Consider the following 115,343-nt stretch of genomic DNA (forward strand, 5'->3'; position numbering starts at 1 on the left):
GAATTTGTCATCAATTTGTCATATTCCATTCATAAAATGGCATTCAGTTTTATAACGTACTGAATATCAACAAGGAGCATGGAATGCGGTCTACCCTATTAAAAGCATTAACAATTGCAGGCGTATTAAGCACTACATTGTCAGTAGCCAATACAGCATTTGCAGCAGAGAAAATCATCAAAATTGACGGTTCAAGTACTGTCTACCCAATTACTGAAGCTGTAGCCGAAGAGTTCCAGAAAGCGCAAAAAGTTAAAGTGACCGTTGGCGAATCAGGTACCGGCGGCGGCTTCAAAAAATTCTGCCGCGGCGAAACTGATATCTCAAATGCATCACGCCCAATCGCCCAGAAAGAAATAGACGCATGTAAAGAAGCCGGCATCCAGTTTATTGAACTGCCTATCGCTTTTGACGCGCTGACCGTAGTTGTAAACGCAAAAAATGACTGGGTTAAAAGCCTGACTGTAGATGAATTGAAAAAAATCTGGCAACCGGGTTCAAACGTAAAGAGCTGGAAACAGGTCAACAGCGCATATCCTGACAAGCCAATGGGTTTATATGGCCCAGGTACGGCATCAGGTACTTTTGACTACTTTACTGAAGCCATCAATGGCAAATCAAAAGCCAGCCGTACAGACTACACGCCATCAGAAGATGACAACGTATTGGTACAAGGCGTTAGCGGCAACACCGGCGGCATGGCGTACTTCGGTTTAGCTTATTACGAAGAAAACAAAGATAAATTAAAAGCCGTTCCAGTTGCAGCCAAAGCAGGCGGCCCAGGTGTATTGCCTTCTGCAGCTACGGTAATGGATGGCACATACCAGCCGTTATCACGTCCGATCTTTATTTATGTGAACGCGACAGCCGCCGCTTTCAAACCGGAAGTAAAAGCATTCGTAAACTATTATCTTGAGCATGCTCCAGCGCTGGTCAAAGAAGTGAAATACGTACCGCTGACATCTGAAGATTACGTTGCGGTAAAAGATCACTTCAAGGCCATGAAACCAGGCACTGGTTTTGGCGGCAAGAACGAAGTGGGCATTAAAGTGAAAGACCTGATCAACAGAATCAAATAAGTCAAAACAGAGCCAAGGAGCAGCCGTTGCTGCTCCTGTTTCTTATTCAACGGCAATAAAATCCAGAAGCCGTTACAATAAAAAGTCTAAATTATGATAAGTGCAGCAAACAAAGTACCTAAAAATTACAGCGCGGCAGTGACCGAGTCGACTACGGTAAGCCCACGCCTGGCGAAGAATGTGCAGCGGCATTTCAAGGAACGCATTATTGAGTTTGTCCTGATGCTGGCCGCGCTATCTGCCGTTTTCACTACATTTGCGATTGTGGCGATTCTCTTATACGAATCATTAGGTTTTTTTAAGACAGTTTCGATTGTTGAGTTCTTTACTGCCAAAGAGTGGACCCCGCTGTTTGAAGATGCTCACTATGGCATCATGCCATTGGTAGCCGGCACACTGACCACATCTGCTGTAGCACTTGCTGTTGCAATACCAATCGGTACGGTTGCAGCGATTTACCTTTCAGAATTTGCTTCCCACCGTGCGCGTGAAATCGTGAAACCGATTCTGGAATTACTGGTTGGCGTGCCCACCATTGTATTCGGCTATTTCGCACTCTTGTTTGTGACACCGATTTTACAAAAACTCTACCCTGAACTACCGGGCTTCAACATGCTAAGCGCCGGTATTGTGATGGGGATCATGATCATCCCTTACATTGCATCAGTCGCAGAAGATGCGATGCGTGCAGTACCCATGAGCATGCGCGAAGGCTCTTATGCTATGGGTGCAACACGTTTCCAGACCGCCATTCGCGTAGTGACGCCGGCAGCGGTTTCAGGCATTGTTGCCGCATATATCCTGGGTATTTCACGTGCCGTGGGTGAAACCATGGTAGTGGCGGTAGCCGCCGGACAGCAGCCTAACCTGACTTTCGACCCGACAGAGGGTGCCGCAACCATTACCGCCTATATCGTACAGGTTGCAATGGGTGACTTGCCGCATGCAAGCATCGGCTACCAGAGTATTTTTGCAGCTGGACTGGTCTTATTTGCGATGACACTGGGCTTCAACATCCTCGGCCATATAGTGCGTAAAAAATACCGTGAGCAGTATTAATCCAGCAACACTAAACGGACATCAGATATGAATTCAAATACACCAAAAATAAAAGCCTCCGTGATTGAGAACCTGGGTGCTGTACGCGCGATGATCAAGCGCCATAAACGTAATGACATCCTGTTTGCCACCATCGGTCTAGTGGCCATCATGTTCGGATTGCTGGCTCTGCTCACGCTGTTTGTAGACCTGGTGATGGATGGCTACCCGCGTTTCAACCTGCAGTTCTTCAGTGATTTTCCATCGCGCCGCGCCGGTAGTGCAGGCTTGCTTTCTGCATGGGTAGGTTCACTGCTGGTCATGCTGGTTACTTTCCTGACGGCTGTTCCTGTCGGCGTTGCAGCAGGCCTCTATCTCGAAGAATACGCCCCCAAGAACTGGTTCTCAGACCTGATTGAAATCAATGTTTCCAACCTGGCCGGCGTACCATCGATTATTTACGGTTTACTCGCATTAGGCTTGTTTGTTTATGGCCTTAACCTGGGTCAAAGCATCCTGACTGCAGGTTTAACGCTGGGCTTGCTGATTCTGCCGATCGTCATCGTCTCGACACGCGAGGCAATCCGCTCGATTCCGGTAGCGATACGCGAGGCTGCCTATGCGGTAGGTGCAACGAAATGGCAGGTAGTAAAAGACCACGTCGTTAAATACTCACAGGGCGGCATACTGACCGGTGTCATCATCGGCATGTCGCGCGCACTGGGTGAAACAGCCCCTATCATTACCATCGGCGCACTCACATTTATTGCATTCCTGCCGCCTTCACCGGTAACGACTGAAGTGCCTTTCATTAACTTTGAATGGCTTAGTTCCAGCTTTACGGTGCTGCCGATCCAGATGTTCAACTGGCTGTCACGCCCTGACCATGCCTTCCACATCAATGCCGCAGCAACCGGTGCGATTATTATCATCGTCACATTGCTCATGAACGGCACAGCGATCTGGCTGCGTTACAAAATACGTAAAAACATTAAATGGTAATCAAGCACTTCGATTCCCGACATTAAAACAGCACATATAAAAATCGTAAATTTAGGAAACTACATGATCAACGCGATAACCCCGATTAAAGCTGAATCAAAAGATCTGAACTTTTATTACAGCAATGGTACGCAAGCTTTAAAAGGCATCAACATGCCGCTATACGAAAACAAGATTACGGCATTGATTGGTCCATCCGGCTGCGGAAAATCTACATTCCTGCGCTGCTTTAACCGTATGCATGATTTATATCCCGGCAACAAATACGACGGCCAGATCATCATGCACCCGGACAATACCAACATCCTGGAAAAAGGGGTGGACCCGATTGAGGTGCGCATGCGCATCAGTATGGTATTCCAGAAACCAAACCCGTTTCCGAAATCAATCTATGAGAACGTGGCCTATGGCTTGCGCGTGCGCGGTGAAAGCAACAAACGCCTGCTTGATGACAAAGTAGAAGAAGCCCTCAAAGGCGCCGCACTCTGGAATGAAGTAAAGGACCGCCTGCAGGATCTGGCATTCAACCTATCCGGCGGTCAGCAGCAGCGTTTATGTATCGCCCGCGCACTGGCAACCGACCCTGAAATCATGCTCTTTGATGAGCCAACCTCGGCATTGGATCCGATTGCCACTGCCAACATCGAAGAACTGATGAGTGAACTGCGCACCAAACTCACGATCCTGGTCGTCACTCACAACATGCAGCAGGCAGCCCGGATTTCAGATTACACAGCTTATATGTATCTTGGCGACCTGATTGAGTACGGCGATACCGATATGATTTTCACACGTCCAACCCGCAAAGAAACCGAAGATTACATTACCGGTAAATTTGGCTAACTCCCCTGACAGCCTGTTTACAAAGCCAGCAAAAAGCCAACCCAGCGTTGGCTTTTTTATTGGTAAACACCCCTCTATGCCATGATACGCTCAAGCCAAAACCCGGCTTGATTACGAAAAGTTTCAATCTATCCGCATGCATAAAAAACCGTTAAAAATACGGAAAAAACCTACTTTTTTGACTTCACCTATCATTACTGATAGTAAGGTTCCCGATACTTGCTAGAGGAGCCGTTTATAGGATAGAAGCGCTTGTTATGTACAATATCACCAGTCCCAGCAATCCAGATTCAGAAAGGAAATGGCCAAAATGTATATTGACACTAGATCCTCTTCAGCGATGACTGAAATCGAGCATTACCTCAAACCCATGGCACGGCAATGCATTAATTCCAGATTGGATTACCGCCAGATCTCCGAAATATTCAAAACGGTACTGGTTTCAATCGCAGAAAGTGAGTTCACCATTGCGGGGAAATCTCAAACCGATAGCCGCATCTCGCTGCTTACCGGGGTACACCGTAAAGATGTGCGGCGCCTGCTTAGCCAGGTTCAAAACAAAACACTTGCCCGCCAGCATGGCTTGATTACCCAAATCATTACAGTCTGGCTCGAAACGCCGGAACTCATCGGCAAGGACGGCACCCCAAAACCGATACCACGCCACCCGCAAAAAGGTTATGCAACGTCATTTACCGAGCTTGCCGAAACATTAACCCGTGACATTCATGTACGTGCCTTATGGGATGAATGCATCAATAGCGGCGTAGTAAGCTTGACGGATGATGGCATGGTGCATTTACTGGCAACGAATGACTATATGGCAAACCAGAATCTGCTGGTCAAGCGGAAAGAAGCGGCATAATGCTGAAACCTGCCAGCATCAAACCTGTTGAGGCTGTATTTTCAGTATACGCATGCCTTAAAATACATGCGTATACTGCAGGCTTAATACATCCACATCACTGTCATAACCACCGGCGAGACTTTGAGTGATGGCAGGCTGCGCCGGGACTACCGGGTGATTGAGGTTAAGTGACGCATCCTTAAGAAAAACATGTAAATAGCCAATATCCAGGCTATCCGAGGCACTGGCTTTAAAGTTTGCGCCTAATCCCAACACCCACCGGTTTTGATCAGGAACACGCGGCGTGCGAAACATTTCCGGCACCGGCGATTCATCATAAGCCACACCGAAACGCAATTTCCAGGCATCACTGTATAGATAAGTGGCACCTAAAGCATAGCGCCTGACATTGCGCCAGTGCTCGGCAGTCAGCCCCAGGAGCGCGCCGTCATTGCGTTCAACCCGTAACTCGTTAAATTGGCTCCAGCGTGTCCATAGCACATCGCCCATGATGCTCCAGCGATCGTTAAGCTGGTGCAGGACACTGATTAAAGCCGTTTCGGGCAAAGTGATATCAGCTTTAATCGCCCCATTAGCCAAGTCAGGCAAACCTGCCAATTCAGTCGGTACATTAGAAAACTCAGCATCGCCCTTCAAATGGTGGGCGACTTTGGACCGATAGGCAAGCCCAAGACGCGTCCCCGGCACAGGCTCAAGCAGCATACCAAGGTTATAGCCCCAGCTCCAGTCTTTACCCTTTAGCGCAAGATACCCATCACGCGCCTGAGGCGCAGCACAGCTGCCAACGCCTGCCATGGCACAGATAGAGCCAAAATCTACAGCATTGCTCAATTCTGCACCAATATACTGCGCATTCAATCCGAAGCCTAAAGAAAGCCTGTCGCTCACTTGCAAAGACACGGCGGGATTGATATTGATGGTTTTCAAACCGGACTTGATTGCCTCATAGCGCCCGACCCAGCGGCTATCGTATTCCGTTTTAAGGCCAAACGGAGAATGGACACCGAGCCCTGCTTTTACATGATCATTGACGTCGGCAGCCAGGTATAGATTCGGCACAAAAGCCAGGTCACCAGCATCTCCGCCCGAGCCACCGGACAAAAGAGGATCACCAACGCCTGCGCCGATGAGTGTTCTCGAGTCATGATCATGAAAATCAATAGAAGACCTGATTGCATATCCTGCCACCACAAGCTGGGTGCCACGTATCCGTGATAATCCGGCCGGATTAGAAAGAATCGTGCTGGCATCTTCCGCAGCCGTACCTGCACCCGCAAATGCATTGCCTATACTGCTGCCACTTTTTTCCGTCAGCGCAAAGCCGGCAGCATGTATGTCAGTGGAGATTGCAAACAAGACTCCCAGCAGTATCCGGGGAATATAGCCATACGGCTTCGCGGAATAACTTTGGTTATTCATGATGCTAATGGCTAAGCTGCCCGATCCATCTCACCAGGCTGGCAGGCGCATCTGTTGTCATGATAGGTTCAAGAGAAAACTGCACGCCTGTTTCCAGATTTTTAAGGCGCAATGTATACCTTGCGTCATGCAGCCAGATCAGAAACGCCAGCCATGATGCATGCTGTGTAGAAATTTCCGCATCGGTGCGTACTTCCAGAAACTCTGAAAAATTCTGCATATCACTAAAAGCGGCAATACCATTATCCGAGAGATGAACCTTATCCTTTAACACCTCTGCCAGCACCATGAGTGCGTCTGTTGCCTGGCTGCTGTGATGATTTTTTTTAATTTCCTCCAGGCGCGTTTTCACTGCATGGCCAAACTTCCCGCTGCGAATCGATTCCACACTCACAATGTCCGAATAATCCATTGCATGCCAATCAGGTTCGGTAGGCAAAGTAATCCCTTTCGCCTGAGCGGTCGACAGGTAAGCCTCTACAGGCAACGCATCCGTTGATGCCGCAAGGCTGGCACAAATTGAATATAAGGTGCCTATGCGGTTCGAAACAATGAGTTTCTTCCAAACCATCATTTTTTCACGCAGTAACTGTGCATGTTCCTTGCGCAAATTTGCCAGATCCAGCGCCTGTTTCAACTCCATGCGAATCGCGGATATCTCCCATGGTTTCTGAATATAACGATGAATCTGTCCCTGGTTAACGGCCTCGACGGTTTGCTCCAGCTCTGAATAAGCTGTAGTCAGAATGCGGACGATATGCGGATATTTTGTGCGTGCATAAAGCAACAGCTCATTACCATAACCACCTGGCATGCGCTGATCTGAAACCAATACCAGAAGTGTTGATGCATGTTCATCAAGCAAGCGCTTACCTTCTTCTACAGAACTGCCGGTCACCACCGGTGCAAGCGAATTGATCGCTCTCTGGAAATATTTAACGGCAGTTGCTTCGTCATCAACGAATAATATCTGCGGTGCAGTGATAGCTTGATTACTGATTGCTTGCTCCATTTTATTGCTCCATTTTTATTGATTTGAGTGCCATTAACATTTGCAGGGCATCAGATATTCAGTTTCAGGTCAGCCCGGATGGCTTTAATCTGCCTTTGGCAGCAGGAAATTCCAGCGTAATCACCGTTCCGGATTCGGGTGCAGATGAAATGGCGATCTTGCCGCCAAAAGAATGCATGACGCGCCGGCAGAAGACCATACCCCACCCCTTGCCACCAGAGTCTGCGTGCGTGGTAATCGGGGTTTCCATTAAATTCACCAATATCTCCGGCGATATACACGGGCCATTATTGCCAATACGAATCTGCGGACTGTCATCCACCAGGATACTGAAGATGACTTGCGGTGATGCATGCCCTTTCAGCGCTCGCAGGGCATTGCTCAAGATGCTGGACAAAACCAGTGCAACACAGTTGGGTAAGGCCGTCACCTTGAAATCCTGCTGGATATCAACATGGATTGCCGCGTGCTGCTCCGGCGTTAACGGATAAGAGTCAAGCAGGGACAGCACCATCTGGTGTGCCGTCATTTCACTATGAGAATTGAGGTGCGGATTGATACTGTGAATGGAATTCACAAACGACAGGAGCAAAGACAGGCAGTATTGCGCATTATCATTAATCGCCAAAGCCGCCTTGCAGATATCCGGCACCGACTGCTGAGACCGGCTTGCATCCGTCATGCGGCTTTGCATGCCTTGCGAGAAATTGACAATCGAGGCTAGCGGCGTATTGAGTTCATGCGCAAGGAAATTAAGGGTTTCATTCATGGCACTCAGCCTTTGCTGCCTTGTCGTACGCTCCCGTGATAATGCATAAGCCTGCCGCAATGTATTTTTGACATCATCCACATTCAGTGGCTTTTCCAGTATGCGGAACACCTCGCCCGAGTTGACGGTGTGCAGCAGCATTTCCCGGTCTGCATAGGCGGTCACCAGAATACGGATCACATGCGGAAACTCACGCTCTATCTGGCACAACAGATCACCGCCATCACGTCCCGGCATCCGGTAATCGGTGACCAATATGCCGATGCTCAAAGATTTATCGCGCAGTATTTCAACGGCCTCATCCGCACCGGAAGCGGTCAACACATCAAACTCAGTGCCTACTGAACGCAGAAAGTATTTTTGTGCCATGTGCTCATCATCTACGTACAAGATAGAGATGGCACTAAAATCGTAAGAAGTCGGCAACGCTTTCATTATGTTGCTCGCGGCAAATCAAAAATCATTCTTGTCCACTCACCCAAAGCACTCTCTGCGCGCAAGGTGCCTCCATGCCGGGCGATGACGCCATAGCTGATACTCAGCCCCAGCCCCAGCCCTTGCCCCACGGCTCTTGTCGTAAAGAATGGTTCGAATACGCGGGACAGGTTTTCAGGTGCAATACCGGGTCCATTATCCTGCACGGTCACACGCAGCCGGTCGGCATGCCATACGGCAGATACATGAATACCCGGCTGTGCGCGGTTGACCTTGCGCAGCGCAAGCGCGGCATTGCTGAACAAATTAATCAATACACCAACCACAGCCGCCTCATCGCCGTGCACAAGGCTATCCTGGGGAATGTCTCGCGTAATCGCAATACCCTTGGTCTCATGCCCTACCAGCCGCAGGGAGGAATTAACAGCCCGCTCCAGCATGAAATCAGCTTCACTGCGCTCAGCCTCACTTGGGCGATAAGCGAAAATCTTAAGATCGGAAACAATATGCTGAATACGCTGCATGCCGTGCTGCGCATCGACCAGGCACTCTTTAAGCGGCTCGTTGGTTTTAACCATGGGGTCTTCCATCGCCACCCCGACCGCCATCAGGCAGTAATTGACCGGGTTATTGACCTCATGCAGCAGGCCTGCGGCTAGTGTGCCGATAGACGCCATTTTTTCCTGCTGCAGCATCTGGCCTTTGATTTCAGCCAGGCTTTTGTTGGTTTCTTCTAGCTGGATGTTTTTTTCAGCAACTTCTGACTTAAGACGGAACAGTGTGAAACGAGAGCGCTCATTAAAATAGGAGCAGTAAGCTGCGATTGCAACTGACATGATTAAAAATATGGAATTAGTTCCAAATACACTTCCAATGCCACCCGAATGCAACACACAAGCTAAAAAGTAAAGTGAATATGTTGCCACACCTAAAATTACACTTTTCAAAATACCAAAGGTCATGACTATGCCGGAACCATATATCGCAAGGGTTAATGCAATGTAGTAGATTGAATTCTCTCCGTCAGCCATATAAATCATCCAGCAAATATGCATCTGGGGAAATAATAACCAAGTGAAAGCCAATTGCTGCCCCCTATTCTTGCCCCATCTGGTTCTAAGTAAACCAACCACACTGAAAATCAAAACAACACAGATAAACCGACCAACGACAAACAGAGTTAATAACTGTGGGTACAAGATATAATCAAGAACAACTCCGAACAAGATAAGGACAATTGCTGTATACGCCCCACCTTCACTACTTTGATATTGGTCATCTGCAAGAGCGGTTTTATACCCAACGTATAATTTCTTTTCTTTTGCGGAATCCCAATCCATCACGCAACAGTAGCCTCCGCAAAGACATTGACGCCAGTGGCATCCACATAAATTTTGTGTTCAGTGGAAGCTTCGGGAAGGAGCCGTTCCATCTGCGCCTCATCGCGGTAAATCAGATACCACTCCAGTAAATGCTCCATGCCATATTTGTCAGGATTGCTGGAATGCACATTTGTGATGAGCAACTGACCTTTGCTGCGCGTCCGGGCCGAGAAATGCAAAGTGAGCCTTGAACATACTTTGTCAGAGAAATAATCAAACAAACCGGCACAATAGGTGGCGTCATATTCCCTCACATCCTGCGCGCTCTTATCAACACTGCGCTTTAATAATTGATGTACAGATTCATGAATGTAATTAATGATGATTGACTTGCCTACTTTTGTTGCAATATCAGTAAGTATGCTGCGCGTCCGGGCTAAAGTTTCCTCGCTGAAGTCAACAAGATCAAAAGATAAGAACTCAGGATTAGGATGGCGCTGTAAAAAACGCTGGATTTCTATTGCAGGGCCGCAGCCAACATTCAATATACGGAATGGCCGGCCGGCTTTTTTAGCAGAGTCTGCTATACGTATTAGAAAATCCACCAATATATCAATGCGATTACAATGTGCAGCCGCTACCGCTGTTTTTAAAAATCCCGTATTCACAATCTGAAAATAAGTACTGGGACCTTCGCGTGAATCCCTCAACATTTGGTTAACCATCTCATAATCACCTGCATAGCCTAATGGTTTGGTAAATGAACGAAAAACAAATGGGGCCCTTAACAATAAAGGGTGTAAGGCGGCTTGCGCATATGCTCGGTGGGCGGGAGCCAACTCTGAATCAACTAGCGATGCCTCATTCATAAAATTGCCAAAATAAAACTTAAACTTATCCAGCAAGGGAATGGCTAGCTCATAAAAAACATCACTTCTGAGCTGACCATCATCCCTCGGCAAAGCTTCTGTCAAATCAACTTGCTCTACCCAGCGCGACACATCAGATAGATAAGCCCGAAATTCATTCACTGCTATCTGGTAATCACGCCGAATCTGAAAGCGTTCGCTCCAGTCCTGCACGAAGGCTTTGGCCTCCTCACCCACTGCACCCGGTGTGATCACCACGTCATACAAGTCCTGCCATTCATCGATCAGCGTCACAGACACAACGGCAGTCAGGCCGGTATTCACTAAGCTGATGACGACGGCTTTACCAAGATAGGCAACCTTGTTACCGATTCTGATCGTAAGCTCACCCAACACCTCACTGATTTGTACGATGGAATAAGGGTTATAAACCTCCATCACCAGCGATTTCCTCTGCAGCTTGACGATTGTGCCGCGCACGGATTCACCCACGGTATTCTTGAAGATGATCAATGGATCAATTTGTGATTGTGAGTACAAGTTAAGATGCCTTTTGTCGTTTATTTACCATAGAAACGCCAATTAATATGGTAATATTTTCCATGCAAACGGGATTTTTTTCCATTGTAGCAAACTATTTAATTTATCAATAAATTTTTTCACCGAATGCCAACACTTGCCGGATAAGACAATGAACATACTCTTACCTATTTATCAGCACCCAGTATTGGTAGTTTTGATAGATGACAGCCGGAGTTATCTGGACAGCATTACATTCCAGCTGGATTCAAGATTTCCCTGCAAGACCTTCACAGATACCAAAGCGGCGATTGATTGGATCAAAAGCACGTACCAGCATTACATGGCCGATATAGCGCATCCTATCCAGGTAGGCTACGACGATGAAACCTCATGCCTGGAACGACGCAATGCCGCAATCAACCTGCATGAAATTTACTGCGAGGTACTTAACAAACAGCGTTTTGACATTCCAGCGGTGCTGGTTGTTGATTACGCAATGCCGCAGATGAATGGCGTGCAGCTTTGCGAAGCGCTGCAAAATATCCCCTGCAAGAAAATCCTGCTTACGGGGCAGGCAGATGAAAGAGTGGCCGTCGATGCATTTAACAACAAGCTCATTGACCAGTTCATCAAGAAAAATGACCCTGCCGCGATCCATCGCCTGGAACTTGCAATCAACTCACTGAAAAAGGTGTTTTTTACCGAGCAGACGAGCACGCTCAAAGACTTGCTGACAAGACACACCTACACATTCCTGGCAGACCCGGCTATCGCTTCACTCGTTGAACAGCTATATCAGGACTATGGGTTCGTAGAGCATTACTTATTCCCCAATCCGTCCGGCATCCTGTTCATTGATTTCAATGGCAATGCCAAATTAATGGTAATAGAAACTGAAGCCAGCCTGATGTCACATTATGAAATGGCACAGGTCCAGAATGCACCACTAGAACTTCTAGCGGCTTTAAAAGCGCAGCAGGTGATTCCCTTTTTCTCTGATAGTGACGGCATATACGACAGCAGCATGCGCAAAAAATGGATGAGCTACTGTCGGCCATCGCAATTATGCAAAGGGGCGCAAAATTATTACTGGTCTGTATTTGAGTTCCCTGTGCATTATCTGCAAGGTGACGTTTACTCATACGCAGCGTTCCTGGCTGACGCCGGTGAAAAAGATAAGACAGAATGATAAATTTTGATAGATTATTCAAGCTGATGGGATGTGACCGGGATGGAATCTGGTCAGACACCCTGTTCCGGCTGGCGAATAGCTATGGTTTTTCGCAGGTTTTCTATAGCATCAATGCAAACAAACAGGCTCCGCTTGCATCGGCATTGATCTATAGCAACTACAAACCGATATGGCTAAAAATGTACAAGGATACATTCTGGAACATAGACCCGATTACCAGGCACTGCATCAATAGCAACATGCCATTGATATGGGATCAGAAAACCTTTAAATCCCGCCAGGAAATACAATTGCATAAAACAGCGCAGGCTTATGGCTTGAGCAGGGGAATCGCCTTTCCCGTTCATGGAGCGCACGCTGAGTTTGCCATGCTGAACCTGGCCATGAAGGAAACTGCCAGACCCCTATCACAGCAGAAGCTGGACGAGATACTATCCGACTGGGCACTCATCCGCGATTATGTATTTGAATCATCAAAGAAATTTACGCAGCTACAGAACCATGACCTTTCGGAAAAGTCATTACTCACCCCGCGCGAAGTGCAATGCCTGCAATTGGCGGCTGAAGGCAAATCATCGTGGGATATGGCTGTAGTTTGCAAATGCACGGAGGCGACGGTCAATTTCCATTTTTCCAACATTCGCAAAAAATTTAAAGTCAGCACGCGCCAGCAGGCGATTGTTAAAGCCATGCAACTGGGGCTCATCTTCCCAGAGAACGACTAAAATCTGGCTTTTAAGAATCAACAGTAGCGGTCGAGGCAGCAAGACAGCGCCATCAATAAAAAACGCCCGATAAAATCATCGGGCGTTTTCAAGTCAATTCAGAACGGTTGAATAACGATCAACGCATCCCGGGATTGTAATTATAAAACCAGAAACTACTCAGCAGCAGCCGGTGCAGCTTCAGCAGCTGGGGCAGCAGCTGCAGATTCGGCTGCCAATACTGCTGGATCGATCGTAATGCCCGGTACGCGCTCTTCAGCTGTTGGCTCATAACCGCCTGGCTCGGCAGCAGCCGGTGCTGGAGCCGGTTCAACCGCAGCCGCTGGTGCAGGTGCCGCTTCAACCGGAGCCGCTTCTTCTTTCTTGCCGCAACCAACGACCAGCACGCCGGCAACACCCAAAACTAATAAAGAACGCAATAATGATGACATAATAATTTCCTCTTCTTATTAAGAACTACAATCAATGATTTAATTCAATAGCTTACTTATACAACTCCACCCATACGCGCTATTCTAGCGCATTCAAAGTTATCTGCAACAACATTAAATATTATTTTAAACAGCAGTCTGTCAGGCCTTATTCACCGATCAAGTGCAAAAGAACCCGGCGCTTGCCGGCGATATGCCTGTGCTCATACAGAAACACGCCTTGCCACTGCCCCAAGGCTGCCTGTCCATCCAGCAGCGGGATTGACAAGTGGGTCTGGGTAAGCGCCGTACGCACATGCGCAGGCATGTCGTCAGGCCCCTCGACCGTATGGATAAACAGCGGATCACCGTCAGGCACCAGGCGATTAAAAAACGCTTCCATGTCTACCAGCACATCATGGTCATAATTTTCATTGATCAATAAACTGGCAGAAGTATGCTGGATATACAGCGTCATCATGCCGGTCTTGATACCGCTGGATTTTGCCCAGCCCGTCACCTCAGCTGTGATGTCATAGAGTTTCCGGCCATGCGTGGGAACCGTGATCTGATGTGTTTTCTGCTGCATTATAATTACCCGATGATGATTTAATCTTTACCAGCAGCCTAAAGGCCGGCCAATGCCCAAGCCCAGGCCAAAGGACGAACCGTAGTGCCGGCCATACCCGCCGTAGCCGTATGGCATTACCCCATAATAGCCGCGGCAGAACGGGTCATAATAACGCTGCTGCTGCCACAGGCGGTTTTTAAGCCTGGCGACTTCAGCCTGCTTCTGTGTTTCGCGTCGGTTGATTTCGTCCGCCAGCTGGTTTCTCACGGCAGCCTCCCTGCTGTCATGGATGTAGTCCACCACCTTCGCATCCACACCCTGGCGGCTTAAATCGACGCTTTGACTTGGCGTCAGGTCATACATGGAGTCTGTTGCCTTGATTTGTGCGATGATCTGCTCGGGACTGCTGCCCTCTTTCGTTAACCTGACCAGGTCTTCCAGCGCCAGCTTGGCAACCGGCTGTGGAATCAGGCGCGCCAGCTCTTCCGGTGAAATCCTGTCAATTTTCGGGCCTTCAGCACTTGCATCACGGCCAGTCGAGGCACAGCCTGACATTAACAGCAAAGCGCTGCATATCAACAACAGCAAATGGTTCCGCACTTTTGTTCCCTCAAATCTAGCCGCGCCGTTTCAAAAAAGGCGAAGGCTCCGTTATGTTCACATCATATGGATGATGCGGCAGCGGATAACGCAGACGCACCTTTTGTACATACTGCCTGGTTTCCGCAAAGGGCGGAACACCTTTATATTTGTTGACCGCTCCCTCACCCGCATTATAAGCCGCAACGGCGAGGCTGACATCACCCTCGAAATACGCGAGCAGCCAGCGCAGGTAAGCAACGCCGCCTTTGATGTTCTGGCTGGCATTATAGGCATTTTTGACATTAAAGCGCTCGGCAGTATCCGGGATCAATTGCATCAGCCCCTGTGCCTGCCTGCTGGATTGTGCCGATGCCGAAAAATCGGACTCTACCGAAATAATAGACAGCACCAGCTTCGGGTCAACCTTGTGCCAGGAAGCGATGGTATCTACCAGGCGCACGATCCAGCGCTTGTTCGCCGGTAAGTTTGCAATATAACTATCGATCTCGCCTTTTGCCGGAGCCTTCTCCGGAGCTACGTCGGCGAGCACGCAAGGCGGCAGGTCGCCAGCAGCCAGCTCCAGCGTTTCCAGCATTTTCTGCGATTCAAAATGCCCGTGCATGGATGCCGCAACGAACAATGAAGCCGCCAGATCCCGGTCAGCCGGCACACCTTTCCCGGCAGCATAGAGCATGCCCAGCCGGAACTGCGCCTCGGCACTGCCCTGGCGCGATGCTTCACAGTACAGTTTCGCAGCCTGCCATTCACCTTCGGGATTTTTCAGGTCACGTTCGGCAGATACTGCGCGCTTGAGCAAATCAGCGACGACTGGCGGTTCATTGTCAAAAGCTTCCAGTTCCTGCCGGCTGAATTCCGCGCGCGCAGCGTTCGCCGTAATCAGCAGCACGGCGAACAGCACGCGTTTCAACCCATCAGTAACCAGCTTCTTCAGCAAATCAACCTTTCTTAAGCCATTTAATGATCAACTGCCCGCTTTTGAAAATACGAACTTACCGCTTTTAACATCGACCTTGACCGTATCTTTAGCCATAAAATTCCCGCCCAGGATCTCGCGCGCCAGAGGGTTTTCAATCTCGCTCTGGATAGCGCGTTTCAACGGACGCGCGCCATAAACCGGGTCAAAACCGGCATTCGCGATCTCGGTAATGGCCGCATCGGTCAATTCCAGCTGCATATCCATTGCCGCCAGGCGTTTAGCCAGGTACTGCAACTGAATGGACGCAATAGATTTGATATGTGGTTCACCCAGCGCATGGAACACCACGACCTCATCAATCCGGTTCACGAACTCCGGCCTGAAATGCGTTTTCACTTCCCCCATCACCGCCAGTTTCACCAGCTGGTAATCCTGGTCCGCCATACTCTGTATCATCTGCGAACCCAGGTTGCTGGTCATGATGATCACCGTATTCTTGAAGTCCACAGTGCGACCCTGGCCATCGGTCAAGCGTCCATCATCCAACACCTGCAACAGCACGTTAAACACATCCGGGTGCGCCTTTTCCACTTCATCCAGCAGAATCACGCTATACGGCTTGCGACGCACGGCTTCCGTCAGTGTACCGCCTTCTTCATAACCTACATAGCCCGGAGGCGCACCTATCATGCGTGCCACTGAGTGTTTCTCCATGAACTCACTCATGTCGATGCGGATCAGGTGATCTTCAGAATCAAACAGGAAACCTGCCAGCGCCTTGCACAATTCGGTTTTACCGACACCGGTCGGGCCCAGGAACAGGAAACTGCCATAAGGGCGGTTAGGGTCCCCCAGGCCGGAACGTGAGCGGCGAATCGCGTCAGAAACCAATCTGACAGCCTCATCCTGCCCCACTACGCGCTCATGCAGCTTAGCTTCCATCGTGAGCAGCTTTTCACGCTCACCTGTCATCATCTTGCTCACCGGGATACCCGTTGCACGGCTGACCACCTCGGCAATCTCATCCGCACCGACTTCAGTGCGCAGCATTCTGTTCTTGCTGTGCGCAGTGCTGGCTTCAGCATTCGAGGCCTGCTTCAGCTGTGCTTCCAGCTGCGGCAATTTTCCGTACTGCAACTCAGAGACTTTCTGCCAGTCGCCTTTGCGCGTGGCCTCTTCCATCTCGAACCTGATTTTATCAATCGCCTCTTTAATATGCGCCGAACCTTGCACCTGGGCTTTTTCCGCTTTCCAGATTTCCTCAAGGTCCGCGTATTCTTTCTCGAGCTTGGTGATTTCTTCCTCAATCAGCACAAAACGCTTCTTACTGCCTTCATCTTTTTCACGACGCACCGCTTCACGCTCGATTTTCAATTGAATCAAGCGGCGGTCGAGCTTATCCATCACTTCCGGCTTGGAATCGATTTCCATCTTGATGCGGCTGGCCGCTTCGTCTATCAGGTCAATCGCTTTATCCGGCAGGAAACGGTCCGTAATATAACGATGGCTTAATTCGGCAGCGGCCACAATCGCCGGGTCGGTAATTTCCACGCCATGATGCAGCTCATATTTTTCCTGCAAGCCACGCAGGATTGCAATCGTGGCTTCAACGCTGGGCTCATCTACCAGCACCTTCTGGAAACGGCGCTCCAGCGCCGCATCTTTCTCGATGTATTTACGGTACTCATCCAGTGTCGTTGCGCCTACGCAATGCAGCTCACCGCGCGCCAATGCAGGTTTCAGCATATTGCCGGCATCCATGGCGCCTTCTGCTTTGCCGGCACCCACCATGGTATGAATCTCATCGATAAAGAGAATAGTCTGGCCTTCATCCTGTGCCAGTTCTTTAAGTACCGATTTCAGGCGCTCTTCGAACTCACCGCGATATTTGGCACCGGCCAGCAAAGCCGCCATATCCAGCGACAGCACTTTTTTATTGCGCAGGGAGTCAGGCACCTCGCCATTGACGATACGCTGCGCCAGGCCTTCAACAATCGCGGTCTTGCCCACACCAGGCTCACCAATCAATACCGGGTTGTTTTTAGTGCGGCGCTGCAATACCTGGATCGCGCGGCGAATTTCATCGTCACGGCCAATCACCGGATCCAGCTTGCCCAGGCGTGCCCGTTCAGTGAGATCAAGCGTGTATTTCTTGAGTGATTCGCGCTGGCCTTCCGCTTCCTGGCTATCCACGCTTTCGTTACCGCGCACTGCCTGAATCGCAGTCTCCAACGCAGGTTTCGTCAGGCCGTTCTGCTTGAGCAATCTCGCTGCCTCGCCTTTATCATCCGCCAGCGCCAGCAGGTACATTTCACTCGCGATATAGGCATCGCCACGTTTTTGCGAAAGTTTATCCGTCACATTCAGCAGGTTATTCAAATCACGTGAGATCGCAATCTCACCGCTGGCATCCGTCGATTTTGGCAGGTTGGCAATCGCGGCATTCAGGCCGGTCTTAAGCTGGTTCAGCTGCACGCCGGCACGCGCCAGCAATGATGCTGTACCGCCGTCTTCCTGGTTCAGCAAAGCCAGCAACAGGTGCTGCGGTTCAATCGCAGTATTATCCGCACCCAGCGCAAGGCTTTGCGCGTCACTGATCGCCTGCTGGAATTTAGTCGTTAATTTATCAAAGCGCATAGTCACTCCAATTTACAAAGTTAATCTATGTTTACATATGGGGCTGATTAACCGCTTTTCAATATATAATCTCTCTTGTACAAAGTCATGTAAATCCCTGACCATTTTACCCCTCACCATTATCTGATTACCGTACGGAGTGAGTTCTTGCTTACAACCAATTTGACCGCCGAAGAAACCGTATCCAATCCCGCATGGAAGATTCTGGATACGGAAGAACAGTGGCAGGAATTCAGCGAGCCGTTTGGCAGCAACCCTGACCAAACACTGGTGCAATCAAATCTGCTGCTGGACGGCTTACGCTGCGCGGCCTGCTCAGGCATCATCGAGCAGGGCTTGCAGTCATCCCCCGGCATCGTCAGTGCGCGCGTAAGTATGTCGAAAAGACGCGCTGTTGTCGTGTGGTCGCCGTCACAGACATCTCCATCCAAGATACTGACCACGGTACAGGCCCTAGGCTACAGCGCGAGCCCCGCAACCCAGGGCGAAAGCGACCTGGCTGCCATTAAAAAGCAGCGAGCCGCTTTCTGGCGCTGGATGGTTGCCGGATTCTGCATGATGCAGGTCATGATGTACGCAAGCCCCACTTATTTCACCGCCCCCGGTGAAATCTCGGCGGACATCCTGCACCTGCTTAACTGGGCATCATGGCTGCTCAGTCTGCCGGTGCTGCTGTTTTCCAGCAGCTCGTTCTTCAGCAACGCCCTGCGCGACCTGAGAATGAAGCAGATCAGCATGGACCTGCCGGTCGCTATCGGCATCGTGATTACGTTTGTGGTCAGCTCGGCCGCCACCTTCGAACCCAATAGCTGGTGGGGGCATACGGTCTATTTTGACTCACTGACGATGTTCGTGTTTTTCCTGCTTTCGGCACGCCTGGTCGAGGTAAAACTGCATCGCAGGACATTAGGCGCGCTGGAATCACTGGTAAGCCGTATTCCGGAAAACACCGAACGCCAGAACGCTGACGGCAGCTTCACGCGTGTATTGAACACCAGGCTTAAGATCGGTGACACGGTACGCGTCAACCTGGGCGAGGCATTTCCGGGTGACGGCAGGCTGATTTCAGGCAGCACCAGTGTTGATGAATCACTGCTCACCGGGGAATCGACACCGATACACAAGAATCTGGGCGATGATGTGATTGCCGGCAGTTACAACCTGCGCCAGCCTGTCAACATCGTGCTGGAAGCCATCGGCGCTTCCACCAAGTACGGCCAGATTGTGAACCTGATCAACCAGGCGGCCATTGAGAAGCCGAGATTATCAAAACTGGCTGACCGCGTAGCACGCCCATTCCTGATTTTTGTAATTCTGAGTGCGGCCGTTGCCGCTGCGCTGCTGTGGGATATCGACCGCGGACGGGCGCTCATGACTGCCGCCGCAGTGCTTATTGTCACCTGCCCTTGCGCTTTGTCGCTGGCGACCCCTGCCGCCATGCTCTCGAGCGCCAGCGCGTTCGTCAAGCGCGGCATCCTGATCAAACGCCTGCAGGCGATTGAAAATATTGCCGATATCGACACGGTCATTTTTGACAAAACCGGTACGCTCACTGAAGATCATATCGAAATCAAGGCGATCCGACACAAAGCAGGATTGACAGAATCTACGGCGCTGGCTTTGGCTGCGGCAGTTGCACGGCATTCATTCCATCCGGTTTCACGGGCACTGTTCAGTGCATATCAGGCACAGCAGCAGCCACCGCTGGCTCTGGATCTGGACGCTATTCAAGAAACCATTGGCGCCGGGGTCAGTGCCGGCATCAGGCACTTTGCCGCCAATGAGGCTTGCGCACAGCCAGATCTGGTCAATGGCCAGCTAAAACTCGGTTCGGCAAAATTCTGTGCCGTTCACGAAGAAGACCTGCACACACAGCAGGTGCATTTGGTCGACAGCAATGGCTGGCTGGCAAGCTTTACGCTGCAGGAGGCGATCAAGCCGCTCGCGGCACAAACCATACAGCAACTGAAAGATGCCGGCATCGGTATAGAACTGCTGTCAGGCGACCGCTCCGATGCCGTAGAAAATACAGCAAAAGAAATCGGCATCTCACATTACCAGTCCGCATGCAATCCTGAAGACAAACTGCTGCGCCTGCAAACCCTCAAACAGCAGGGCAAGAAAGTCCTGATGGTAGGCGACGGCCTGAACGATGGCCCGATACTGGCAAGTGCGCATGTGTCCATTGCCATGGGCAAAGGCGTCCCGCTCACCCTTGCCCATGCCGATTACATATTCCTGAATGGTGACATCAGCCAGATACCCTACCTGATCCGCCATGCAAAACAAACGATGAAAATCATTAAAGAAAATATTGCATGGGCAATTGTGTATAATTTGATCAGCATACCGCTTGCCTTCTTTGGCATACTGTCTGCATGGCTGGCCGGGCTGGGCATGGCTGTCAGCTCACTGATCGTGGTTGTTAACGCTTTGCGCCTGACCAAGTTCTCCACCTCTGCATTAACATTAGGAAAAACTCACCTGAAGGTCTGATATGGACATCCTATTCGTACTTATACCACTCTCGGTCATCATGGCGCTCGTCGTGCTTGCGGGGCTCTGGTGGGCGGTTTACCGCGGCCAGTTTGAAGATATCGAAGACGAAGGCAAACGCATCCTCGAAGATGACGATTAACCGCAGCCGCCGCATTTCCGAGTTTTGTAATCGAAGCGCTTGGTTGTAATGGCAAAAAACCGCGCCGCAACGTCTGACAGATAAAAACGATAAAAGAAACTGACCATGGATTTTACAAGCATCATCGACATATTCCTGCACCTTGATAAGCACCTGGAGGCCGTAGCCGCTGCCTACGGCATCTGGATTTACGCGATTCTGTTCGCGATCATTTTTGTAGAAACCGGCGTTGTTGCCATGCCATTCCTGCCCGGGGACTCACTGCTGTTTGTAGCTGGCGCGATTGCGGCGATTGGCGGCATGAGCCTGCCGGTACTGATGATCCTGCTGACGATTGCAGCCATTGCCGGCGATGCGGCGAATTACTCGATAGGCCGGTGGTTTGGCCCAAAAGTGTTTGCCTGGGAGGACTCGCGCTGGTTCAACAAAGACGCTTTTAACAAGACCCATGACTTTTATGAAAAACACGGCCCGATCACGATCGTTGCCGGTCGTTTTCTGCCTTTCATCCGCACTTTCACGCCATTTGTGGCGGGTGTAGCGGACATGACTTACCCCAAGTTTGCTTTTTACAATATTATTGGCGGCATCCTCTGGGTATGCGGCCTGACCGGACTAGGGTTCCTGGTGGGCAATCATCCGTGGGTCAAAGCCAATTTCTCACTGGTTGCGCTAGCCCTGGTGATCATTCCTACGCTGCCTGCAGCCTGGGTTGCGGCAAAACACTTCATCAAGTCCCGCTTCTGACTTTCATCGATTCCGGTGCAGAAACAGCGGAAGAAGCAGGACAGATGCCTGCCTCTTCAATCTTCGCCTAACCACGCCCTGTTGTTGCACGCCAATGCGCCCGGTCTTGCCCCGGCAGTCGAATCCGCTTGATCTTTAAAAAAACTCACTCAGATGCCAGGCAGCTGAGAGGCAGACAGACAGCGGCCCTCAACACATTCATTTGTAATTCAATTGTTTAAATTCCCGGCTAAAGGTTACGGCTTTGTTTCAAATCTGTAACAAAAACGCTTGAGACACACCTGTTTTTATGTTAGTTTTTGACATGCGTCAAATTGACGCACGTTAAAAATGTGTACGCAGGTCATCTTCAGATTGCTCACAGGTGATGTATGACGGTTTTTAGTGCTGACGGCAACATAATAGTGGCTAAGCCAAACAATTCCCTTACCCCCAGGGGGCTGGTGTGGCTTTTTATCAGCATCATGATCATTACCATGACCGTCGCACTTGGTGTGTCATTATCAGGAGCGTGGCTTGTATTACCGTTTGCCGGGTTTGAAGTTTTAGCTTTTGCATATGCGCTGCACCATGTCTATCTCCATTACGGGGATTTTGAAAAGGTCACGCTAGTTGATAATGAGGTGGTTGTAGAAAAACATAGTTATAAGAATTCGGAGAAATTCACTTTTCAGCGTTATTGGGCAAAAGTTTCGCTGCGCAATAGTACTGACGGGACATGTAGTATCTTCATCGGCTCTCATGGTAAGGAAGTAGAGTTTGGCACTCGCTTTATGGACAATGATCAGCGCATAACGGTCGCCAGACAACTTAAACAACAATTAAACATCGTCTAATAGTTTTTGTTTTGGGAGAAGGTATGTTAAGGCAAGCAATGAAGAAGTTAAGTTTCTGTCTGCTGTTTTTACTAACGTCGCCAAAAGTGTTTGCTGACTTTAGTTGGAACTTCCCCGAGCCAGTCACCCCCATGGCGCTCGACACCTTGCACGTACACAACAAATTCATGGTGATTGTTGCCGTGATATTTGTCGTAGTGCTTGCAATCATGATCTACTCACTGATAAAGCACCGCAAGAGTGCCGGTCACAAAGCCGTTGCAGATAAAGCGCCGTCCACGGCAACCGAGATCTTCTGGACACTGATTCCATTCGCAATCCTGTTACTGATTGACTTTGTCATCATGGGCATCCCGGCTTACCACAGCGTAGTCATGATGGAAGATACCCGCAACGAGTCCGACATGGTCATTAAAGTCACCGGCTCACAATGGCGCTGGCAGTATGAATACATGGGCAATACCGACAAGGGTAGCCAGTCCGGGCTGGAGGATGCCAAGGGCATCAAATTCGTCAGCAATCTTTCCACACCGCAAGATCAGGTCGAGGGTAAAGTCCCTCCCGTCAATGATCCTGCCAAACCATACCTGCTCGATGTCGACAATCGCCTGGTATTACCTGTAGGGGCAAAAGTTCGCATCCTGATGACATCATCTGATGTATTGCATAACTGGTGGGTGCCGCAATTCGGTTCTTCACGTGTTGCCGTGCCCGGCTTCATCCGCGAAACCTGGGTACAGGTAGAAAAAGCAGGCACTTACCGCGGCCAGTGCAAGGAGCTGTGCGGCAAAGGCCATGGCTACATGCCTGTAGTGGTTGATGCCCTGCCCAAAGAAGAATACAAAACCTGGGTAGCGGCTAAACAGGCTGAAATTGCCAAGGCCGCTGCCGGCTCTGAAAAAGAGTGGACTAAAGAAGACCTGATCGCCGAAGGCAAAGCCGTATATGAGAAAAACTGTGCAGTATGCCACCAGGTGACGGGCGCAGGCCTGCCTCCCGCTTTTCCTGCACTCACCGGCAGCAAGATCGCCACTTCACCGATTTTCGGCGCAGACGGCAAATACCTGCCTGACAGCCATTTAGACCGCGTACTGAATGGTGTTCGCATGATGCCGGCATGGAAAGGCAATCTGAACGATACCGAAATCGCAGCAGTCATCACCTACGAACGCAACGCGCTTGGCAATAGTGTTGGCGATTTTCTTCAGCCGTCACAAGTAAAAGCAGCGCGTCAATAATTAAAGATTAGGTACAGGAGAAAGCTATGAGTACAACAACAGTTGCACATCACGATGAGCACGCCGACCATCCGACCGGAATTATGCGATGGCTGACGACTACGAACCATAAAGATATCGGTACCATGTACCTGACATTCTCACTGATCATGTTCCTGGTCGGTGGCTCTATGATTCTGGGAATTCGTGCCGAGTTATTCCAGCCGGGCCTGCAATTAATGAAACCGGATTTTTTCAACCAGCTGATCGGCGTGCATGCACTTATCATGATTTTTGCAGCCCTGATGCCAGCCGCCACCGGTTTTGCGAACTGGATGATCCCTCTGCAGATCGGCGCGCCGGATATGGCGCTGCCCCGCCTGAATAACTGGGGCTTCTGGCTGCTGCCGCCATCTGCGATTCTGCTCACGCTGCCATTCACGCTAGCGCTGTTCGGCATCGGTGACGGTGCCCTGGCAACCGGCTGGACATTCTACCCACCACTTTCAATACAAGGTGGCATCGGTGTGGACTTTGCCATTTTTGCAGTGCACTTGCTGGGTATTTCATCTGTTTTAGGTTCCATCAACATTATCGTCACCCTGTTCAACATGCGCGCGCCAGGCATGACGCTGATGAAAATGCCGATGTTCGCATGGGGCTGGCTCATCACGGCTTTCCTGCTGATTGCTACGATTCCTGTATTAGCCGGTGCAGTCACCATGCTGCTGACAGACCGCCATTTTGGCACGCATTTCTTCAGTGCGGCCGGCGGCGGCGACCCAATCCTGTTCCAGCACCTGTTCTGGTTCTTCGGCCATCCCGAAGTGTATATCCTGTTATTGCCGGTCTGGGGTTTCATTCCACAGATCCTGCAAACATTCTCACGTAAACCCATGTATGGCTACAAAGCACAGGTGTATTCATTCTGGGGTATCGGCGCCTTATCTGTAGTTGTATGGGCACACCACTTCTTCACTGCCGGGTTGCCGGTTCCTGCGCTGCTCTACTTCATGTACAGCACCATGGCGATTTCACTGCCATTGGCCGTGCTGTTCTTCTGCTGGATCAAAACCATGTGGCGCGGCTCCATGAGCTTCGAAACGCCCATGCTGTTCACGGTAGGCTGGATCATCCTGTTCGGCATCGGTGGCCTGACCGGCCTGGTGCTGGCCGACGTTGCGGCTGATGCGCAGTATCACAACAGCTATTTCGTGGTCGCACACTTCCACTACACGCTGTTTGCCGGCGGCATCATGGGCATTATGGCCGGCGTGTATTACTGGCTGCCGAAAATGACCGGCCATATGTACAACGAAAAGCTGGGTAAACTGCACTTCTGGTTAACGGCGATTTCCTTCAACCTGACATTTATCCCGCAGTTCTTCCTGGGTCTGGCCGGCATGCCACGCCGCATTCCTGACTATGCACTGCAATTTGCCGAATTCAATATGATTTCTTCAATCGCAGCGTTTGTACTTGGTTTATCACAACTCATCTTTGTGTATAACATCATCAGCACCGTCAAAGGTGGCAAGAAAGCAACCGACCAGGTTTGGGAAGGTGCGCAGGGCCTGGAGTGGACATTGCCATCACCACCTCCATACCACAGCTTTACCGAGCAACCGGTAGTTAAATAAGACGGATATGAAGGCCCGGCCACCAGGCCGGGCCTTCCGGGATCAATATGAAAAATCAGGAAATCAACAAAAGCAGCAATAAAAAAATAGCCATATTGCTGGGAGTGATCGCTTTCATCTGGTATCTGGCTTCCATGTTTACGCTTTGGAAATAGAACATGGAAATTAAGCATAGCAACAAAACTCAGGAATAAGACACGGAAACAGATGTGACGATAGATACTGACAATGACGGCTTAAGCCTGGCAGATCGCAGAAGGCTGGCGAATAAGAAGCTGGGTTTGAAAATGGTTTGGATTGTAGTTGGCTCATTGATATTTGCATTTGCGTTAGTGCCGCTTTATGACGTTTTATGCACGATGACTGGTTTGAATGGAAAAACCGACACCAGTGCCTCTGTATTAAAAAGCAATAAAGTCGATACAACGCGCTGGGTCACCGTGCAGTTCACGTCCAGTGTAATGCCTGGGCTGGGCTGGAATTTTTACCCGAAACAGTCAAGCATTAAAGTACGCCCGGGACAAGTGGAAACAGTATTGTTTGAAGCTAAAAACATTACCAGCCAGACCGTTGCCGGGCAGGCAATACCAAGCGTTACGCCAGGCCAGGCTGCCGCTTACTTAAAGAAAATAGAATGTTTTTGTTTTCAAAGGCAGGAGTTAAAACCAGGTGAAACAAAAGTCATGCCTTTACGGTTTTTTGTAAGCAGCGAATTGCCGGCTGATGTAAAGGAAATGACCTTATCCTACTCATTTTTTAGCGCTAAGGAATAGCAGGTGGAGTTAGCAAAAAGATTTTAAGTGTGTGGATTCAACGCCACAGTAAAGTAAAACTGATATTCATGAGTTGGTAGTTATGACCGGTAGTGATGATTAGCAGTTAAGGCCGGTAGTTACGAATAGTTGCGTTAATTTAATATAAAACACATTCAGTCAGGCACTGGCTGAATAATGCAATAGGGAGCTTACGCATGACAACACATTCAAGTAATCATTATTTTGTACCGCATGGCGCTATCTACCCTGCCGTCATATCGGCAGGACTGATGTCACTGGCTGCGGGTTTTATTTTCAGTGTAGCGACAGATACCAACAAGGAACTCGCATACCTGCAAGCACCAGGCAAATGGATGATGTACATTGGTGCCGCGATTATCATACTCATGACCTTTAAGTGGCTGGGGGCTGTGGTACTCGAAAGCGTGACGGGGCAATACCATAAATGGGAAGACAAATCATTCCGCATCGGCATGATCGTTTTTATCTGTTCCGAGATCGCCTTTTTTGCCGCATTCTTTGGCGCACTGTTCTATATGCGCATCATTTCCGTGCCGGATCTGGCTGCTTTTGACCCGGCATTCACGCCGTATAAGGACTTCCTGGGCACCTGGCCTTCCGCAGGCCCTGGCGGGATTGTACTTGGCACCGAATACAAGCCAAGCCAGCTCAACCCAATGGGCGCCTGGGGTCTGCCGGCAATCAACACCGCCTTGCTGTTATCTTCCGGTGCCACCATTACCTGGGCACACTGGGGCTTGTTAAAAGACAACCGCAAGCAACTGGTTACTGGCCTGTTTTTAACCGTAGCACTAGGCACTGCATTCCTGATCTGCCAGGCATTTGAATACCACCACGCCTATACAGAAATGGGCTTAACGCTGCATAGCGGTGCTTATGGCGCCACCTTCTTCATGCTTACCGGCTTCCATGGCTTCCACGTCACACTGGGTACCATCATGCTGATCGTGATTTTATTGCGTTCAATGAAAGGCCACTTCTCATCCAAACACCATTTTGGCTTTGAAGGTGTTGCCTGGTACTGGCACTTTGTTGATGTAGTTTGGCTGGGTTTGTTCATTTTCGTTTACTGGCTGTAATTGCAGGTATAAAAAAAGGGGTGCATATAGAGCGCCCCTTTTTACTGCCGGAATCCAGTTTACTGCAAACCAGGTCAGAAACTAACGTTGACCGGGCCCGATCAGGCCAAAGTAATAGCCCAGCAACAGCAATAAAAACAAAGCAATAGAAAAACCGATACGCAGCGTTAACGCTTTTACAGTACGTGCCCCGCCATTTTTATCTTTAGCTAAAAAATACAAGGCAGAAAAAAGGCTGGCAATAATGACAAGTAACGCTAATACAACAACAATTTTGAATAACATATCAATGCCCCATCCATGTAGATGAGACATTATGCGATGCGTATGGCACAAATGCAATTTAGATTCTCAAACTACACATTTACCCTTTCCTGGACTGGTTTATTAGTGCTGCTGATCTGTGTACCGCTATTTATTAAGCTTGGCCTATGGCAATACCGCAAGGCTGAGTTAAAGCAGGAAATCCAGGCCAGCTATGACAGCGCGCAGGATAATGAGGCATTAAACCTGCCATCCAAGCTTGATCGCCCGGATGAATGGAAATATAAAAAAATAAAAATAAAAGGCCATTACGAAAGCAAGTACCAGATACTGCTGGATAACCAGGTCGAAGACAGCCGCGCAGGTTTCCATGTACTGACGCCACTCAAGATCGACGGCAGGAATGATTACGTGCTGGTCAACAGGGGCTGGATTGCAGGAGGCTCAACCCACACCGACATACCGGCCATTGTGACACCTGAGGACACGGTGGAAATCGTGGGACTGGGCTGGGTGCCCAGCAAAAAGGTTTTTACATTGGAAGATAAGTCAGAACACAAGCAGTGGCATCAAGTATGGCAGCACATGGATATGGAGCGCTATCAGAAAAGCGTACCGATCAGTGTATTGCCTGTTGTGATTAAACTGGATGCAAAAAGCAATGCCGGCGGTTTTGTTCGCAACTGGCAGCTGCCTGCCGAAAAAATCGCTACCAACATGGGCTATGCCTATCAGTGGTTTGGTTTTGCCATCGCAAGTATCCTGATCTTCCTGTACACCGGCGTGAGCAAAAATAAGAAATCAACCTGAAACTTGGATATTATGCAAATTGGACTAGAAAATAACGAATACCTGCAGCGGCAACGCAAAGGCCGCCTGATGCTGCTATGCATGCTGATATTCTTCATCACCCCCATCATCGCCGTCATCGCCATGTATAAACTGGACTGGCGGCCAAAAGGCGAAAGTATCGGCGAACTGGTCGTTCCGGCAAAACTGCTGTCCATGGACTACGCGCTGATATCGAGTGATGGCAGCGCTGTAAAACCGGACCTGTGGAAAGACAAATGGAGCATGGTGTATGTAGCCGGCAGCTGCACTCAGGAATGCCATGACAAATTGCACATCATGCGCCAGCTGCACACCTCCTTATACAAAGAAATACCGCGCATGCAGCGGGTATTCATCACAACCTTGCAGGAAGTCAGCCCGATCAAGCAAGATTACCCGGATATGCTGATCATCAACCAGCCTGGCACTGAAATATCGGCACTGAGCGACCAATTCAACATCAATAACGAGTCATCCATGAACGCCGGCAGGATCTACCTGGTAGACCCGCTAGGTCATTTCATGATGAGTTACACGCCGCACACCGACCCGGCCTTGATCCGGAAAGACGTGATACGGCTGATGAAATATTCCTGGGCCGGATAATGGCAGATTACAAGCACTTTAAACGTTTATCATTGCTTGGCGCCATCCTCGCGCTGTGCGTGGTTGTGCTCGGCGCCTATGTCCGTCTTTCCGATGCCGGGCTGGGCTGCCCTGACTGGCCTGGCTGTTATGGCACACTGACGGTACCGCAAAGCGAAACCGCAATCCGGAATGCGCAGGAGATCTTTCCGCATAGCACTATTGAAACCGGCAAAGCCTGGAAAGAAATGGCGCATCGTTACCTTGCCGGCACCCTGGGCCTGGTGGTGCTGGCGTTATTTGCATTTGGCTGGCGGAGCAGGAAAAACATTAAAGTAAGCCCCTTGCTGCCTACCGCCCTGCTGTTCATCATCATGTTCCAGGCGGCGCTAGGCATGTGGACAGTGACCATGCTGCTGAAACCGGCCATTGTCAGTGCACACCTGATCGGCGGCATGACCACGCTGGCCCTGCTGGCCTGGATCGCACACCGCCACTGGGGCAACGCTGGGAAATCCGCGGCCATTTCACCGGCATTAAGGCTGCTGATACGCGGCGCACTGCTTATATTGCTCGCACAGGTATTCCTGGGCGGCTGGACCAGCACCAACTACGCAGCCCTCGCCTGTACTGACTTTCCTACCTGCCACGGCGCATGGATGCCGGCAATGGATTTTAAAGATGCTTTTCACCTGGTGCGTGAGCTAGGCCAGAGTGCCAATGGCGGCAACCTGACACTGCCGGCACTCACCGCAATCCAGTGGTCGCATCGCATCGGCGCGCTGGTGACATTCATTTACCTGGGCAGCCTCGCCCTGCACCTGCTCGGCATTCCGCCACTTAAAAATGTGACACGGCTGCTGCTGGCGGTGCTGATAGCGCAAGTCTGTATCGGCATTGCCAATCTCATCCTGCATTTACCTTTAGTACTGGCAGTAGCGCATAACCTGGGAGCTGCGCTGCTGGTTATCATCACCGTTGTCATCAATTCCAAAATCACGGAATTAAATCAAAGCACTGGAAACGAGGCCAAACCATGACAGTTCAAAAATATAAAAGCGAGATGCAAATGAATACGAACCTGATGAGCCAGCTCAAAGCGCTCGCGCCGCGTTTAAAGAATTTTTTCCCGCTGTGCAAGCCGCGTGTCACGTCACTGATTGTGTTCACGGCACTGATCGGCATGTTCCTCGCCACGCCGAACATGGTGCCATGGCCGCTATTGCTGGCAACCACCATCGGCATCGCTTTTGCTTCTGGCGCCGCCGCTGCATTCAATTGCCTCATTGAGCACCAGATTGATGCCATCATGGCGCGAACACGTGCACGGCCGCTGCCTACAGGCCAGGTTTCAGCCGTTGAAACCATCGTGTTTGCTACGCTGCTCGGCGGCACCGGGCTGGCGGTTCTATACTTTTATGTGAACCCGCTCACCATGTGGCTGACACTCGCCACATTTGTCGGCTATGCGGTGATCTATACCATATTCCTCAAACCCGCCACGCCGATGAACATCGTAATCGGCGGTGCTTCCGGCGCCATGCCGCCGATTCTGGGCTGGGCGGCCGTCACCAATACCATTTCACCTGAATCGCTGATCATGTTCCTGATCATATTCGCATGGACACCGCCGCACTTCTGGGCGCTGGCACTCTACAGGCGTGAAGAATATGCAAAAGTAGGCATGCCGATGCTGCCGGTAACCCATGGCGAAGCCTTCACGCTGCTGCATATCCTGCTGTACACGGTGATCCTGGTAGCGGTTTCACTGATGCCTTATGGCCTTGGAATGAGCGGCATGATTTACCTGGTATCGACCATCGTGCTGGATGCGATCTTCATGGCCTACGTGATCGGGCTTTACAGGAAATACTCGGATAACCTTGCCAGAAGGACTTTCAGGTACTCCATCACCTACCTGACCCTGTTGTTTGCCGCTTTATTGGTAGATCACTACTGGACATATTGATGTTTGATTAAATACATCTGCTAAATTAAAAAATAAGGAGCGGCTAACGCTCCTTATTTTTTAATGCATACATATCGTAGCAAAACCCCGCCCTGATAGCGATTCCTCAATATTAATCACACATTCAGCCAATCCGGATAGCGGAATCGGAGCAAATGTTGGAGAAAATCCAGTATTAATTCTCAATTTACATTATATAATCGCGGATTAAGACTTACATGTTATGCGGGAAATTCACGCGCTGTGCGTATTTTTGCGATATTTTTGCTAAAAATATCCCTGCTGATTGATTTATTTTGTTTTATTTAAGGACGGAAGTAATGAGTAACAGTAATGTAGAAACGTTTTACGACGACTACGTCATCCGTAGATTTACCGTGATGGCCGTAGTCTGGGGGGTGGTTGGCATGCTCATGGGCGTTATCATCGCCGCACAGCTTGCCTTTCCTGAACTAAACCTCGGTCTGCCATGGACAAGCTTCGGCCGTTTGCGTCCACTGCACACTAACGCGGTAATTTTTGCGTTTGGCGGCTGTGCCCTGTTTGCCACGTCTTACTACGTTGTGCAGCGCACCAGCCAAACCAAACTGGCCTTCCCGCTGCTGGCTCGCTACACGTTCTGGGGCTACCAGGCCGTGATCGTAGCTGCAGCCATCTCACTGCCTTTAGGCTACACGCAAGCTAAAGAGTACGCTGAACTGGAATGGCCAATCGACTTGCTGCTGCTGGTGGTTTGGGTCATGTATGCGATCGTGTTCTTTGGCACCATCGCTCAACGAAAAATCAAACATATCTACGTTGCTAACTGGTTTTACGGCGCATTCATTATCGTGGTGGCCTTGCTGCACATTGTTAACAGTGCCGCGATCCCTGCTGAATGGATGAAATCCTACTCAGCGTATGCCGGTGTTCAGGATGCCATGATTCAATGGTGGTATGGCCACAATGCTGTGGGCTTTTTCCTGACAGCAGGCTTCCTGGGCATGATGTACTACTTCGTACCTAAACAGGCTGAGCGCCCAGTGTACTCATACCGTTTATCTATCGTGCACTTCTGGGGTTTGATCTTCACTTACATGTGGGCGGGTTCACACCACCTGCACTACACCGCCTTGCCTGACTGGACACAATCAGTCGGCATGGTACTTTCACTGATCCTGCTGGCACCTAGCTGGGGCGGCATGATCAACGGTATGATGACAATGTCAGGCGCATGGCACAAACTGCGCGATGACCCGATCCTGCGCTTCCTGATCGTTTCCCTGTCTTTCTACGGCATGAGTACCTTTGAAGGCCCGATGATGGCGATTAAAACCGTGAATGCATTGTCACACTACACCGACTGGACTGTTGGTCACGTGCACTCAGGCGCTTTAGGCTGGGTTGGTTTCGTATCCATGGGTTCACTGTACTTCCTGACACCGCGCCTGTGGGGTCTGAAACAGATGTACAGCAAGAAAGCCATTGAACTGCACTTCTGGCTGGCGACGATCGGCGTGGTGCTGTACATCACCGCGATGTGGATCTCCGGCGTGACGGCTGGTCTGATGTGGCGTGCGATGAACGATGACGGCACCTTGACCTATACCTTTGTTGAATCTGTAAAAGCGATGCATCCGTTCTACGTGATCCGTATGACCGGTGGCCTGATGTACGTAAGCGGCATGATCATCATGTTATGGAACGTCATCAAAACAGTACAGATGGGGCAAGCGACACGCGCCAGAATACCTTCAACAGTTGTTCATGCTTAAGAGAACTAAAATGTCAGATAAAGAACAAAAAGGATTTACCCACGAGAAGATCGAAACCAACAGTTTCCTGATGGTTGTGCTGATTTTAATTGTGGTTTCATTCGGCGGTTTGGTTGAAATCGTTCCGCTGTTTTTCCAGAAATCAACCACGCAGCCGGTTGAAGGCCTCAAGCCTTACACACCGCTGCAACTGGCTGGACGCGACATTTACATCCGTGAAGGCTGCTACAACTGCCACTCACAGATGATCCGTCCATTCAAAGCAGAAACATTGCGCTATGGCCATTACTCGGTTGCAGGCGAGTTTGTTTATGACCACCCATTCCAATGGGGCAGTAAACGTACAGGTCCAGACCTGCACCGCGTTGGCGCCCGTTACAGCGATGAGTGGCATCGCATCCACCTGATCAACCCGCGTGACCTGGTGCCGGAATCAGTGATGCCTGCCTACCCCTGGCTGGAAAAAAATCTGGTTGATGCGAAAAACCTGCCGTCACACCTGCGCGCGCTGAAAATCGCCGGTGTGCCTTATACCGATGAAGAGATTAAAAACTCAGCAAACGAGGTATATGGCAAAACCGAAATGGAAGCCGTAATTGCTTACTTACAAGTGCTAGGTACAGCGCTCAAACAATAAGCGAGTCAATATGGACATTACTGATTTACGCAGTATAGCGACTGTCGCAGCCCTGGTTACTTTTGTGGGTATCTGGGTCTGGGCATGGTCTGGACGGCATAAAAAAGATTTTGACGAAGCGGCAAGACTGCCGCTTGAGGGAGATGAATAATGAGTGATTTTACAAGTAGTTTCTGGCCGATGTTTATTTCGGCCATCGTGATTGGCGGTATTATTTTCTGCCTGACTGTGCTGTTTCTTACCAGCAAATCACATGACGCAGCCCACACTGGCGAGTCTACAGGTCACGTATACGATGAAGACATCATCGAGATGAACAACCCGATGCCAAGATGGTGGATGTGGATGTTTATCATTACCTGTGTGTTCGGTGTCAGCTATCTGTTTCTGTACCCAGGTCTGGGAACTTACGGTGGTAAACTGGGCTGGACGCAACTGAAGCAATATGAACAGGAAGTGAAAGAAACCAACGACCGCATTGCACCTATCTACGCTAAATTTACATCTATGGCACCTGAAGACGTGGCTAAAGATCCAAAAGCAATGGCAATCGGCGAACGCCTGTTCATGAACAACTGCTCACAGTGTCACGGTTCTGATGCTCACGGCAGCCGCGGCTTCCCTAACCTGACAGATAAAGACTGGTTATATGGCGGCGCGCCTGAAACGATCAAGGAAACCATCACCAATGGCCGTCATGGCATGATGCCGCCAATGGCTGCAGCGATTGGCAATGCGGATGACGTGAAAAACGTTGCCAACTACGTATTAAGCCTTTCAGGCAGCCAGCATGACGCAAACCGTGCAGCACTGGGCAAAGAGAAATTCACAGCCTGCGCAGCTTGCCACGGCGCAGAAGGTAAAGGCAACCAGACAATCGGCGCGCCTAACCTGACAGATGACATCTGGCTGCATGGTGCCGGTGAAGCCGCTATTATCGAGCGTATCAACAACGGCAAGAATAACCAGATGCCGGCGCAAGGTTCACGTTTAACACCTGAACAGATTCATGTTCTCGCTTCTTACGTTTGGCGCTTTTCAAACAATGAAAACAACGCTCAGTAACAACTTAGATTTAATTTAGATAGCAATGCAACTTCAGCTTACTTAAATTATCCTAATACCACTAAATGCCCACTATTTTGCATATGCTAAAATAGTGGGCGTTGTCCTTTTTGTGTCGCATTTTAAGCAGGGTTTAAAATCAAGTGTCCAATCAGAAAGTAAAGTCCAGGAAAGTCATCCCTATTGCCGAAGACACCTCTAAACCAAGGTCTCTTTACGAATCCCAGCCAAAGATTTACCCGCGAAGCATTTCCGGATACTTCAAAAACATGCGCTGGCTCACCATCTGGATCACTCAGCTTGTTTTTTACGGCACACCCTGGCTCATGTGGAATGACAGGCAGGCCATGCTGCTTGATATCAGCACACACCGTTTTTACATCTTTGGCCTCGTGCTTTATCCGCAGGACCTGATTTACCTTGTCGTCATCCTGATCATTGCCGCACTGGCCCTGTTCCTGTTTACCGCCGTTGCCGGGCGGCTGTGGTGCGGGTTCTCGTGTCCGCAGTCAGTCTATACCGAAATATTCCTGTGGATGGAACGCAAGATCGAAGGCGACCGTGCGGCGCGCATGCGCCTAGATGGCATGAAGTTCGGTATCAAGAAATTCCATAAAAAATTCCTGAAACATGCCGCCTGGATCAGTTTCTCGCTGTTTACCGGGTTTACTTTCCTGGGGTATTTCTCACCAATACGTGAATTGCTGGATAATATCCTGCAATATCGCCTGAGCCCATGGGAAACCTTCTGGATCCTGTTTTACGGGTTTGCCACCTATGGCAATGCCGGTTTCCTGCGTGAACAGATCTGTAAGTACATGTGCCCTTATGCCCGCTTCCAGAGCGCAATGTTTGATAACGATACGCTGATCGTGACCTATGACCAGGAACGCGGCGAGCCGCGCAGCGGCCGTTCACGCAAAGTGGACGCAAAACAGTCAGGCCTGGGCGACTGCATTGACTGCAGCTTCTGCGTACAGGTATGCCCAGTCGGCATTGATATCCGCAACGGCTTGCAGTATGAATGCATCAGCTGCGGTTTGTGTGTGGATGCCTGCAACAGCATCATGGACAAGATGGAATACCCGCGCGGCCTGATCCGTTTTTCTACGCACAATGCCGTAGAAAAGCACTGGTCACAGAAACAGATCATCCAGAAAGTCATGCGTCCGCGTGTGCTGATTTACAGCGGTTTACTGTTATTGCTATGCATAGGCTTTGTAGCCTCCCTGGCGATGCGCGTACCTTTCAAAGTGGATGTCATCCGCGACCGGGGCGTGATGTCACGCCTGGTAGCCGGCGGCAAAGTCGAGAATGTCTACCGCCTGCAGATCACCAATGCCTCCGAGAAACCTGAAACCTACCGTATCGGCGTGAATGGCCTCAGCGGCCTGACCATCGCATCCGAAGGTGTTTTCACGGTTAACCCGGCTGAGTCACGTATGGTCGCCATAAGCCTGCAGATTGAAGACGGCTCGATCAAGAGTGGCTCGCACCCTGTTGTGTTCGAGATTGAAGCCGCAGGCTCAAAAGAAAAGATTCTCGAAAAATCCATTTTTTACATGTCGCATTAAAGGTTAAGTCATGGCACAGAAACAAGATCAGAATCAAAATCAGAAATGGTGGAAATCAGGCTTTGCCTGGCTTGTATTCGGCGGTCCTGCAATCGTTGTGGTTGCCAGCCTGACTACCGTATATATCGCCGTGAACGGACAGGATGAAGTACTGGCGCATGAAGAAAACCAGGGGCAGTCACCGTTCAAAAAACCGATGACAACCGAAGAGAAGAACTCACTGGAACCTGCTGTCAAGGCACGTAATCATGCCGCTACCGGCGTGAATGACCATTAATCCCGGTTCAAGATAATAGGCATGCAGACAGCGCTTTTATATAGTGCCCTGCTCATGGGCATTGCAGGCGGGCCGCATTGCGTGGCGATGTGCGGTGCGGCATGCACGGCACTCACGCAATCCCAGCAGCATCCTTACGGCATATACCAATACCACCTGGGTCGGCTATGCGGATATGCACTGCTGGGGGCAATCGCGACATTTGCGATTCAGAGTATCGCCTGGCTTTCAAGCTACAGCTCTGCCCTGCACCCGCTGTGGACTTTTTTCCATGTGCTGATCTTCTTCTGGGGACTGTTACTGGTCATCTACGCGCGCCAGCCAATATGGGTAGACCGGGCAGGCCGCAATATCTGGGGCCATGTCAAAAAGCTGGCGGTAAAGCGTGGTGGGAATTTTTATGTGGGCATGCTCTGGGCATTGATGCCTTGTGGCCTGCTCTATTCGGCGCTAGTTATTGCATCATTCAATGCCCACCCGCTGGGCGGGGCATTGAGCATGGCGGCCTTCGCACTTGGCTCCAGTATATCGCTCTTTTTAGCGCCCTGGCTCTGGCTGAAGCTGAAAACCAACGCCATTGAACCCTATGGCATGCGGCTGGCCGGATTATTGTTAAGTGCTGCCAGCGCGTGGGCGATCTGGATGGAGCTGACACACAACACCAAGGTATGGTGCGCTACTTAAACCCTCAGGCAATATTCCCGGCAACAGCCTCACACAGCGCTTCCGCTAACGGATTGGTGTTATAACGGTATGACTTTCAGCCCCTCGCCGGCCGTATTCCAGACCAGCAATGACACCTTGCCATTCTGCAGCAATAGCGGATAGTCAGCGGTACCGCCGACATCTGCCATCATCTTCGGCGATTCCCAACTTTTGCCTTCATCGCTCGATTTCATGAGCCAGAGCTGGCTTTTGCCTGCATCTTTCTCACGCCATGCCAGCCAGACGTTTTCACCGGCAGCAAGCAAAGCCGCATGACCAGCCTGCTTTTTCATATTGCCGAATTTTCTAGGAGGCGACGATACCCAGGCCTCGCCATCCATGCGCGCATAGAACAGTGCTGCATCCTTGCCGGCATCATCATTGCCGCCATCGTACCAGGCCATATGGTAACCCCACCAGCGCGCGCCATCGCCGCCAGCCGCAAGTGCAGCACCATGATGCGGGCAGCCGTCAATTTTCCAACGCCCGAAAGTCGCCCGTTTTGGATCAGGCATTTTATCCGCAGCAGGAATTTCCGCAATCATATGATCGCGCTCACTGCCTTCAAACACATGGCGCCACATGGCGGCCACGCGACCATCCGGCTTGCCGGCAAGCGCGATGCGGCAGCACTCGCAGCTGCTGTCTGCCAGTTTCTGCTCCGGCAGGAAGCTGGCACCGCTATCTTTAGACACTGCATAGTAGATGGCGGCACCCTCATATGGCTTACCGGCGGCTTTAGCGGCAAGCAGATCCCGCTTATCCACCCAGGCGACGGTAATGCTGCCGCCAGCGCTTACGTGCAGCGCATCAAAGCGGTGTGTGATCTCGCTGCGGTCCTGATGCACGATATAGGGTTTTTCAAACGTTTTACCGGCATCCACCGAGCGTGCAAACCATATATAACCAGAAAACGGCTTTTTCAGCGCTTCAGTCCAGCTGACATAGATATAGCCGCCTGCTGACACAGCGATCTTCGGGCGCGCCTCACCATCGGCACCTATCTTCTGCGCCACCTGATTCACCCTGACCGGCCTGGAAAAACTTTTACCGGCGTCCAGGCTGCTGCTGACTTCCACGAAACCATCTTTTACGGCAGCACGCCAGAGCTTATCCTGTGCATCCAAAGCCAGGCTGACAGCAAGCGACGCTTGTTGGTGACCGGTATGTCCTTCATGTGCATGGGCGGCAAAGCCAACCCAGAAAAAAACAAGTGCGAACAGGTATTTAATCATCAGTAATCGAATTTTAGTTGTAGATAAGCGGTACGTTGCGGATAGGGATGGAACACATACGCTTTATAATTGTTCAAGTTATCAATCCCTAGGCTGGCGGTAATGCGGTTAGCAAATTTATAGGTCGCTTTAACGTCCATGACAAAAAACTTGCTGGCGCCTCCAAAGGTATCGGGATTAATGTCGCTATTATCCAGGGCATTATACTGCCTGCCGCTGTAACGTGCTGCCAGGCTATAAGTAAGATTATTCCCATGATGGTAAGTAGCCACTGCCTTGAACATATTTTTGGGGATGCGCGGCGGCTTATTGCCGACCGTCGCCGGCGCTGCATCGTTGCGCAGCACTTCAGCATCTGTGAACGTGGCGCTGCCTTGCAGGTCCAGGCCATGCAAATAGACGTCCTGCCACTGCGTCGCCAGCTCAAGGCCGCGTGTTCGTATGTGATCTACGCTCTGAATAAAGCTGCAGCCTGCTGCCCTAGTACAGGTGCCGGTGTCATAAGGAATGGCGCTGCCGTTAGCCAGGGTTTGCGAGATGAGTGCATCATGCTTGTTTTCACTGAACAGGCTGGCCCTGACCAGGCCGTTATCAAAGCGACGCTCGGCCGAAAACTCTGCAGCAACCACTTCCTCCGGCTTCAGGATCGGGTTCGCTTCTACAAAATAAGCGGCAGCTCCGTTCTGCAAAGGCTGAAACATTTCACTCACAGTCGGGAAACGGAATGCCTGCCCGAAAGCGGCACGAAAACCCCAGGCCGGAACCGGCTCAAAACTCAGGGAAAGTTTCGGCGAGAACCTGGTTGCCGATACCGCTTGATAATCGGCTGTTTTCAGAATACTGGAAATGGTTGTTTTATTCTGCCCATCACTTGCCTGCCAATGCTCAGCACGGCCGCCCAATGTAAGTGCCCACTGTGGCGTAATCTGCCATTTATCCTGGGCATACAGCGCATGGGTTCTGGTCTCGCCGCGGGCAGAAGCGTTGAGCGTGCCCTTATCTCCCTGCGACCAGTCTGCCGTATTATGGGTTTCGCTTTCCAGCTTGTATTGGTCCAGGTGATAGCCGATGTCTATCGTATGGTCATGCGGACGCAGCGTTGCGCGCGTGTCCAGTATTGTCCAGCCGGTACCGGACATATCCGTGACTCGGCCGGTTCTTGTGATGTATGGATTACCCGCAGCGATTGAGCCGTTAGCGGATGCATTGGCGGCACTATTCCTGTCCCGCTGGTAATCATAGTCAGATAGCGTTACCTGCCAGTCAAAAAAGCCATGGGTGCTGGACTTGACATCCAGTGCTTGCATGACATGCAGCGACTCGGCCTCTGCCGGGTTCATGCCGGAAATATCGTAACGTTGGCCGTTGAAACTTACCCGGCCGTTATATACCGCATTGCCCGCGCTATCCCTGATATAGCTTTCAACGTCGGTCTTGCCGTCCATATTCCATAAACCCAGGGTATAGGACGCCTTGATTTGAGATGTGATGTCGTAGGCCGCCTTGAATTTAATATTGGTCTGCTCTGTGCTATCGATACTGTTTGCACCGAACACCACACGTTCGGCATTCGTCTCGCTTTTATCCTGGTAAGCCCCGGTCACTGCCGGACTGGCGCCACCTGCAACGGTCGAAAGCGCAGCCGTGGAGAAATTCATCGGCTGGCCTTCATTCTTGAGGTAATCCACCCCTAGCCAGAATGCAAAGTCGTTTACCTTGTTACCGACAGATGCAGTCAGGTGACTGCCGTTGTAACTTTCATCTGTACCGTATAACTTAAAATTCTGGGTAAAAGCCTGCATACTGGCGTGCGATTCAAACCGGTCTGGCATGCGCGTTGCAATGCTCATCACACCACCGAAAGAGTTGCCGGCATAAAGTGCAGAGAAAGGCCCGTACATCATGCTGATGCTTTCTATTTCTTCCGGGCTTACCATTCCCCAGCGCGGCGGATACGCGAACGAGTTGCCCAATAAATTGGACAGCAGTACGCCATCTGCATACAGCATGCTCTGCGCACTCGATAGCGTGCCGATAGTACGGGTTGCGATGATGCCGTTGCGGTCGCCGATGAAGCGTTCGCGTACCTGTATGCTGGGAAGGTATTTCAGGGTTTGCGCAGGTGTCGCAGCGTTGACGCTATCTTGTATCTGCTTTTTATCATAAGTCTCCACGGTAGCCGGATGCTTGAGGATACGGCTATCGATCAGGGGCGCACGCACTTCGATTTCATCCAGGTTAATGGCCTCGTTATGCTCTGCGTAACAGACATTAGCGACCATCGAAGCGGCCAGAACAGCCATAAGTTTTTTCTGCATTTTTGATACCATCAGTGATTTTTATTTATAGCCGGAGTGTATAACCATTATGCAATTAATGTAATGTGACCAATTGTCGCAGGGGGGATGCCGGCGAGATGAAGCACAGGGACAGACCCCGTGCAATTTATCGTTCGCCACGTATAATATCCGGGTCATGGATATCGACCTCCCTATTTTAGAAGACCCGTCACGCCGTAATTTGCAGCGTCTGTTCCTGTTGCGCAGCGTGATGATTGCATTCATGCTGGCTGCCACGCTGGCATTGTTTTACCTGCATATACCGCTGCCCAGGTATCCGGTCGCTTTCGCAGTAAGCGGCATGCTGCTGCTGAACCTGGTCACGCTGCTGCGCCTGAACAAACAGAACCGGCACGTCAATGACCGAGAGGTTCTGCTGCAACTGCTGGCTGACCTTGCGGCATTGACCGTATTGTTTTACTACACCGGCGGCTACAGCAACCCCTTGGTATGGATGTACCTACTGCCTCTCACCGTGGCGGCTGTTGCGTTAAAGCGCCAGTATGCCTGGCTGCTGGCGGCGGTCGCCATTGCCTGCTATTCATTGCTGGTGTTTTATTATGTTCCGCTCTCACATCTCCACATGCACGACATCGCCGGGAAAACACTGGATATTCACCTGGTAGGCATGTGGATAGGCTTTGTGGTGAGTGCCGGCATCATCGCCTTTTTTGTGACCAAAATCGGACAAAGCCTGCGCGAGTACGATCAGCTGATGGCGAGCATGCGGGAAAAATCGCTAGAAAGTGAGCGTGTACTCTCACTGGGAACGCTGGCAGCCAGTGCGGCACATGAACTCGGTACCCCACTTTCCACCATGGCCGTGGTGAGCAAGGAGCTGGCAAACGACCTCACCCATCAACCGGAGCAATTGCAGCAGCTGGAAATCCTGCGCACACAGATCAACCGCTGCAAGGAAATATTATCCTCGATCACCCGCAATGCCGGACAAAGCAGGGCCGATGACGGACATGGCTCGGGCTTACGCGAATTTCTGCACGAAGTCACTCAGCGCTGGCGTGACACACGCCCGGCCACAGAGCTGGTTATTTCCGTTTGCAGCCACAGCAGCAACCCGCAGATATTCACCGACCGGGCACTCATACAGGCCTTGCAGAATCTACTGGATAACGCTGCCGACGCTTCTCCTGAGCGCATATTGCTCCATGCGGACTGGGATGCAGATATGCTGGAAATCAGCATCAGGGACTTTGGTCCCGGCATTACCGAAGAAATCAAAAGACAGCTCGGCCAGCCTTTTTTCTCCTCCAAAAATGAAAACGGCATGGGCCTGGGTGTGTATTTAACCCAAATGACGCTCAGCAGATTAGGCGGGGAGCTAAGCATCAGCAACCACGCTGAAGGCGGCGCACTTACCTCCGTAAAATTGCATCTGGATAAGCTGCGCATTCATCAACCCCCTTCAGGTCAACATTGAAAGCCACCCTATGAACGCACTGGATCAGGATGAAAAAGCGACCTTATTGCTGGTAGATGACGATGAGGACTTTCTTAACGTGCTCGCAGTTGCCATGCGCAAACGCGGGTTCAGCGTCACATTGGCAGACAGTGCCGAAAGTGCTTTTGAACGGGTGAAAGACGACCCGCCGGAATTTGCCGTAGTCGACCTCAAAATGTCTGGCAACTCAGGGCTGGTACTGGTGCGGCAGCTGGCTGGCCTGGCGGCCGGAACCAAGATAGTCGTGCTGACAGGTTATGCGAGCATCGCAACTGCGATTGAAGCGATCAAACTGGGGGCGACACATTACCTGGCAAAACCGGTAGATGCGGATGAAATAGTCGCCGCGTTCGAGAAAAAGAACGGAAACGCAGACGTTGAATTATCAAGCAACCCGCTCTCGGTCAACCGACTGGAATGGGAACATATCCAGCGCGTGCTTGCAGAGAATGACGGCAATATCTCGGCCACCGCGCGCAGCCTGAACATGCATCGGCGCACCTTGCAAAGAAAGCTCGGCAAGAAGCCAAGCGCCAATCCGGCAATCGGCATATGAAGTGGTAAGGCACCTTGCAGCAATCCGTACTACAGGACATCTGATTACGGAGCCAGGAAAGTATCCGCAGCTTGCTTATTATCATCGCCCCCGATGGCAATAATGCCTGCATAGGCGCAGCATTTTACTGTCAGTCGTCGCTGAATCTTTGCTCCAGCCATGGGTCGGCTTCATTATGATAACCGCGCACTTCCCAGAAACCTGGCTTGTCAAACGCATGTATTTCAATTGCCTTAAGCCACTTGGCGCTTTTCCACGCGTAGCGCTTGGGTACTACCAGACGCACCGGACCGCCGTGTTCTGCGGTTAAAGGTGCGCCCAGCACGCTGTGCGCGACAATCACGTCATCATCCAGCAATGCTTCCAGAGGCAAATTAGTGGTGTAGCCGTCATAGCTATGCAGGGTCACGAACCTTGCCGAAGCTGTTGGCTGGGCTAAAGCCAGCAGGTCCTGGGCACGCACGCCTTGCCAGTCCATATCCAGCTGGCTCCAGCGCGTTACGCAATGAAAATCGGAAATATCGGTCACCTGCGGCATCGCCTGGAATGCCGCCCAGTCGAGGTTCAGTTCACGCTCTACCAGGCCATAGATACGCAGGCGCCAATTGGCGGCCGCCACCTCAGGCACGATGCCGAGGTCAAGCCGGGGAAAGTTCCGCACTTCGGTCTGCCCCGCCGGGATACGCGCGTTAGCACCTGCCTTGCCCGGTTTACTGCCTTTTTTCGCGAGGGAGATTTTACTTTCTATCAGTTTTTTCCAGTCCGGCATATCAACACCTTAATGATTCATATTCAACACAATCATAAGCCAAGTTTGCCGACGGCGATACTGACAGGCTATCTGGCAGCAGGCTGTTGTTTTTTAAAACTATCCAGCAACAGCAAACCAACCCCTACGCATATCGCGCTATCTGCCACATTAAATGCAGGCCAGTAAAGGTCATCGATATGGAAATACAGAAAATCAACCACATAGCCTAAAGTCAGGCGGTCATAAAGGTTGCCGATGGCTCCGCCCAGCACTAAGGCCAGGCCTGAACAGAATAGTTTCTCGGCATGGTGTTTGACCAGCAGGTAGGTAATCACAATTACAGCAACAGCAGTGACAGCGGTAAAAAACCACTTTTGCCAGCCGCCGGCATTCGCCAGAAAGCTGAATGCCGCCCCTTCATTGTGATAGCGCACCAGGTCAAAAAAACCGGTAACGGTCAAATGCTCGCCATAGCTGAACGCTTTCTGAACCAGGTTCTTGGTGTACAGATCCAGCGCTACGATCAGCGCGCTGATAGCGAACCATTTACGCATGGGAACGTGCCTCGCCTTTACCGAACAGGTTGCTTACGCAGCGGCCACAGATATGCGGATGCTCCGCATCTGCACCGACATCCGCACGGTAGTGCCAGCAGCGGTCACATTTGGCATGCGCACTCGGTGTCACCACGATGCGTAATCCTGAACCTGTTTCTTCATGCACAGTTGCCCGTGAAGCAATCAGCACAAAACGTAAATCATCCCCTAACCTGCGCAAGGATTCGTAACTATCGCCTTGTGTATAGATATCTATCTCAGACTGCAGTGAAGACCCGACCAAACCGGCTGAGCGTTTTTCTTCAATCGCTTTATTTACGAGCGCACGCACATTCAGGATATCTTCCCACGCACGAATATCAGCCTCAGTTAAATCGTGTTCCGGCAAACTATACCAAACCTCTTCGAAGACCGTTTTACCGGCATCCAGACCCAGCGTCTGCCAGATCTCGTCCGCAGTAAAACTCAGGATAGGCGCCATCAAACGCATCATTGCATGCGTAATGTGATGCAGGGCACTCTGCGCTGCACGACGTGCATGTGAGGTCTCACCTGCGGTATACAGGCGATCTTTCAGGATATCGAGGTAGAAACCGCCTAAATCTTCGGAACAGAAACTCACGAACTTCTGCACGGCCAGATGGAATTCGTATTTACCATAGAAGGAAATATCATTACTATTTGTATCTTTTTTAGTTGCAATATCTTCTTGCAATTGATGTGTCAAATACAGAGCATAACGATCAATTTCCAGCCACTCATGCACCGGCAGCAAATCTTTACCGGCATCAAAATCAGCCAGGTTAGCCAGCAGGAAACGTAAAGTATTGCGAATCCGGCGATAACTTTCAGCGACGCGTTTCAGGATCTCATCAGAGATTGTCAGTTCGCCCGAATAATCGGTCGACGCTGTCCACAAACGCAGGATATCGGCACCGTAAGTATCCATCACCTTTTGCGGCGCAACGACATTGCCTTTGGATTTACTCATTTTATGACCGGAACCATCCACCACGAAACCGTGCGTGAGCAATGCATTGTAAGGCGCACGGCCATCAATCGCGCAGCCGGTCAGCAGGCTGGACTGGAACCAGCCGCGATGCTGGTCTGAACCTTCCAGATACAGATCAGCCGGGTGCTGTAACTCCGGGCGGCGCTTTAAGACTGCGGCATGCGTTGCACCTGAATCAAACCAGACATCCAGGGTATCCGTCACTTTTTTGTACTGTTCGGCATGCTGCGGTGCATTGGCGGCCAGGAATGCTGCGCCATCCAGGCTGAACCAGGCCTCAATGCCTTGCTTTTCGACATCCAGGCAGACTTTTTCCAGCAATTCAAGCGTCTGCGGATGCGGCTCACCGGTTTCCTTATGCACAAACAAAGGCATTGGTACGCCCCAGTTGCGCTGGCGCGACACGCACCAGTCAGGGCGGTTTTTAATCATGGCCTCCAGGCGCGCGCGCCCCCAGTTCGGGAAAAACTCTGTCTGATCGACGGCTTGGTTAGCATGCTCACGCAAGCTTACACCTTGCGCATCGGTCTCATTCATACCAATAAACCACTGGTGCGTAGCCAATTGCATCAATGGCGTTTTGTGACGCCAGCAATGCGGGAAGCTGTGATTCAGGCGGGCACTGGCTAATAAGGCACCGTTCTCCTGCATCTTCGCCAGGATCACTTTGTTGGCATCCTGGCGGCTCAGGCCGCGGATGGCCTCAAACTCAACCAATTGGCTATTGAAGAACCTGCCATCGCCGCCGATCAGCACGCGCGGCTTTTCATGCGGGAAATTAGCGCGCATCACCAGCCAGTCATCATTACCGTGGGCTGCGGCAGTATGCACCAGGCCGGTACCGGCATCCGTTGTAACGTGTTCACCGCAGATGACAGGCACCTGACGATGATCGAACGGGTGCTGCAATGACAAGCCATTCAAAGCGATACCTTTGCATGAACCAAGCACTTTGACACTTTCTTCGCCATAGCGCTTCAATGTGGCTTCGCCCAGTTCGCGGGCAAGAATCAGCAGACCCTTGCCTGTCTGGATCAAATCATAATCCATCTCCGGATGCACCGATACCGCCTGATTGGCCGGCAGCGTCCAGGGGGTGGTGGTCCAGATAACCGCATAAGCATCTCCGCTTACACTTGCGCCAAACGCTTTTGCCAATGCAGCGCTATCAGTCACTTTAAAGCCAACATCAATCGCAGGCGAGTTGACGTCTTCGTATTCAACCTCAGCCTCAGCCAAGGCAGAGCCGCAATCCACACACCAGTGCACAGGCTTGCTGCCTTGATAGAGATAACCGTTTTTATAAATATCCCCCAAAGCGCGCATGATGTCGGCTTCGGTTTTAAAGTCCATGGTCAGGTAGGGATTGTCCCAATCACCCTGTACACCCAGTCGGATAAAATCTTTCTTCTGGCGCGCAACCTGTTCCAGCGCATACTCACGGCACAATTCACGAAACCTGGCAGGGGCAATATCTTTGCCGTGGTTTTTCTCAACCACCAGTTCAATCGGCAGCCCATGGCAATCCCAGCCCGGCACATAGGGCGCATCAAAACCGCTCAGTGTTTTGGATTTAACAATGATGTCCTTAAGGATCTTGTTCACTGCATGGCCGATATGAATATCGCCGTTCGCATAAGGAGGGCCATCGTGCAGGATGAATTTTTTAGCGCCTTTGCGCGCTTCCCTGATGCGTTGATAGAGCTTTTTGTCCTGCCATGCCTTTAGCCATGCCGGCTCGCGCTTGGCCAGGTCGCCGCGCATCGGGAATGTAGTTTCAGGCAGGTTTAATTTATATTTACTTTGCTCTTTATTCTGTTCAGTCATTTCATTATCCATCAATATTATTAGCTGCAAATGTATCTGCGGCTAAATAAAAAACTTTCTCGCTACATCTGCGTCCCGTGTAATTTGCGCCTTAAGCGCATCCAGACCATCAAATTTCATTTCATCACGTATCTTGTGAAAAAACTCGACATGCACATGCCTGCCATATAGATTTTCATTAAAATCGAGCACGTGCACTTCCAGCGACAGCTTTGGCACGCCGGCAACAGTAGGCCGCACGCCAAGATTTGCCACCGCATTCAAACCATCTAATTTTACTGCATATACACCGGTTAAAGGCGGCCGCTCATGGCGCATGTGTACATTCGCGGTAGGGAAACCCAATTTCCGTCCAAGCTGGGCACCATACACCACTTTGCCGCTGATGCTGTAAGGCCTGCCCAGCAGCTTGGCCGCTTCATCCAGCTGACCATTGGCCAAGGCAGAACGCACACGCGTACTCGACACACGGTCTCCATCGAGGTCAACCTGCGGCAACTTCATTAAATTGAAGCCTGCCTGCATAAAATCCTGCGTTGATCCGGCACGCTGCGCGCCGAAACGGAAATCATCCCCCACCAGGATCACTTGCGCATTAAGCGACTGCCGCAGGATGCGCTGCATGAAATCACTGACGCTCACATTCGCAAAACGATGGTTGAATGCACAGACATATACGCGCTCCACGCCTGCACTTGAAAAATACTCCAGCTTCTCACGCAGTGAACATAACCTTGCAGGTGCTTTTTCTGGTGCAAACAACTCGCGCGGATGCGGTTCAAATGTCATCACCGCAGAACTCAACCTGCGTTCTTTCGCAGCCTGCACCAGTTTTTGCAGTAAATCCTGGTGCCCCAGGTGTATGCCGTCAAAATTGCCGATCGCCAGGACACAGGGCGCCTGAAGCGCAGCTGGAATATGTCGTAATATCTGCATCATCGATTCACCCGGCGCATATAATCTCCAGGCCTGAAACCCAGCAGCATAAGTATCGCAAAATAACTCACCCCTCCCAACAGAACCAGGCCGCCGATATGAACCAGGCGTTTAATCAAGCTAAATCCAAGCCACGCACTGGCTTCGCCCATCGCATAGTGCAATACGGCGCCCATAAACACCAAGGCAACAAACAGCTTCAGCAGAAACACCATCCAGCCAGGCTGTGGCTGGAAATAACCGGCGCGACGCAAGTGAAAATACAGCAATGACGCATTGACACAAGCCCCCAACCCAATTGCAAGCGCCAGGCCAACATGCTGCAGACCAAGTACAAACACAAACAGCATGTTCATCAACTGCGTCATCACTAACGTGAATACACCGATTTTTACCGGAGTCTTGATGTTCTGGCGCGCATAGAACCCCGGCGCGAGGATTTTCACCAGAATCAAGCCCAGCAAGCCGATGCTGTAGGCAATCAGTGCCTGCTGCGTCATCGCAACATCAAGTGGCGTAAACTTGCCATAATAAAACAGCGATGTCACCAATGGCGCAGACAACACGGCCAGGGCAACAGCTGCAGGCGCAGCCAGAATGCAGGTTAAGCGTAATCCCCAATCCAGCAGCTGCGAATACTCGACATCATCCTTGCCCGCATAAGCCTTGGATAAGCTGGGCAGCAATATCGTGCCCAGGGCTACGCCAAGCACGCCGGTAGGAAACTCCATCAAACGATCTGCATAATAAAGCCAGCTGACACTGCCGGTAATCAGGAACGAGGCAAATATGGTATTGAGGATCAACGAAACCTGCGCGACAGAAACGCCCAGCACAGCGGGGCCCATCAGCTTCAGGATACGCCAGACTCCTTCATCATCACGCTTGAAATCAAACTTTGGCAGCAGGCCGATCTGCTTCAGGAATGGCACCTGGAATACCAGCTGCAGGAATCCGCCGACAAATACTGCCCAGGCCAGCGCCTTGATTGGTTCATCAAAATAATCGGCAAAAAACAGCACCGCCGCAATCATGGCGACATTGAGCCAAACCGGCGTAAAAGCGGGAATACCGAAGCGGTTATAAGTGTTAAGCACACCGCCCGCCATCGACACCAGTGAGATAAAGAAAATATAAGGAAAAGTGATGCGCAGCAGCTCAACCGTGAGCTGCATTTTTGCCGCATCTGCCCTGAAACCGGGGGCAATCAGGCTCACGATCCATGGCGCTGCCAGCATGCCCAGCAGCGTCACAGCAACCAGAATGATACCCAGCCAGGTTGCAACCCGGTTGACCAGCCCCTGTGTTTCCTCAAAACCGCGCCGACTCTTGTATTCAGCCAGGATCGGTACAAAAGCCTGGCTGAAGGCGCCTTCTGCCGATATCCTGCGCAATAAATTGGGTATTTTAAAGGCCACAATAAAAGCATCGCTGAACATGCCGGCGCCAAAAACACGCGCTATCAAGGTATCCCGTACAAAACCTAAAATACGGGAGACAAAAGTCATGCTGCCGACCTTGGCCAGCGCTTTGAGTAAATTCATGCTTTATCGTTATAATGAAATGGGTATAAAGTATTGTATTAACAATATATTGCGTGATTTTATCATGCCGTGTGAAATCACGTGGTAATTGCTAATGATATTTGTGTGTTTTAACTTGCAATCTGTTTAATATGTAGTTAATATTACGGGCTTCGTATTATGAATAGCTTTTAGGAAAAGACAAGATGGCAAATACCGCACAAGCAAGAAAACGTGCTCGTCAAGCAGTAAAGCAACGTGCTCACAATGCAAGTTTGCGCTCTACTTTGCGCACCGCGATTAAAAAGATTATTAAGGCTGTAGAAGCTGGTGACAAAGCTGCAGCAACAGCTGCTTACACAGAAAATGTAAGCGTTATTGACCGCATTGCGGACAAAAACATTATTCATAAGAACAAAGCGTCACGTCATAAAAGCCGCTTAAACGCTGCTATTAAAGCAATGGCGTAACTGCTTGTTCAAGCAATAGTCAACCAATAAAAAAGCCGAACAATGTTCGGCTTTTTTATTGGTTCAGCTTTTTTATTTCCCCGACCTGCATTGATAGCGCGCTTCATTGCCCAGTGTCTCTGAATAAAGCGCCCCTGAACAAAAAAGGCTCCGCAACTACCGTTGTGGAGCCTGCCTTAAAATCAATTACCTATATTCAATTCCGAGCGCACCTGCATTGCCTGCTTGATCGCCTCATCACGGCTGGCGTTAATCACAGTAAAATGCCCCATCTTGCGACCGGCGCGGGCTTCATGCTTGCCATACAAATGCATTTTCAATTGCGCATTGGTAAACGCCAGCTTCCAGTCAGGCTCATCCCTGCCGCCGTTAGCATTATCCGGCCAGACATCCCCGAGCAGATTCACCATGACCGCAGCACTGTGCTGACGACTGCTGCCCAGCGGCAATCCAGTCATCACGCGTACCTGCTGCTCAAACTGATTTGTCACGCAGGCATCCAGTGTGTAATGCCCCGAGTTATGCGGACGCGGTGCAATTTCATTGACCAGCAGCTCCCCGCCGCACACAAAGAATTCAACACCCAACACACCGGTATAGCCAAGTTTCTCAGCTACGCTGATAGCCAGTTTCTGTGCCTGGTGATTGACGGCATCGCTACCGCGCGCCGGTACGATCGACACATCCAGGATGCCATTAAGATGACTGTTCTCGGCCGTAGGGAATGTAGCGACTTGTCCATTAATATCCCTGGCAAGCACGACTGAAACCTCACAATCCAGCTTCAGCATTTTTTCCAGCACACACTCCTCCTGGCCGAAATCTGCAAAGGCTTTTCTCGTCTGTTCAAAATCGGCAACGCGCGCCTGCCCTTTACCGTCATATCCAAAACGGGATACCTTCAAAATAGCCGGATAAATATCACTGCCATCCGCCGGAATATCCGCATCACTATCAATCACTACAAATGGCGCTACCGGCAACCCGGCATCTTTAAGAAAATTTTTCTCACTGACACGATGCTGCGCAATCGCCACCGCTTTACCGGAAGGATGCACCGGAACCGAAGCGGCCAGCAGTTCGAGGGTAGCCGCCGGCACATTCTCAAACTCGGTAGTCACCGCCTGACAAGTTGCGGCCATTTGTTTCAATGCAGTTTCATCATCATATTTTGCGCAAATATGCACATCTGCAATTTTACCTGCCGGACTATTGGTATCAGGATCAAGCACGGTAACCTTGTAGCCCATTTCATGCGCTGCAATCACAAAAAAACGGCCAAGCTGACCGCCACCCAACATACCCAGCATTGCCGGAGGAAGAATTACATTACCCTGACTCATGGTTCCACTCTTAATTTACTGACGGCTTGTCAGTTAACTCCATGTTATATACTTTTTCTGTCTGCTTGTTACGGAACTCAGCAAGCTTGGCCGCCAAATCCGCATTAGCGTTTGCCAGAATCGATACTGCAAACAAACCGGCATTCGCCGCACCCGCATCCCCGATTGCGAAAGTCGCAACCGGAATGCCTTTAGGCATCTGCACAATTGACAGCAAGGAATCCTGCCCTTGCAGATGCTTGGAAGGTACAGGCACCCCCAGCACCGGCAGCGTTGTTTTTGCAGCGACCATGCCCGGCAGATGCGCGGCACCACCCGCGCCGGCAATGATGACCTGATAGCCATTAGCGGCTGCGTTTTCTGCAAACTCGAACATCAGGTCAGGGGTACGATGCGCTGAAATGACTTTCGCTTCATAAGCCACGCCAAAATCTGCAAGCATCTGCGCTGCATTTCTCATGACAGGCCAATCACTGTCCGACCCCATGATAATTGCTACTAACGGTTTACTCATATTTATGTTTTTCCAAATAATCGCCGGTTAGGGCTATAGTCTGTGCTGCGACACTGCCCTAATTAAAGCAGGATAAGATTATCACGGTGTATCAACTCCGCTTCATCTACATAGCCCAAAATCGATTCAATCTCACTGCTGGGTCTGCGCATGATCCTGGCGGCTTCACTGGCCGTGTAATTAACCAAACCGCGCGCAATTTCCTTACCCTCAGTATCTATGCAGGCCACAACATCACCGCGTTCAAAATACCCCTCCACTGCGGTCACGCCTATAGGAAGCAGGCTCTTACCCTCGGTCTTCAGCACTTTAACGGCACCCGCATCCAGCAGCAGTTTGCCTGTTGTCCGCAAGTGATCTGCCAGCCACTGCTTGCGTGCAGCGGTTTTCATTTGCGTTGCTTCAAGATGGGTGCCGATAGCCTCGCCGGCACTTAATCGCACCAGCACGTTCTTTTCACGACCCGATGCGATTACAGTATGCGCACCACTGCGCGCAGCACGTTTGGCCGCCAGTATTTTCGTGAGCATCCCCCCTGTACCGACACTGCTGCCGGCGCCGCCGGCCATTTCTTCCAGGGTCGCATCGCCTGCAATGGCGTGATGCACGAAACTGGCATCAGGGTTGCGCCGCGGATCAGCCGTATACAACCCCTGCTGGTCAGTCAGTATCACCAGGGTATCAGCTTCGATTAGATTTGCGACCAACGAACCCAAAGTGTCATTATCGCCAAAACGGATTTCATCCGTCACTACCGTATCATTCTCGTTAATGATTGGAATGACCTTCATGTCCAGCAATGTGCGCAGCGTACTGCGCGCATTCAGGTAGCGCTTCCTGTCAGCCAGGTCATCATGCGTCAGCAGCACTTGCGCCGTGCGCAAATGATGCTGGCTGAAACAGCTCTCATACATCTGCACCAGCCCCATCTGCCCTACTGCAGCTGCAGCCTGCAATTCATTGACGGCTGTCGGGCGTTTTTTCCAGCCCAGTCTTTGCACACCTTCAGCCACAGCACCACTCGATACAAGCACAATCTGCTTGCCCTGCTGCACCAGCGCTGCAATCTGCACAGCCCAGCCGGCAATCGCCTTCTGATCCAGGCCATGACCATCATTGGTCACCAGGCTGGAACCGACTTTGACTACAATAACTTTTGCATCCAGCAGCAGGGACTTGAATTCAGGCAACTTCATTCTGGGACTCTGTGTTTTTAGATTCAGTATTATCCAGCGCCTGATCTTCAGCAGCGCGACTTTCCTCTATATGCTGCATGATGGCATAAACCAGCTCTTTACAGCCCACACCACTGATGGCTGAAATTGCGAAGACACGGCCTTCCCAACCATAGTCTTTCACGAAAGACTTCACCACCGCATCAGCGTCCTGCAGCATGTCAGTTTTATTCAGCACCAGCCAGCGCGGTTTATTGTAGAGCGACTCATCATACTTCCGGAGCTCTTCAACAATCGCTTTCGCTTCATGTACCGGATCAACAGCTTCATCAAATGGTGCAATATCCACCAGATGCAGCAACAGCGATGTACGTGCCAAGTGGCGCAGGAACTGATGCCCCAGACCGGCCCCTTCAGCGGCGCCTTCGATAATGCCCGGAATATCGGCAATCACGAAGCTGCGCTCGGCATCCACACGCACCACGCCCAGATTAGGGTGCAATGTAGTAAACGGATAGTCTGCGACTTTAGGCTTAGCGGCAGAAACTGAACGTATAAAAGTCGATTTTCCAGCGTTCGGCATACCCAGCAAGCCAACATCCGCCAGCACTTTCAGTTCAAGATAGAGCTCAAACTCCTCGCCAGGCTCGCCTTTGGTACATTGACGCGGCGCACGATTCATACTGGACTTGAAGTGCACATTACCAAGGCCGCCATTGCCGCCTTTCGCCATCTGCGCACGCTGACCATGCTCACTCAGGTCCACCAGCATTTGCCCGCTGGACTTATCAGAAACCACTGTACCGACGGGCACACGCAAAACCATGTCCTCGCCCTTGGCACCATAACACTCGGCACTGCGGCCATTTTCACCGCGCTGCGCCCTGAAACTGCGCGTATAGCGATAATCAACCAGCGTATTGATGTTACGATCCGCTTCAATGATAATCGAGCCGCCACGACCGCCATCACCGCCGCTTGGGCCACCCATAGGTTCGTACTTTTCACGACGAAACGTGGCAACGCCGTTACCGCCGTCGCCCGCAAAGATTTTAATGGTTGCTTCGTCAATAAATTTCATATCTTAAATGGCTACGCCCGCAAGTTAAAACCTGCGCGATGCCCATATCCTCAATGCACGAACTTGTGCGATTCATCACTTTGCCCCAGAACCAATGCGTGCACTTGACTTTGCATCGCCGCCTGCTTCAGAAACAAATCCCATTATAAAGACTAAACCTAAAAAACAAAAAAGCCCTATCAAAAAGACAGGGCTTCTTAAGTTTTCGTAAAAACTAAGCTGGAATAATGTTCACAGTTTTACGTTTTAATGCACCCTTAACGGTGAAGCTCACTTTACCGTCAGCTTTTGCATATAAAGTATGGTCTTTACCCATACCTACATTTTCACCGGCATGCATTCTTGTACCGCGCTGACGCACGATGATGCTGCCAGCTGAAACAAATTGCTCACCAAATGCTTTAACGCCTAAACGCTGGGCTTGTGAGTCGCGACCGTTACGTGAACTACCGCCTGCTTTTTTGTGTGCCATGATTTAATCCTTAATTCTTTAACTGCTTATTTAGCAGCGATTGCTTCAATTTTAATTTCTGTAAAACTTTGGCGATGGCCTTGAGTTTTACGGTAGTGTTTACGACGACGGAATTTGAAAATCATCACTTTGTCGCCACGACCATGAGAAACCACAGTAGCTTTAACAGTAGCACCTTTGATAATTGGTGAACCGATTGTCGTTTTGTCGCCGTCAGAAACCATTAGAATTTGATCAAGCGTAACTGTACCGCCGACTTCAACGTCTAATTTTTCAACTTTTAATCTTTCGCCTTGAACTACGCGATATTGTTTACCACCAGTTTTGATCACTGCATACATGATTATGCCTTTAACTCATACTTCAAAAGAATCGCGCATTATACGCAATTTATCCCGCAAAGCAAATCATAATCAATGTAAATTTAAAAAATTATGACGCTTGCACCAAAGCGTAAGATTATCTCACTTTTAAACCAATTTTAGCTAGTTATTTATGAAGCCTAAAGTAGGCTGTGATAAAATATTTTCTTATTTACTAGGTTAATTGACGTGACACCCAGCATTATTAATTCATGCATTGCAGAGGATATGCGCAAAGTAGACAGCGTAATCCGATCATCCCTTCATTCCGAGGTGGCACTCGTTAACCAGATCGCCGAATACATCATTAATAGCGGCGGAAAACGATTACGCCCGATACTGGTGCTGCTGTCAGCCGGCCTGTTCGGAAAAATCGAAGATCACCACCACCAGCTCGCTGCCGTTGTAGAACTCATCCACACCTCAACCCTGCTGCATGATGACGTCGTTGATGAATCATCAAAACGCAGGGGCAAAAGCACCGCCAACGCACTGTTCGGCAACGCTGCCAGTGTGCTCGTGGGTGACTTCGTTTATTCACGGACTTTCCAGATGATGGTGGCAGTAAAAAACATGCGCGTGATGGAGATACTGAGTGATGCCACCAACGTCATTGCCGAAGGCGAAGTACTGCAGCTACTCAACGTACACAATGCCGACATCACCGACGAGGATTACCTGAAGGTCATTCACTACAAAACCGCCAAGCTGTTCGAAGCCGCCACCCAGCTGGGCGCAGTCATCAGCAAAGCCAGCCCGGGGGATGAAACCGCACTGAGCCTGTATGGCATGCATTTGGGTACCGCATTTCAACTGGTCGATGACATACTCGACCTGAGCGGCAACAGTGAGCAGATCGGCAAGAATCTGGGTGACGACCTCGCCGAGGGAAAACCAACACTGCCGCTGCTATATGCAATGCGCAATACCGACGCAGAACAGAGCCAGATGATCAGGAATGCAATCGAACAAGGCGGCCTGGAACAGCTGCCGCAGGTTATTGCCGCCGTCACCAGCTCCGGCGCTTTGGCGCACGTAAGAACGCTTGCCGAATCTGAGGCTGAGAAGTGCAGCAAAGCCATTGAGCACTTCCCTGACTCAGTCTTCAAACAGGCTATGCTCGCACTGGCGGAGTTTGCGGTTAAGCGGAGCTTTTAAAAGCCCCGCCGCAAGGCCGCTTGATTCCAATGCGGCCAAATTCAAAAGCAGTCAAATTCACAAGCAGCCAAATTCAAAGGCTGCTTAACCCCAAGACTACCTAATTCAAAGTGATTTTTTCACCCGTGTCAGCATGGTAATAAGTCAAATGCGCGCAGTCACTGGTGCCGGATGTCAGCGAACCGTCGAACAAAGCTTTACCATCGACATCTACCACAGCATATCCATTGTGATACAGGGTCACTTCCGCGAGTTTGGGTGTTTTCGCCGAAACTTCGCGCATGCCGAAGCTGACGCAGCTTTCTTCCTCGTCCTCTGAGTAAACCTCCCAAGCTTTGCCCCCAGCCAATTGCGTCAACCAACTCGGCAAATCAACCTCAACCCGGCAGATAACAGGCTCATCCCATTCCGGACGGTCCAACTCGGCCTTCCCTAACTCGGCTTTGATAAGTTCGATTACATCTAGTTGATCGGTGATATCTGTCATTCCATTTCCTTCTTGCTATACATGCTTATTATAATCTCGAATACATCTCTTATGTTTGTGGCGAGATACCTGTATTTCAAGTCCGCACTGCCATAAACCGGAAAATAGATTTCGGCAGGCGTTCCTGCTTAACGCTGCAATGGCACATTTAGTTTACACCGGTAAGTTTACAGCGGTTTTATGGCACGCTATAGTTCCAGCTAAACCATAAAAGGACACTTATGCCTATCGGCCTTTCTGAACTATCCAGCCTGCTTCGGGCAGACAGCACATTATTCATTACCGTTTCAGCCGTTTTCGGTTTAATGGTGGGCAGCTTTCTCAATGTTGTCATTTACCGGCTGCCCAAGATGATGGAACAGGAGTGGCACAACAACTGCCTGGAGCTTCAGGGCAAGGAGGTTCCGGCACAACCGCAATTTACCCTGTCCAAGCCACGTTCCAGCTGCCCGGGCTGCGGCCATAGGATCAGCGCATTAGAAAACATCCCTGTCATCAGCTACCTGCTGCTGAAAGGGCGGTGCAAGGCCTGCAAAACCCCTATCAGCATGCGTTACCCGCTGATAGAGATACTGACTGGCACTTTAATCGGCCTGACCAGCTGGCAATTTGGCTACACGGCAGCCACACTTTTTGCCTGGGTTTTCGTATTCGCACTGATCACACTGACCTTTATTGACTTTGACACCCAGCTACTGCCTGACGATATTACCCTGCCGCTGCTATGGCTTGGCTTATTCGTCAATCTCAATGCCGGGTTCACAGACCTGAAGTCCGCAGTGATCGGCGCCATGGCAGGCTACCTGGTTCTATGGTCGGTATTCTGGCTGTTTAAACTCATTCGCGGCAAAGAAGGCATGGGTTACGGCGATTTCAAGTTATTGGCTGCAATCGGCGCATGGTTCGGCTGGCAACTGCTGCCAGCCGTCATCCTGCTGTCCTCCACATTAGGCGCCATCATCGGCATCGCCCTGATCATGCTCACCAAGCGCAAAAAGGATGTCCCCATCCCGTTTGGCCCGTTTTTAGCCATTGGCGGTATCGCGGCATTATTCTTCGGCCAGCAGCTGGCTCGGATCTACCTGCCATGATTTTCTGCTGAGACAAATCCGCACATGTATATCGTCGCACTCACAGGTGGAATAGGATCCGGCAAAAGCGAAGCTGCCAGGCAGTTTGCCCGGCTGAATGTACCGGTAGTGGATACGGATGTGATCGCTCACGAGCTGACTGCCGCCGGCAGCCCCATGCTGCCGGAATTAGCGCAAATGTTCGGCGCAGGAATTTTAAATGCCGACGGCAGCTTGAACCGCGCTGCATTGCGCACCCATGTGCTCGACAACCCAGCTGAACGCGCCAGGCTCGAACAGCTGCTGCATCCAGCAATCTATGATCGCGCCATGCAGCATCTCAGGGATAACGATCGCAAGCTGCAGCCACAATATCAGGTGCTGGTGATTCCACTGTTGTTTGAAAACAACCGCTATCGCAGCGTCATTGACACCATACTGGTCATCGATTGCGATGAAGACATGCAGGTCAGCCGGGCCATGGCCCGCAGCCAGCTTACTGAACAGGAAGTCAGGGCCATCATGGCTGCGCAGACTTCCAGGACTATCAGGCTAATCGGAGCTGATGAAATCATCGAAAATAATGGCTCCATCATGGAACTAATCGAAAAAGTGAATAAATTTCACAATAAACTTATTAAAACTTGCTTAGTTAGCAAATAAATTTAATAATTCAGTTCAACTTTTTAAGCTATCCAACCTTAACGGTTAACAAGAGCCTACTTAATGCTATAACGTTATGAAAAATGCCTAGCTACGATTATCCATTCAACGAACGTATACGCACCTTGCTTCGCGTGGAAGACCTGTTCGCCAAAGTTCTGCACAATGTTGCAGCCGGGCATGAACACCACCATCATTGCGCGTTACTGACATTGCTACAGGTACTGGATATCGTAGATCGCTCTGAACTGAAGTCCGAACTGCTGCAAGAGCTTGACCGACAAAAACACGCGATGAACCTGCTGATTGGAAATCCGGCAATCGTCGCAGACGCCCTTCACGCCACACTTAACGATATTGAACTGGCCGCGAATGCGCTACGGGTTGAAACAACCAAGCTTGGCCAGTCACTGCGCGCCAATGAATGGCTAATGAGCATCAAGCAGCGTGCCGGCATTCCTGGCGGAGTATGCGAATTTGACCTGCCGTCTTACCACTACTGGCTTGGCCTGGGCGAAGAGCGCCGCTCCAGGGATTTCGACACATGGCTGCAACCGCTGATCCCGATGCACCATGCCATCATTATTATCCTGCGCATCTTGCGTGGCAGCGGCGCCACCACGCCATTGGTTGCCACCGGCGGGGCCTATCAGAAAATGCTTAGCGGCTCGAAGCCAGCCCAGATGCTAAAAATTGAAGTGGCTGACGACATTACCTGTTTCCCTGAAGTGAGCGCCAACAAATACGCCATCAACATTCGCTTTAATACGCTGGACTGCACGCAAAAACCCCAGAAATATGACGGTGACGTGCACTTCTCGCTTACATTGTGTAATTTGTAGCTTACCAGCCAATCAAAGCCATGCTTTAAACCATCATCCTCATTATGAATACCCAGAAAAAACGCTCCGTTGCATGCCCAGGCTGTAAAAAATTAACTGAGTTCTCTCCGGAAAACCCTTATCGCCCATTCTGCAGCAAACGCTGCAAAATGATTGACCTGGGCCTTTGGGCAAGCGAGCAATACGCCATCCCTGCAGAGGCCAAGTCCGATGCGCTTGGCGACGACCTGCCGGCACAATAAGTCAAACAGCAGAAATTTAACCATCGATATTAGAGAGTCACCATGCTTAAGCTGAACCTGATATTTTCTTTGCCACGCTTAACCCGCTTGTTCTTGCTGCTGACACTTGCCACCAGCAGCTTTACAGCGGCCGCCAAAGAAACCGTTTCGATAGAAAATGCATGGGTGCGCGCTACAGCGCCCGGGCAGGATGTTGGCGCAGCCTATATGACATTTGCCAGCAAGCAGGATGTCACTTTGATTCGCATAGAAAGTGACGCGACTAAAAGTGTAGAAATTCACAGCATGTCGATGCAAAACGGCGTGATGAAGATGCGCATGCTGGATACCCTGCCAATCAAGGCCGGCAAACCGTATACACTTGAACCGGGTGGTTTTCACCTGATGCTGTTCGATTTAAAGAAACCGCTCACAGCAGGCCAGCATGTAAATTTTGAACTGACTTTCAAATCAGGCAATGCTGAATTCAAGCAGCAGATCAAAGCACCGGTCAAAGCACCTGGCAGCGACGAATCAGGCGGCACCGACCACAGCCACCATCATTAGGCAACACGGAAAGCGTTACTGCTGATTCCAGATTGCGCGCTGCAAGGCAATGCCATGGGCGCCATGCGTTCTGGCAATATGCAGATCATCGACTTGCATGCCGCCTAATGCGAACACAGGCAATGCATAGCCTTCAATCAATTCGGCAAAGCACTCCCACCCCAAAGCACTCGCCTGCGGATGACTCCTGGTAGGCTGTACCGGCGATAGCATCACATAATCCAGCCCGAGCCTCGCGGCCTGCATCAGCTCTTTTTCATTGTGGCACGAAGCTCCGCTTAGCAAGCCCTGCGGCTTTGATTGCAAGGCCATCAACTGACTTGAAGATAAATGCACCCCTGCCGCATGCAAGCCCTGCGCCAGATCGACATCAGAATTGATGAACACTTTGGCAGAATATGGCTCGGCTACTGCCATAACCTTGCGCGCAAATTGCAGCAGCGCTTCAGGGGAAAGCTGCTTCTCGCGAACCTGTATCATTCTGAGACCGCGGGAAAAGGCAAGGTTTAACCGAGTAAAAAACAAGTCTTCACCTAATTCATGCAGGTTGGTAATTGCATAAACTGAAGACAAACACAGCCCGGTCAATATAGGCGCATTGGCCGGCAGCATAGGCCCTACGGTAACATGTTGCGGATTCTGCCAGCTCAGCGCCTGCTGCTCCAGCCCGGCCGGCTCGCCAGCCCACCCGGTAATGACAAAGAAATGGAGCCTGACAGTTTTGGCGGGGCTTTCCAGCCCGCCACTGGCATTGTATTTTGCCTCGTAATCGTAGGTGCGCGTGACCCATGGATAATACTGCGTCGGGATAATGCCCAACTCCTCCTGCAGTTCCCTGACCAGCGCATGAGCCGGCAATTCGCCAGCCTCGACCTTGCCGCCAGGAAACTCCCAGTAACCTGACCACGGTTTCCCGACAGGGCGCTGCCCCAACAGTACCGAACCATCAGGCGCCTGGATCACGCCTACCGCAGCCTCCGTGATCACAGCGGTCACCTGGTCAGAAACTCCCATAAGATACAATGGCCTGATTAAGAACGGTAATCCGCATTGATCTTCACATAGTCGTATGAAAAATCACAAGTCCAGATCGTAATATCCTCACTGCCGCGATTCAATACGACGCGCACCAGGATATCGGATTCCTTCATTACTGCAGCGCCCTGCTCTTCAAGATACGAAGCGGCCCTGCCGCCATTCTCGGCAACCAGCACATCACCCAGGTAAAGCTGCAATGTATTCACATCCAGGTCATCGATGCCGGCATAACCGATGGCTGCCAGAATACGGCCCAGGTTAGGGTCCGATGCGAAGAATGCGGTTTTGATCAAAGGTGAATGGGCAATCGCGTACGCCACTTTGCGGCATTCCTGTTCCGACTTGCCGCCTTCAACCGTCACGGTCATGAACTTGGTAGCGCCTTCACCATCACGCACGATGGCCTGCGCCAGTTCAATAGCGACATCGGCAATCGCATCGCGCAGCACCGCAAAGTCAGCGCTTTCGGTAGTGATTTCAACATTGCCGGCCTGATTGCTAGCCATCACGATCAGGCTGTCATTGGTAGAAGTATCACCATCCACCGTGATACAGTTGAATGATTTATTGACGGCGTAATGAATGATCTGTTCAAGCGCGACCTGGCTCACAGCGGCATCCGTTGCGATATAGCCCAGCATGGTCGCCATGTTGGGGTGAATCATGCCGGAACCTTTACTGATACCGGTAATGATGATGTCCTTGCCGCCTAATTTAATCTGGCGCGAAGTACCCTTGGCAACGATATCCGTGGTCATGATCGCTTCGGCAGCATTGAGCCAGTTATCTTCTTTCAGGTTTGCAATCGCGGCAGGCAGGCCTGCAATCACTTTATCTACTGGCAGCGGCTCCAGGATCACACCGGTAGAAAACGGTAATATCTGGTTTGCATTCAGATCAAGCAAGCCCGCCAGCGCCTCACAACTCTGTTGTGCACGCCTGAGGCCATCTTCCCCGGTACCGGCATTTGCATTGCCTGTATTTACCAGCAAGGCGCGGATTTCGTTCTTTTCAGCCAGGAATTGCTTGCACAATACGACCGGTGCGGCGCAAAAACGATTCTTTGTGAAAACGCCCGCGACCTTGCTGCCTTCGGCAAGCTTGATCACCAGCACATCCTTGCGGTCAGGTTTTTTGACATAGGCTTTGGCAAAACCTAATTGCACGCCTTTGACCGGCAACAAGGATGAAGCCTGTGGGGCCGTTAATTTTACTGGCATATCGGATTCCTTATTTTTTCGTCATGATCTATAACTTGAACAAACTTATGCGCGACGCCAGGTCGTGCCCTGCGGAGTATCTTCCAGAACAATTCCCGCTTCTGCAAGCTGCTTCCTGATGGCATCCGCTTCAGCGAAATTTTTATTTTTCTTCGCATTCAGGCGCGCCTGGATCAAACCCTCGACATCTAACGCACCGTCCGTCTCACCTTGCAGGAACTCATCAGGCTTGCGCTGCAGCAGCCCGAGAACTCCTGCCAGCCCTTTAAGCAGGCTCAGCGAATCAGCATTCCTGGTCCTGTTCACCTCATTCACCAGGTCAAACAACACAGCCAAAGCCTCAGGCGTATTGAAATCATCATCCATAGCGTCCTTGAATCGTGCGGCCTGCGGATGCTGCCAGTCAACAGCGGCGTCCATGACATCCGCTCCGCGCAAAGCCGTATATAAACGGGTCAGCGCAGATTTTGCATCATCAAGGTGCTGGTCGGAATAGTTGAGCGGGCTACGGTAATGCGCACGCAGGATGAAAAAACGCACCACTTCAGCATCATATTTTTCCAGCACGGTACGTATCGTGAAGAAGTTACCCAGGGATTTAGACATCTTTTCATCGTCCACACGGACAAAACCATTGTGCATCCAGTAATTCACCATCTGGCAGGGCTTGCCGTCATGGCTATGTGCGGCTTCTGATTGTGCAATCTCGTTTTCATGGTGCGGGAACTGCAAATCCTGCCCGCCGCCATGAATATCAAAATGCTGGCCCAGATGATGTGAGCTCATGGCTGAACATTCGATATGCCAACCCGGGCGACCTTTACCCCAAGGGGAATCCCAGCTTGGTTCGCCCGGCTTGGCGGCTTTCCACAACACGAAATCCATCGGGTCACGCTTGAAGCTATCCACCTCGACACGCTCGCCGGCACGCAGGTCTTCAAGCGATTTACCGGATAATTTGCCGTAACCTGTGAATTTATTCACCGCATAGAACACATCGCCATTGGCTGCCGGATAGGCAAATCCTTTATCTACCAGGGCTGCAATCATGCCCAGCATGCCATCGACAAACTCCGTCGCTTTAGGCTCGATATCCGGACGGACAACGCCGAGCTTTGCGGCATCTTCATCCATGGCATCAATAAAACGCTGCGTGAGCTGTGCGATGGATTCATTGTTTTCTTGGGCGCGCTTGATAATTTTGTCATCAATATCGGTAATGTTGCGTACATAAGTCACGTCGTAACCGCTTGCGCGCAGCCAGCGGCTGACCATATCGAACACCACCATGACGCGCGCATGCCCTAAATGGCAAAAATCATAAACGGTCATACCACAGACATACATGCTGACTTTACCGGCAACAATAGGTTTAAAAGTCTGCTTTTCGCGGGCTAGCGTGTTGTAAATTTTTAACATAGTTATTTAGAGCTGGATGGTTGAATGGCTGATTTGCTGAACGCTGCGACCCAATTAATATATACATGCGGTTTAGGAAATATATCGGCCTAAACCTGAATGAGCTATTGGAGGTTGCCTAGGCTATTGATAGAATCACACAATTATTAAATTCACAAAAAAGTATATCACAATGAATAATCTTGTTGCGCTGCTCGCGCCGTCTATTGCCAGGTTTGTACTGATTTTATCCGCATCTTTTGCTTTCACCGCAATCGCCTGTGCAGATGAACTGAAAGAGATTTCACAACTGGCAGAACAAGGCCAGACAGCAGTAGCGCTTGACCGCGTGAACACCTTCATTGCCGCCAACCCAAAAAACCCGCAGGGCCTGTTTATGAAAGGCGTACTGCTGGCAGAACAAGGCCGCCGCGAAGAGGCCATCAGGGTATTTACCGACGTTACCGAGAAGTTCCCCAGCCTGCCTGAACCATACAATAACCTGGCTGTACTGTATGCTGACCAGGGCCAGTTCGACAAAGCACGCAAAGCACTGGAAACAGCGATTAAAACACACCCAAGCTATGCGACAGCGCATGAGAACCTGGGTGACATCTACGCACGCATGGCAAGCGAAGCTTACGGCAAGGCACTGCAGCTCGACACGGCAAACGCGCGCGCCCAGGGCAAGTTATCTTTAATCAAAGACCTGTTCGGCACCGGCAACAAAACCACGATTGCAGCGAACGAGCCGGCTAAGAATATCAGCGCAGCCCCTGCTGCCGGCACTGCACAGGCCGACATCAAGAAAGCAAACTCCGCTGCACCGGCAAATGCCAGGGACGCGATTACCGCCAGCGTAAACAAGTGGGCACATGCGTGGTCCAGTAAAAACCTTGACCAGTACTTTGCCAGCTACGGTGCGAGCTTCAAGCCGGCTAAAGGCTTAAGCCGCCAGGCATGGGAGCAGCAGCGTAAAGAACGCATCAGCAAGCCGGAAAAAATCAGTGTTGAAATCTCCGACCTGAAAATTGAATCTGATGACAGCACGGCAAAAGCGAAATTCAAACAGTCATACCGCGCGGACGGCCAGCCGATCCGCACCAGCAAAGCACTGTTAATGAAACGTGACGGTGATAATTGGTATATTGTTGAAGAAATCGCCAGCAACTAGGCAAGTAGAAATAACCGGAAATTCAGGTGTAAGAAGTAACGCATGCTAGTTAAAAAAGCTTTCACATACGCATTATTAGCTGCTATTACATTGGTGCCCTGGAACGCCACGGCAGTCAATCGTTTCAGCCTGAGCAATCTGCTGCCGAAACCCGATTTAAACTTAGCAGATGCAACTGCCGCTGCTACCAGCCTTGCTGAAAGCCTGCTGGTAAAAAGCCTGCTCGAAATATCCGAAGGCAATACCAAGCAGGCGCTCGATACCATAGACCAGCTGATACAAAGCGTGCCTAATTTCAAACTGGCTTATCTGGTGCGCGGCGACCTGCTCATGGCGCAGGGTAAATACCTGCAATCATTCGGCAGCGCTGGCAACAACCCGACAGAAGCGATCAGGGACTTGCAGGACGAGGCCCGCGCACGCATAGAACGCCACCTGGCTAAACAGGTTAAGGAGAAACAGCCTAACCTGCTGCTAGCGCCCAATGACCAGCAGAAGCATCTGATAGTAGTGGATACCAGCAAGTCAAGACTGTACCTGTACAGAAATGAATCCGGACAATTGAAGTATGTAGCAGACTACTACATTACCGTCGGCAAGAATGGCGTAATCAAGCAGTCCGAGGGTGACAAACGCACGCCAATTGGCGTGTACTTTGCACGCCCCAAGCTTAATCAGCCGCTGCCAGACTTATACGGCGAAGGCGCTTACCCACTCAATTACCCAAACGAATGGGACAAAGAGCATAACAGAAAGGGTTCAGGTATCTGGCTGCATGGCACGCCCAGCAACACCTACAGCAGGCCGCCGCGTGCCAGCGACGGCTGCGTCGTGCTGACCAACCAGGACCTGAAATCGCTGGAACCTTTCCTGCAATCCGGCAAAACGCCTGTTGTGATTGTCAATGACCTGGAATGGCTGGATAACACCAGCGACAGCCCGGAAACCCAGAAAAAAGAACTGACCGCAGCCATTGATCAATGGCTTGGCGACTGGAAGGCGCAGGACACGGAACGCTATCTGTCGCACTATTCAAAAGACTTTTCCAGTGACGGCATTAACTTCCGGAAATGGGCAGAGCATAAACAGCGCGTGCAGGCCGGCAAACCGGATGTTGAAATATCGCTGTCAGACATCAGCATGTTCAGTTATCCGGATACCGAGAAGAAACTCGTTGTCGTCGATTTTGTGCAGGATTTCAAAAGCCCCAGCCTGAAAAACAGAATGCAGAAGCGCCAATACTGGATCCAGGAAAATAACAGCTGGAAAATCATCTATGAAGGTGCCGCTTAGGCAGGCCTGTGGCATACTGGCCGCTTGCCTGATCATTTAACCCACTACTATTCACTACCACTCGCTACCGAATATTTAAAAGGAATCATATGCGTCGAATCTTTGCCCTAATGCTACTTGCCATACTCAGCACATCTGCCGCGGCTGCCAACCCCCAAGTGGTGGTGGATACAAACCGCGGCAGCTTCATCATCGAGCTGTACCCTGAAAAAGCGCCAAAGACAGTAGCCAACTTTATGCAGTATGTGAATTCCGGCTTCTACAAAAACACGATCTTTCACCGTGTCATCAACCGCTTCATGATTCAGGGCGGCGGTTTCACCGCTGATATGTCCGAGAAGAATACCGGCGCACCGATTATCAATGAAGCAGCCAACGGTTTGAAAAATGACATCGGCACCATTGCCATGGCAAGGACTTCTGACCCGAACTCAGCAACGGCACAGTTCTTTATCAACCTGGAAAATAACCAGTTCCTCAACTACCAGAGCCCGGATCCTGAACTGATCGGCTACTGTGTATTTGGCCGCGTACTTAAAGGCATGGATGTCGTACGGGAAATTGCATCAAGCCGGACCGGCAATGTCGGTCCATACAGCGACGTGCCTAAAGAAACCGTTTTGATTAACGAAATCAGAATCAACAAAGCGCCTTTATAAACAAGGCATCACACTCTTATCATTTTATTTTTTTAAGGATACCTCGTGGTTAAATTACAAACTAACTTTGGCGAAATTACCCTGGAACTCGACGCTGAAAAAGCGCCGATCACTGTTGCGAATTTCCTGCATTACGTAGATAACGGATTCTACGACAACACTATTTTCCACCGTGTCATCAATAACTTCATGATTCAGGGCGGCGGTTTCGATACCGGCATGAACCAGAAATCGACAGCCGCTGAAATCAAGAACGAAGCTGACAATGGCTTAACCAATGACAAATACACAATCGCAATGGCACGTACTTCAGCACCGCACTCTGCCAGCAGCCAGTTCTTTATCAACGTAGCCGATAATGACTTCCTGAACTTCAGTGCGCCTAACAGCAGCGGCTGGGGCTACTGTGTCTTCGGCAAGGTTACGGCAGGTATGGATGTCATCGATAAAATCAAACAGGTTGCGACGACCAGCCGCAAAGGCCATCAGGACGTTCCTGTAGAAAACGTCATCATCGAGAGCGCCACCCGCGCTTAAGCAGGGCAGAAGGTGCTGCACAGAATGATGCGGCACCTTCATCATCGATACCCGCCAGCATACAGCACAGCCGGTCATTGATCAGTCATTGATAGACTGAAATTTAACAATCCAGGTTCTCATTTGCCTGTATCTGACTTATCATCTCATGATGCTAAAGTCACCTATCCAGACCCCTGCCCTGTCAGGCGCTACCCTGTTCATCTCCGACCTGCACCTATGTGCAAGCCGCCCCGCCATTAACGATGCGTTTATGGCGTTCCTGCAGAATACCGCTTCAAAAGCGGCAGCGCTTTATATTCTGGGAGATTTATTTGAATACTGGGCTGGTGATGATGATGTTGAAGATGCATTCCATCAGCAGATTATCGGCGGCTTTAAAACACTCTCAGATTCAGGCGTTCAGGTATTTCTCATGCACGGCAACCGTGACTTCCTGATTGCCGAAGGCTTTTGCCGCATGACGGGAGCCACCCTGATCGCAGACCCGACCACCATAGTCCTTTATGGTAAAAAAGCTTTGCTCAGTCATGGCGATGCATTGTGCATCGATGACGCCGCCTATCAGCAGTTCCGCACCCAGGTCAGGGATGAAAAATGGCAGGCTGAGTTCCTGAGCCAGCCGCTGGAACTGCGCAGAAAACAGATTGAAGCGATCCGTGCCCGCAGCGAGCAGGAGAAAACCCAAAAGTCACTGGAGATCATGGATGTGAATGCAGAGGCCGTCAACACCCTGCTCCGCACGCACCAGCCGGACCTGCTGATCCATGGACATACCCACCGGCCGAATCGTCACACCATCAAACTGGATGGCAGATTAATTACGAGATGGGTATTGGGTGACTGGTACGAACAAGGCAGCTACCTGGCATGCGATGAGCACGGCTGTAAAGATATGGCACTGTAAACAAGGCCGACAGACCTGCTGCCTTTACGGGGTATAACCCGGTATATTCGAATGATCCACGGTATCGATCTGTTCAGGCTGCAAAAACTTCTCTGCGTATTTCAGGTAGATCTTTTCACGGATAAACACATCGAACAGATCGGGATCGATATGGTGATTCACTTTCATCCGACCCAGGATCTCAAGTGACTCAGTCAGCGTTTTAGCTTTTTTATAAGGACGGTCTTTCGAGGTCAGCGCTTCAAAAATATCGGCAATACCCATGATCCTTGCGGGTACGGACATTTCCTCACGCTTCAGCCCTTTAGGGTACCCGCTGCCATCCATGCGCTCATGATGTCCGCAGGCGTACTCAGGTACCCGCGACAGGCTGCGCGGATACGGCAGTGAATCCAGCATGGTGATTGTTACATTGATGTGGTTATTGATGATCCAGCGCTCTTCTGCGGTTAGTGTGCCGCGCACGATACTCAGGTTATACAGCTCGTCATCACTTAAAAACCTGGTAATGCGGCCATCGGCATCAACAAGCTCGCGCCCGGCGATCTGGCGCACGCGCTGCTGATCCTGTTCAGTCATTGATTCGCTGCCAATGTTGGATGCCCGCAAGAATTCACGGTCAAGGTCACACTGCCGCTTAAAGGCCTGCAACTCTGCCTGCATGCGCCGAAACTCAGCTTCAGGGTTCTGGGGAGGATTGTGCTGCAACAGTCCAAGCTGTGCTTTCAGCATTGCATTTTCTGCCTGCTGCTTGATCAGGTCGAAGCGCTGGTCTATCAGCGCGATACGGTCAAAAATCGAGGATAGCTTGGTAGGTTTATCCATGACCGCTTCCGGCGTCGTGATCTTGCCGCAATCATGAAGCCAGCTGGCTACTTTGAGCTCGAACAGCTCGCTTTCATTCAGGAAAAAATCCTTGAACGGTCCGGACTGATCCTCTATCGCGGCTTGCGCCAGCATCATGGTGAGCTCCGGCACGCGCTTGCAATGGCCGCCGGTATATGGCGATTTCTGGTCAATCGCACCGGCAATCAGCTCGATAAATGACTCAAACAGGTCTTTAAAACCTTTGATCAGGTTCTGGTTGGTCATGGCCACTGCGGCCTGCGATGCCAGGGACTCAACCAGGCTCTGGTTAGCCGGTGAAAAAGGGATGATCTTGCCGTTGTGGATGTCTACCGCGTTAATCAGTTGCAGTACACCGATGACATCCGACTCATGATTCTTCATCGGAATCGTCAGGAACGACTGCGAACGGTAGCCGGTCTGGGAATCAAAATAACGGGTGCCCGAAAAATCAAAACTTTCGGCTGCGTAAGCATCGGCAATATTAACGGTCGATTTCTTCAGTGCGGCATAGGATGCGACCGTGGTCAGATTAGGGTGCTGCTGATCGCCCCCATGATACAAAGGCAATGCATGCTGGAACTCAGGCGGGACTTCCTGTCCGGTAGTCCCGCCCGATGCAAGCTTAAGCGTATTGTTGCGCATGATCTCAAATTTGAGATGCCTGTTATCTTCATGCATGATATAAATCGTGCCGCCGTCAGCATTGGTGATCTGCTGCGCACCTAACAATATCATTTCCAGAAGGCGCTTGTTATCTCTCTCGGCAGATAGGGCGACTCCAATTGCATTAAGCCAATCAAGTCGTTTTAGTAAGTAAGACTGCTGATAATCAGACATTAGGAATATCTTGACCCGGATTCACACTCAAAAAGGAAATACCATTAAGTAATCCAAGCAACCATCAGCCACAGCCCAACTACATCACTATGGCTGATCATTACAAGGACGCCGCAAATCTAAAACGCATTGACTACTTGCTGCCAGCTAGGTTTTTGATGCCCTGACTTCCAGCTCACGCACTTCGGCGGCAAATCTATCCAGCACGCCATTAATATATTTATGCCCGTCCGTGCCGCCGAAAACTTTTGCAAGTTCAACGCCTTCGTTAATGACAACACGGTAAGGAATACTGCTATCAAACATCAGCTCACAGCCGGCAACACGCAAGATAGCATGCTCAACAGGACTCAGTTCAGCGAGCGGCCTGTCGATAAAACCCACCAGCCTTTCATCAATCGCATTCAGATTGGCGGTTACGCTTTGCAGTAACTGCCTGAAATAAGCCTCGTCAGCCTTGTTATAGTCTGGATCATCGGTCATATCACGGAATATCTGCGACAATTCCGATTCGTTCAACATCCCGCGATAGACTGCCTTCAGCACCAGTTCGCGTGATTTTCTGCGGTTTTTGCTACCGCTTTTTTTAGTTGCGCCTGCATGCCTGCTGCGCTTCTCTGCCGCCTCATTATCCACCACCAGGCTGGTCAGCGGTTTTTGAGTATCGGTCATAACGCTCTTACCAGATTGTACATTTCAACAGCAACCTGAGCGGCTTCAGCACCCTTGATATGCATGCGTGCAATCGCCTGGTCATCATCTTCAGTGGTCAGCACCGCATTGGCAACCGGCACCCCGGTATTCAGCTGCACTTCTGAAATACCACGCGCAGACTCGTTCGACACCACTTCGAAATGGTAGGTCTCGCCGCGAATAATCGCGCCCAGGGCAATCAGCGCATCATACTTCTCACTTAACGCCATATGCTGCAAAATTAACGGCGTTTCAAGCGCACCGGGTACAGTGGCGATTGTAATGGCATTGCTTTCCACACCTAGCTTGAGCAACTCATCTTTGCATGCACTTAACAGGCCTTCACCGATATCACTGTTGAATCTTGATAGCACGATGCCAACCTGCATGCCTTTGCCGTTTAAATTTTTCTCGATTTCTCTCACGTCTTTAACTTTCCTGTTTTAACTTTTCTGGATTTTTAAATAATTTTCTTTAAATAATCTGTTTTAAATTTCTTAATCGCTATTTTACCGCATATCGCCGGTGAACTTAGTGCTTATATTTATTAGACATTTTTATTTACTCAATCAGCGCATCAAGCTTGCCGTTTTACTGATCCGGCTCATTATATCTGCCTCAAATAAAAGCCCCAGCATCAGTGAAACAGCACCCAGGTTTTCTGAATAGTACTCCAGACACCATAACTGATCGGAATGAGCACCAGCGCCCAGGCCATGACGGTGAGCAGCGGATGGTTGTCGGATTTTGCTGCCGCAGCAGACTTGCCGGCAGCGCCACTCACGGCCATAGACTGATCATGTGCAAGTTTATGCTCTGCCGCCAGCTCGGCATCTGTCATGTAATATTTTTCCGCCACCGGCTTTACCAGTAAATTGGCAATGAAGCCGATGACCAGCAAACCAGCCAGAGTCAGGAATATGGGGCCATAGACCTGATCAAACGGCACGCCTGCCTCCAGGCCGGTGTCATGCATATAATTCACGACTACCGGCCCCAGGATACCGGCGGTAGACCAGGCCGTGAGCAGTCGTCCATGAATCGCCCCCACAAACTGTGTGCCGAACATATCTGCCAGGTACGCCGGAATAGTCGCAAAGCCGCCGCCGTACATGGAGGCAATCACGCAGAAACTGGCCACGAACAGCGCCAGTGATTTGAATCCCGCCACATAGGTGGCTGTGCAGTACATGATGGCGCCCAGTACAAAGAAAATATAATAAGTGCGTTTACGACCCAGCTTATCCGATGAAGTCGCCCAGGCAAAACGCCCGAAAATATTGAAAATGGAAATCAGCCCGACAAACCCGGCGCCAACCGACGCCACTGCCGCTGCCAGCGCTGCATCCTGCTTGATCACATCAAAGCCCACTCCGGGCTGGTCAATCAATGCGCCGCCAAAAGTCTCCTGCAGCATGGGCGCTGCCGCACCGATAATGCCGATGCCGGCCGACACATTCATACACAGCACGATCCACAGCAGCCAGAACTGCGGCGTCTTATGCGCATTTTTCAAATGTACATGGCGCGTTGCGATCATGACATTCTCTTTAGTGGCCGGCGGAGTCCAGCCAGCCGGCTTCCAGCCCAGGGGCGGCACCCGATAGCCCAGGGAACCATACAGCATGAATGCCGTATAGATTGCGGCTAGCGTAACAAAAGTCTGCCAGACGCCTACACTGTCCGGGGTTGCGAAATAAGTCATCAATTTAGTGGCCAGCGGCGAACCTATCATCGCGCCGCCGCCAAACCCCATAATAGCCATGCCGGTTGCCATGCCACGGCGGTCCGGGAACCACTTGATCAATGTGGAAACCGGGGAGATATATCCTAAACCAAGCCCGATACCGCCGATAACGCCGGAGCCCAGCCACATCATCCATAGCTGGTGGCTGTAAACGCCGTATGCCGATACCAGCAGGCCTCCGCACCAGCATAAGGTAGCAACCAGTCCGGCTTTGCGCGGCCCTGCGCGCTCCAGCCAGCCGCCCCACAGCGCTGCGGAGCATCCCAGCAGCACAAAAAACAGGGTATACATCCAACCCAGGTCGAACTGTGTCCAGTTGCAGTCCGTAGCAAATAACGCCCTGGCAGTACCGGACAATTTTTCAGAGAATGTCGTCGCACCGGCAGCGCAGGCTGCCAAAGGTTTACCATCCGCTCCCAGCAGCGCATTCCCCAAAGGCTTCCAGAACACGCTGAAGCCATACGCCATGCCAATGGAAAGGTGTACCGCCAGCGCGGCAGGCGGCACCAGCCAGCGGTTAAAGCCAGGATTGGCAGTAATGTGTTCTTTCGATAAAAAACCTGACATGCAATTGACTCCCCAAAATTATTATTATTTTTTACAAATAAGACACTGCGGCAACTCCGCGCTTAACCGGCAAATCCGCACTTTCTCTATGTTGTAACAAAATGTAAAAAATGGCAATTGGCTTATGATATTTACCTGAAAATTCAATGTTTAATTTTTGTCATTAATATGTCATATTAGCGTCATAAACTAATCGGGCGTAAGTTAGAAGGCAACTCAATTTTAAGGAAAAAACATGCCAGCCAACATATTAGTTGTTGAAGATGAACCAGCAATTCAGGAACTATTAACACTTAACATCACACAGGCCGGGCACAATGCAATCCGCGCCCTCAGCGTCGAAATCGCGCAGGATCTCATGCGTGAAACTATCCCCGACCTGATTCTGCTGGACTGGATGCTGCCGGGGATGAACGGCCTGGAATTCGCCCGCAGGTTAAAATCAGACGCTTCGACCAAGAACATCCCGATCATCATGCTCACCGCACGCGGCGAAGAGTACGACAAAATCCGCGGCCTTGAGGTGGGCGCCGATGATTATGTCACCAAGCCTTTCAGCCCGCGTGAACTCAACGCCCGCATCAAGGCAGTGCTGCGTCGCCGCGCGCCGCAAATGACGGATGACCCGATTGAAGTCCAGGGCCTTCGCCTTGACCCGACCACGCATCGCGTAACCGGCAACCAGAAAAGCATAGACCTTGGCCCTACCGAGTTCAGGCTGCTGCATTTTTTCATGACGAATCCTGAACGTGTGCATACGCGCAGCCAGTTACTGGATAAAGTCTGGGGCGATCGCGTATTTGTTGAAGACCGCACGGTCGATGTCCATATCCGCCGCCTGCGAAATGCCTTGTCGATATCAGGCCATGAAGACCTGATCCAGACTGTGCGGGGCGCCGGCTATCGCCTGTCATCCCAGAATGAATAAACACTGCGGTGCTATTTTCTGAGTTGCGGTGTTCAAGCCTGATGCTAATTAACATTACCGGGGCAAAAAAGCCCGCTATAATTAAGCCATATACAACTCTGAAAATAACCCTGTGATTGATGTTCGCTGGAAAGCTTTTTTCTTCATATTGTCTCTCAGTGCAGTCAGCCTTTTTGTATGGCTGACGACCAGCACCACCATCGCGCTGCTCACATTCTCATCGATCCTTCTGATTTACCTTGCGATCCAGGTTTACGGGCTGTATCAACTGCAGACCTGGCTGAAAAAACCTATCCTGGGCGATATTCCGGAAGGCTTCGGCTTGTGGGAGGACGTGTTCAACGCAATATTGAAATACGAACGCAATAACAATCTTAAAAAGTCCGAATTGAATGCAGCGCTTGAGCGCTTTAACACTGTCGCCAATGCCATTCCTGATGGCCTGGTGATATTGAATGCCACCAATGAAATCGAATGGTGTACGGCGAATGCAGAATCCCAGCTTGGTTTGAACCTGGCCACAGACAAGCACCTGCCTATCGTCAACCTGGTCAGAAACAGTCATTTCATCGCCTATCTATATAACGGGGTCTATAACGACCCTTTCAAGCTCAAAGATGCCAGGAACACTGACGCTATCCTCGAAATATGGCTGATACCGCTGGTCAGCAAACAGAAACTGCTGATCAGCCGCGATATCACGCAACTGGAAAAAGTGGATGCCATGCGGCGCGATTTTATTGCAAACGTCTCACACGAACTCAGAACTCCGCTGACGGTGGTCGGCGGGTTCATTGAAACCCTGTCAGACATGGAAGGTGCGGTACCCGAGAGCATACGCGGCTACTTTGACATGATGCAGGATCAGACCACGCGCATGCGCAGGCTGATCGAAGACCTGCTGACGCTTTCACATATCGAAAGCAATACACAGCCGCCGGAAGACCGGCCAATCGAGATGCTGGCACTCATCAATATGCTGCATAACGATGCCAAGGCCTTGAGTAATGGCAGACACCACATCAGTGTAGACATCGACCAGCAGCTCGACCTGTCCGGCGCTGCCGACGAACTGCATAGCGCCCTCGGCAACCTTGTCAGCAATGCAGTTCGCTATACCCCGGAAGGCGGCGAAATCCGCATTAGCTGGCAGCCACGCAACAAGCTGGCGGTTTTCAGCGTAAGCGACAACGGCATCGGCATCGAGCAGCAGCACATAGACCGGCTGACCGAGCGCTTCTATCGCGTTGACCGCAGCAGGAGCCGCGAAACCGGCGGCACAGGACTGGGGCTTTCCATCGTCAAACACATCTTGACCCGCCATCAGGCCAAACTCGCAATCAGCAGCATCCCCGGCAAGGGCAGTACTTTCAGCGCCATTTTCCCTGAATCGCGAATTATCAAAAAATAACGACCATGCATTCATACCGGAGCCACTGAAGTCATGAAGACCTTTTTCTGGTTTATCCTCACTGTACTATCAGCTTTCTCCCTGGCGGGTTGCTCGACTGTTCCGGAATCAGGCAAAACACCGGACAAAGTCATTCCACAGCAGCAGGATCGCAGCACGATCAACCAGTTAGGCAAAAGTGATTTTGATCGCATGGCCGATGTTGAAATACGCGAAAACGCAGAAAGCCTGCGTGCTTTAATGCTGAAGCTGTATAAGCGCAACCCGGGTGAGCTTAAAAAAAGCACGTCTGATACCGCGGATAAAATGGCAGCATGGGTGTTTGATGGCGGTGCGCAGCATCAGTACCGGCTTGAAGAAATCAACAACCTGCAGTCTACGGACGCCATTTTTCAGGCATTCAGACCAGAATACAATGGTGACCGTGTGCTGTCATTCATTGTAGGGCTGCAAACCATGCTGCTTAAAGCGCATAACGACAAAACCGACTTTTACCTTACCGACAGCATTGATCCGCAGCGCATTTACAATGTAGCGAGAAATATTGAAATTGCGGCATGGAAACTGTCGAATGCGCGCAAACATGATGGCACGCTTTATTTACTGACGAATGAAATGAATGAGACCGAGAAGAACTTATCATTTGAACGCGAATTCGGCAAAATAATCGGCCGTACGGATTTATATGCCATCTCACTTGCGGAAAAATCCCAGCGATTTATTTCGCGCGTGATGCAAAATCTGGCAACTGCGGTATTCCTGCCTATTTAACTATACACTTAAGAACTGCACGTAAAACGGGATAAGGCGGCAGTCATATCTAAAAATCGCCGCCCTATTTACCTGGACAACGCATGCTAACTCACGCGATCTTGTGATTGCACATATTTAGTCATGGCGGATTTGGCAGATACGACCCGGGCAATTTCTTTACCCGATTTGCTGAAAAAAATCACGGCAGGCAGTGATGCATCCGGCAGGTTCAATGCAGTCTTGTAGCCCGCAACCTTTTCATTCTCGACTGCCAGCAATAAAGGTGCATAACCTTGATTTTGATTGATTTGCGCCAGCAGCAGATAAGCTGCCTCTGCCGCAATTTCACCCCGCTCGGTCAACACCAGAATCACGCCTTTTTCACTTTGTGCCGCTTTTGAAATAACGCTGGTATGTATATCAAAAGTCGGGCTGGATTTTGCGTATACCGTCAACGCACTGGCCGCCAGAACCGCGCTCAATAACAACGGCGCTCGCTTCTTCAGTAAATTTTTCATTTTAGATCTCCTAATCATCAAATTGATGGGTACTGCATTGGTATAGCAGCATAATTTATGCCAATGACAGTTTGGAGACTTGATAATGAAAGATATATGACAAGTGTCAGCGCACGCAAAGTGTCGCCGTTATTGGCGCTCAGGCTAACTGACATTCTTATTCCGCAGCCGTTGAACCGTGTGAACAATGCTTGATTAGCGTGCGTAATGAACCGAATCGTGCATTACACCGGAATTTTAATAAGGATTGTTTAAGCGGAAGCAATCCAACTGCTGCCAGCTGAACACTCCGCTCATATGCTGCATCAACGCAGTATCGGGCTGGTGCGCGCCAATACTGCGGCGATTGCTATTTATCGGCTGATTCAGCGGCGGGCGCAGGAACCTCTACCTGTTCCACAGCTTTGGCAATATCACTCGCTGCCCGCTCCGCATCGGCCGCCGCGTCTTTAGCAGCATCGAGGGTATTCGCTTTCATTTCGGTAATGGTCTCTTTTGCCGCTTGCGCACTGTCTTGCTGTGCCTGCTTGCAGGCTGCCAGGCTACAGGCAACCAGCAGGCCGAACAGAATATTTTTTAACGAACGATTCATTGTGACTCCCTTATAAAAAAACTAAGGCCATCATGAAGATGGCCTTAATACTTACTTACAGCAATACTTTTTCGATACCGCCATTGTTGGCTTTATTTACATACTCCTGCATCCAGTTCTCACCGAGGATATGTTTAGCCATTTCAACGACAATATAATCAGCTTCGATACCGGTATCTTCACCGTAGCGGGATAAGCCCTGCAGGCAGCTTGGGCATGAAGTCAGTATTTTCACGGATTCTTCAGGCTTGCCCACGGTCAGCCCCATTTTAGCCATACCACTCTCAAGTTCTTCCTGCTTGCGGAATTTAACCTGGCTTGCAATATCCGGACGTGCTACCGCAAAGGTACCGCTCTCGCCGCAGCAGCGGTCATTCAGCTGCACATCCTGCCCCATCAGCTTGTTCGTGACTTCAAGCGGCTTATAGGTCTTCATCGGCGTATGGCATGGGTCATGGTACATGTAACGGGTACCGGTCACCCCTTGCAGGCGCATGTCTTTTTCCATCAGGTATTCATGGATATCCAGCAGACGGCAGCCCGGGAAAATCTTCTCGAACTCATATTTCTGCAATTGATCCATACACGTGCCGCAGGACACAATCACGGTTTTGATGTCGAGGTAATTCAAGGTATTGGCCACACGGTGGAACAGCACGCGGTTATCAGCTGTGATTTCCTGGCCTTTATCGTGGTTGCCAGCCGAAGTCTGCGGGTAGCCGCAGCACAGGTATCCCGGAGGCAATACCGTGATTGCGCCAACCTCATACAGCATGGCCTGCGTTGCCAGGCCTACGTTTGAGAACAATCGCTCTGAACCGCAGCCAGGGAAGTAGAACACGGCTTCAGAATCCTCAGTCACCTTCTGCGGATTACGGATCACCGGAATCATGTGATCATCTTCAAGTCCGAGCATCGCACGTGAAGTTTTAGACTGCATTTTCTTCGGCATAGGGCGATTGACGAAATGGATCACCTGCGCCTTGATCTCTGCCTTGCCTACCGTTGCCGGCGGATGCTTCTTGTCACGCAGCAAACCAAACCGCTTGGCCAGTGTGTGCGCGAAGTTCTGTGCCTTGTAACCCCAGTTGATCATAACGGTACGCAGCAGCTTGATCGTGGCTGGGTCTTTGGCGTTCAGGAACGCCATGCCCACGGCGGTGCCGGGGTTGAATTGTTTTTTGCCCTGCTCGCGCAGGAAGTTGCGCATTTTGATTGAAACGTCACCAAAATCGATATCGACCGGACATGGTTTTTCGCAGCGATGGCATACCGTGCAGTGGTCTGCCACATCATTGAATTCATCAAAATGCTTGATGGAAATGCCGCGGCGGGTCTGCTCTTCGTACAGGAAAGCCTCGATCAGCAAGGACGTAGCCAGTATCTTGTTACGTGGACTATACAGCAAATTGGCGCGTGGCACATGCGTGCTGCATACCGGCTTGCACTTACCGCAGCGCAGGCAGTCGCTGATGTCATCGGCAATTTCACCGACGGCAGACTGCTCCATAATAATGGATTCCTGCTCCAGCAAACCGAAGCTTGGCGTGTAGGCGTTGTCCAGGCCGGAGCCGGCCAGCAGCTTACCCTTATTAAAGTGGCCGTTCGGGTCGACTGTATTTTTGTAGACAGTGAAAGTATCTATCGTAGCCTGATCCAGGAACTCCATTTTGGTGATGCCGATACCATGCTCGCCTGAAATCACGCCATTCAGACTGCGTGCCAGCGCCATCACCCGCGCCACGGCAGCATGCGCATCCTGCATCATGCCGTAATCGTCGGAGTTTACCGGGATATTGGTGTGCACGTTGCCGTCACCCGCATGCATGTGCAAGGCAACGAATACACGGCTTTTCAATACCTGTTTATGAATCTCGTCGCAACGCTCCAGAATTTTCTGGTATTCGCGGCCGGCAAATATATCGGCCATCGGGCGTTTAAGTTCACGTCTCCATGAGATGCGCAGGTCATAGGACTGCACGGCACGGAATATATTCTCATACTGCACGAATGCCGCACCGGCATCACCTAAAGCAGAGACAGGTGCATCCAGGTTATTCAGGACAAAGCTCCAGCGCGTACGCAGGTCGGCAATCAGGTTTAACGCCATTTCCTGTTTGCTTTTGACCATATGGCCATCCACGTTGCCGTCCTCATCAGGCTGCAGCGGCAAATCACTCTGCATGAAGGCTTCGATCGCATCCAGCAGTTTGAGCTTGTTATTGATGGACAAATCAATGTTGATACGCTCGATACCGTCGGAGTAATCACCCAGGCGCGGCAACGGAATCACCACGTCCTCATTGATTTTGAACGCATTGGTATGTCTGGCAATCGCCGCTGTGCGGGAACGGTCCAGCCAGAACTTTTTACGCGCTTCGCTTGATACTGCAATAAAGCCCTCGCCATTACGTGCATTACACATACGCACCATGGCAGAGGCCACTTCACCGACTGCATTTTCATCATCGGAAGCGATGTCAGCGATCAACACCATTTTCGGGCGCTGCTGGCGCGCAGCTTTAGTCGCGTAACCTACCGCCTTGATATAGCGCTCATCCATATGCTCCAGGCCAGCCATGATCACGGCTGGCGTCTGTTTGGCAGTGGCATCCAGGTAATCCTTGATTTCCACAATTGCCGGTACCGCATGTGCAACGTTGCCGAAAAACTCCAGGGCGATCGTGCGCACATGCTTGGGCATACGATGCAGAATGAATGTCGCACTGGTAATCAGGCCGTCACAGCCTTCTTTCTGTATCCCAGGCAAACCGGACAGGAACTTGTCAGTCACATCCTTGCCCAAACCCACCTTGCGGAAGCTAGGGCCCGGTATTTCCAGGATCTGCGGTTCGGCCAGCAGGGTTTTCATATCATCGCCATAGCGGCTGATCTTGAAACGCGCGGTTTCAATGTCGTGAATCTTGCCTAAGTTATGATCCAGGCGCTCGACTTCCATCCAGTCGCCATCAGGGGTCACCATGCGCCATGACGCGAGGTTATCCAGAGCCGTGCCCCACAGCACGGCTTTTTTACCACCCGCATTCATCGCCACGTTACCGCCGATACAGCAGGCATCCGCACTGGTAGGGTCGCAGGCAAATTCAAGGCCGGCATCGGAAGCCGCCTCCATCGCACGGCGTGTTACCACGCCGGCACCGCATTCAATAGTCGCCACCTGTCGCGCAACGCCAGGCAAGGTACGCATCTGCACACCGGTGTGCTGGTCCAGTTTCTCGGTATTGATGACCGCAGACAACGGAGTCAGCGGGATAGCGCCACCGGTATAACCCGTACCGCCGCCCCTAGGGATGATAGTAAGCCCTAACTCGATACAGGCGCGCACCATTGCCGCGATCTCTTTTTCCGTATCCGGCGTCAGCACCAGGAATGGATATTCGACACGCCAGTCGGTCGCATCCGTCACATGGGATACGCGTGATAAACCGTCAAACTTGATATTGTCTTTACGCGTAATTTTAGCCAGCTTGGCAAATGCTTTTTTACGCAGGTTCGCGGTTTGCCTGAACTCATTCTCAAACTGGGTGACCGCCTGTCGTGCAGCCACCACCAGTTTCAGCACTTTCGCATTGCCGGCACTGCGCTCGTCTATCGCTGCGATACGGTGATGCAGCGCATCTACCAGCGCTTTGCGGCGTTTAGGGTTTTCCAGCAGGTCATCCTGCAGATAAGGATTGCGTGACACCACCCACAGATCACCCAGCACTTCAAACAGCATGCGCGCAGAACGGCCGGTTTTACGGACACCGCGCAATTCATTTAAAATGCCCCATATTTCTTCACCGAGAAACCGAATCACGATTTCACGGTCAGAAAAAGAGGTATAGTTGTAGGGGATTTCGCGCAGGCGCGCCGCAGGCTTATGCTCTGCGTTAAGAATATGGCTGGTTAATGGTGCGTTCATTTAATTTTTGATAAATAGCCTGGCTATTAAAAGATTATTATAACATGCCATGCATCTGCAAATAAGCGCAAGCACTGCATGGTTATTAGATGTAAATCAAACAGATTAAATCCCCTCGATTACAGATAATTACTCTAGACGAAATAATTTGAAACGTTACACTGAGAATATGAATAGTTTATTAAAGAAATCGCTGCTTCCCGCCATCATCATCGCCCTGCTCGCATTTCTGGCATTGCAGCTGCACCAGAAACCCGCTGCGCCGGATGTCACATTCAACACCATTGATGGCAAACAGATATCAATGGCATCATTAAAAGACAAAGTCGTACTCGTCAACTTCTGGGCCACGGACTGCCCGGGCTGCATCAAGGAAATGCCTCAGCTGATAGACACTTACAAGCAATACCATCCAAAAGGCTTTGAAATCATTGCGGTTGCCATGCCCTATGACCCGATCTCGCAAGTGTTGAATTACAGCAAAGCCCAGGCACTGCCGTTTCCGGTAACGCACGACAGCAAATCAGAAATCATCAGCAGTTTTGGAAAAGTCAGCCTGACGCCCACTGCATTCATTTACGACAAGCAAGGCCACCTGCTGCAGCACACCATAGGCGAGCTTGACTTTAATGCGCTCCAGCAACTGTTAGATAAAGAATTGAGCCTCTAGAATGCTTTGGGTTAAATCACTCCATATTATTTTCGTCACCAGCTGGTTCGCCGGCCTGTTTTACCTTCCGAGGCTGTTCGTAAACCACGCGATGGTAGTTTCCAATCACAGCCCCGACTATGCGGTTTCAGAACGGCTGAAACTCATGGAGAGAAAGCTTTATCGTTTCATGCTGCCCTTAGCCTTGCTGGCATTGGGGTTCGGCCTGTGGTTATGGCTGGGTTATGGCATCAGCGGCGCCTGGATGCACGCCAAACTCACACTGGTAGCCGTGCTGGTGGTATACCATTGGTATTGCGGCAGGCTGCTGACTGATTTCAGACTGGATCAAAACAAGCACAGCCACACCTGGTATCGCTGGTTTAACGAAATACCGGTTCTGGTGCTGGCTGCGGTTGTCATTCTTGTCGTGGTAAAACCTTTCTAAATTACAACCATATCCAATCAGCGCAACCCATGGAAATATTCGATTCGCCCTGGCTCATCAACATGCTGGCAAAAGCCAGCAAAACCCCGCAGGGCAGATTGCTGGCCTTGTTCGACATCCTGCATGACTGGTTAAAAGCGCCCAGCTTCGAGCAAGCCTCGGTGACGCTAGGCGCGCCAAGCCTGCCCCTGGTCAACTACTGCCTTGAGCAGGCCAGACTGCTAGGCGCTGAAAACCCCGAACTGCTCGCAGAACATATCGTACTGATTGCACAGAATGCCGCACGCCATGCCATTGTGCAGCCCGAGAGCAATAGCCTGATCCATGCCAGAAAAGTTGCGCAAGCGCTGATCCAGGCACAGACACAAAGAACAGGCCTGGCGGCAAACCTAAAAAGATCACACGCAGTGCATTACGGCGTCGCAGCCAGCTTGCTGATGCTGATCGGCGCCGCTGCAATATGGCCTCCCATGCTCATGCACAGCCGCAACGCCCATGCCCAGCTTGCTCAGGCAGATCAGCGTGACAACATCACCGTGGTGAATGCCGCAGGAAATCAGAACAAGGCGCTGACTGCAATCGACGCCTCCAGGATGTATGCCAAATATGAGCAGATGCGCCAGGGAACCTGCCAGTTTCCCGAAGCGCTCCAGATTCCGGATAAACACAAATCCATCTATCTGGAAAACGTAGTCGGCGGCAAGCTCCCCACAGATCTCGACGACCTTAGCGTCGCTAACTTCTATCTGGAAAAAGTGCGCTGCAACTTCACGCCCATGCTGATGGCAGCATCAAAATAACCCTTAGGCAAACGCCGAAAATAATTGTTGCAATATATGTATACCGATTAGTATAATCAGCTGCATGTCCGGCTTACGTGAAAAAATACTCAGCACCGCAAGCGATTTGTTTCAAACGCAAGGTATCAACTCGACCGGGGTAGACACGATCGTGGCGACTGCCGGCACCACCAAGATGACACTCTATAAATACTTCAGCAGTAAAGAGCTGCTGATCCTGGAAGTGCTTAAGGAAGGCCATCAGGATTTCCAGACCTGGCTCAATAACAAACTCAACGCCAACGCCAGGCATCCCGCCGAAAAACTGCAGAAACTGTTCGACTACATCGAAGAGTGGATCACCGCACCTGAATTCAATGGCATTGGCTTCATCAAAGCTTCAGCGGAATTTCCGAAGGAAGATAACCCGGTACACATGCTTTCTGCCGAGCAATCCATGCAGTTTCAGGAATACATCAAACAGCTGGCTCACGAAGCCAACATTCAGGATGCCGACGGCCTGTCACTGCAGCTATCACTCCTATTCAAGGGCGCAGCCCAGGCAGAGCAGATGAAACGCGGCTCCGACGCGATCAAATATGCAAAAACAGCGGCAAAAATCCTGATTGACGGCGCATTAACCCGCTGATTCAAAACACGCCCGCTTCGTTCTCCTTGCCCAACCGCAGCAATACCTAAGATAATAAGCGTTTTAACTTAGCCTGCTATTTTCATGCATACACTCATCTGCGGTTCCCTTGCTTTCGACACCATCATGGTGTTCCAGGATCAATTCAAAAACCATATCCTGCCTGACAAAATCCACACGCTCAGCGTTGCGTTCTATGTGCCGGAGATGCGCAGGGAATTCGGCGGCACCGCCGGTAATATCGCTTACAACCTGCAATTGCTGGATGGCAATCCGCTTATTATGGCGACAGCAGGCGAAGACTTTGCCCCATACACCGCGTGGCTTAACAAAAACAATTTAAACACAAGCCATATTAAAACGATTGCCGGCAGCTTTACCGCACAGGCCTTTATTACCACAGATATCGACGACAACCAGATTACCGCATTCCACCCCGGCGCCATGGTGGAATCACATCAGAACAGCGTGAAAGATGCTAAAGATGTAAGCCTTGCAGTGATCGCCCCAGATGGGCGTGACGGTATGTTCCAGCATGCCCGTGAATGTTTCGAGGCCGGCATCCCATTTCTGTTCGATCCAGGCCAGGGCCTGCCTATGTTTAATGGCGAAGAACTGCTGCAGTTCATTGAAATGGCAGATTATTTAGCGGTGAATGATTACGAATCACAGATTATTCAGGATAAAACCGGATTAACGCTTGATGAACTGGCGCAAAAAGTAAAAGCGCTGATTGTGACCCTTGGCGGCAGCGGCTCGCAGATATATGCAGACGGTCAACGCTATGACATTCCATGCGTTGTAGCCTCTCAGGTAGTTGACCCTACCGGCTGCGGCGATGCCTACAGAGCTGGCTTGCTCTACGGCATAGTCCGCAACTGGGACTGGCAAACCTGCGGCAGGTTGGCCGCTACGATGGGCGCCATCAAGATTGCAAGCCGTGGCGGACAGAACCACGCACCAACGCGTGAAGAAATTGAAACTGTTTACACACAGGCATTAATGAAAGAAACTATCGCATCAGAAAGAGCAGCTTCTTAAAAGCCTGCATTTTAAAAACCGTAGCCTCTTAAACTTTTGCGTTTAAGCTACGTCATAATGAGTGTTATATTCAATAAAGAAATCAGAGGAAATAAATCATGCGCATTACTCGATTATTGGCAGTGGGCTTATTAGCAGCATTATTGGCCGCTTGCGCCAGCTCTAACTCCGGCAGCGTATATAGCCGTGATGAGGCACGCAGAGTACAGACGGTAAAAACAGGTGTCATAGAAAGCGTACGCCAGGTGAAACTTGAAGGCACCAAATCCCCGGTCGGCACGATAGCCGGTGGCGCTGTAGGCGGTATAGCCGGCAGTTCGGTCGGCGGCGGCAGAGGCAGCGCCATCGCAGCCGTCATCGGTGCGGTTGCTGGCGGCTTGGCCGGCTCAGCGCTGGAAGAAGGCGTTACACGTAAAGATGGCGTAGAGCTCACCGTGAAACTGGATGGCGGCGGCATGATTGCAATCGTACAGGAAGCCGACGAAGTCTTTAATGCCGGTGAAAAAGTCCGCATCCTTGAAAGCGGCGGAGTATCCCGCGTTTCACACTAGCGACACTACAAGTACGCAGCCATGAAGCTGCGCCTGACACACCAGCACACCTGACCTGAAGGCCCTGTTATTCCTGCATTGCCAGGCCAACAGGGCTTTTATATTTTGCATGCCACCCTTGCCCGGCTGTCAATAAACCGTCACTTCTCCGTCATTAATTATTCATATCCACCGATTAAAGTCTCTTTCACAAAAAGGAGAAAATAAATCATGGCGAATAACTTAACGTCACGCAAAGCAGTTATATTAACTAATAACAGCAAAGACCTTGGTCACGAGCTCGCTGCACCGCAAAGAAAGCTCTACGTCAGCCTTGCCCGTACACAAGCAGAAATTGAAGAAGCGCAGCGCCTGCGTTACAAGGTTTTTGCAGAAGAAATGGGCGCCCAGCTTTCCGGTACGGGCGGCCTCGACATTGACGGTTTTGACCAGTTCTGCGATCACCTGATTGTGCGTGACAGCGGCACTAACCAGGTCATAGGTACTTACCGCATTCTAATCCCTTCAAAAGCCAACGAGGCTGGCGGCTATTACTCTGCGGGCGAGTTTGATTTAAGCCGAATCGCACACCTGTTTGACCGCACGGTTGAAGTCGGCCGCGCCTGCGTACACCAGAACTACCGCAACGGCGGCACCATCACCATGCTCTGGGCTGGCCTTGCCAAATACATGCAGATCCACAACTACGAATACATGATTGGCTGCGGAAGCATCAATATGTCTGATGGCGGCCACCTGGCAGCCAGCCTGTACAGCAAGCTGCAGGATGAGTACCTATCTCCGCTGGAGTACCGTGTATTTGCACACAATCCGCTGCCTATCCATTCATTGAACTGCGATCTGCAGGTTGCCTGCCCACCGCTGATCAAAGGTTATTTACGCCTGGGAGCCTATATTTGCGGGGAGCCGGCATGGGATCCCTATTTCAACACGGCAGATATGCTGGTAATGTTACCGTTATCCAGAATCAACCCAAGATACGCCAGCCATTTTATGAAATAAGCACTGGAAGTATCGATACTTAAGCTTTGCAGACTATAAAAACAGATCTATCCTCAACCAGTAAAATAATCAGGTTGTTCCGGGTTGGCCGCATCGTCGCCCATACCCTGCTGGGTTTAACCATCGCCAGCGTAGTCTTACCGCTAGCAGGAAAATCCTTTAAATCACGTCTGATCCAATGGTGGTGCAGAAAACTGCTGGCCGCTTTTAATCTGCAAGTGAGCAGCCATGGCCATATCCCTGCAAAGGATGCCCAGCTCACCACGACCATGTTTGTAGCCAACCATATCTCCTGGTCGGACATTCATGCGATCAATAGCGTGATTGCGCTGCGCTTTATTGCAAAATCAGAGATCCGGAACTGGCCGGTTTTTGGCTACCTGGTCAGCCGGGCAAATACACTGTTTATTGACCGCAGCAGGAAACGTGATGCAAAACGCACCATTGACGTTGCGGTGCAAAGCTTGCAGGCCGGCGATAACCTGTGCCTGTTCCCTGAAGGCACGACGACTGACGGCAGTGTCCTGCATCCATTCAAAAGTAGCCTGATACAAGCAGCCATTGAGGCAAAAGCGTCTATCCGGCCTGTAGCCATTCGCTACCCGCACCCGGATGGTGGCGTGAATATTGATGTGGCCTACGCCGGGGAAACAACGCTCATGCAATCCATGCAGAAAATACTTTCGCAAAAAAAACCTGTAATCGAACTGCATTTCCTTAAACCGATTACAGCTGAAGATGTAGCGAAACAAGACCGCCGCGAACTGACTTTGCAAATTGAAGCATTGATACGCCGGCACCTGGCACTGTAATGCAGCCAGTCAGAAGCCATATGAAGGTTATTAAGCATGGGGCTTTAATATGGATAAAGCGCCACCGTTACGGCGAGGTGACAGCCGTTAACTTTTGATGGCCTTTACGGTAATGGGATTATCCGACGGATGTGAGTCGACCTGCACGACCACCTTGGTTTCAACATTCATCGCTGTCAGTTTACCGCCCCACAGGCACCCTGTATCCAGGGCATAAATATTCGCCCGCTGTTGCAATCCCAATGCTGACCAATGTCCGAAAATCACCTGCGTATCTTTTGTAGCCCTCCCCGGCACGTCAAACCAGGGAATATAACCAGCCGGAATATCCTGCAGCTCACCCTTGAATTTAAATTCCATCTTTCCTTCCGTAGTGCATATCCTTAAACGCGTAGCCGCATTGGTAATCAATCGCAGCCGGTCAAACCCGTGCAGCCCGTCACTCCAATGATCCGGCAGGTTGCCGTACATGTGCCTCAGGAAATCCAGGTAATGATCACCATGCAGAACCTTTTCAACCTCAGCAGCATAGCCAAGCGCCTGCTCTGCTGTCCATTGCGGCAGCAAACCGGCATGCACCATCAAATGATCGCCTTCCCGGTAGATCAGGCGCTGATGTCGCAGCCAGTTTAAGAGCACCCCCCTATCAGGCGCTGCCAGCAGCGCATCCAGAGTATCGCCCTTATGTGCGGCAACGATCCCTTCTGCCACCACCAGGGCATGCAAATCATGATTGCCAAGCACCACCGTGAGGCTATCCTGATGTGCGTAACACCAGCGCAGCACCTCCAGCGAACCGCTGCCTCTATTGATAAGGTCGCCAACCAGCCACAAACGGTCTGACTTCTCATCAAAGCTTATGCGTTCAAGCAGCGCCTTAAATGCATGATAACAACCCTGAATATCACCTATTGCATATATAGCCACGCACACTCACCATTTAAAATCCACCAAAAGCATTGCCAAGAAAAAAGCCACTTAGTTATTAAGTGGCTTCTCTTCATCTTACGCTAAAAATAACCTAAAAGATTAGAATTTTGCGCCTGCTGCATTCGCCATATGTTTCACGGCACCTGCGACTTCATCATCGCTCAGGCTTGGATTTCCACCTTTAGCCGGCATTGTACGCACACCTTTAATCGCGTGAGATACCAATGTTTCGTAACCTTGCTTGATACGTGGCTCCCACTGTGCCTTATCCCCAAATTTAGGTGCATTCATCAATCCAGCTGCATGGCACATGGAACATACGGCCTTATATACTTCCTCACCACTTTTACCTGCTGCCGGAGCTGCAGCAGCAACAGGCTCTGCCGTTTTTGCTTCGGCTGCCGGGGCAGCTGCGGCTTCTGCCGGCTTATCTGCAGCCGCTTTTGGTGCCGGTGCTTTGAAATTTGCACCTGATGCGTTTGCCATATGTGCAACCGCACTTGCGATCTCACCATCAGTCAGTGCAGGGTTACCGCCACGTGCCGGCATTGCACGAATACCTTCGATGGCATGCTTGATCAGTGTTTCATAACCTTGCGCAATACGTGGCTGCCATTGACCTTTATCACCAATTTTTGGCGAATTCATCAGGCCAGCTGCGTGACACATAGAACATACCGCTTTAACCACTTCTTCACCGCTTTTTTCAGCGCCTGAAGCTGCACCGGCTGCTGCGACTTCAACAACGGCTACAGGCTTGATATTTTCTTCAACCTGAGAAACGGCTGCTGTTGGCTCTGCAACCTCAATCGTGTCAGTTACACCAAAAATTTTCGCTACCAACAAAACAAATAGGACAATACCTACGACACCTACAAACGAGGCAAGTACGACTTGTCCAAATGAATAGCCTTTTTCGTCGCTATTTACATTGCTCATTACAGTTCATTCCCAGAAAAAATTAGTAAAGAAACGATTATACCTGCACTTTAGATTAAGGCAAAAAGACAGATTAAGGCAAAAAGACTAAAAATCCAGCCGAAAATCAAATGCATGGAACAAAGTCATTAAACGATATGAAAAATGCCGTCTCCGAATACCGCACGCAGCGATTCTGTTTGTTATAATGCGCTACCTGTTGTTTATACGCGCCCGTAGCTCAGTTGGATAGAGTATTGGTTTCCGAAGCCAAGGGTCGTGGGTTCGACTCCCGCCGGGCGCGCCAATCAAGTATAGAAGTGGGCACTTGTAATGAGTTACCCACTTTTTTATTGTCTATAGTTACCGCATGCGCCATTGCGCTGTAGCTACCTTTTACGACAGCGGTTTTGTCGTTGACTACAATTTCATCAATCAGCAGATTTAAGTAGCTTTTTGCGAGCGCAGAATCTTTGGCAAGCAGCTTGGCTTTCAAGGTCTTGGCAAATGCATCTACTTGGCTGGCCTTGAGCTGGTCTACAGGAAGGGAATGCTCACGTCGAACCCCTGCCTGCTCTATCAAGAGCGCCTCTCGCGCCGACTTGAGCTGTTGGGCGCGGCGTTGGGTGGTCTCATCAAGGTCGATGACACCCGTCTCGATAGCATCCAGTAAGCGATGCTGCCTTTCCTCGATTTGCTTGATCTGGCGGTTCAATTCATTGACGCGCTGCTGCTGCAGGTCTTTGCTGCTTTTCATGCGCTTGCGTAGCGCAGTCATCATGCCATGGACACGCTGCGGCGTAAGCACTGTCTCAGCTAATTGGTTCAATACTTGCTGATCGGTTTTCTCCATTGAAAGATTTTTACTTTCGCATGCATAATTGCCCTTGTTCTTACGCGAAGTACATTTGTAATATTTGTATCGACCACCCTTTCCAGTTGCCAGTGTCATACTGCCGCCGCAAACACCGCACTTGAGCAAACCAGTTAATAAAATGGGTGATGTCGTGACACGCGGCGGCGTCTGCGCAGGCGCGCGCAAAGCGCGCTTCTCTCGCACCTGCTCAAACTTCGCCGCATCTATAATCACCGGAATATCGGTTTTAACCCATTCTGTTGGTGGTCGCCTCTGGCCGGTTTTGGAATCAATTACGTTAAAAAAGTACTCTCCCATGTAAAGGGTATCTGAGAGCACGATATGCACCTTCTGCATACGCCATGCCTTGCCTCTCATTAACAAACCCTTATCGGTTAAATATTTGGCGATGTCCTTCACACCAAAAGCTTTTCCACTCAGCCCGTTAAGGTAAAGATCGTAAATCATGCGCACAATACCTGCTTCGGCCTCGTTAATTTCAAGCCTTTTCTTTTTGCGTCCGCGGCTGCCTTGTGTTTCGGTTGTAATGACCTGATAGCCAAATGGCGGTTTCGAGCCGTTGAAGAATCCCTGACGCGCGTTTTCTTTCATGGCGCGTGAGGTATGTTTGGAGTTTTCTTTGGATTGGTATTCGTCAAAGGTGCTGATGATACGGCGCATCATCTCACCTGCTGAATCGTCGCTGGTTTGTTGTGTGATGGAAATGACCTTGATCTTGTTTTTAAGCAGCTTGCGCTCATAGACGCCGAACTGGATCGCATCCCGAAAGAACCTTGAAAGGCTGTGAATGATGATGGCTTCAAAGTCTTGCGGCCTTTGCATGGCATCATTGATGAGCTGCTGGAATACCGGCCTTTTGTCATCGGTTGCAGATGCGCCAGGTTCAACATACTCATGCACGACCAAATGACCGTTGGCTTTGCACCATTCGTTAAGCTGTCTTAACTGATCCGGTATGGACAAGTCGTTGTCAGCTTGTCTGGTGGTGGAAACACGAGCATAAAGAGCGACGTGCATGAGGTTTTCTCCTGTTACGAGTTAATCATCTGCCTGATGGTTTTGCATCATTACCAGAATCAGTTCCGGCATGACGGATTCAATCAAGGCGAGTTCTTCATCAGAAATTAAAGCGGCCTGAGTTTTGAATCGAATTTCTAGGTTTGAACTTTGTTCCACTCATGATGGCACCCCCTTTCGCGCATCATCTATTCCCGCCCATTCCTAGCCATGCCATGCTGCTTTTCTATCAGCAGCGGTTTTAATTCTTTTTCCAGTCCACGTTCCCCGAACTCATCAAGAAACAGCTTTTTAAATGCTTGGTATTGATGCTCTGGCAATGACGCCTGAGCGATCAGCAATACGCGATTTTTACGCGCATTGAGTAACGTAGTCACCACTTGATAAAGGCTAGCCCCTACCATTCACCCAATCTCATTTCTTTGGCTCTGCGGTCAACATCTTGCTGCCAAGTCAGTGGATCATGTAATTCCGTGACCCTGTTTTGTAAGTGCTGGAAGGCTTCATCCATATAGGACTTTTTATTGCCAGTGTATAAGGCATCAATCGCAGCCACTCTTTTAACGTAGCCATAAACGCTGATGGCAATTCTAGTGAGCCGCTCTTCAAGCAATGCCAACTCATCCAGCTCTTTAATGACCCCTAGCCCGTCCATCTGATCTACACGTTCAATCAAGTCCAGCCATAGCGGATGCATAGACCAGCGTGAGCGATTGCTATCGCTGGATTTAATTCTGAGTGTTGTATGATCTTTTACCAGCACCCGCAGCAGGTCGCCTTGACGTTCTGCCAAGCTATTGAATGATGAAATGCCAAGTTGGCGCAGGTAGTCTTTTCTGACTTGCCACTCAATACGCCATACATCGTGATCCATTCCCCATAGATCAAACAGCCATGTTTTCTTGCTTTTCTCGTTGATTTCATCGACCTTGTTATAGGTTCGCAACACAACCTGATCTGATCCAAATTGAAACGTCTGCACCTTTCCATTCTTGCGAAATTGGGTATCTTTTTCTGCCTTGGAAATGAAGTTATCTTCATCAAAATCCAGCTCAGACAAATGGTAGTCAAAAGCAAAATCTATTCTTGATAACCTTTCAGGCTGAGACTGGATCATGCCAACAGAGGCAGCCCACGCCAAGAACCGCTCATGCAGTTTTAATGCGCCATGATGCCACAGTGCAATACTGCGGAATTTCACAAAAAAATTCGGAGTATTGAACTCCCCGAACTGGACAATGAAGGCTTCATTCTCGATCAGGAACGGATAGCCGCTGCTGGTACCATGTGAAGCGAGCAGGAATTCTTCCGAGCCCAGCTTGATGGCTTGTTGCTTGCTGTTTTTAGAGCGGGCGAGGTTTTCTTTCTGGACAGCCAGCGACACGAAATCCAACTGGGATTGGTCAGTCGGGATCAAGTAATAGGCACACTCAATGGTGTCAAAGCCTGAGATCAGAAAGTTAAAGCTCACTTGTATAAACTTTCGATATATTCATGACTACCGCATTTATATTCAAACAAATCACTTGGTGAGTCATTTCCAAGTTCTTTTTCTAAGTCTTTATAGTGTTGATTGGATTTATGTCTGAATTGAGCCCTTGCACCGCCCATCTCAAAGAGCGACTCTTGGGGAAGCCCTGCGTGATATGACTGCTCATCCTCATATTGTTGCTGGAACTCATTCACAGGAACAATATTCATCGGGAGATTTTTTTCTAAATCATCCAGCGCTGCTGATAACAAGTCAGCGACAATTTGGGTGCGATTTTTTTGTGGATACAAATCACATAATGCAGCAATTTTTGCAGCAATATGAACAGGCAAACGAAAAGAAAATTGTTTTGATACCAACCTAGAGTTATCAGCACTAGACCAAATGTCATGCAGATGTTGAGTTTTCATGTAAATCATCCATAAGTTATTTAACTTACAAATAAGTTACATATAATTTTTGAAAATGTCAAACGAATTACAGATAAATCCAGAATATTTTTGATTTATGAACTGACATTGGTGGCGATGACCTCCTCCCGCTTCGCGGTAGCACATTCATCGCCACATTTTAAATATACTGTTATGATTAGTTATGTATTTATAGCCCCCCGTGTTACATGAACGGGGGGTTAACTAATATACATATTCAAAGCGTCAACTAGAAATAATTTACGCTATTAAATCTAAACCAATAAAAGGAATAATAATAATGTTTCAGAAATCTTTAATCATTCTGAGTATGTCAGCTTTAACCCTTCTTTCCGGTTGTGCATCTGACCCAGCCTGGAGGAAACCGGGAGTTTCTCATGAAGATGCGGTAAGTGCACTTTCAGAATGCAAATATCAGGTAGGGTTGAATAAAGTTGCAAAATCCGAGCAGAATGAACTCGTTAAAAGCTGTATGCAAGCAAAAGGCTTCCGGTGGAGAACAAATTAATTAAATTGCTAATTTTTCTATCAAGCGGAATGGATTAAGACACGCCGCTTGATAAATATTTATATTTTCATTTACAAAAATAAATTAAGAGGCAAAATGAGTCAGCAATCATCGTCAAAACAATCAATCATCATCGGTGCACTATCTGGGGCATTAGTGCTATCAATTGGAGCATCCGCTTTTTTTTATTTTCAAAGTAAAAATCAACCACAAGTTATCAGTCAAGAAAAGACATCTGAAGAATCTAAAGCATTGCCACTCCCAAGCAAAGAAACAGCCTTAAAAGAACTGTTTGGCGTATCTGACCCAAGTGGAAAAGTAAAAATAGCATCCGATAAACTTACAAACTTTTGGTTTGAGCAATCGTTCAAGGTCGGAACCAACAATCTCCACGTAAAATTCTTTGCAACGCAAAGTCTAGATGGAACTGGCAATCCGTATGATAGCCATGCTACAAGCCTCGAAGTTGGGGCAATCACTTACAAACAAAACTCTAATCAGTGGGAGGTTATATCAAAACAACCCCAATTTGGATCGGCCGGCACATGGGGCATGCTTAGTGAAGCAAAGCCTGTAGCTCTTCATCTTTCAAAAACCTCATTGGCTTTTACTCTTGACCAGTCATATTCAGGTCAAGGACACAGTGAAGAAGGGAAAATATTATTCGTTTTCTCGCAAAATTCATGGCACGACGTTGGTTTTATCAAAACAGGTGGAGAAAACTCAGGCGACTGCGAAGATACTCCACCTGCTCCTGGTGAAGAATTTTCACTTGGCCCTTGCTTTAAATATAAAGGGGTAATATCTGTTGCAAATGGCTCAACATCTGAATATCCAGATCTATTAGTAACTCGCACTGGCACAGAAAACAAAGAGCATAGAGGCGCGCTTATACCTGCAAAAAATGTAACGTACATTTTCAAAGAAGGAAAATATATCAACCCAAATGAGCTTTAATTATGGCACTAAAATAATTTCTTGCCAGTGCCCAACTTCATAAGCTTGGGCGCGCCACCAGCTTAGCAAGACCATGATTCACTGTCAGAGGAAGCATATCTTTGTCCTTAAGGCAGCTTTATGCTTCCAAATTACAAAGTCAGTTATATGCTTCCAAAAAGCTAATTGATAAATACGTATTATTAACTGTCTCTGGAATTTTATTCTTCTTGTTATTTATAAATTAGTCCATTTTATGCATTTTCCAAGTTGTAAATCCAGCATGCCGCGATAAATGGATCGAGCTCATCCCAATAATTATTAACTTTAGTTTTTTCAGGATGAAATCTTGTAGAATGAATTTGACTTTGAATGTTGCTAAAAGAAAATATTCCGCCTTCAGTTGATGAATATAGTCGAATAAGGTGCAATAAAACATTATCGATAATTTCCAACTCCTCTAACTTTTCTGCAACTTTTTTCGTTTTTGATGCAAGGTTATCCTTTTTTTCTGCAGTTAATTTCATTAAGTTAAATGTTGTTTTAACGGTTTCCTCTAAGAATGCCCTGAGTAGCAGTACACATGAAATAGGTGTTTCTTCAGAGCTTAAATTACTCATTTCGTAAAACATTTCATAAGCACTTTTAAACTTCGCATCGACCCGCGTTTTGGTATACCTCCAATCCACAAAAATTGATCGGTCACGCTGTAAAGTTTCGGTTGGCCTTTTTTGGCCTCGAGATTGTTTTTGATTATTTGATTCTGTGGCTGCAGCAGTTGAATTATTTCTTGATTTTGATTCGTCTTTTGAAGGGCGATCTTCATGCGAATCATCTTTGATGTATCTTTTTTTAATTTCAGACCGGTAGTTATCAGCAACTGGCTGCAATTTATCTATAACTGTAAGGAATAAAGAAGCATCCTCCCTCATCGCACTCTTGGCAGTATTCCATGGCAACGAGCTCGGCTTTTCAGCAATAAACCTTACAGTACAGATAAATCCATTATACTCAGAGTGCCATTTAGCATGCCAACCATGCCGTCTTTCGGTGCTTGCTTTGACAATTACTCTATCATTACAGATGAAATATATCCCAAACTCTTCCGTTAACGTACGGTTCATACTTAAAGAATAAAGATCCTCATTTGGAAAGTTATATTTCTCGTGGATCCCTGACTCAATAACGATAGTTACTCCATCAATTAAAAAAGTGTTATGTGTCGGCAAAAATTTTCCATTAGTCCTCAATGATGGAAGTTTCGACTCGAGCTTTACAGGTAAATCATCAAAATAATTTAAATTAATAACTAAACCTTTTGAAAAATAAACGGAGTATCTATCTTTAATCCCGTTTTTTGCATTATCTAGCCATCTTGCATTTTGAATGTCTCTTTGTATTTCGTCATTTAATCGAGTGACTGTGAAAATAGTTTTTACTTTTCCAGCAGATGCTCTCACATCAGCTAATAGCTTGCCTTCAGATCCACCAATATGTTTACTAGTGAATTGAGCCTCATAGATTGATTTGCCATTGTCTATATGAAATTCGTAACTATCGCCCATTTTAAGTAGAGAGCGCTTTAGTCCAATTCCATACTGACCGATTCCGTAATTATGTTGTGATGGATTGAAAATAAGGAAGGTTTCATTCTTAAGGATATGTTCGTCTATTCCGAGGCAATTATCCTCGATAGATATTTTGTTAGCTGAGATAGAAAGGTTTATCTCGTAACCTCTATATGATGAAGGGAGACCAAACTCATCTTTTTCGTATTTTCCTGCAGAGTAAATGGCATCTCTAGCAGCATCAATAGAATTATCAATTAAGTCATAAAGAGCGTCTAAAGTTGAAACATCCTTGATAAGGACCCCCTCCACAAAGTTCTGTGGAAATCCCATTGTGATTTGAATTTTGTTTTGCTCCATCTCCCCCCCCATTGTTCATATGAATCGTATCTTAATAAGATTCCGCTGGCTATAAGTCTCCAAAATTAAATAAGGGCTTATATAATTTTTTTGTTTAGGGGGTACAGATATTGAGCTAAGATATTACTTGTCGAATAGGATTCTCTTGATCCAGTTTAGATTTAACTAATGATAGTAAAGATTGAGCCACTACAGGGGATACACTATTTCCAATCATTCTGAAACTATGCCATTTTGTTTTGTGGAAACAAAACCAATCAGGGAAACCCTGCAGACGCGCAGCCTCCCGAACTGTAATAACTCGCCCCTGTTCAGGATGAAGCGGACGTACCGCTTGATAACTACCTTTGTCTGCACCTGTTCCTGCGCGAAGTGTGGGACATAGGCCATCCCATTCCAACTTTTTAGATCTACTGATTTTATCAGTAGCCCCTGGCCTTGTAGCGAGATAACGCAACCTAACAGCTTCAGTATGTACTGTTTCAAAATGTCCGGAAGTGTTGCCCACTTTGAGTTGACCTAATGCTACATTCCACCCCATACCTGCTGGAGGTGCAGATCTCATCCTCTTAGCATAATTTGAAGGAACAGCATTGTTGTAAGGAGCCCAACCATAATCCTCACTATTTTGTCTTAAGGGGTCAGGTAGATCTAGAATTGCATCACGGACTGTAATTAAAGGTATTTCAGTAGGAATTAAATCGTTAGGAAAGACTTGATTCATTCTTGTTGAATCGTAACCGATCACTACAACACGCTTACGTTTTGTTGGAACCCCGAATGAACTAGCATCAACAACTGTAGGTGGAAGTACAGTGTATCGTTTATCTACAGTCTCAATAGCTTTATTCAGCTCTTCGACATTTCCCTCATCCAATAAGCCCTCAACATTCTCCATAATGAAAAATTTGGGCAGAATAATATTGACGGTTCGATAAAAATGCATCAGTAGAGATCTACGTGGATCATCCCGTTCATTCTTACCTATACGGCTATAGCCTTGACATGGAGGCCCTCCTATAACGCCATCAATTTCATTATGGTCTAATATAATGCGCCAACTGTCCTCGTCCATTATCGACAAGTCCCCGTTAAGTGTACGGGTTTGGGGGAAATTTAACTGATAAGAAGACTGTAATGTTTTATCGATATCTACAGCAGCTACCACATCAAAGCCTGCTTGCTTGGCGCCTAGTCCAAAGCCCCCGCAACCTGAAAACAAGTCTACTATTTTATATTTATTTGCCATTCAGCGCACCTGAGTTAAAGGTTAGCGAATTATTTCATAAAAATAAAAAAAAAGCGACCGCAGCCTGACAAATACTACAACATTTAGCAAAATATGTTGCATAAAAACTAAATAAAGCATTATCTATAGCACTACTCTGGAAAATAAAGCATGTTGTCGACAATAATCGACATAATTTTCTATTAATGAGATCAATTCAAATTAATTTCCATCGATTGAAAACCTAGGGCTTTTTTATGTCAATGGTATTTAATATTTGTATGATCTCAATTGTTATCTTTAGTGGATGTAAACCAAAACCAAGACAAATCCGATTGCGTCAATGTCCTGCGATGCCTCGCTCTAGAATACGTTTATGCGAAACACACATTTAGCGGCAAGATTCGTAGCGACTTCTCTATTGCGCGTATATACAACCTATTCATTAATATGCTGGGTAATATTATGTACATTCGATAGTTGTTCATTTTTCCTTTGCACACTGACTTTAAATCAATCCATAGCTTATGCCTAAAAGAAATCACGTCACATCCCTTTTGGACCAATGGGTCAGAAATTTCCTGGTGAGTGCAGGTCATTAATGATGTTAGTCAAACGTCGACAGTTATCAGCATTACAAATTGCTTTTAGCTGTAAATAAATTTCGTGCTTCGGAGGATCCTGAAATCCTACCCTATGTAAAATTTTATGAAGCTTCTCGAAAGGAGTCATACCAAATGTTCAGTTGCCGGACAGTACTGTACCGGAACCGATTATTTCAACCACATTTACTAACCTTATTGCCGCTCTTAGCTAGATACTGTTATAGTCTATTTGCCTGAATGAAGGCAGCCGAAGTTTCTGAATTTTTACTAAATCGAATTTATCAACAAATTATCAGGTAGGTAAGAAACAATGGAAAATACAATTAACGCAAAGCCAACTAAAAAACTAGTTGCGTATGTGTTAACAAAAGATATTCTTCTCGAAGACGCAATTCTGGATCTGATTGACAACTCTATTGATGGAGCCAAAAGACTTTCCGTTGATAACTATAAACAATTCTGGGTAACAATTACGATAAATAAGCACCAGTTCACTATCAAAGACAATTGTGGTGGAATTCCCCTAAATATAGCTAAAGAGTATGCCTTTCGATTTGGCCGTCCTGACGACTATGCTGCACTGGATGAAAACCCTTCTGATGCGGTTGGAAATTTTGGCGTCGGTATGAAAAGAGCGCTTCTCAAGATGGGTAAGAAAATAAAAATAGTTTCAAATACTACTGAAAACTATTTTGAAATTGATATCGATGTAGAACAGTGGTTAAAAAATGAGGAATGGACCTTTGAATTTTCTAAACTTGAACATCAATGCAACCCCAACCTAGACCTAGGCACCACAATCACGGTTGACGGGCTTTATAGCGGAGTTTCCGCTAAATTCGGACTTTCTAATTTCGTTGATAAATTAGAATTGCTTATCAAAGAAAAACAAATAATCTCCATACAAAAAGGTCTGAGAATTGAGCTAAATAACCAAGTATTGGCTTCTCATAAAATTGAATTACTTTCCTCGAAAGACATTAAGCCCATATACAAAAAATTCGATCTTGAAATTGACGATGGGAAAGTATCAATAGAGTTATATGCGGGAATAGAAAAATCTGATAACAACAAAGCCGGTTGGAACATAATTTGTAATGGTCGAACTCTATTACAAGCAGACAAATCTCCTGTAACTGGATGGGGTTATAACAATGATGCTCTAAGAGTACCCAGCTACCATAACCAATATGGGCAGTTTAGAGGTTATTTGTTTTTCAAATCTAGCGACATTAAAACCTTACCTTGGAACACTACTAAATCCGGTGTTGATCAGGAACATCCAGCATTTCGCAAGGCCTTCCAAGAAATGATTGCTGCAATGAAAGAAACTTTTACTTTTCTAAATGCTGTTGACAAAGAAAGTGAGCAGGAAGAGCAGCCTTTAAATGATTACATAGCGAAGGCCAAATCAATCGCTCTGGACAATATTACCGAATCTGCAAACTTTATATATCCAGTTACGACTTCGCAAACTGATAAAAGTAAAAAATTAACATGGATTCGATACCAAAAGCCCACTGAAGAAGTTAATCGCGTCATGCAAGTATTAGAAGTTACGAAACCGGAAGATGTTGGCATTCAAACATTTGAGATCTATTACGCAGTAAACGTAGAGGCAGAGGATTAACCGAATTATGGTCGCTCATAATCAAATAAACTTTAACCTAAGACCAAGCAAAAGGATTGAAAGAAGACTCATAGCAGATAAATTAGCCTCTATTTATAGGTTTGATGATCCAGCACGCTATGGTTATATAGGTATGGGTTCTGTTTACTTCACCGACTTTGCACTATTCCATAAATTGTTTGGTATAAATGAAATGGTAAGTATTGAAGAGCATGCCCCTAGTATTGCCAGATGTGATTTCAACAAACCTTATGGCTGTATTACAGTGGCTGAAGGTACAACAAATGCAGTGCTACCTACTTTAAATCTATTCAATACAAATCCGGTCATTTGTTGGCTAGATTATTATTCTTATTTAACGACATCAATTCTGGCCGATATAGAGACTTTTGTTCGCAAAGCGAAAATAGGCAGTTTTTTGGTTATTACATTGAACTCTGCATTGTTAAATGCAGCAGAAAAAATTGAAGATTTTTTTGCTGGGTTGCCAGCTGAGTATAGCTCCAAACGTTACAAAAAAGAGGTGGTTTCAATAGCAGGTCTTCAAAATGTAATGCTGAGGATTATAGAATCGCGATTGGAAAGTACTCTAGCAGACATCAATATTGGAGCCACCAACAGCAATAAAAAACAGCTTTTGCGAATGATTGATATAGCTTACAAAGACAATGCTCAAATGATTACATTTGGTTGGATTCTTGCAAATAATAAAATAAAAAGGGCTCTGCGCGCTGAACCATCAATGGTACAAAACTTTATGCCAAAAAGAATAGAGTTACACGCCCCAGCACTAACGTTCAAAGAAGTAAACCACCTTAAGGCACTTCTACCATTGTCGTTGACACAAGCAGAATACGAAGCTAAGTCGAAACCTGTGCGTCCAGTAGACGCACATCGGTTTGCAGAATTTTACAGGTTCTATCCCCAATTCGCAGATGTTGAGGAATAAGCATTATTAAATGCTAATACGAGTAGTGGTTAATACGCATAGGTATCAAACCAAATATATTCAAAAAATTTGCAAAAAAATTAGAGATACTGAGCTTATAGTTTCCAACATATTTAAATTACCGCCAGAAGTAGCATTTGCAGTTGGTGGTACTTACGAAAGAATCGTTAGAGCAAGTAAACGAGCAATCACCAATCATTTTGTTACTTCCCTGCATAATCAAATCTCTAATTATTTAGGGAATTATCTCATCTAGCTTTCACACAAATTTATTTTGTCAAATTTAGCCGCTGAATAAGCGGCTTTTTCATTTCTGCAATCCACATCAGTAACTTCAAGTTCATGGTTTTGAACTTGAAGTTACAAATTAACTTTAAGTTTCAATGACTTAATCAATAATTAACTGTTGCATATTCCCTGTAATTGGTTTATTAGTAATTGTTTCGACAAAAGTTGCGCGATTAAAAATCCATGCTAACTTGATTTTCAGATGGCCCAGGGCGGAATCTTGTTTTGGGTTATTTGAACAGTAGGCAGTGTTGTATAGCTGCCATTTTCAGAAAGGAAATATCGAAGAAAAGAAGCTTACTGAGTGAAGCAGCCTGGATATTCAGGCTGCAGAAATGCAAAAGACCCAAGCGGAACGCATTGAGTCTCTCGAATGTTACTTAATAGCTAGCGACCAACTAGTTAAGTACATTCTACGACAACTGTGTGTTTTGTCAAATTTCCAGACGATAGTCTTGGCACCTTTGCGCCCCAACTTTCTCATCGGTAAAAAATGCCGATAAGTCAGACAGGACTCGCTACGCCCAAATTTCTACGACTCCTTAAATCAAGTTAGTTATCAGGAGCATGAAATGTTTAATCCAAATGAATTAGAAGCGTATTACCAGCAACACAACATCAGTTATGAAGCGCAAGGCATCATTAACCACATACGCACTTCAGATCCATCACGACGCACCGCAAGTGGCATGTACAACGTAGCATGCCGCTATCCCAGCAAGAAAATGAAATGCACCATCCAGGCAGAAAGCCATAACAATGAGCTGGCTGCCCTGTATCTATGGGATCACGACTGCGTTACCCATGAGTTTTACGATCAGCCACCAAAAATAAAACTGAGCTACCAAAAGGACGCCGGTAAAAAAGTGACCATCATGCATACGCCGGATTTTTTCATCCTGGCTGATGACTATACCGGCTGGGTCGAATGCAAGACGGAAGAGAAGCTGATTCAATTATCGGTCACCCAGCCAGAGCGTTATATAAAAGACGAACAAGGCAATTGGCGCAGCCCGCCGGGCGAGGCTTATGCAGCCCAATACGGTTTGCAATACAGTCTGCGCTCGTCAGACGTGAACGATTGGGTCCTGATCCGCAACCTTGTGTTCCTGTCTGACTATATGGATGCTGACTGCCCGGCACCGACCAAATCCCAGATAGAGATTGCCCAAGGCCTGTTCCAGCATCAACCATGGATGAACCTGATCGACCTGGTGCGTGCGGATGAAAGGCTGCCGGCAGATGCCGTGTATAAGCTGATCGTGGATGGGCATCTGTATTTCCCTATCCTGTCCAACCCGATTTCAGAACTTGAATATACTGTCGTATACCGTGATGAGGTGGCTGCAGACTTCTATAGACTTCAATCTGCCAAGGATGTGATCACCGAATTTCATCTGCACCAGCCATTGCAGATCAAGCCGGGCGAGCAGCTTACCTGGGATGGCATGCCATGGAAGATAGACAATGTAGGCAAAACGTCTGTCTACCTGAGTAATCATGAAGGCCAGACAGCACAACTGCAGCTGGAAGACCTCAATACCTACCTGCAGGAGAACAAGATTACCGGCCGGCCTGTCAGTCTGCGCGAAGACCTGCAGAGCGATGTCTACCAAAAGATCTCAGAGGCCGGTCCGCAGGCGATGCAGGTAGCAATTGCAAGGTATCAGATACTGCAGGATGCAGACCATACCAGCAATGCCGTTTCCATTAGCACGGTGAAATATTACCGCAAGAAGTTTAAGCAAGCCGAAATGCTCTTCGGTAATGGCCTGGTTGGCCTATTCCCGCAGACCGCCAAACGCGGTAACCGTAACCGCAAGATTGACCAGGATGTGATCGATCTGATGACCGAGATCATTGAGGAGTATTTTCTAAAGTCACATGACCCTAAATTCATGGCGGCGTATGGAGCTCTCAAAAACAAATGCAAAGAACAAGGCCTGATCGCCCCCAGCGACAAGACCTTCCGCAAGGCGATCGAAAAGCTGAATCAGTATGACGTCGTACTGGCCAGAAAAGGCAAACGTGCCGCCTATGAGCATGAGACATTCTACTGGCGGCTGGATATGGAAACACCGCGTCACGGCGAACGGCCATTCGATATAGCGCATATCGACCATACACAACTGGATATACAACTGGGTGACAGGTTGTTCGGCATCCAGTACGAACGCCCGTGGCTCAGCGTCATGCTTGATGCCTACTCTAGGAAAGTCCTAGCTTTCTGGATCACATTCGATTCACCCAGCTATCACAGCTGCATGATGCTCATTAAGCGTTGCGTACAGCAGCACGGCAGAATACCCAGAGTCATCGTGATGGATGGCGGTGCCGAATTCGACAGTGTTTACCTGGAGACCTTACTGGCATTCCTAAAAAGCACCAAAAAATCCAGGGCTAAATCCAAGGCACGCTTCGGTTCAGTACTGGAACGATTTTTCGGCACCACCAATACGCAGCTCATTCATAACCTCAGCGGCAATACCCAGGCAACCAAAACCCCGCGTACCTGCGTACCTAGCCACGACCCGAAGGCGCTATGCGCATGGACACTGCAATCGTTTACCGATTGCTTCGTCAACTGGCTCACGCAAGTCTACGAGAGCAATCCGCACAAAAGTCTCGGGACCAGCCCTGCCCAGGTATTTGCAGTAGGCATGCAGGACTATGGCATGCGGACTCACAAACATATCACCTACAACCGGGAGTTCGAGTTGCTGTGCATGCCAACGACCAAGGCCGGTGTCGCAAAGATTGATCGCATCAAAGGCATCCACCTCAATTACCAGAGGTATTGGTGCAATGAGTTCACAGCCCCTGCGCTGGCAGGCAAGAAAGTTCCGGTGAGATTCGACCCTGACAATGCAGCCCATGCCTATGCTTACGTCCACGGCTGCTGGGTCGAATGTGTCTCCGAATTTGCCGCTATTTTCAGGAACAGGAGCGTCAAACAGATCGAGTTCATCACCAAAGACTTCAAGGCCAAAAGCAAGCTGATGGGACAGAAGCAGGAGATTACGGCGCAATCCATGGCGGAGTTTTTACGGCAGGCGTCATTATCCGAAGAGACGCAACGCCAGATCTGGCGTGATCAGGAGCTGCAGGCCAGAGCGCAGCTTGAGTCGCCAGCTGCAGAAACCGTGGAGATACCGGACATCTCAGATGCTGAGATTGTAGATGCCGAAATCGTGATTGAAGACGAACTGCAAGTTTACGGAGACTTTTAATCATGAACACTCAAGACAAATTCCCGCTGTCATTGCTGCAAAACTCTATCGACGTCCGCAAGGAATATTTCTACCGCAAGACGATCAACCATCCGCGACTGGAGATGGCCAAGAATGACGTTCTGTCCCTTGTTGATACCAGCGACGAACCGGACATCATGATCGTCACGGGGCCGACCGGCGTCGGCAAAACCACCTTAGCGGCAAAGATCGAAGATCAGTTACTGGAGCGCAATATGATGCGCATGCAATCGGACAAGTCACATTTGCCGGTTATCCGGGTCGATGCGATCCCACCGGATAAAGATATAAAGTTTGACTGGAAGGATTTCTATACCCGTTTGCTGTATGCCTTCAGCGATCCATGCATCTCACAAAAACAACTGTTTGAAGATGAAATCTACATGGAGCAGCCAATCTCGCCACATTACTCTATGAACACCGTGGCAGCATTACGGCGCGCCGTAGAAAATACCATGAAGATGCGAGGCACCCGAGCGTTGATCATAGATGAGGCCAATCATTTGCTGATGGTAGACCCCAAGCTCATGCGTCGGCAGTTTGAAGTCATTAAATCACTCTCGCAGAAATGTAACGTGACCATAATTTTGATTGACACCTACGATTTGCTGGAAATTCTGGAGCAGAGTGCTCAGTTGGTTCGCCGCGGGCGTGTGGTGCATATGGCACGATATGACGACTATATCGCCGCCGACAATATGGCATTCAAGAATGCTCTGTACTCCTTTCAGCGGCATATGCCGTTCAAGGTCGAACCCGATCTCATCAAGCATCTGAACATTTTTTATCTGAAATCGGCTGGTTGTATCGGCATTCTCAAGAAATGGCTTAATAACGCAGTCCGGGAGGGTTTAAAGAAGAACCTTGAAACCATTGATATGGAATTTATATTGCAATATGCACACTCCAATAAAAGCATTCAGACCGTTTTGAAGGAAGCCTTTACTGGAGAATCCAAGCTCAAGGACATCGATGTCAAGGAATTGCGCGGTATGCTCAAATTGCATCATGAGAATATCGGCAAGGTTGCAACACAAGTTACAGATGTTTTGCCGACAGGTGCAGATGGTGAGCAAATATCCCTGCCAAATCTTCCGCCGGATAAAAAGTCAGTCAAAGGCCAAGTCGGCAAACGCAATCCCAAGCGTGACAAAACGGAGTTGAATTTTGCTTTATTCTCCTGATGTCTACATAGAGGATATTGGCAACCGTATCGTCATTCCAGCCCGTAGCAGGTTGTTCGGGCTGGCGCCGATTGGTATTGGCAGTGGCGGATCAGAAGGATTGATTTCCTATCTGATCCGTTTATCCAAAGCACATTGCATCAGCCCAAGGCTGTTGCTCAGCACCGAGTTTTTGCCACGCATGTCCGAGGTCAATTCCGGGCGACATGCGATGTTCTATATGGACTACGCTAAAACCTTACATAGCACTGGTAAGTTCGCGAATAAATTCGTGACCATGACGGAGGAACTGACCGGCAGGGATGGGCTTGCATTACTCACCGCCCTGCCATGGCAGGAAATAATCCCTGCGATAGGCACCGGTCTGATGGCACAACATCCCAAATGGTGCAGCGCCTGTTTGGCAGATTATCGAAACCATCACACGCCTGCCTACTTCAAGCTTTCCTGGGGCTATGCACTGTACCAAGTATGTTCAGTACATCATCAGCATTTGGTTGATGAATGCCCTTGGTGCGGCAAACACCAGCCCTTCATACCGGTTCATGCCAGCCTAGGCCGCTGCAATTACTGTTATGGCTGGCTTGGCACCTGCGACAAGGAACCATCCAATATCCATGATCCCTATCAGCTCTGGGTAGCTGGCGCGATTGAGGACATGATCATTCACAGCAAAGACGCCATGCAAAAAGTCACGGGTGAGTTGTTCCGGGAAAAACTCATGAAGCTGACTATTGCCCTGGCAAGCAATAAGAAAAAAAGGTTCTCGGAAATGCTGGGATTCACCCCTTCCACAATGGCCTCTTGGATTACGAAACAACAGAAACCGTTATTCCCGCAATTTCTGTATCTTTGCCACCAGCTGGGAGAGATGCCATCTGAATTGTTAATGGAAGACTTCGATCCCTATAAGATTGATATTCACTTTAAATCACATGCCCAAAAACTGCACTGCATAAGCCCCAAGATAGGTCTGCAGGAACCACCCAAGCACGAAATTTACGAACGTCTGCAGGCAATCTGTAATGATACGGATGATTGCAGGCCACTGGCCGACATCATTACCGAGCTGGCACTCACCAGAAAATATCTGCTCTACTGGTTCAAAAAAGAATGTGAAGTGATTTCATCGAAGCACAAGCAATGGATCAACCGGACCGCGCTACAAAAGAAAAAAGCACAGCTACAGGAAGTGCGGAATATTACCTGGCATCTCTATGAGCAAGGCTTATATCCTAGCAACAGGCAAGTAGCGAAACAACTGCTTCCACTAAAACTATGTTTTGCGAAAATGCATCTGCGAACCACCCATCGCAACACATTGAAGGAGTTAGGCTTAACGTAAGCAACAAGGGTTCAGGTACTCAAACGCATGTAAACTGGTATAATTAATCTGCCATAAACTTTACGTCCCGCACCCGGTCAGCAGAGTCGGTTAATGCCGTGTAAAGTTTATGCTCCCCATTGCAGCCCTTGCTCAAAAAGACTAAATCTTCGCCTCAATCTAATTTAGCCAAGATTCATGCTTCGGCACGTTAAAGCCTTTGGCACAAGTTTAAAACAATATAAATTCACCACCCTAAGATTTTAATTGAATGACTGGTAAGCGGACAAAGCGGTCATTCATTTATTTAATAATTATAAAAACTCAACTACAATCAATTCAATTATGCCGCATCTCTGTATTATTAACTGTTAGCAGATTATGCCCAATCGGATACGTAGCCACGTTCTCGAAGAACGATCACTCGCTTTCTTACGAGAAGTATTTCCAGACTCCTGGGTGATTCATTCTTTTAGTAAAGATTATGGGATCGATGTTCAGGTAGAACTATTTACTGAGAATGGAGACCGCACAGGGATTCGTTTCTACGGTCAAGTTAAAGCTACAGACAATGACGTAAGCGATGATGTTTTAAGACTAGATCGCTCGCATTTCGAATACTGGTCTGGACATACTGACCCGGTTGCACTGTTCCGGTACTTTGATACGACGAAACAGTTGCAGTGGTGTTGGTTGCATGATGTCGATTGGCTTATGAAGCCAGGGAATGAGTCCTTAGACGTGGCCGGTTTATTGAAAACATGGAATATAGCTATTTCTCCGACGGAGGTTGAAAAATACCTACACGCAAGAAGGCAAGCACTGTTTGAGCCGCTTATCCCTCCGTACGAAATCACCATTGAGCAATTAGACAACAACGATGTCGCACCAGTTATCGCCGCAAAGATCGCTAGCAAAATCAAATCAAAGAGCTTCAAGGTTCTTCCGCGAGAAATGTCAATTGGCCATTTTCAGTTGATCTTCGCTCCTAACAAGATAGCTTCAAGCTACAGCGGCCTACCGGGCTTCGTGTTTCACCACAAGGAGAAACTAACGGAAGGCGAGCTAGTAGAGCATGCTCTATTGGCGACATTCCTTTGCGCATGTCGATATGAACGAATTATCTTTGCAAGATCACTTGCTAGCGTTTCGGCACCACTCCTATATCGCGCCGCTGGAGAAGAGCTAAGACTCCAGTTCTTCGACGCAATGATTTTTTCCTTAGGGCTAATGTCGGCCGTAGAAATGATTACCCCTTTGCTAAACGGTGAAGCCGATTCGTCGTTGCCGTGGTTCATTTTCTCGACAACATGCGCTGCTTCATCATGGAGATATGGCGAGGCGCATACCTGGTCAGCATTGCTCGAGAGTTGGTTGGAAAAGCCACCCATCCCTGAGAATATCGGTCCGTTCGCCTACAACTTGGGTAACTCGCTTGCTAGCCAAGGGAGATGGGAAGAAGCCCGTGAAGCATACAGTATTGCGATAGCAAAAGATGCTACTTATGATCGCAGGTCATATTTCTGGAGCGAGTACGGAGCAGCAAATTTCGAAATAGGAAATTTTGAAGAAGCCTCTAACTGTTACAAGAAAGCACTTACTCTGGAAGATTCCTCAGAAAATCGTTGGCGCCTTGGAGACACTCTCTTTAATGCGGGTCAATTCGCAAAGGCCAGCGAGCAACTCCAAATTGCATTACCTGAAGTAGGTGAACGTAATCGGACCTATGTCGAGCTTCTCTTAATGGTGTGTAATGAACTTCGCGAAGTGTGGGGGTTGGAGTCACAGACTGGCTCACCAATCGAGGAACGCGATATGGACGTGTTGCAGCAATATACGTCAGCCATGAATGAAGGTGAGATCATCGCGCACCTTCTTCCACTTATGAATAAGAATGCAATTGATGGTTGCCTTAACTTTAACGCTGGTGTGTTAGCCAGTCGAGATGGTTACTACTCAATTGCTGCATACAGATTCCTGACTTGCGCTCTTAAGCAACGTGGGGATACGGAGGCATGGGTTAACTCAATCATGTGCGCTCTAAACTCTGGGAACGCCTACTTGGCAATCCTTTCGGCTAAGACTGCACACTTTTTCGTGGGCGAAGAATTTTTACCATGGGCGCTTGGCATGATGCCGGGTAGTCCACAAATTCCTGCACAAATAGCAGATTCATGGCGGTCCTTAATGACCGAACTAGTCGAGTCATTTGAACAGGATCGAACAGGGAGTGAAGAAATTCCGGTACTTCGAATTCATACGCCAGATGGCACAAAGGTGTTTCATTTAGGCAACAACAATATGGGCTAATCCATTATTCCGCCAGCCTACGCGAAAAGCCAAGCAGGCCGGCGAATTCAAAAATTTTGACCATCCGCTTAGCGGACATTAAAAAACAAACTGCTAGCATTAGCAGTCTATGTGCTCACACATAACAATTAAGTTAAATGTTGCTTTGCAGATTTATGCAACAGTAGGTAAAAGCTGATTTAATTGACATCTGTGAAATACGAGTTAATTTATGCTTCCATTATTGCCTTTAGTCAACTTTATGGTTCCTTGCAAACCTAGATAAAGACTCGACTCGATGACAGATCCTTATTAACTGCATAAATTAATGCTTCTAAAATTTAATCAATAAATTGTCCTTCTTACATTCACAATGGTTTTTCATGCAAATCAACCACTTGAAATCTCAAAGTGTTACACATTACTGTTACACGTAGCACACTTTAATATTGTGCTTGTGCAATGGAACAACTCACATGAGTGATGAAGTGAAAAATCAAACCAATCTCGCCAAGCGCAAAGGCGCTGACGCTTATCATTTCCGCGCAAGAATACCTGCTGAACACCACCGATTTACTCTGACTAAAAACAAAAATCTATATTCTGGTTTCTAATCTAGAACGCATTAGCATTTCACATAATAATTTGGCTTTAATAAACCAAGCGGTGGTTAAAAAAAACCACTTGCATCTTCCGAGATGTCCTGCCTGAGAGTAGATCATTGAATTAATTGAGCTTTATAAATGGCATGTTTTCTGCATACCTTGGTGGAATGATTTTATAAACATTTCTAAAAGCAAACTCAATGGCAACAAAAGTTTTAAATACTTTTTTTGGAATAATCCTGGTGATGTTATTTTCTGTTAACCATGTGCAAGCAGAAACAAAAGCAAAACCTGCAAATAACACGCGTTACCTCAAAATCACAAAAGGTCACTCCTATCCACTACGCCTGGCGAATGACATTGAAACATTGGCGATTGGGGATCCCAACGTCATTCAAGTAGCAACGCTTAAACCTAACATGATCATCATCAGCGGTCAGATGACCGGTAGCACTTCATTAACCATTTTTAGTGCAGATAACCAGAATACGTCCTATGTAGTGCAAGTGACCAACGACACTACACAACTCAAAACACTGTTGAACCAGATTGAACCCAACGTGAAGGTAGACGAAATTGGTGAGGTCATTGTACTCAAGGGAACCGTAAAAACAGCAGCGGCTCTGAATAGAGTTTTAACGATAGCAGATCGCTTTATGAGCTCATCTGCCACACCAGACTTTTCTGTTATTTCTGACCAAGGAGGTGTACTGGCAGGAAATACAGATGAAACTGAAGAAGTCAATCCAGTTAGACAAAACTTAGCGCTTCAAATACTAAATATCAATAGCCGACAAAATGGAGGGCAAGGAGGAAATCAGGGGAGCGCCACACGCGGAAACCGAGGCGGCGTAGCCGCATCATTAAATCAGCCTTTATATCCGAATAAGGGTAATCTGGCACAAAACATTTCACGCGGTGATGTAGTGATGGTCGCCCAGGGAAAAGTGATGAGTCTCATAAAGGTGGAAAGTCAGCCGAAAGTCGAAATTCAAATGCAAATCGTTGCCGTTGATAGAAACAAAACTGACGAACTGGGTTGGGACTGGCGACTTACAAGCATGATTGAGAACGGCGGCAGCACAACTGGTGTTAGCATTGGCAGCATGCTAGGTGGCGTTAGCCCAAGTATAGGAAACGGCATTGGTGGAACGGGAAATACGGGAGTTACTAATGTTGGCACATCAACTATTGCAGGAATATTAAGTTACGCAAATCCAGCGCAAGGTATCACGCTTGGGTTGGTTAATTTTCTAAAACTCATAGAAGAAAAAGGTGCCGGAGCAACTTTATCAGAGCCATTGATCACTGCATTAAGCGGCGAATCTGCTAGTTTTTTAGTGGGGGGCTCACTTCCAATACCTGTGCAAATGATATCCGCCGGTAGCACTACTCAAAATCCAGTGGTATCAACCAACGTTACTTTTGTGCAATATGGCCTGAGTCTAATTGTTAGACCGACGGTATTAGAGAACGGTAAGATCTCAATCATACTTGATCAGTCCATATCTGAGCCTGACTACACTAATGCATTCACATTGATGGGAGCCCCCATCCCTTCGTTCAGGCAAAAAACAGTCAGCACACTTACTGAGTCGGCCAGCGGTGAAACGTGGGCTGTAGCTGGCTTACTCACTGAAGAAGACAGTAAGAAATTCAGTGAAGTGCCATATTTTTCACAAATACCTGTGCTAGGTAGTTTATTTAAGAAGAAGAACAATAAGGTTTCTAGAAATGAGTTGTTTATTGTAGTTAATGCGAGACGTGTTGATGGTGTAAACAACACTACTCAGAATTTCAATGATTCCGGGAACTTGAAACCGACAGATGATAATTTAATCAATAATGAGTCTGTAAATGACGCAAGCACAACGGAAGAATCAGAAGCCACACTAAACAATAAGCTGGCGACAGCAAAACCAGAGCAAAAAAAAGAAGCAATTAATAAGAACAAAAAAATATCTGCTGTTAATGACATAAAGAAAAACAGCCTGTCAGATGTAAATCAAAAATTACCACTGATTGTAAATGGCCTACCAAAAAAGACTCCGCAACAGGCTGATGATGCTTTCAGTCCAGCTATAGAGCCGAAATCAGTCCATACAAGGCAAATTAATAACACAAGCAGTTTGCCAGCCGTAGACGCTCAAATACAAGATAGCACGTCAAAACCTATCAACGAGCCCCCAAATCTCGATGATTCAGCCAGGCTGTTTGATGGGATTTCCTATCTCTTAGATACCGATGTTGAGTTGAATCTGTTTACTCAGACGGCTAATTTACCAAAATTACGGCCAAATAATCGATTCCCATTTCTGAAATCTAAAAAACCATTGACTGAATCAACACAAGGTTAAATGTAATTGGCAACCGTTATGAAAAATATAAAGTTAACAAACTATTCTAAATTGGGCTTTTTAGCCGCATTAATTCTAAATATATCGGCTTGTGCTTCAGTTAAAAGCCCAGATGCACCAGTGCCGCAGAATTACGCGTATTCATATCAGAAACAATTACAAGCCTCTCAGCATTGGGCAATTGTTGCCGACGACATGTCAAATCAAGTGATTAAAAACCTGCAAGCGAGAGGATTATTCAATCAACCTGTATACATTGCGATAAAGTCGAATCACTCGGCATTTAGTCAGGCACTTAACGATTTTATGATCACTAATTTGGTTAAGAAAGGCGCCAAAGTCAGTCGCTCCAAAGAAAAAAGTACAGTATTGGATTACAAAGTTCAAGTGTTGAAATTCAATGCGAATCGGAGTGTAGCTTTACCTTCACAAGCCCCATTAACAGTTTTGGCTGGAGGTGTAGCAGTTACGCGTGTAGTTGCTGATGCGATTGATCTCACTGGATTTGAGCAAGCCATTATTACCGGCGCAGTCTTGACTGATTTATGGGCTAACGATAAGGCGCCAAAACTGGAGCTAGTAGTTACTGCCTCAATGGTCGAGAACAATTTATACACCATGAGGACTACAGATATTTACTATGCTAACGCTGAAGATATTAATTTATATAAGCATAACAAAATGGAAGACAGTCCTTTTGACGACCCATTCTATAACCAGCGTCGTCGATAATTTAAGCCTCTTACAAATTCGATTTAATAATAAGCCAATTAAATATACACATAATAACTCCAATGAAAATATCAGGAATTAAATTAACGCTAGGGTTTATGGCTGTACTTGTTACTTTCTTTTTGGTGACATTTTCAAACAATTGGGGTAATGCAACTGCAAAAAAAACTACAGAAGACCTTGAGCCGATTATTAGATCAGTTCAGCACAAACCAATCGAAGCCAGAAAACATTGCCCGGCAATTATTAAGAAATTACGGGACAGCATTACAAAGCTAGAAGGTAAAGACGTTGAAATCAGGCGGCTTAAAATCATCAAGCTTATTGCAGACTGCGAATTAGCCTCACAACAATATAAGTCTGCATCAGGCAGTTTGGCTGATCTTTCAAATGCCCAGCCACAAGTGGCCAAATGGCATGGACTAAGAGCAAAAGTGTTATTTAAGCTAGGCAATTTGAATGAAGCTATCAGGGAAGCCCGGCTAGCGGTTCAACTGGAGCCCTCAAACCTTCAGTGGAAAGTACAGGAAGCAAGAATTCTGGCGCAGACAGCGATGCGCAGTCGCACAAAACGAGCTTACGAAGCCGCAATTAAAATTGCCCCTTACGACCAAGCGTCAGCACTTCAGGAAGAACTAGCGACTTTCTTGAAAAGTACAAAACCACAATTCCCTAATGAATCAATCGAGTAGTAGATCCAGAAATGCGCATTCTCATTATCAGTTCACAGCAAACATTCAGACAGCAAGTGCAGGCAATTTGCCTGCGATTGCCTGACCGTATTGTTAGCTTACGTACGGCAGAGTCCATTGGCCAGGGCTTAGAACTGGCATTACAATTTGAAGCCCAGGTAGTTTTTATTGATCTGACCAGGAACATAGAAGCCGGCATTCTAGCCATAGAGCAATTGGCGCTGATCACCAATCGTATGGTGGTAGTGAGTATAGATAAATTCAGTACTGAATTTATGTCGCGTACCATAAGGGCAGGTGCGCGTGAGATTCTAGCCCAGCCAGTTCAGGAAGAGGATATCCATCAGATCATTCAGAAAACGGAACTGTTATTGACGGGTAACAGTTCGCAGCAGCCAGAGCGCACCGGTAAGATATTCATGTGTTTTTCAAGCAAAGGCGGTGTAGGAAAGACCACACTTGCATGCAACCTTGCCATCACTTTGCAGCAGAGATTCGGTAACAATCAAGTTGCCCTCATTGATGCCAATACTGAAGCGCCAAATATCGCACCCATGCTGGATCTGCGCCCGCAGAGATGGCTTCGCGATGCCATTGCAGAGTATCGACGCCTTGACTCCGAACTGTTAAAAGAGCTGATGACAGTTCACGAACCCTCTGGTTTGAATGTGCTGGCACATAGTGGCGACAACCCTCTTGGGTTGGATTTTTCTGAAGACCAGCTATCTAAAATTTTGTTAGTTGCCAAAGGCACGTATGACTGGGTTGTTGTGGATACTTTCCCATTACTTTCTAGCCTTAACCTTTCTCTAATGGATCTATCAGATGAGATTTTACTGGTTACAGAAGGTGTAGTGCCTTCACTTCGCAGTGCACGGCATAATCTCGAAATGTTAAAAAAAGCTGGCTACAACGAAAATAGAATACGAATCATTTTAAATAAATATACCCCCTTCAAAGGCAATGTATCCCCTGAGTTAGTTGAGGAAACATTAGCCTGGCCGATTAAAGACGTTATCCCATACGATGTACATTCCACCATTGCTGCGAACAGCGGGTTACCGCTAGTACAAATGTTTCCAGACCGTGATGTCACGCTGGCTATTGCTGACCTGGTAGATGCCCTAACCGGTGTAGAGTCTGCACCAGCATTGCCTGAGGCTTTTATTGAACGTCAATTGCGACTATTCCGTAACTGGTTAAATATTAATTGATGGAAAATTCCAATACAAAAACACTACGTGGCGAACTGCGCGAGCACGATCAATCAGTAGAGCGTAATTTACTGGCTGAACGGGTAGTGGCTCTCAATCAAACGGCCATGCAGACTGGCTTACTGCAGCAGACGGAAACTCCGGGAGTTACTGCATCCACCTACACTCAGATCAGGCATAAACTACATCGCGGTTTGCTGGATTTACTGAACCCACAGGCGGTAAGCAACGCAACATTTGAACAGATTAAAAATGCTGTTGAAGACTATGTCATGACAGCGCTAGTGCAAGAATCCCTACCATTATCCCGGCATGAGCGCGGCCGCCTAGTAGAAGATCTGCTATACGAAGTATTAGGTTTAGGCCCCCTGTCACCGTTAATGACTGACTCAACCGTGTCTGATATTCTGGTAAATGGTCCACATCATATATTTGTTGAGCGCCATGGCTTGCTGGAGATGACAGATGTGCATTTTCACGATGATGAACATTTAATGTTGACCATCGAAAGAATACTGTCACGCGTTGGCCGTCGTGTGGATGAGTCCAGCCCAATGGCGGACGCACGCCTGGCAGACGGAAGTCGTGTCAATGTGATCATTCCGCCATTAGCTTTTAAAGGCCCATCCATATCAATTCGTCGCTTTATGCGCAATATCCTTGAAGTAAATGAATTAGTGATGGGGGGAGCTCTCACCCAGGAAGCGGCCGACTTTCTAAAACTAGCAGTCAAAGCACAGCTCAACATCATCATTTCCGGCGGCACTGGTTCAGGTAAAACAACCATGCTGAATTGCCTCTCACAATATATTGATGATGGTGAGCGTATTGTCACTATTGAAGACACTGCGGAACTTCAGTTGAACCAAGTACATGTGGTTGGTTTGGAGGCCAGACCGGCAAACACTGAAGGTAAAGGCAACGTTTCGATTAGAGACCTGGTTAAAAATAGCTTACGGATGCGGCCAGATCGCATCATTGTAGGTGAGGTACGGGGGGCAGAGGCGCTTGATATGCTGCAGGCCATGAATACCGGTCACGATGGCTCATTGGCAACATTGCATTCCAATAGCCCAAGAGACACTTTGGCCAGGATGGAAACTATGATGTTAATGGCCGAGCTGGATTTACCCCAGCGTGTACTGCGTGAGCAAATTGCTTCAGCGGTTAACCTGATTGTGCATGTCAATCGCTACCCTAATGGCGCCAGAAAGGTATCTAACATTACCGAAGTAATTGGTATTGATAATGGGGTCATACTGACCCAGGATATTTTCGTGACCAGGCGAGAAGGCGAGCATATGGTAATGAAAGCCACCGGCATTATGCCTTCTATAGCGACTATATTAGATGAACGCGGTATTGAGTTAGACAGCAATCTTTTCGCAACATAAAAATATATGTTTTACATCATTGCATTATTAATATTGGTTTTGTTCAGTTTGCTGGTATTCGATTACATTGTAACGTCCAGAGAAGACAGGATACGCGAACGTCTTTTAGAGGGTGTGTTA

109 protein-coding genes, 1 tRNA gene and 1 pseudogene (1 of these 111 running past the window's edge) are annotated in these 115,343 nt (G+C 48.9%); 67 read left to right on the plus strand and 44 right to left on the minus strand.

The window, feature by feature from the left end; all coding sequences use genetic code 11:
- The first annotated feature begins 83 nt into the window (after nucleotides 1-83).
- The 5 genes from GQ51_RS05275 to GQ51_RS05295 all read left to right on the plus strand — a co-directional run bounded on the left by GQ51_RS05275 (nucleotide 84) and on the right by GQ51_RS05295 (nucleotide 4,827).
- A complete protein-coding gene (locus GQ51_RS05275; RefSeq protein WP_047550694.1) occupies nucleotides 84-1,079 on the plus strand; it encodes a PstS family phosphate ABC transporter substrate-binding protein in 996 nt (331 codons plus the stop codon).
- Nucleotides 1,080-1,172: 93 nt separating this feature from the next.
- On the plus strand, nucleotides 1,173-2,138 hold the full coding sequence (gene pstC / locus GQ51_RS05280) for a phosphate ABC transporter permease subunit PstC (protein ID WP_052177713.1): 966 nt from the start codon (nucleotides 1,173-1,175) through the stop codon (nucleotides 2,136-2,138).
- A gap of 27 nt (nucleotides 2,139-2,165) precedes the next feature.
- The gene (gene pstA, locus GQ51_RS05285) at nucleotides 2,166-3,119 is read left to right on the plus strand and encodes a phosphate ABC transporter permease PstA (RefSeq protein WP_047550697.1); all 954 of its coding nucleotides are present in this window, start codon (nucleotides 2,166-2,168) and stop codon (nucleotides 3,117-3,119) included.
- A 63-nt stretch (nucleotides 3,120-3,182) separates the two neighbouring features.
- A complete protein-coding gene (gene pstB / locus GQ51_RS05290) occupies nucleotides 3,183-3,962 on the plus strand; it encodes a phosphate ABC transporter ATP-binding protein PstB (RefSeq protein WP_047550700.1) in 780 nt (259 codons plus the stop codon).
- A gap of 310 nt (nucleotides 3,963-4,272) precedes the next feature.
- Nucleotides 4,273-4,827, plus strand: coding sequence for a DUF6502 family protein (locus GQ51_RS05295; RefSeq protein ID WP_152604118.1), 555 nt, complete (start codon nucleotides 4,273-4,275; stop codon nucleotides 4,825-4,827).
- Nucleotides 4,828-4,884: 57 nt separating this feature from the next.
- Here the strand turns inward: GQ51_RS05295 and GQ51_RS05300 are convergent, their stop codons facing one another.
- The 5 genes from GQ51_RS05300 to GQ51_RS05320 form a co-directional block, all read right to left on the minus strand.
- Complete coding sequence (locus GQ51_RS05300) at nucleotides 4,885-6,249, minus strand: OmpP1/FadL family transporter (RefSeq protein ID WP_081987097.1); 1,365 nt, start codon at nucleotides 6,247-6,249, stop codon at nucleotides 4,885-4,887.
- A 4-nt stretch (nucleotides 6,250-6,253) separates the two neighbouring features.
- A complete protein-coding gene (locus GQ51_RS05305) occupies nucleotides 6,254-7,261 on the minus strand; it encodes a response regulator (RefSeq protein WP_052177716.1) in 1,008 nt (335 codons plus the stop codon).
- Nucleotides 7,262-7,325: 64 nt separating this feature from the next.
- Nucleotides 7,326-8,465, minus strand: a complete 1,140-nt coding sequence (locus GQ51_RS05310) for a hybrid sensor histidine kinase/response regulator (protein WP_052177717.1) — start codon at nucleotides 8,463-8,465, stop codon at nucleotides 7,326-7,328.
- A complete protein-coding gene (locus tag GQ51_RS05315; RefSeq protein ID WP_047550703.1) occupies nucleotides 8,465-9,805 on the minus strand; it encodes a sensor histidine kinase in 1,341 nt (446 codons plus the stop codon). Before GQ51_RS05315 ends, GQ51_RS05310 begins: the two co-directional genes overlap by 1 nt.
- Nucleotides 9,805-11,196, minus strand: coding sequence for a class I SAM-dependent methyltransferase (locus GQ51_RS05320; RefSeq protein WP_047550706.1), 1,392 nt, complete (start codon nucleotides 11,194-11,196; stop codon nucleotides 9,805-9,807). The genes GQ51_RS05315 and GQ51_RS05320 overlap by 1 nt, the downstream gene beginning before the upstream one ends.
- A 151-nt stretch (nucleotides 11,197-11,347) precedes the next feature.
- Here GQ51_RS05320 and GQ51_RS05325 point away from each other — a divergent pair, with 151 nt between their 5' ends.
- Both GQ51_RS05325 and GQ51_RS05330 read left to right on the plus strand, forming a co-directional pair.
- Nucleotides 11,348-12,367, plus strand: a complete 1,020-nt coding sequence (locus GQ51_RS05325) for a response regulator (RefSeq protein ID WP_052177718.1) — start codon at nucleotides 11,348-11,350, stop codon at nucleotides 12,365-12,367.
- Entirely contained in the window at nucleotides 12,364-13,095 is a 732-nt protein-coding gene (locus GQ51_RS05330) for a helix-turn-helix transcriptional regulator (RefSeq protein ID WP_052177719.1), read from the plus strand. Before GQ51_RS05325 ends, GQ51_RS05330 begins: the two co-directional genes overlap by 4 nt.
- 155 nt (nucleotides 13,096-13,250) lie before the next feature.
- Here the strand turns inward: GQ51_RS05330 and GQ51_RS05335 are convergent, their stop codons facing one another.
- The 5 genes from GQ51_RS05335 to clpB form a co-directional block, all read right to left on the minus strand.
- On the minus strand, nucleotides 13,251-13,526 hold the full coding sequence (locus GQ51_RS05335) for a hypothetical protein (protein ID WP_047550709.1): 276 nt from the start codon (nucleotides 13,524-13,526) through the stop codon (nucleotides 13,251-13,253).
- 148 nt (nucleotides 13,527-13,674) lie between these two features.
- A complete protein-coding gene (locus GQ51_RS05340) occupies nucleotides 13,675-14,094 on the minus strand; it encodes a secondary thiamine-phosphate synthase enzyme YjbQ (RefSeq protein ID WP_047550712.1) in 420 nt (139 codons plus the stop codon).
- A gap of 27 nt (nucleotides 14,095-14,121) precedes the next feature.
- Nucleotides 14,122-14,676 carry a hypothetical protein gene (locus GQ51_RS05345; protein ID WP_047550715.1) on the minus strand — a complete coding sequence of 185 codons (555 nt, stop codon included), beginning with the start codon at nucleotides 14,674-14,676 and terminating at the stop codon, nucleotides 14,122-14,124.
- 16 nt (nucleotides 14,677-14,692) lie between these two features.
- Entirely contained in the window at nucleotides 14,693-15,613 is a 921-nt protein-coding gene (locus tag GQ51_RS05350; RefSeq protein ID WP_081987098.1) for a transglycosylase SLT domain-containing protein, read from the minus strand.
- A 27-nt stretch (nucleotides 15,614-15,640) separates the two neighbouring features.
- Nucleotides 15,641-18,232, minus strand: a complete 2,592-nt coding sequence (clpB, locus tag GQ51_RS05355) for an ATP-dependent chaperone ClpB (protein ID WP_047550718.1) — start codon at nucleotides 18,230-18,232, stop codon at nucleotides 15,641-15,643.
- A 147-nt stretch (nucleotides 18,233-18,379) separates the two neighbouring features.
- Between clpB and GQ51_RS05360 the strand changes: the two genes are divergently transcribed.
- The 8 genes from GQ51_RS05360 to GQ51_RS05395 all read left to right on the plus strand — a co-directional run bounded on the left by GQ51_RS05360 (nucleotide 18,380) and on the right by GQ51_RS05395 (nucleotide 27,186).
- Nucleotides 18,380-20,728: a heavy metal translocating P-type ATPase gene (locus GQ51_RS05360; protein ID WP_047550721.1), complete on the plus strand. Its 2,349-nt coding sequence runs from the start codon at nucleotides 18,380-18,382 to the stop codon at nucleotides 20,726-20,728.
- 1 nt (nucleotide 20,729) lies between these two features.
- Nucleotides 20,730-20,870, plus strand: a complete 141-nt coding sequence (ccoS, locus tag GQ51_RS05365) for a cbb3-type cytochrome oxidase assembly protein CcoS (RefSeq protein WP_047550724.1) — start codon at nucleotides 20,730-20,732, stop codon at nucleotides 20,868-20,870.
- Between the two features lie 105 nt (nucleotides 20,871-20,975).
- Nucleotides 20,976-21,617: a VTT domain-containing protein gene (locus tag GQ51_RS05370; RefSeq protein WP_047550727.1), complete on the plus strand. Its 642-nt coding sequence runs from the start codon at nucleotides 20,976-20,978 to the stop codon at nucleotides 21,615-21,617.
- A 371-nt stretch (nucleotides 21,618-21,988) separates the two neighbouring features.
- A complete protein-coding gene (locus GQ51_RS05375; RefSeq protein ID WP_052177721.1) occupies nucleotides 21,989-22,453 on the plus strand; it encodes a DUF2244 domain-containing protein in 465 nt (154 codons plus the stop codon).
- Nucleotides 22,454-22,476: 23 nt separating this feature from the next.
- Nucleotides 22,477-23,691, plus strand: a complete 1,215-nt coding sequence (gene coxB, locus GQ51_RS05380; RefSeq protein WP_047550730.1) for a cytochrome c oxidase subunit II — start codon at nucleotides 22,477-22,479, stop codon at nucleotides 23,689-23,691.
- Between the two features lie 26 nt (nucleotides 23,692-23,717).
- Nucleotides 23,718-25,310 (plus strand): cytochrome c oxidase subunit I, encoded by a 1,593-nt coding sequence (ctaD, locus tag GQ51_RS05385; protein WP_047550733.1) that lies wholly within the window; start codon nucleotides 23,718-23,720, stop codon nucleotides 25,308-25,310.
- 209 nt (nucleotides 25,311-25,519) lie between these two features.
- Nucleotides 25,520-26,083: a cytochrome c oxidase assembly protein gene (locus tag GQ51_RS05390; protein ID WP_081987099.1), complete on the plus strand. Its 564-nt coding sequence runs from the start codon at nucleotides 25,520-25,522 to the stop codon at nucleotides 26,081-26,083.
- A gap of 197 nt (nucleotides 26,084-26,280) precedes the next feature.
- Complete coding sequence (locus GQ51_RS05395) at nucleotides 26,281-27,186, plus strand: cytochrome c oxidase subunit 3 (protein WP_047550736.1); 906 nt, start codon at nucleotides 26,281-26,283, stop codon at nucleotides 27,184-27,186.
- Nucleotides 27,187-27,267: 81 nt separating this feature from the next.
- Here GQ51_RS05395 and GQ51_RS05400 read toward each other — a convergent pair whose 3' ends face one another.
- A complete protein-coding gene (locus tag GQ51_RS05400) occupies nucleotides 27,268-27,471 on the minus strand; it encodes a twin transmembrane helix small protein (protein WP_047550739.1) in 204 nt (67 codons plus the stop codon).
- Between the two features lie 42 nt (nucleotides 27,472-27,513).
- On the opposite strand from GQ51_RS05400, the gene GQ51_RS05405 reads away from it, so the two are divergent.
- The 11 genes from GQ51_RS05405 to GQ51_RS05455 all read left to right on the plus strand — a co-directional run bounded on the left by GQ51_RS05405 (nucleotide 27,514) and on the right by GQ51_RS05455 (nucleotide 36,826).
- Complete coding sequence (locus GQ51_RS05405; RefSeq protein ID WP_235276171.1) at nucleotides 27,514-28,260, plus strand: SURF1 family protein; 747 nt, start codon at nucleotides 27,514-27,516, stop codon at nucleotides 28,258-28,260.
- A gap of 12 nt (nucleotides 28,261-28,272) precedes the next feature.
- Complete coding sequence (locus GQ51_RS05410) at nucleotides 28,273-28,887, plus strand: SCO family protein (protein ID WP_047553965.1); 615 nt, start codon at nucleotides 28,273-28,275, stop codon at nucleotides 28,885-28,887.
- A complete protein-coding gene (locus GQ51_RS05415; RefSeq protein ID WP_047550742.1) occupies nucleotides 28,887-29,906 on the plus strand; it encodes a COX15/CtaA family protein in 1,020 nt (339 codons plus the stop codon). The genes GQ51_RS05410 and GQ51_RS05415 overlap by 1 nt, the downstream gene beginning before the upstream one ends.
- 29 nt (nucleotides 29,907-29,935) lie before the next feature.
- Nucleotides 29,936-30,835 carry a heme o synthase gene (gene cyoE, locus GQ51_RS05420; RefSeq protein ID WP_047553966.1) on the plus strand — a complete coding sequence of 300 codons (900 nt, stop codon included), beginning with the start codon at nucleotides 29,936-29,938 and terminating at the stop codon, nucleotides 30,833-30,835.
- A 320-nt stretch (nucleotides 30,836-31,155) separates the two neighbouring features.
- Nucleotides 31,156-32,589, plus strand: a complete 1,434-nt coding sequence (ccoN, locus tag GQ51_RS05425) for a cytochrome-c oxidase, cbb3-type subunit I (protein ID WP_047550745.1) — start codon at nucleotides 31,156-31,158, stop codon at nucleotides 32,587-32,589.
- Between the two features lie 10 nt (nucleotides 32,590-32,599).
- A complete protein-coding gene (gene ccoO / locus GQ51_RS05430; protein WP_047550748.1) occupies nucleotides 32,600-33,226 on the plus strand; it encodes a cytochrome-c oxidase, cbb3-type subunit II in 627 nt (208 codons plus the stop codon).
- Nucleotides 33,227-33,236: 10 nt separating this feature from the next.
- Nucleotides 33,237-33,377 carry a CcoQ/FixQ family Cbb3-type cytochrome c oxidase assembly chaperone gene (locus GQ51_RS05435; RefSeq protein ID WP_047550751.1) on the plus strand — a complete coding sequence of 47 codons (141 nt, stop codon included), beginning with the start codon at nucleotides 33,237-33,239 and terminating at the stop codon, nucleotides 33,375-33,377.
- Entirely contained in the window at nucleotides 33,377-34,291 is a 915-nt protein-coding gene (ccoP, locus tag GQ51_RS05440) for a cytochrome-c oxidase, cbb3-type subunit III (protein WP_047550754.1), read from the plus strand. The genes GQ51_RS05435 and ccoP overlap by 1 nt, the downstream gene beginning before the upstream one ends.
- A gap of 143 nt (nucleotides 34,292-34,434) precedes the next feature.
- Entirely contained in the window at nucleotides 34,435-35,865 is a 1,431-nt protein-coding gene (gene ccoG / locus GQ51_RS05445) for a cytochrome c oxidase accessory protein CcoG (protein ID WP_047550757.1), read from the plus strand.
- 10 nt (nucleotides 35,866-35,875) lie between these two features.
- Complete coding sequence (locus GQ51_RS05450; protein WP_047550760.1) at nucleotides 35,876-36,142, plus strand: hypothetical protein; 267 nt, start codon at nucleotides 35,876-35,878, stop codon at nucleotides 36,140-36,142.
- Nucleotides 36,143-36,163: 21 nt separating this feature from the next.
- On the plus strand, nucleotides 36,164-36,826 hold the full coding sequence (locus GQ51_RS05455) for a sulfite exporter TauE/SafE family protein (RefSeq protein WP_047550763.1): 663 nt from the start codon (nucleotides 36,164-36,166) through the stop codon (nucleotides 36,824-36,826).
- 59 nt (nucleotides 36,827-36,885) lie between these two features.
- Here GQ51_RS05455 and GQ51_RS05460 read toward each other — a convergent pair whose 3' ends face one another.
- Together GQ51_RS05460 and GQ51_RS05465 are read right to left on the minus strand one after the other, a co-directional pair.
- Complete coding sequence (locus tag GQ51_RS05460; protein WP_047550767.1) at nucleotides 36,886-38,082, minus strand: hypothetical protein; 1,197 nt, start codon at nucleotides 38,080-38,082, stop codon at nucleotides 36,886-36,888.
- Nucleotides 38,082-40,400, minus strand: coding sequence for a TonB-dependent receptor (locus GQ51_RS05465; protein ID WP_047553967.1), 2,319 nt, complete (start codon nucleotides 40,398-40,400; stop codon nucleotides 38,082-38,084). The genes GQ51_RS05460 and GQ51_RS05465 overlap by 1 nt, the downstream gene beginning before the upstream one ends.
- Before the next feature lie 157 nt (nucleotides 40,401-40,557).
- Here GQ51_RS05465 and GQ51_RS05470 point away from each other — a divergent pair, with 157 nt between their 5' ends.
- Both GQ51_RS05470 and GQ51_RS05475 read left to right on the plus strand, forming a co-directional pair.
- A complete protein-coding gene (locus GQ51_RS05470; RefSeq protein WP_052177723.1) occupies nucleotides 40,558-41,859 on the plus strand; it encodes an ATP-binding protein in 1,302 nt (433 codons plus the stop codon).
- A 10-nt stretch (nucleotides 41,860-41,869) separates the two neighbouring features.
- The gene (locus GQ51_RS05475) at nucleotides 41,870-42,436 is read left to right on the plus strand and encodes a response regulator transcription factor (protein WP_047550769.1); all 567 of its coding nucleotides are present in this window, start codon (nucleotides 41,870-41,872) and stop codon (nucleotides 42,434-42,436) included.
- A gap of 130 nt (nucleotides 42,437-42,566) precedes the next feature.
- Here GQ51_RS05475 and GQ51_RS05480 read toward each other — a convergent pair whose 3' ends face one another.
- From GQ51_RS05480 to murJ, 5 genes are all read right to left on the minus strand, one after another.
- Complete coding sequence (locus GQ51_RS05480) at nucleotides 42,567-43,205, minus strand: sulfite oxidase-like oxidoreductase (RefSeq protein ID WP_047550772.1); 639 nt, start codon at nucleotides 43,203-43,205, stop codon at nucleotides 42,567-42,569.
- A 68-nt stretch (nucleotides 43,206-43,273) separates the two neighbouring features.
- Nucleotides 43,274-43,741, minus strand: coding sequence for a signal peptidase II (gene lspA / locus GQ51_RS05485; RefSeq protein WP_047550775.1), 468 nt, complete (start codon nucleotides 43,739-43,741; stop codon nucleotides 43,274-43,276).
- The gene (gene ileS, locus GQ51_RS05490; protein ID WP_047553969.1) at nucleotides 43,734-46,583 is read right to left on the minus strand and encodes an isoleucine--tRNA ligase; all 2,850 of its coding nucleotides are present in this window, start codon (nucleotides 46,581-46,583) and stop codon (nucleotides 43,734-43,736) included. The genes lspA and ileS overlap by 8 nt, the downstream gene beginning before the upstream one ends.
- A gap of 42 nt (nucleotides 46,584-46,625) precedes the next feature.
- Complete coding sequence (locus tag GQ51_RS05495; RefSeq protein ID WP_047553970.1) at nucleotides 46,626-47,519, minus strand: bifunctional riboflavin kinase/FAD synthetase; 894 nt, start codon at nucleotides 47,517-47,519, stop codon at nucleotides 46,626-46,628.
- Entirely contained in the window at nucleotides 47,519-49,063 is a 1,545-nt protein-coding gene (murJ, locus tag GQ51_RS05500; RefSeq protein ID WP_047550778.1) for a murein biosynthesis integral membrane protein MurJ, read from the minus strand. The genes GQ51_RS05495 and murJ overlap by 1 nt, the downstream gene beginning before the upstream one ends.
- A gap of 185 nt (nucleotides 49,064-49,248) precedes the next feature.
- Between murJ and rpsT the strand changes: the two genes are divergently transcribed.
- On the plus strand, nucleotides 49,249-49,512 hold the full coding sequence (rpsT, locus tag GQ51_RS05505) for a 30S ribosomal protein S20 (RefSeq protein WP_047550781.1): 264 nt from the start codon (nucleotides 49,249-49,251) through the stop codon (nucleotides 49,510-49,512).
- Between the two features lie 182 nt (nucleotides 49,513-49,694).
- Here the strand turns inward: rpsT and GQ51_RS05510 are convergent, their stop codons facing one another.
- The 6 genes from GQ51_RS05510 to rplU all read right to left on the minus strand — a co-directional run bounded on the left by GQ51_RS05510 (nucleotide 49,695) and on the right by rplU (nucleotide 54,438).
- On the minus strand, nucleotides 49,695-50,855 hold the full coding sequence (locus GQ51_RS05510) for a 5-(carboxyamino)imidazole ribonucleotide synthase (RefSeq protein ID WP_047550784.1): 1,161 nt from the start codon (nucleotides 50,853-50,855) through the stop codon (nucleotides 49,695-49,697).
- Between the two features lie 10 nt (nucleotides 50,856-50,865).
- Complete coding sequence (gene purE / locus GQ51_RS05515) at nucleotides 50,866-51,369, minus strand: 5-(carboxyamino)imidazole ribonucleotide mutase (RefSeq protein ID WP_047550787.1); 504 nt, start codon at nucleotides 51,367-51,369, stop codon at nucleotides 50,866-50,868.
- A 62-nt stretch (nucleotides 51,370-51,431) separates the two neighbouring features.
- Nucleotides 51,432-52,565: a glutamate 5-kinase gene (proB, locus tag GQ51_RS05520; protein ID WP_047550790.1), complete on the minus strand. Its 1,134-nt coding sequence runs from the start codon at nucleotides 52,563-52,565 to the stop codon at nucleotides 51,432-51,434.
- Entirely contained in the window at nucleotides 52,552-53,625 is a 1,074-nt protein-coding gene (cgtA, locus tag GQ51_RS05525) for an Obg family GTPase CgtA (RefSeq protein ID WP_047550793.1), read from the minus strand. The genes proB and cgtA overlap by 14 nt, the downstream gene beginning before the upstream one ends.
- 214 nt (nucleotides 53,626-53,839) lie before the next feature.
- A complete protein-coding gene (gene rpmA / locus GQ51_RS05530) occupies nucleotides 53,840-54,097 on the minus strand; it encodes a 50S ribosomal protein L27 (protein ID WP_047550796.1) in 258 nt (85 codons plus the stop codon).
- A 26-nt stretch (nucleotides 54,098-54,123) separates the two neighbouring features.
- A complete protein-coding gene (gene rplU, locus GQ51_RS05535) occupies nucleotides 54,124-54,438 on the minus strand; it encodes a 50S ribosomal protein L21 (protein WP_047550799.1) in 315 nt (104 codons plus the stop codon).
- Between the two features lie 210 nt (nucleotides 54,439-54,648).
- On the opposite strand from rplU, the gene ispB reads away from it, so the two are divergent.
- Nucleotides 54,649-55,617: an octaprenyl diphosphate synthase gene (ispB, locus tag GQ51_RS05540; protein ID WP_047550802.1), complete on the plus strand. Its 969-nt coding sequence runs from the start codon at nucleotides 54,649-54,651 to the stop codon at nucleotides 55,615-55,617.
- A 100-nt stretch (nucleotides 55,618-55,717) separates the two neighbouring features.
- Here the strand turns inward: ispB and GQ51_RS05545 are convergent, their stop codons facing one another.
- Entirely contained in the window at nucleotides 55,718-56,104 is a 387-nt protein-coding gene (locus tag GQ51_RS05545) for a hypothetical protein (RefSeq protein ID WP_047550805.1), read from the minus strand.
- Between the two features lie 221 nt (nucleotides 56,105-56,325).
- Here GQ51_RS05545 and GQ51_RS05550 point away from each other — a divergent pair, with 221 nt between their 5' ends.
- The 5 genes from GQ51_RS05550 to GQ51_RS05570 all read left to right on the plus strand — a co-directional run bounded on the left by GQ51_RS05550 (nucleotide 56,326) and on the right by GQ51_RS05570 (nucleotide 59,467).
- The gene (locus GQ51_RS05550; protein WP_047550808.1) at nucleotides 56,326-57,195 is read left to right on the plus strand and encodes a prepilin peptidase; all 870 of its coding nucleotides are present in this window, start codon (nucleotides 56,326-56,328) and stop codon (nucleotides 57,193-57,195) included.
- A gap of 24 nt (nucleotides 57,196-57,219) precedes the next feature.
- Nucleotides 57,220-57,837, plus strand: coding sequence for a dephospho-CoA kinase (coaE, locus tag GQ51_RS05555; RefSeq protein WP_047550811.1), 618 nt, complete (start codon nucleotides 57,220-57,222; stop codon nucleotides 57,835-57,837).
- An 83-nt stretch (nucleotides 57,838-57,920) separates the two neighbouring features.
- On the plus strand, nucleotides 57,921-58,679 hold the full coding sequence (gene zapD, locus GQ51_RS05560) for a cell division protein ZapD (RefSeq protein WP_047550814.1): 759 nt from the start codon (nucleotides 57,921-57,923) through the stop codon (nucleotides 58,677-58,679).
- Between the two features lie 44 nt (nucleotides 58,680-58,723).
- Nucleotides 58,724-58,921 (plus strand): DNA gyrase inhibitor YacG, encoded by a 198-nt coding sequence (locus tag GQ51_RS05565; RefSeq protein ID WP_047550817.1) that lies wholly within the window; start codon nucleotides 58,724-58,726, stop codon nucleotides 58,919-58,921.
- Between the two features lie 42 nt (nucleotides 58,922-58,963).
- The gene (locus GQ51_RS05570) at nucleotides 58,964-59,467 is read left to right on the plus strand and encodes a copper chaperone PCu(A)C (RefSeq protein ID WP_047550821.1); all 504 of its coding nucleotides are present in this window, start codon (nucleotides 58,964-58,966) and stop codon (nucleotides 59,465-59,467) included.
- A gap of 15 nt (nucleotides 59,468-59,482) precedes the next feature.
- Here the strand turns inward: GQ51_RS05570 and GQ51_RS05575 are convergent, their stop codons facing one another.
- Genes GQ51_RS05575 through cysS form a run of 3 tightly spaced genes read right to left on the minus strand, consistent with a single transcriptional unit; the run spans nucleotide 59,483 to nucleotide 63,144 of the window.
- Nucleotides 59,483-60,481 carry a Nudix family hydrolase gene (locus tag GQ51_RS05575; RefSeq protein ID WP_052177725.1) on the minus strand — a complete coding sequence of 333 codons (999 nt, stop codon included), beginning with the start codon at nucleotides 60,479-60,481 and terminating at the stop codon, nucleotides 59,483-59,485.
- Nucleotides 60,482-60,498: 17 nt separating this feature from the next.
- On the minus strand, nucleotides 60,499-61,725 hold the full coding sequence (argJ, locus tag GQ51_RS05580) for a bifunctional glutamate N-acetyltransferase/amino-acid acetyltransferase ArgJ (protein WP_047550824.1): 1,227 nt from the start codon (nucleotides 61,723-61,725) through the stop codon (nucleotides 60,499-60,501).
- A gap of 45 nt (nucleotides 61,726-61,770) precedes the next feature.
- Nucleotides 61,771-63,144, minus strand: coding sequence for a cysteine--tRNA ligase (cysS, locus tag GQ51_RS05585; RefSeq protein ID WP_047550828.1), 1,374 nt, complete (start codon nucleotides 63,142-63,144; stop codon nucleotides 61,771-61,773).
- Between the two features lie 172 nt (nucleotides 63,145-63,316).
- Here cysS and GQ51_RS05590 point away from each other — a divergent pair, with 172 nt between their 5' ends.
- The 5 genes from GQ51_RS05590 (at nucleotide 63,317) to GQ51_RS05610 (ending at nucleotide 67,693) form a co-directional block, all read left to right on the plus strand.
- Nucleotides 63,317-64,297, plus strand: coding sequence for a tetratricopeptide repeat protein (locus GQ51_RS05590; RefSeq protein WP_047550831.1), 981 nt, complete (start codon nucleotides 63,317-63,319; stop codon nucleotides 64,295-64,297).
- Between the two features lie 42 nt (nucleotides 64,298-64,339).
- Nucleotides 64,340-65,590 (plus strand): L,D-transpeptidase family protein, encoded by a 1,251-nt coding sequence (locus GQ51_RS05595; protein ID WP_047550834.1) that lies wholly within the window; start codon nucleotides 64,340-64,342, stop codon nucleotides 65,588-65,590.
- Between the two features lie 89 nt (nucleotides 65,591-65,679).
- Nucleotides 65,680-66,249: a peptidylprolyl isomerase gene (locus tag GQ51_RS05600; protein WP_047550837.1), complete on the plus strand. Its 570-nt coding sequence runs from the start codon at nucleotides 65,680-65,682 to the stop codon at nucleotides 66,247-66,249.
- 45 nt (nucleotides 66,250-66,294) lie between these two features.
- Nucleotides 66,295-66,786, plus strand: coding sequence for a peptidylprolyl isomerase (locus GQ51_RS05605; protein WP_047550840.1), 492 nt, complete (start codon nucleotides 66,295-66,297; stop codon nucleotides 66,784-66,786).
- A 151-nt stretch (nucleotides 66,787-66,937) separates the two neighbouring features.
- On the plus strand, nucleotides 66,938-67,693 hold the full coding sequence (locus GQ51_RS05610; RefSeq protein WP_052177855.1) for a UDP-2,3-diacylglucosamine diphosphatase: 756 nt from the start codon (nucleotides 66,938-66,940) through the stop codon (nucleotides 67,691-67,693).
- Nucleotides 67,694-67,717: 24 nt separating this feature from the next.
- Here the strand turns inward: GQ51_RS05610 and GQ51_RS05615 are convergent, their stop codons facing one another.
- From GQ51_RS05615 to GQ51_RS05630, 4 genes are all read right to left on the minus strand, one after another.
- Nucleotides 67,718-69,379, minus strand: a complete 1,662-nt coding sequence (locus GQ51_RS05615; RefSeq protein ID WP_047550843.1) for an HD family phosphohydrolase — start codon at nucleotides 69,377-69,379, stop codon at nucleotides 67,718-67,720.
- A 147-nt stretch (nucleotides 69,380-69,526) separates the two neighbouring features.
- Entirely contained in the window at nucleotides 69,527-70,051 is a 525-nt protein-coding gene (gene nusB, locus GQ51_RS05620) for a transcription antitermination factor NusB (RefSeq protein ID WP_081987100.1), read from the minus strand.
- Complete coding sequence (gene ribH, locus GQ51_RS05625) at nucleotides 70,048-70,497, minus strand: 6,7-dimethyl-8-ribityllumazine synthase (protein WP_047550846.1); 450 nt, start codon at nucleotides 70,495-70,497, stop codon at nucleotides 70,048-70,050. The genes nusB and ribH overlap by 4 nt, the downstream gene beginning before the upstream one ends.
- Nucleotides 70,498-70,709: 212 nt before the next feature.
- On the minus strand, nucleotides 70,710-72,386 hold the full coding sequence (locus tag GQ51_RS05630) for an OFA family MFS transporter (protein ID WP_047550849.1): 1,677 nt from the start codon (nucleotides 72,384-72,386) through the stop codon (nucleotides 70,710-70,712).
- A 235-nt stretch (nucleotides 72,387-72,621) separates the two neighbouring features.
- On the opposite strand from GQ51_RS05630, the gene phoB reads away from it, so the two are divergent.
- The 3 genes from phoB (at nucleotide 72,622) to GQ51_RS05645 (ending at nucleotide 75,496) form a co-directional block, all read left to right on the plus strand.
- Nucleotides 72,622-73,314 (plus strand): phosphate regulon transcriptional regulator PhoB, encoded by a 693-nt coding sequence (gene phoB, locus GQ51_RS05635; RefSeq protein ID WP_047550852.1) that lies wholly within the window; start codon nucleotides 72,622-72,624, stop codon nucleotides 73,312-73,314.
- A 112-nt stretch (nucleotides 73,315-73,426) separates the two neighbouring features.
- Nucleotides 73,427-74,725, plus strand: coding sequence for a phosphate regulon sensor histidine kinase PhoR (gene phoR / locus GQ51_RS05640; protein ID WP_047550855.1), 1,299 nt, complete (start codon nucleotides 73,427-73,429; stop codon nucleotides 74,723-74,725).
- 33 nt (nucleotides 74,726-74,758) lie between these two features.
- The gene (locus GQ51_RS05645) at nucleotides 74,759-75,496 is read left to right on the plus strand and encodes a hypothetical protein (protein WP_047550858.1); all 738 of its coding nucleotides are present in this window, start codon (nucleotides 74,759-74,761) and stop codon (nucleotides 75,494-75,496) included.
- Between the two features lie 86 nt (nucleotides 75,497-75,582).
- Here GQ51_RS05645 and GQ51_RS05650 read toward each other — a convergent pair whose 3' ends face one another.
- The 3 genes from GQ51_RS05650 to GQ51_RS05660 form a co-directional block, all read right to left on the minus strand.
- On the minus strand, nucleotides 75,583-75,996 hold the full coding sequence (locus GQ51_RS05650) for a hypothetical protein (protein ID WP_047550861.1): 414 nt from the start codon (nucleotides 75,994-75,996) through the stop codon (nucleotides 75,583-75,585).
- A gap of 349 nt (nucleotides 75,997-76,345) precedes the next feature.
- Nucleotides 76,346-76,588, minus strand: a complete 243-nt coding sequence (locus tag GQ51_RS05655) for a hypothetical protein (RefSeq protein ID WP_047550863.1) — start codon at nucleotides 76,586-76,588, stop codon at nucleotides 76,346-76,348.
- 55 nt (nucleotides 76,589-76,643) lie between these two features.
- The gene (locus GQ51_RS05660) at nucleotides 76,644-80,513 is read right to left on the minus strand and encodes a DUF3683 domain-containing protein (RefSeq protein ID WP_047550865.1); all 3,870 of its coding nucleotides are present in this window, start codon (nucleotides 80,511-80,513) and stop codon (nucleotides 76,644-76,646) included.
- 169 nt (nucleotides 80,514-80,682) lie between these two features.
- Here GQ51_RS05660 and GQ51_RS05665 point away from each other — a divergent pair, with 169 nt between their 5' ends.
- The 8 genes from GQ51_RS05665 to GQ51_RS05700 all read left to right on the plus strand — a co-directional run bounded on the left by GQ51_RS05665 (nucleotide 80,683) and on the right by GQ51_RS05700 (nucleotide 86,444).
- Nucleotides 80,683-81,183, plus strand: a complete 501-nt coding sequence (locus tag GQ51_RS05665; RefSeq protein WP_047550868.1) for a peroxiredoxin family protein — start codon at nucleotides 80,683-80,685, stop codon at nucleotides 81,181-81,183.
- Between the two features lies 1 nt (nucleotide 81,184).
- The gene (locus tag GQ51_RS05670) at nucleotides 81,185-81,610 is read left to right on the plus strand and encodes a CopD family protein (RefSeq protein ID WP_047550871.1); all 426 of its coding nucleotides are present in this window, start codon (nucleotides 81,185-81,187) and stop codon (nucleotides 81,608-81,610) included.
- A gap of 29 nt (nucleotides 81,611-81,639) precedes the next feature.
- Nucleotides 81,640-82,410 carry a hypothetical protein gene (locus GQ51_RS05675; RefSeq protein ID WP_047550874.1) on the plus strand — a complete coding sequence of 257 codons (771 nt, stop codon included), beginning with the start codon at nucleotides 81,640-81,642 and terminating at the stop codon, nucleotides 82,408-82,410.
- Nucleotides 82,411-82,474: 64 nt separating this feature from the next.
- Entirely contained in the window at nucleotides 82,475-83,038 is a 564-nt protein-coding gene (locus GQ51_RS05680) for a TetR/AcrR family transcriptional regulator (protein ID WP_047550877.1), read from the plus strand.
- An 84-nt stretch (nucleotides 83,039-83,122) separates the two neighbouring features.
- Nucleotides 83,123-84,079: a carbohydrate kinase family protein gene (locus tag GQ51_RS05685; protein ID WP_047550880.1), complete on the plus strand. Its 957-nt coding sequence runs from the start codon at nucleotides 83,123-83,125 to the stop codon at nucleotides 84,077-84,079.
- A gap of 98 nt (nucleotides 84,080-84,177) precedes the next feature.
- Nucleotides 84,178-84,630 (plus strand): glycine zipper 2TM domain-containing protein, encoded by a 453-nt coding sequence (locus tag GQ51_RS05690; RefSeq protein ID WP_047550883.1) that lies wholly within the window; start codon nucleotides 84,178-84,180, stop codon nucleotides 84,628-84,630.
- A 210-nt stretch (nucleotides 84,631-84,840) separates the two neighbouring features.
- Entirely contained in the window at nucleotides 84,841-85,632 is a 792-nt protein-coding gene (locus GQ51_RS05695) for a GNAT family N-acetyltransferase (protein ID WP_047550886.1), read from the plus strand.
- Between the two features lie 26 nt (nucleotides 85,633-85,658).
- On the plus strand, nucleotides 85,659-86,444 hold the full coding sequence (locus tag GQ51_RS05700; RefSeq protein WP_081987101.1) for a lysophospholipid acyltransferase family protein: 786 nt from the start codon (nucleotides 85,659-85,661) through the stop codon (nucleotides 86,442-86,444).
- Between the two features lie 87 nt (nucleotides 86,445-86,531).
- On the opposite strand, the gene GQ51_RS05705 is transcribed toward GQ51_RS05700, so the two are convergent.
- Nucleotides 86,532-87,371 (minus strand): symmetrical bis(5'-nucleosyl)-tetraphosphatase, encoded by an 840-nt coding sequence (locus GQ51_RS05705; protein ID WP_047550889.1) that lies wholly within the window; start codon nucleotides 87,369-87,371, stop codon nucleotides 86,532-86,534.
- A gap of 102 nt (nucleotides 87,372-87,473) precedes the next feature.
- Nucleotides 87,474-88,313, minus strand: a complete 840-nt coding sequence (locus tag GQ51_RS05710; protein ID WP_047550893.1) for a c-type cytochrome — start codon at nucleotides 88,311-88,313, stop codon at nucleotides 87,474-87,476.
- Nucleotides 88,314-88,522: 209 nt separating this feature from the next.
- On the opposite strand from GQ51_RS05710, the gene GQ51_RS05715 reads away from it, so the two are divergent.
- Nucleotides 88,523-88,599: transfer RNA gene (locus GQ51_RS05715), tRNA-Arg, on the plus strand.
- A gap of 522 nt (nucleotides 88,600-89,121) precedes the next feature.
- Here GQ51_RS05715 and GQ51_RS12645 read toward each other — a convergent pair.
- The 5 genes and pseudogenes from GQ51_RS12645 to GQ51_RS12015 form a co-directional block, all read right to left on the minus strand.
- Nucleotides 89,122-90,186: pseudogene (locus GQ51_RS12645) on the minus strand (recombinase family protein); the annotation flags it as partial.
- A 21-nt stretch (nucleotides 90,187-90,207) separates the two neighbouring features.
- Complete coding sequence (locus GQ51_RS12450) at nucleotides 90,208-90,345, minus strand: hypothetical protein (protein ID WP_160279998.1); 138 nt, start codon at nucleotides 90,343-90,345, stop codon at nucleotides 90,208-90,210.
- A 29-nt stretch (nucleotides 90,346-90,374) separates the two neighbouring features.
- Complete coding sequence (locus GQ51_RS05720; RefSeq protein WP_047550896.1) at nucleotides 90,375-90,590, minus strand: hypothetical protein; 216 nt, start codon at nucleotides 90,588-90,590, stop codon at nucleotides 90,375-90,377.
- A complete protein-coding gene (locus GQ51_RS05725) occupies nucleotides 90,584-91,657 on the minus strand; it encodes a hypothetical protein (protein WP_047550899.1) in 1,074 nt (357 codons plus the stop codon). The genes GQ51_RS05720 and GQ51_RS05725 overlap by 7 nt, the downstream gene beginning before the upstream one ends.
- Entirely contained in the window at nucleotides 91,654-92,088 is a 435-nt protein-coding gene (locus GQ51_RS12015) for a hypothetical protein (RefSeq protein ID WP_052177726.1), read from the minus strand. Before GQ51_RS12015 ends, GQ51_RS05725 begins: the two co-directional genes overlap by 4 nt.
- Nucleotides 92,089-92,389: 301 nt before the next feature.
- On the opposite strand from GQ51_RS12015, the gene GQ51_RS12530 reads away from it, so the two are divergent.
- Nucleotides 92,390-92,617, plus strand: a complete 228-nt coding sequence (locus tag GQ51_RS12530) for a hypothetical protein (protein WP_152604119.1) — start codon at nucleotides 92,390-92,392, stop codon at nucleotides 92,615-92,617.
- A 48-nt stretch (nucleotides 92,618-92,665) separates the two neighbouring features.
- Nucleotides 92,666-93,574 (plus strand): hypothetical protein, encoded by a 909-nt coding sequence (locus tag GQ51_RS05735; RefSeq protein WP_047550902.1) that lies wholly within the window; start codon nucleotides 92,666-92,668, stop codon nucleotides 93,572-93,574.
- Nucleotides 93,575-93,807: 233 nt separating this feature from the next.
- Here the strand turns inward: GQ51_RS05735 and GQ51_RS05740 are convergent, their stop codons facing one another.
- Together GQ51_RS05740 and GQ51_RS05745 are read right to left on the minus strand one after the other, a co-directional pair.
- Nucleotides 93,808-95,481, minus strand: a complete 1,674-nt coding sequence (locus GQ51_RS05740; protein ID WP_160279999.1) for an ATP-binding protein — start codon at nucleotides 95,479-95,481, stop codon at nucleotides 93,808-93,810.
- Nucleotides 95,482-95,596: 115 nt separating this feature from the next.
- Complete coding sequence (locus tag GQ51_RS05745) at nucleotides 95,597-96,730, minus strand: DNA cytosine methyltransferase (protein ID WP_047550908.1); 1,134 nt, start codon at nucleotides 96,728-96,730, stop codon at nucleotides 95,597-95,599.
- A gap of 894 nt (nucleotides 96,731-97,624) precedes the next feature.
- On the opposite strand from GQ51_RS05745, the gene GQ51_RS05750 reads away from it, so the two are divergent.
- The 13 genes from GQ51_RS05750 to GQ51_RS05805 all read left to right on the plus strand — a co-directional run.
- Complete coding sequence (locus GQ51_RS05750) at nucleotides 97,625-98,944, plus strand: ATP-binding protein (RefSeq protein ID WP_052177727.1); 1,320 nt, start codon at nucleotides 97,625-97,627, stop codon at nucleotides 98,942-98,944.
- Nucleotides 98,945-98,951: 7 nt separating this feature from the next.
- Entirely contained in the window at nucleotides 98,952-99,893 is a 942-nt protein-coding gene (locus tag GQ51_RS05755; RefSeq protein ID WP_047550912.1) for an O-methyltransferase, read from the plus strand.
- Between the two features lie 860 nt (nucleotides 99,894-100,753).
- Entirely contained in the window at nucleotides 100,754-103,411 is a 2,658-nt protein-coding gene (locus GQ51_RS05760) for a Mu transposase C-terminal domain-containing protein (RefSeq protein ID WP_047550915.1), read from the plus strand.
- Between the two features lie 2 nt (nucleotides 103,412-103,413).
- Nucleotides 103,414-104,616 carry an ATP-binding protein gene (locus tag GQ51_RS05765; RefSeq protein WP_047550918.1) on the plus strand — a complete coding sequence of 401 codons (1,203 nt, stop codon included), beginning with the start codon at nucleotides 103,414-103,416 and terminating at the stop codon, nucleotides 104,614-104,616.
- Nucleotides 104,617-104,668: 52 nt separating this feature from the next.
- Nucleotides 104,669-105,961, plus strand: coding sequence for a TniQ family protein (locus GQ51_RS05770; protein ID WP_160280000.1), 1,293 nt, complete (start codon nucleotides 104,669-104,671; stop codon nucleotides 105,959-105,961).
- 360 nt (nucleotides 105,962-106,321) lie between these two features.
- Nucleotides 106,322-108,250, plus strand: a complete 1,929-nt coding sequence (locus GQ51_RS05775) for a tetratricopeptide repeat protein (protein ID WP_047550923.1) — start codon at nucleotides 106,322-106,324, stop codon at nucleotides 108,248-108,250.
- A gap of 455 nt (nucleotides 108,251-108,705) precedes the next feature.
- The gene (locus GQ51_RS12455) at nucleotides 108,706-108,843 is read left to right on the plus strand and encodes a hypothetical protein (RefSeq protein ID WP_160280001.1); all 138 of its coding nucleotides are present in this window, start codon (nucleotides 108,706-108,708) and stop codon (nucleotides 108,841-108,843) included.
- A 191-nt stretch (nucleotides 108,844-109,034) separates the two neighbouring features.
- Entirely contained in the window at nucleotides 109,035-111,191 is a 2,157-nt protein-coding gene (locus GQ51_RS05780) for a type II and III secretion system protein family protein (protein ID WP_047550926.1), read from the plus strand.
- Between the two features lie 18 nt (nucleotides 111,192-111,209).
- Entirely contained in the window at nucleotides 111,210-111,923 is a 714-nt protein-coding gene (locus GQ51_RS05785) for a hypothetical protein (protein ID WP_047550929.1), read from the plus strand.
- Nucleotides 111,924-111,985: 62 nt separating this feature from the next.
- Nucleotides 111,986-112,615: a hypothetical protein gene (locus GQ51_RS05790; RefSeq protein WP_047550932.1), complete on the plus strand. Its 630-nt coding sequence runs from the start codon at nucleotides 111,986-111,988 to the stop codon at nucleotides 112,613-112,615.
- An 11-nt stretch (nucleotides 112,616-112,626) separates the two neighbouring features.
- On the plus strand, nucleotides 112,627-113,829 hold the full coding sequence (locus tag GQ51_RS05795) for a nucleotide-binding protein (RefSeq protein ID WP_047550935.1): 1,203 nt from the start codon (nucleotides 112,627-112,629) through the stop codon (nucleotides 113,827-113,829).
- Nucleotides 113,829-115,223 carry a CpaF family protein gene (locus tag GQ51_RS05800; RefSeq protein ID WP_047550938.1) on the plus strand — a complete coding sequence of 465 codons (1,395 nt, stop codon included), beginning with the start codon at nucleotides 113,829-113,831 and terminating at the stop codon, nucleotides 115,221-115,223. The genes GQ51_RS05795 and GQ51_RS05800 overlap by 1 nt, the downstream gene beginning before the upstream one ends.
- Nucleotides 115,224-115,229: 6 nt before the next feature.
- A protein-coding gene (locus tag GQ51_RS05805; protein ID WP_047550941.1) for a type II secretion system F family protein crosses the window boundary here: on the plus strand, nucleotides 115,230-115,343 show its 5' portion. The gene runs 834 nt beyond the window's last position; only the first 114 of its 948 coding nucleotides appear in the window; the start codon lies at nucleotides 115,230-115,232; its stop codon lies off the right edge, out of view.

The organism is Methylotenera sp. G11, from assembly GCF_000799735.1.
In the GTDB taxonomy this organism is placed as follows: domain Bacteria; phylum Pseudomonadota; class Gammaproteobacteria; order Burkholderiales; family Methylophilaceae; genus Methylotenera.

What these genes read in the sequence shown, in the direction of transcription:
- GQ51_RS05275 (WP_047550694.1), top strand. Translation starts at nt 84, where the DNA reads ATGCGGTCTACCCTATTAAAAGCATTAACAATTGCAGGCGTATTAAGC.
- GQ51_RS05650 (WP_047550861.1), bottom strand. Translation starts at nt 75,996, where the DNA reads ATGAAAAATTTACTGAAGAAGCGAGCGCCGTTGTTATTGAGCGCGGTT.
- ccoN (WP_047550745.1), top strand. Translation starts at nt 31,156, where the DNA reads ATGAGTAACAGTAATGTAGAAACGTTTTACGACGACTACGTCATCCGT.
- GQ51_RS05610 (WP_052177855.1), top strand. Translation starts at nt 66,938, where the DNA reads ATGCTAAAGTCACCTATCCAGACCCCTGCCCTGTCAGGCGCTACCCTG.
- GQ51_RS12455 (WP_160280001.1), top strand. Translation starts at nt 108,706, where the DNA reads ATGAGTGATGAAGTGAAAAATCAAACCAATCTCGCCAAGCGCAAAGGC.
- rpmA (WP_047550796.1), bottom strand. Translation starts at nt 54,097, where the DNA reads ATGGCACACAAAAAAGCAGGCGGTAGTTCACGTAACGGTCGCGACTCA.
- GQ51_RS05645 (WP_047550858.1), top strand. Translation starts at nt 74,759, where the DNA reads ATGAAGACCTTTTTCTGGTTTATCCTCACTGTACTATCAGCTTTCTCC.
- GQ51_RS05750 (WP_052177727.1), top strand. Translation starts at nt 97,625, where the DNA reads ATGGAAAATACAATTAACGCAAAGCCAACTAAAAAACTAGTTGCGTAT.
- GQ51_RS05590 (WP_047550831.1), top strand. Translation starts at nt 63,317, where the DNA reads ATGAATAATCTTGTTGCGCTGCTCGCGCCGTCTATTGCCAGGTTTGTA.
- ccoP (WP_047550754.1), top strand. Translation starts at nt 33,377, where the DNA reads ATGAGTGATTTTACAAGTAGTTTCTGGCCGATGTTTATTTCGGCCATC.
- GQ51_RS05670 (WP_047550871.1), top strand. Translation starts at nt 81,185, where the DNA reads ATGCTTTGGGTTAAATCACTCCATATTATTTTCGTCACCAGCTGGTTC.
- GQ51_RS05655 (WP_047550863.1), bottom strand. Translation starts at nt 76,588, where the DNA reads ATGAATCGTTCGTTAAAAAATATTCTGTTCGGCCTGCTGGTTGCCTGT.
- GQ51_RS05680 (WP_047550877.1), top strand. Translation starts at nt 82,475, where the DNA reads ATGTCCGGCTTACGTGAAAAAATACTCAGCACCGCAAGCGATTTGTTT.
- ccoO (WP_047550748.1), top strand. Translation starts at nt 32,600, where the DNA reads ATGTCAGATAAAGAACAAAAAGGATTTACCCACGAGAAGATCGAAACC.
- GQ51_RS05660 (WP_047550865.1), bottom strand. Translation starts at nt 80,513, where the DNA reads ATGAACGCACCATTAACCAGCCATATTCTTAACGCAGAGCATAAGCCT.
- GQ51_RS05470 (WP_052177723.1), top strand. Translation starts at nt 40,558, where the DNA reads ATGGATATCGACCTCCCTATTTTAGAAGACCCGTCACGCCGTAATTTG.
- purE (WP_047550787.1), bottom strand. Translation starts at nt 51,369, where the DNA reads ATGAGTAAACCGTTAGTAGCAATTATCATGGGGTCGGACAGTGATTGG.
- GQ51_RS05545 (WP_047550805.1), bottom strand. Translation starts at nt 56,104, where the DNA reads ATGACAGATATCACCGATCAACTAGATGTAATCGAACTTATCAAAGCC.
- GQ51_RS05455 (WP_047550763.1), top strand. Translation starts at nt 36,164, where the DNA reads ATGCAGACAGCGCTTTTATATAGTGCCCTGCTCATGGGCATTGCAGGC.
- pstA (WP_047550697.1), top strand. Translation starts at nt 2,166, where the DNA reads ATGAATTCAAATACACCAAAAATAAAAGCCTCCGTGATTGAGAACCTG.
- GQ51_RS05295 (WP_152604118.1), top strand. Translation starts at nt 4,273, where the DNA reads ATGTATATTGACACTAGATCCTCTTCAGCGATGACTGAAATCGAGCAT.
- GQ51_RS05740 (WP_160279999.1), bottom strand. Translation starts at nt 95,481, where the DNA reads ATGGAGCAAAACAAAATTCAAATCACAATGGGATTTCCACAGAACTTT.
- cgtA (WP_047550793.1), bottom strand. Translation starts at nt 53,625, where the DNA reads ATGAAATTTATTGACGAAGCAACCATTAAAATCTTTGCGGGCGACGGC.
- GQ51_RS05765 (WP_047550918.1), top strand. Translation starts at nt 103,414, where the DNA reads ATGAACACTCAAGACAAATTCCCGCTGTCATTGCTGCAAAACTCTATC.
- GQ51_RS05685 (WP_047550880.1), top strand. Translation starts at nt 83,123, where the DNA reads ATGCATACACTCATCTGCGGTTCCCTTGCTTTCGACACCATCATGGTG.
- clpB (WP_047550718.1), bottom strand. Translation starts at nt 18,232, where the DNA reads ATGCGCTTTGATAAATTAACGACTAAATTCCAGCAGGCGATCAGTGAC.
- GQ51_RS05800 (WP_047550938.1), top strand. Translation starts at nt 113,829, where the DNA reads ATGGAAAATTCCAATACAAAAACACTACGTGGCGAACTGCGCGAGCAC.
- nusB (WP_081987100.1), bottom strand. Translation starts at nt 70,051, where the DNA reads ATGACCGATACTCAAAAACCGCTGACCAGCCTGGTGGTGGATAATGAG.
- coaE (WP_047550811.1), top strand. Translation starts at nt 57,220, where the DNA reads ATGTATATCGTCGCACTCACAGGTGGAATAGGATCCGGCAAAAGCGAA.
- GQ51_RS05305 (WP_052177716.1), bottom strand. Translation starts at nt 7,261, where the DNA reads ATGGAGCAAGCAATCAGTAATCAAGCTATCACTGCACCGCAGATATTA.
- proB (WP_047550790.1), bottom strand. Translation starts at nt 52,565, where the DNA reads ATGAAGTTGCCTGAATTCAAGTCCCTGCTGCTGGATGCAAAAGTTATT.
- GQ51_RS05745 (WP_047550908.1), bottom strand. Translation starts at nt 96,730, where the DNA reads ATGGCAAATAAATATAAAATAGTAGACTTGTTTTCAGGTTGCGGGGGC.
- GQ51_RS05675 (WP_047550874.1), top strand. Translation starts at nt 81,640, where the DNA reads ATGGAAATATTCGATTCGCCCTGGCTCATCAACATGCTGGCAAAAGCC.
- GQ51_RS05370 (WP_047550727.1), top strand. Translation starts at nt 20,976, where the DNA reads ATGGATTTTACAAGCATCATCGACATATTCCTGCACCTTGATAAGCAC.
- GQ51_RS05495 (WP_047553970.1), bottom strand. Translation starts at nt 47,519, where the DNA reads ATGCAGATATTACGACATATTCCAGCTGCGCTTCAGGCGCCCTGTGTC.
- ileS (WP_047553969.1), bottom strand. Translation starts at nt 46,583, where the DNA reads ATGACTGAACAGAATAAAGAGCAAAGTAAATATAAATTAAACCTGCCT.
- GQ51_RS05405 (WP_235276171.1), top strand. Translation starts at nt 27,514, where the DNA reads ATGGCACAAATGCAATTTAGATTCTCAAACTACACATTTACCCTTTCC.
- GQ51_RS05790 (WP_047550932.1), top strand. Translation starts at nt 111,986, where the DNA reads ATGAAAATATCAGGAATTAAATTAACGCTAGGGTTTATGGCTGTACTT.
- GQ51_RS05315 (WP_047550703.1), bottom strand. Translation starts at nt 9,805, where the DNA reads ATGGATTGGGATTCCGCAAAAGAAAAGAAATTATACGTTGGGTATAAA.
- GQ51_RS05375 (WP_052177721.1), top strand. Translation starts at nt 21,989, where the DNA reads ATGACGGTTTTTAGTGCTGACGGCAACATAATAGTGGCTAAGCCAAAC.
- GQ51_RS05475 (WP_047550769.1), top strand. Translation starts at nt 41,870, where the DNA reads ATGAACGCACTGGATCAGGATGAAAAAGCGACCTTATTGCTGGTAGAT.
- phoB (WP_047550852.1), top strand. Translation starts at nt 72,622, where the DNA reads ATGCCAGCCAACATATTAGTTGTTGAAGATGAACCAGCAATTCAGGAA.
- GQ51_RS05415 (WP_047550742.1), top strand. Translation starts at nt 28,887, where the DNA reads ATGGCAGATTACAAGCACTTTAAACGTTTATCATTGCTTGGCGCCATC.
- GQ51_RS05300 (WP_081987097.1), bottom strand. Translation starts at nt 6,249, where the DNA reads ATGAATAACCAAAGTTATTCCGCGAAGCCGTATGGCTATATTCCCCGG.
- GQ51_RS05665 (WP_047550868.1), top strand. Translation starts at nt 80,683, where the DNA reads ATGAATAGTTTATTAAAGAAATCGCTGCTTCCCGCCATCATCATCGCC.
- GQ51_RS05330 (WP_052177719.1), top strand. Translation starts at nt 12,364, where the DNA reads ATGATAAATTTTGATAGATTATTCAAGCTGATGGGATGTGACCGGGAT.
- GQ51_RS05695 (WP_047550886.1), top strand. Translation starts at nt 84,841, where the DNA reads ATGGCGAATAACTTAACGTCACGCAAAGCAGTTATATTAACTAATAAC.
- GQ51_RS05775 (WP_047550923.1), top strand. Translation starts at nt 106,322, where the DNA reads ATGCCCAATCGGATACGTAGCCACGTTCTCGAAGAACGATCACTCGCT.
- zapD (WP_047550814.1), top strand. Translation starts at nt 57,921, where the DNA reads ATGCCTAGCTACGATTATCCATTCAACGAACGTATACGCACCTTGCTT.
- GQ51_RS05460 (WP_047550767.1), bottom strand. Translation starts at nt 38,082, where the DNA reads ATGATTAAATACCTGTTCGCACTTGTTTTTTTCTGGGTTGGCTTTGCC.
- GQ51_RS05615 (WP_047550843.1), bottom strand. Translation starts at nt 69,379, where the DNA reads ATGTCTGATTATCAGCAGTCTTACTTACTAAAACGACTTGATTGGCTT.
- GQ51_RS05595 (WP_047550834.1), top strand. Translation starts at nt 64,340, where the DNA reads ATGCTAGTTAAAAAAGCTTTCACATACGCATTATTAGCTGCTATTACA.
- GQ51_RS05340 (WP_047550712.1), bottom strand. Translation starts at nt 14,094, where the DNA reads ATGCAGCAGAAAACACATCAGATCACGGTTCCCACGCATGGCCGGAAA.
- lspA (WP_047550775.1), bottom strand. Translation starts at nt 43,741, where the DNA reads ATGCGTAAATGGTTCGCTATCAGCGCGCTGATCGTAGCGCTGGATCTG.
- GQ51_RS05575 (WP_052177725.1), bottom strand. Translation starts at nt 60,481, where the DNA reads ATGGGAGTTTCTGACCAGGTGACCGCTGTGATCACGGAGGCTGCGGTA.
- GQ51_RS05400 (WP_047550739.1), bottom strand. Translation starts at nt 27,471, where the DNA reads ATGTTATTCAAAATTGTTGTTGTATTAGCGTTACTTGTCATTATTGCC.
- GQ51_RS05410 (WP_047553965.1), top strand. Translation starts at nt 28,273, where the DNA reads ATGCAAATTGGACTAGAAAATAACGAATACCTGCAGCGGCAACGCAAA.
- GQ51_RS12015 (WP_052177726.1), bottom strand. Translation starts at nt 92,088, where the DNA reads ATGAAAACTCAACATCTGCATGACATTTGGTCTAGTGCTGATAACTCT.
- GQ51_RS12530 (WP_152604119.1), top strand. Translation starts at nt 92,390, where the DNA reads ATGTTTCAGAAATCTTTAATCATTCTGAGTATGTCAGCTTTAACCCTT.
- GQ51_RS05720 (WP_047550896.1), bottom strand. Translation starts at nt 90,590, where the DNA reads ATGGTAGGGGCTAGCCTTTATCAAGTGGTGACTACGTTACTCAATGCG.
- GQ51_RS05600 (WP_047550837.1), top strand. Translation starts at nt 65,680, where the DNA reads ATGCGTCGAATCTTTGCCCTAATGCTACTTGCCATACTCAGCACATCT.
- GQ51_RS05450 (WP_047550760.1), top strand. Translation starts at nt 35,876, where the DNA reads ATGGCACAGAAACAAGATCAGAATCAAAATCAGAAATGGTGGAAATCA.
- GQ51_RS05690 (WP_047550883.1), top strand. Translation starts at nt 84,178, where the DNA reads ATGCGCATTACTCGATTATTGGCAGTGGGCTTATTAGCAGCATTATTG.
- GQ51_RS05565 (WP_047550817.1), top strand. Translation starts at nt 58,724, where the DNA reads ATGAATACCCAGAAAAAACGCTCCGTTGCATGCCCAGGCTGTAAAAAA.
- pstC (WP_052177713.1), top strand. Translation starts at nt 1,173, where the DNA reads ATGATAAGTGCAGCAAACAAAGTACCTAAAAATTACAGCGCGGCAGTG.
- GQ51_RS05755 (WP_047550912.1), top strand. Translation starts at nt 98,952, where the DNA reads ATGGTCGCTCATAATCAAATAAACTTTAACCTAAGACCAAGCAAAAGG.
- GQ51_RS05480 (WP_047550772.1), bottom strand. Translation starts at nt 43,205, where the DNA reads ATGCCGGACTGGAAAAAACTGATAGAAAGTAAAATCTCCCTCGCGAAA.
- cysS (WP_047550828.1), bottom strand. Translation starts at nt 63,144, where the DNA reads ATGTTAAAAATTTACAACACGCTAGCCCGCGAAAAGCAGACTTTTAAA.
- coxB (WP_047550730.1), top strand. Translation starts at nt 22,477, where the DNA reads ATGTTAAGGCAAGCAATGAAGAAGTTAAGTTTCTGTCTGCTGTTTTTA.
- GQ51_RS05335 (WP_047550709.1), bottom strand. Translation starts at nt 13,526, where the DNA reads ATGTCATCATTATTGCGTTCTTTATTAGTTTTGGGTGTTGCCGGCGTG.
- pstB (WP_047550700.1), top strand. Translation starts at nt 3,183, where the DNA reads ATGATCAACGCGATAACCCCGATTAAAGCTGAATCAAAAGATCTGAAC.
- GQ51_RS05310 (WP_052177717.1), bottom strand. Translation starts at nt 8,465, where the DNA reads ATGAAAGCGTTGCCGACTTCTTACGATTTTAGTGCCATCTCTATCTTG.
- GQ51_RS05795 (WP_047550935.1), top strand. Translation starts at nt 112,627, where the DNA reads ATGCGCATTCTCATTATCAGTTCACAGCAAACATTCAGACAGCAAGTG.
- GQ51_RS05550 (WP_047550808.1), top strand. Translation starts at nt 56,326, where the DNA reads ATGCCTATCGGCCTTTCTGAACTATCCAGCCTGCTTCGGGCAGACAGC.
- GQ51_RS05465 (WP_047553967.1), bottom strand. Translation starts at nt 40,400, where the DNA reads ATGCAGAAAAAACTTATGGCTGTTCTGGCCGCTTCGATGGTCGCTAAT.
- cyoE (WP_047553966.1), top strand. Translation starts at nt 29,936, where the DNA reads ATGAATACGAACCTGATGAGCCAGCTCAAAGCGCTCGCGCCGCGTTTA.
- GQ51_RS05510 (WP_047550784.1), bottom strand. Translation starts at nt 50,855, where the DNA reads ATGAGTCAGGGTAATGTAATTCTTCCTCCGGCAATGCTGGGTATGTTG.
- argJ (WP_047550824.1), bottom strand. Translation starts at nt 61,725, where the DNA reads ATGCCAGTAAAATTAACGGCCCCACAGGCTTCATCCTTGTTGCCGGTC.
- ctaD (WP_047550733.1), top strand. Translation starts at nt 23,718, where the DNA reads ATGAGTACAACAACAGTTGCACATCACGATGAGCACGCCGACCATCCG.
- murJ (WP_047550778.1), bottom strand. Translation starts at nt 49,063, where the DNA reads ATGAATTTACTCAAAGCGCTGGCCAAGGTCGGCAGCATGACTTTTGTC.
- GQ51_RS05785 (WP_047550929.1), top strand. Translation starts at nt 111,210, where the DNA reads ATGAAAAATATAAAGTTAACAAACTATTCTAAATTGGGCTTTTTAGCC.
- GQ51_RS05395 (WP_047550736.1), top strand. Translation starts at nt 26,281, where the DNA reads ATGACAACACATTCAAGTAATCATTATTTTGTACCGCATGGCGCTATC.
- GQ51_RS05570 (WP_047550821.1), top strand. Translation starts at nt 58,964, where the DNA reads ATGCTTAAGCTGAACCTGATATTTTCTTTGCCACGCTTAACCCGCTTG.
- GQ51_RS05630 (WP_047550849.1), bottom strand. Translation starts at nt 72,386, where the DNA reads ATGTCAGGTTTTTTATCGAAAGAACACATTACTGCCAATCCTGGCTTT.
- ccoS (WP_047550724.1), top strand. Translation starts at nt 20,730, where the DNA reads ATGGACATCCTATTCGTACTTATACCACTCTCGGTCATCATGGCGCTC.
- GQ51_RS05435 (WP_047550751.1), top strand. Translation starts at nt 33,237, where the DNA reads ATGGACATTACTGATTTACGCAGTATAGCGACTGTCGCAGCCCTGGTT.
- GQ51_RS05325 (WP_052177718.1), top strand. Translation starts at nt 11,348, where the DNA reads ATGAACATACTCTTACCTATTTATCAGCACCCAGTATTGGTAGTTTTG.
- GQ51_RS05780 (WP_047550926.1), top strand. Translation starts at nt 109,035, where the DNA reads ATGGCAACAAAAGTTTTAAATACTTTTTTTGGAATAATCCTGGTGATG.
- rpsT (WP_047550781.1), top strand. Translation starts at nt 49,249, where the DNA reads ATGGCAAATACCGCACAAGCAAGAAAACGTGCTCGTCAAGCAGTAAAG.
- GQ51_RS05710 (WP_047550893.1), bottom strand. Translation starts at nt 88,313, where the DNA reads ATGAGCAATGTAAATAGCGACGAAAAAGGCTATTCATTTGGACAAGTC.
- rplU (WP_047550799.1), bottom strand. Translation starts at nt 54,438, where the DNA reads ATGTATGCAGTGATCAAAACTGGTGGTAAACAATATCGCGTAGTTCAA.
- GQ51_RS05760 (WP_047550915.1), top strand. Translation starts at nt 100,754, where the DNA reads ATGTTTAATCCAAATGAATTAGAAGCGTATTACCAGCAACACAACATC.